Source organism: Clostridium oceanicum, assembly GCF_039521385.1.
GTDB classification, from domain to species: Bacteria; Bacillota; Clostridia; order Clostridiales; family Clostridiaceae; genus Clostridium_F; species Clostridium_F oceanicum.
In genome coordinates, this window is the sequence record NZ_BAAACG010000019.1 from 461,372 (window position 1) to 576,714 (window position 115,343).

Annotated in this window: 108 protein-coding genes, 5 tRNA genes and 4 other annotated features (2 of these 117 running past the window's edge); of the genes, 10 read left to right on the top strand and 103 right to left on the bottom strand. The window is 26.7% G+C overall.

The genetic code is table 11. From position 1 onward, the window contains the following. From secD to hflX, 18 genes are all read right to left on the bottom strand, one after another. Window positions 1–1,000: the 5' portion of a protein translocase subunit SecD gene (gene secD, locus ABDZ71_RS18650; RefSeq protein ID WP_343764219.1), read on the bottom strand. Its footprint begins 269 nt before the window's first position; 1,000 of the gene's 1,269 nt are visible here — the first part of the coding sequence; it begins with the start codon at window positions 998–1,000; its stop codon lies beyond the left edge, outside the window. Between the two features lie 47 nt (window positions 1,001–1,047). Further along, window positions 1,048–2,415, bottom strand: coding sequence for a thioether cross-link-forming SCIFF peptide maturase (gene scfB / locus ABDZ71_RS18655; RefSeq protein ID WP_343764222.1), 1,368 nt, complete (start codon window positions 2,413–2,415; stop codon window positions 1,048–1,050). 121 nt (window positions 2,416–2,536) lie between these two features. Next, a complete protein-coding gene (scfA, locus tag ABDZ71_RS18660) occupies window positions 2,537–2,674 on the bottom strand; it encodes a six-cysteine ranthipeptide SCIFF (protein ID WP_035770427.1) in 138 nt (45 codons plus the stop codon). 74 nt (window positions 2,675–2,748) lie between these two features. Beyond that, the gene (locus tag ABDZ71_RS18665) at window positions 2,749–3,120 is read right to left on the bottom strand and encodes a TIGR04086 family membrane protein (protein WP_343764225.1); all 372 of its coding nucleotides are present in this window, start codon (window positions 3,118–3,120) and stop codon (window positions 2,749–2,751) included. 62 nt (window positions 3,121–3,182) lie between these two features. After that, complete coding sequence (gene yajC, locus ABDZ71_RS18670) at window positions 3,183–3,482, bottom strand: preprotein translocase subunit YajC (RefSeq protein WP_343764228.1); 300 nt, start codon at window positions 3,480–3,482, stop codon at window positions 3,183–3,185. Window positions 3,483–3,559: 77 nt separating this feature from the next. Further along, a complete protein-coding gene (tgt, locus tag ABDZ71_RS18675; RefSeq protein WP_343764230.1) occupies window positions 3,560–4,690 on the bottom strand; it encodes a tRNA guanosine(34) transglycosylase Tgt in 1,131 nt (376 codons plus the stop codon). 15 nt (window positions 4,691–4,705) lie between these two features. After that, window positions 4,706–5,731: a tRNA preQ1(34) S-adenosylmethionine ribosyltransferase-isomerase QueA gene (gene queA / locus ABDZ71_RS18680; protein ID WP_343764233.1), complete on the bottom strand. Its 1,026-nt coding sequence runs from the start codon at window positions 5,729–5,731 to the stop codon at window positions 4,706–4,708. Window positions 5,732–5,766: 35 nt separating this feature from the next. Further along, window positions 5,767–6,813 carry a Holliday junction branch migration DNA helicase RuvB gene (gene ruvB / locus ABDZ71_RS18685; RefSeq protein WP_343764236.1) on the bottom strand — a complete coding sequence of 349 codons (1,047 nt, stop codon included), beginning with the start codon at window positions 6,811–6,813 and terminating at the stop codon, window positions 5,767–5,769. A 15-nt stretch (window positions 6,814–6,828) separates the two neighbouring features. Continuing rightward, complete coding sequence (gene ruvA / locus ABDZ71_RS18690) at window positions 6,829–7,416, bottom strand: Holliday junction branch migration protein RuvA (RefSeq protein WP_343764239.1); 588 nt, start codon at window positions 7,414–7,416, stop codon at window positions 6,829–6,831. A 122-nt stretch (window positions 7,417–7,538) separates the two neighbouring features. Next, window positions 7,539–8,150 (bottom strand): hypothetical protein, encoded by a 612-nt coding sequence (locus ABDZ71_RS18695; RefSeq protein WP_343764242.1) that lies wholly within the window; start codon window positions 8,148–8,150, stop codon window positions 7,539–7,541. Window positions 8,151–8,248: 98 nt separating this feature from the next. Further along, a complete protein-coding gene (locus ABDZ71_RS18700; protein ID WP_343764245.1) occupies window positions 8,249–8,989 on the bottom strand; it encodes a YebC/PmpR family DNA-binding transcriptional regulator in 741 nt (246 codons plus the stop codon). 144 nt (window positions 8,990–9,133) lie between these two features. Then, window positions 9,134–9,787: a YigZ family protein gene (locus ABDZ71_RS18705; RefSeq protein ID WP_343764246.1), complete on the bottom strand. Its 654-nt coding sequence runs from the start codon at window positions 9,785–9,787 to the stop codon at window positions 9,134–9,136. A gap of 53 nt (window positions 9,788–9,840) precedes the next feature. Next, entirely contained in the window at window positions 9,841–10,500 is a 660-nt protein-coding gene (locus ABDZ71_RS18710) for a HEAT repeat domain-containing protein (RefSeq protein WP_343764249.1), read from the bottom strand. Window positions 10,501–10,515: 15 nt separating this feature from the next. Further along, window positions 10,516–11,928, bottom strand: a complete 1,413-nt coding sequence (gene pdxR, locus ABDZ71_RS18715) for a MocR-like pyridoxine biosynthesis transcription factor PdxR (protein WP_343764251.1) — start codon at window positions 11,926–11,928, stop codon at window positions 10,516–10,518. A gap of 230 nt (window positions 11,929–12,158) precedes the next feature. Continuing rightward, a complete protein-coding gene (locus ABDZ71_RS18720; RefSeq protein ID WP_343764253.1) occupies window positions 12,159–13,058 on the bottom strand; it encodes a nucleotidyltransferase domain-containing protein in 900 nt (299 codons plus the stop codon). A 114-nt stretch (window positions 13,059–13,172) separates the two neighbouring features. Further along, complete coding sequence (locus ABDZ71_RS18725; protein WP_343764255.1) at window positions 13,173–13,394, bottom strand: hypothetical protein; 222 nt, start codon at window positions 13,392–13,394, stop codon at window positions 13,173–13,175. 196 nt (window positions 13,395–13,590) lie between these two features. After that, window positions 13,591–14,085 (bottom strand): hypothetical protein, encoded by a 495-nt coding sequence (locus ABDZ71_RS18730; RefSeq protein WP_343764257.1) that lies wholly within the window; start codon window positions 14,083–14,085, stop codon window positions 13,591–13,593. A 71-nt stretch (window positions 14,086–14,156) separates the two neighbouring features. Beyond that, the gene (gene hflX, locus ABDZ71_RS18735; protein WP_343764259.1) at window positions 14,157–15,941 is read right to left on the bottom strand and encodes a GTPase HflX; all 1,785 of its coding nucleotides are present in this window, start codon (window positions 15,939–15,941) and stop codon (window positions 14,157–14,159) included. Window positions 15,942–16,066: 125 nt separating this feature from the next. On the opposite strand from hflX, the gene hpt reads away from it, so the two are divergent. Beyond that, window positions 16,067–16,594: a hypoxanthine phosphoribosyltransferase gene (gene hpt / locus ABDZ71_RS18740; RefSeq protein ID WP_343764260.1), complete on the top strand. Its 528-nt coding sequence runs from the start codon at window positions 16,067–16,069 to the stop codon at window positions 16,592–16,594. Between the two features lie 38 nt (window positions 16,595–16,632). Here hpt and yunB read toward each other — a convergent pair whose 3' ends face one another. Beyond that, window positions 16,633–17,289 carry a sporulation protein YunB gene (yunB, locus tag ABDZ71_RS18745; protein WP_343764582.1) on the bottom strand — a complete coding sequence of 219 codons (657 nt, stop codon included), beginning with the start codon at window positions 17,287–17,289 and terminating at the stop codon, window positions 16,633–16,635. A 201-nt stretch (window positions 17,290–17,490) separates the two neighbouring features. On the opposite strand from yunB, the gene ABDZ71_RS18750 reads away from it, so the two are divergent. Beyond that, complete coding sequence (locus ABDZ71_RS18750) at window positions 17,491–19,989, top strand: transglycosylase domain-containing protein (RefSeq protein WP_343764262.1); 2,499 nt, start codon at window positions 17,491–17,493, stop codon at window positions 19,987–19,989. 100 nt (window positions 19,990–20,089) lie between these two features. Here ABDZ71_RS18750 and spoVAE read toward each other — a convergent pair whose 3' ends face one another. The 10 genes from spoVAE to ABDZ71_RS18800 all read right to left on the bottom strand — a co-directional run bounded on the left by spoVAE (window position 20,090) and on the right by ABDZ71_RS18800 (window position 29,638). Then, complete coding sequence (spoVAE, locus tag ABDZ71_RS18755; RefSeq protein ID WP_343764263.1) at window positions 20,090–20,446, bottom strand: stage V sporulation protein AE; 357 nt, start codon at window positions 20,444–20,446, stop codon at window positions 20,090–20,092. Window positions 20,447–20,469: 23 nt separating this feature from the next. Next, a complete protein-coding gene (gene spoVAD, locus ABDZ71_RS18760) occupies window positions 20,470–21,477 on the bottom strand; it encodes a stage V sporulation protein AD (protein WP_343764265.1) in 1,008 nt (335 codons plus the stop codon). Between the two features lie 20 nt (window positions 21,478–21,497). Then, complete coding sequence (gene spoVAC, locus ABDZ71_RS18765) at window positions 21,498–21,953, bottom strand: stage V sporulation protein AC (protein ID WP_343764266.1); 456 nt, start codon at window positions 21,951–21,953, stop codon at window positions 21,498–21,500. Window positions 21,954–22,306: 353 nt separating this feature from the next. Continuing rightward, window positions 22,307–23,959: a DUF6056 family protein gene (locus tag ABDZ71_RS18770; RefSeq protein WP_343764268.1), complete on the bottom strand. Its 1,653-nt coding sequence runs from the start codon at window positions 23,957–23,959 to the stop codon at window positions 22,307–22,309. Window positions 23,960–24,113: 154 nt separating this feature from the next. Beyond that, a complete protein-coding gene (locus tag ABDZ71_RS18775) occupies window positions 24,114–24,509 on the bottom strand; it encodes a GtrA family protein (RefSeq protein WP_343764269.1) in 396 nt (131 codons plus the stop codon). Then, entirely contained in the window at window positions 24,506–25,435 is a 930-nt protein-coding gene (locus tag ABDZ71_RS18780) for a glycosyltransferase family 2 protein (RefSeq protein ID WP_343764271.1), read from the bottom strand. The genes ABDZ71_RS18775 and ABDZ71_RS18780 overlap by 4 nt, the downstream gene beginning before the upstream one ends. A 565-nt stretch (window positions 25,436–26,000) precedes the next feature. After that, window positions 26,001–26,756 carry an RNA polymerase sporulation sigma factor SigF gene (gene sigF, locus ABDZ71_RS18785; protein WP_343764273.1) on the bottom strand — a complete coding sequence of 252 codons (756 nt, stop codon included), beginning with the start codon at window positions 26,754–26,756 and terminating at the stop codon, window positions 26,001–26,003. A 17-nt stretch (window positions 26,757–26,773) separates the two neighbouring features. Continuing rightward, window positions 26,774–27,193, bottom strand: coding sequence for an anti-sigma F factor (gene spoIIAB, locus ABDZ71_RS18790; protein WP_343764274.1), 420 nt, complete (start codon window positions 27,191–27,193; stop codon window positions 26,774–26,776). 14 nt (window positions 27,194–27,207) lie between these two features. Next, the gene (gene spoIIAA / locus ABDZ71_RS18795; RefSeq protein WP_343764276.1) at window positions 27,208–27,543 is read right to left on the bottom strand and encodes an anti-sigma F factor antagonist; all 336 of its coding nucleotides are present in this window, start codon (window positions 27,541–27,543) and stop codon (window positions 27,208–27,210) included. Between the two features lie 361 nt (window positions 27,544–27,904). Then, the gene (locus tag ABDZ71_RS18800; protein ID WP_343764277.1) at window positions 27,905–29,638 is read right to left on the bottom strand and encodes an Eco57I restriction-modification methylase domain-containing protein; all 1,734 of its coding nucleotides are present in this window, start codon (window positions 29,636–29,638) and stop codon (window positions 27,905–27,907) included. Window positions 29,639–29,712: 74 nt separating this feature from the next. Here ABDZ71_RS18800 and pdaA point away from each other — a divergent pair, with 74 nt between their 5' ends. Beyond that, window positions 29,713–30,594 (top strand): delta-lactam-biosynthetic de-N-acetylase, encoded by an 882-nt coding sequence (gene pdaA / locus ABDZ71_RS18805; RefSeq protein ID WP_343764279.1) that lies wholly within the window; start codon window positions 29,713–29,715, stop codon window positions 30,592–30,594. A gap of 82 nt (window positions 30,595–30,676) precedes the next feature. Here the strand turns inward: pdaA and ABDZ71_RS18810 are convergent, their stop codons facing one another. From ABDZ71_RS18810 to ytxC, 52 genes are all read right to left on the bottom strand, one after another. After that, entirely contained in the window at window positions 30,677–31,240 is a 564-nt protein-coding gene (locus ABDZ71_RS18810) for a nitroreductase family protein (RefSeq protein WP_343764280.1), read from the bottom strand. A gap of 317 nt (window positions 31,241–31,557) precedes the next feature. After that, the gene (locus tag ABDZ71_RS18815) at window positions 31,558–32,265 is read right to left on the bottom strand and encodes a WecB/TagA/CpsF family glycosyltransferase (protein ID WP_343764281.1); all 708 of its coding nucleotides are present in this window, start codon (window positions 32,263–32,265) and stop codon (window positions 31,558–31,560) included. A 117-nt stretch (window positions 32,266–32,382) separates the two neighbouring features. Next, window positions 32,383–33,036, bottom strand: a complete 654-nt coding sequence (locus ABDZ71_RS18820) for a sugar transferase (protein WP_343764283.1) — start codon at window positions 33,034–33,036, stop codon at window positions 32,383–32,385. 66 nt (window positions 33,037–33,102) lie between these two features. Next, a complete protein-coding gene (locus tag ABDZ71_RS18825; RefSeq protein WP_343764284.1) occupies window positions 33,103–34,527 on the bottom strand; it encodes an oligosaccharide flippase family protein in 1,425 nt (474 codons plus the stop codon). 114 nt (window positions 34,528–34,641) lie between these two features. Beyond that, entirely contained in the window at window positions 34,642–36,195 is a 1,554-nt protein-coding gene (murJ, locus tag ABDZ71_RS18830) for a murein biosynthesis integral membrane protein MurJ (protein WP_343764286.1), read from the bottom strand. Next, window positions 36,192–37,310 (bottom strand): glycosyltransferase, encoded by a 1,119-nt coding sequence (locus tag ABDZ71_RS18835; protein ID WP_425544740.1) that lies wholly within the window; start codon window positions 37,308–37,310, stop codon window positions 36,192–36,194. Before ABDZ71_RS18835 ends, murJ begins: the two co-directional genes overlap by 4 nt. Then, window positions 37,282–38,538, bottom strand: coding sequence for an O-antigen ligase family protein (locus tag ABDZ71_RS18840; protein ID WP_343764288.1), 1,257 nt, complete (start codon window positions 38,536–38,538; stop codon window positions 37,282–37,284). The genes ABDZ71_RS18835 and ABDZ71_RS18840 overlap by 29 nt, the downstream gene beginning before the upstream one ends. Before the next feature lie 64 nt (window positions 38,539–38,602). Beyond that, window positions 38,603–39,778: a glycosyltransferase gene (locus ABDZ71_RS18845; RefSeq protein WP_343764290.1), complete on the bottom strand. Its 1,176-nt coding sequence runs from the start codon at window positions 39,776–39,778 to the stop codon at window positions 38,603–38,605. A 131-nt stretch (window positions 39,779–39,909) separates the two neighbouring features. Beyond that, window positions 39,910–40,938, bottom strand: coding sequence for a glycosyltransferase family 2 protein (locus ABDZ71_RS18850; protein WP_343764584.1), 1,029 nt, complete (start codon window positions 40,936–40,938; stop codon window positions 39,910–39,912). Window positions 40,939–40,959: 21 nt separating this feature from the next. Next, on the bottom strand, window positions 40,960–42,387 hold the full coding sequence (locus ABDZ71_RS18855) for an O-antigen ligase family protein (RefSeq protein WP_343764291.1): 1,428 nt from the start codon (window positions 42,385–42,387) through the stop codon (window positions 40,960–40,962). Between the two features lie 22 nt (window positions 42,388–42,409). Then, window positions 42,410–43,753 carry an ABC transporter substrate-binding protein gene (locus ABDZ71_RS18860; RefSeq protein ID WP_343764292.1) on the bottom strand — a complete coding sequence of 448 codons (1,344 nt, stop codon included), beginning with the start codon at window positions 43,751–43,753 and terminating at the stop codon, window positions 42,410–42,412. A 20-nt stretch (window positions 43,754–43,773) separates the two neighbouring features. Then, on the bottom strand, window positions 43,774–44,835 hold the full coding sequence (gene wecB, locus ABDZ71_RS18865; RefSeq protein ID WP_343764294.1) for a non-hydrolyzing UDP-N-acetylglucosamine 2-epimerase: 1,062 nt from the start codon (window positions 44,833–44,835) through the stop codon (window positions 43,774–43,776). Between the two features lie 32 nt (window positions 44,836–44,867). After that, entirely contained in the window at window positions 44,868–45,980 is a 1,113-nt protein-coding gene (locus ABDZ71_RS18870; protein ID WP_343764296.1) for a glycosyltransferase family 4 protein, read from the bottom strand. A 20-nt stretch (window positions 45,981–46,000) separates the two neighbouring features. Then, window positions 46,001–46,741 carry an N-acetyltransferase gene (locus tag ABDZ71_RS18875; protein WP_343764298.1) on the bottom strand — a complete coding sequence of 247 codons (741 nt, stop codon included), beginning with the start codon at window positions 46,739–46,741 and terminating at the stop codon, window positions 46,001–46,003. Window positions 46,742–46,859: 118 nt separating this feature from the next. Then, window positions 46,860–47,969: a Gfo/Idh/MocA family protein gene (locus tag ABDZ71_RS18880; RefSeq protein ID WP_343764300.1), complete on the bottom strand. Its 1,110-nt coding sequence runs from the start codon at window positions 47,967–47,969 to the stop codon at window positions 46,860–46,862. A 56-nt stretch (window positions 47,970–48,025) separates the two neighbouring features. Beyond that, a complete protein-coding gene (locus ABDZ71_RS18885) occupies window positions 48,026–49,342 on the bottom strand; it encodes a nucleotide sugar dehydrogenase (protein WP_343764302.1) in 1,317 nt (438 codons plus the stop codon). A gap of 176 nt (window positions 49,343–49,518) precedes the next feature. Continuing rightward, window positions 49,519–51,360 carry a polysaccharide biosynthesis protein gene (locus ABDZ71_RS18890; RefSeq protein WP_343764304.1) on the bottom strand — a complete coding sequence of 614 codons (1,842 nt, stop codon included), beginning with the start codon at window positions 51,358–51,360 and terminating at the stop codon, window positions 49,519–49,521. 159 nt (window positions 51,361–51,519) lie between these two features. After that, window positions 51,520–52,413 carry a UTP--glucose-1-phosphate uridylyltransferase GalU gene (galU, locus tag ABDZ71_RS18895; RefSeq protein WP_343764306.1) on the bottom strand — a complete coding sequence of 298 codons (894 nt, stop codon included), beginning with the start codon at window positions 52,411–52,413 and terminating at the stop codon, window positions 51,520–51,522. Window positions 52,414–52,479: 66 nt separating this feature from the next. Further along, window positions 52,480–53,550 (bottom strand): tetratricopeptide repeat protein, encoded by a 1,071-nt coding sequence (locus ABDZ71_RS18900; RefSeq protein ID WP_343764308.1) that lies wholly within the window; start codon window positions 53,548–53,550, stop codon window positions 52,480–52,482. Window positions 53,551–53,769: 219 nt separating this feature from the next. Beyond that, window positions 53,770–55,479 (bottom strand): phospho-sugar mutase, encoded by a 1,710-nt coding sequence (locus ABDZ71_RS18905; RefSeq protein WP_343764310.1) that lies wholly within the window; start codon window positions 55,477–55,479, stop codon window positions 53,770–53,772. Between the two features lie 256 nt (window positions 55,480–55,735). Continuing rightward, window positions 55,736–56,275: a 50S ribosomal protein L25 gene (locus ABDZ71_RS18910; RefSeq protein WP_343764311.1), complete on the bottom strand. Its 540-nt coding sequence runs from the start codon at window positions 56,273–56,275 to the stop codon at window positions 55,736–55,738. 151 nt (window positions 56,276–56,426) lie between these two features. Continuing rightward, window positions 56,427–57,002 (bottom strand): indolepyruvate oxidoreductase subunit beta, encoded by a 576-nt coding sequence (locus ABDZ71_RS18915; protein WP_343764313.1) that lies wholly within the window; start codon window positions 57,000–57,002, stop codon window positions 56,427–56,429. Window position 57,003: 1 nt separating this feature from the next. Then, complete coding sequence (iorA, locus tag ABDZ71_RS18920; RefSeq protein WP_343764315.1) at window positions 57,004–58,764, bottom strand: indolepyruvate ferredoxin oxidoreductase subunit alpha; 1,761 nt, start codon at window positions 58,762–58,764, stop codon at window positions 57,004–57,006. 79 nt (window positions 58,765–58,843) lie between these two features. Next, window positions 58,844–59,746, bottom strand: a complete 903-nt coding sequence (locus ABDZ71_RS18925) for a phosphate butyryltransferase (RefSeq protein ID WP_343764317.1) — start codon at window positions 59,744–59,746, stop codon at window positions 58,844–58,846. 185 nt (window positions 59,747–59,931) lie between these two features. Further along, window positions 59,932–61,161: an NAD-dependent dihydropyrimidine dehydrogenase subunit PreA gene (gene preA, locus ABDZ71_RS18930; RefSeq protein WP_343764319.1), complete on the bottom strand. Its 1,230-nt coding sequence runs from the start codon at window positions 61,159–61,161 to the stop codon at window positions 59,932–59,934. Further along, window positions 61,161–62,480, bottom strand: a complete 1,320-nt coding sequence (locus ABDZ71_RS18935; RefSeq protein WP_343764321.1) for an FAD-dependent oxidoreductase — start codon at window positions 62,478–62,480, stop codon at window positions 61,161–61,163. The genes preA and ABDZ71_RS18935 overlap by 1 nt, the downstream gene beginning before the upstream one ends. Window positions 62,481–62,660: 180 nt before the next feature. Then, a complete protein-coding gene (gene hisE / locus ABDZ71_RS18940; protein ID WP_343764323.1) occupies window positions 62,661–62,993 on the bottom strand; it encodes a phosphoribosyl-ATP diphosphatase in 333 nt (110 codons plus the stop codon). A 72-nt stretch (window positions 62,994–63,065) separates the two neighbouring features. After that, window positions 63,066–63,383: a phosphoribosyl-AMP cyclohydrolase gene (gene hisI, locus ABDZ71_RS18945; RefSeq protein WP_343764325.1), complete on the bottom strand. Its 318-nt coding sequence runs from the start codon at window positions 63,381–63,383 to the stop codon at window positions 63,066–63,068. Between the two features lie 112 nt (window positions 63,384–63,495). Beyond that, window positions 63,496–64,257, bottom strand: a complete 762-nt coding sequence (hisF, locus tag ABDZ71_RS18950) for an imidazole glycerol phosphate synthase subunit HisF (protein ID WP_343764327.1) — start codon at window positions 64,255–64,257, stop codon at window positions 63,496–63,498. A gap of 68 nt (window positions 64,258–64,325) precedes the next feature. Beyond that, a complete protein-coding gene (gene hisA / locus ABDZ71_RS18955) occupies window positions 64,326–65,033 on the bottom strand; it encodes a 1-(5-phosphoribosyl)-5-[(5-phosphoribosylamino)methylideneamino]imidazole-4-carboxamide isomerase (RefSeq protein WP_343764329.1) in 708 nt (235 codons plus the stop codon). After that, window positions 65,030–65,635 (bottom strand): imidazole glycerol phosphate synthase subunit HisH, encoded by a 606-nt coding sequence (gene hisH / locus ABDZ71_RS18960; protein WP_343764331.1) that lies wholly within the window; start codon window positions 65,633–65,635, stop codon window positions 65,030–65,032. Before hisH ends, hisA begins: the two co-directional genes overlap by 4 nt. A gap of 17 nt (window positions 65,636–65,652) precedes the next feature. Beyond that, on the bottom strand, window positions 65,653–66,237 hold the full coding sequence (gene hisB / locus ABDZ71_RS18965) for an imidazoleglycerol-phosphate dehydratase HisB (RefSeq protein WP_343764333.1): 585 nt from the start codon (window positions 66,235–66,237) through the stop codon (window positions 65,653–65,655). 31 nt (window positions 66,238–66,268) lie between these two features. Beyond that, window positions 66,269–67,315 (bottom strand): histidinol-phosphate transaminase, encoded by a 1,047-nt coding sequence (hisC, locus tag ABDZ71_RS18970; protein ID WP_343764335.1) that lies wholly within the window; start codon window positions 67,313–67,315, stop codon window positions 66,269–66,271. Then, entirely contained in the window at window positions 67,315–68,601 is a 1,287-nt protein-coding gene (gene hisD, locus ABDZ71_RS18975; protein ID WP_343764337.1) for a histidinol dehydrogenase, read from the bottom strand. The genes hisC and hisD overlap by 1 nt, the downstream gene beginning before the upstream one ends. A gap of 236 nt (window positions 68,602–68,837) precedes the next feature. Then, window positions 68,838–69,473 carry an ATP phosphoribosyltransferase gene (gene hisG / locus ABDZ71_RS18980; RefSeq protein WP_343764339.1) on the bottom strand — a complete coding sequence of 212 codons (636 nt, stop codon included), beginning with the start codon at window positions 69,471–69,473 and terminating at the stop codon, window positions 68,838–68,840. Window positions 69,474–69,497: 24 nt separating this feature from the next. Further along, window positions 69,498–70,784 (bottom strand): ATP phosphoribosyltransferase regulatory subunit, encoded by a 1,287-nt coding sequence (locus ABDZ71_RS18985; protein WP_343764341.1) that lies wholly within the window; start codon window positions 70,782–70,784, stop codon window positions 69,498–69,500. 308 nt (window positions 70,785–71,092) lie between these two features. After that, window positions 71,093–72,112 (bottom strand): alpha-hydroxy-acid oxidizing protein, encoded by a 1,020-nt coding sequence (locus ABDZ71_RS18990; protein ID WP_343764343.1) that lies wholly within the window; start codon window positions 72,110–72,112, stop codon window positions 71,093–71,095. A 94-nt stretch (window positions 72,113–72,206) separates the two neighbouring features. Further along, window positions 72,207–72,671, bottom strand: coding sequence for a 2-thiouracil desulfurase family protein (locus tag ABDZ71_RS18995; protein ID WP_343764345.1), 465 nt, complete (start codon window positions 72,669–72,671; stop codon window positions 72,207–72,209). 49 nt (window positions 72,672–72,720) lie between these two features. Beyond that, complete coding sequence (locus tag ABDZ71_RS19000) at window positions 72,721–75,093, bottom strand: endonuclease MutS2 (protein WP_343764347.1); 2,373 nt, start codon at window positions 75,091–75,093, stop codon at window positions 72,721–72,723. Between the two features lie 82 nt (window positions 75,094–75,175). Further along, window positions 75,176–77,533, bottom strand: coding sequence for a U32 family peptidase (locus tag ABDZ71_RS19005; RefSeq protein ID WP_343764349.1), 2,358 nt, complete (start codon window positions 77,531–77,533; stop codon window positions 75,176–75,178). A 209-nt stretch (window positions 77,534–77,742) separates the two neighbouring features. Then, complete coding sequence (locus ABDZ71_RS19010) at window positions 77,743–78,759, bottom strand: glycosyltransferase (protein ID WP_343764351.1); 1,017 nt, start codon at window positions 78,757–78,759, stop codon at window positions 77,743–77,745. Window positions 78,760–78,976: 217 nt separating this feature from the next. Next, window positions 78,977–79,573: a cell division protein ZapA gene (locus ABDZ71_RS19015; protein WP_343764353.1), complete on the bottom strand. Its 597-nt coding sequence runs from the start codon at window positions 79,571–79,573 to the stop codon at window positions 78,977–78,979. A gap of 101 nt (window positions 79,574–79,674) precedes the next feature. Further along, window positions 79,675–82,053, bottom strand: a complete 2,379-nt coding sequence (gene pheT / locus ABDZ71_RS19020) for a phenylalanine--tRNA ligase subunit beta (RefSeq protein ID WP_343764355.1) — start codon at window positions 82,051–82,053, stop codon at window positions 79,675–79,677. Between the two features lie 20 nt (window positions 82,054–82,073). Then, entirely contained in the window at window positions 82,074–83,093 is a 1,020-nt protein-coding gene (gene pheS, locus ABDZ71_RS19025; protein ID WP_343764357.1) for a phenylalanine--tRNA ligase subunit alpha, read from the bottom strand. A 68-nt stretch (window positions 83,094–83,161) separates the two neighbouring features. Continuing rightward, window positions 83,162–83,388, bottom strand: a binding site (T-box leader). A gap of 69 nt (window positions 83,389–83,457) precedes the next feature. Continuing rightward, window positions 83,458–84,219, bottom strand: a complete 762-nt coding sequence (locus tag ABDZ71_RS19030; protein ID WP_343764586.1) for a TrmH family RNA methyltransferase — start codon at window positions 84,217–84,219, stop codon at window positions 83,458–83,460. Window positions 84,220–84,262: 43 nt separating this feature from the next. Further along, a complete protein-coding gene (locus ABDZ71_RS19035; RefSeq protein ID WP_343764359.1) occupies window positions 84,263–84,928 on the bottom strand; it encodes a potassium channel family protein in 666 nt (221 codons plus the stop codon). Window positions 84,929–84,939: 11 nt separating this feature from the next. Next, on the bottom strand, window positions 84,940–86,292 hold the full coding sequence (locus ABDZ71_RS19040; protein ID WP_343764361.1) for a TrkH family potassium uptake protein: 1,353 nt from the start codon (window positions 86,290–86,292) through the stop codon (window positions 84,940–84,942). Between the two features lie 125 nt (window positions 86,293–86,417). Beyond that, window positions 86,418–86,777, bottom strand: a complete 360-nt coding sequence (gene rplT / locus ABDZ71_RS19045; RefSeq protein ID WP_343764363.1) for a 50S ribosomal protein L20 — start codon at window positions 86,775–86,777, stop codon at window positions 86,418–86,420. A 30-nt stretch (window positions 86,778–86,807) separates the two neighbouring features. Further along, the gene (rpmI, locus tag ABDZ71_RS19050; protein ID WP_343764365.1) at window positions 86,808–87,005 is read right to left on the bottom strand and encodes a 50S ribosomal protein L35; all 198 of its coding nucleotides are present in this window, start codon (window positions 87,003–87,005) and stop codon (window positions 86,808–86,810) included. A gap of 22 nt (window positions 87,006–87,027) precedes the next feature. Beyond that, complete coding sequence (gene infC / locus ABDZ71_RS19055; RefSeq protein WP_343764587.1) at window positions 87,028–87,549, bottom strand: translation initiation factor IF-3; 522 nt, start codon at window positions 87,547–87,549, stop codon at window positions 87,028–87,030. 31 nt (window positions 87,550–87,580) lie between these two features. Further along, window positions 87,581–87,692: a sequence feature (ribosomal protein L20 leader region), on the bottom strand. A gap of 45 nt (window positions 87,693–87,737) precedes the next feature. Then, window positions 87,738–89,645 (bottom strand): threonine--tRNA ligase, encoded by a 1,908-nt coding sequence (gene thrS, locus ABDZ71_RS19060; protein WP_343764367.1) that lies wholly within the window; start codon window positions 89,643–89,645, stop codon window positions 87,738–87,740. 180 nt (window positions 89,646–89,825) lie between these two features. Then, window positions 89,826–90,049, bottom strand: a binding site (T-box leader). A gap of 92 nt (window positions 90,050–90,141) precedes the next feature. After that, window positions 90,142–91,050, bottom strand: a complete 909-nt coding sequence (gene ytxC / locus ABDZ71_RS19065) for a putative sporulation protein YtxC (protein WP_343764369.1) — start codon at window positions 91,048–91,050, stop codon at window positions 90,142–90,144. 153 nt (window positions 91,051–91,203) lie between these two features. On the opposite strand from ytxC, the gene ABDZ71_RS19070 reads away from it, so the two are divergent. After that, a complete protein-coding gene (locus ABDZ71_RS19070; RefSeq protein WP_343764371.1) occupies window positions 91,204–91,914 on the top strand; it encodes a DUF6873 family GME fold protein in 711 nt (236 codons plus the stop codon). A gap of 82 nt (window positions 91,915–91,996) precedes the next feature. Here ABDZ71_RS19070 and ABDZ71_RS19075 read toward each other — a convergent pair. The 13 genes from ABDZ71_RS19075 to ABDZ71_RS19135 all read right to left on the bottom strand — a co-directional run bounded on the left by ABDZ71_RS19075 (window position 91,997) and on the right by ABDZ71_RS19135 (window position 100,225). Continuing rightward, window positions 91,997–92,070: transfer RNA gene (locus tag ABDZ71_RS19075), tRNA-Cys, on the bottom strand. 4 nt (window positions 92,071–92,074) lie between these two features. Further along, window positions 92,075–92,149, bottom strand: a tRNA-Gly gene (locus ABDZ71_RS19080). 4 nt (window positions 92,150–92,153) lie between these two features. Next, window positions 92,154–92,229, bottom strand: a tRNA-Phe gene (locus ABDZ71_RS19085). A 4-nt stretch (window positions 92,230–92,233) separates the two neighbouring features. Further along, window positions 92,234–92,311: transfer RNA gene (locus ABDZ71_RS19090), tRNA-Asp, on the bottom strand. Window positions 92,312–92,318: 7 nt separating this feature from the next. Further along, window positions 92,319–92,394, bottom strand: a tRNA-Val gene (locus ABDZ71_RS19095). A 59-nt stretch (window positions 92,395–92,453) separates the two neighbouring features. After that, window positions 92,454–93,335, bottom strand: a complete 882-nt coding sequence (gene hslO, locus ABDZ71_RS19100) for an Hsp33 family molecular chaperone HslO (RefSeq protein ID WP_343764373.1) — start codon at window positions 93,333–93,335, stop codon at window positions 92,454–92,456. 36 nt (window positions 93,336–93,371) lie between these two features. Then, window positions 93,372–94,115: a class I SAM-dependent DNA methyltransferase gene (locus tag ABDZ71_RS19105; RefSeq protein WP_343764375.1), complete on the bottom strand. Its 744-nt coding sequence runs from the start codon at window positions 94,113–94,115 to the stop codon at window positions 93,372–93,374. A 45-nt stretch (window positions 94,116–94,160) separates the two neighbouring features. Next, window positions 94,161–94,457 (bottom strand): alpha/beta-type small acid-soluble spore protein, encoded by a 297-nt coding sequence (locus ABDZ71_RS19110; protein WP_343764377.1) that lies wholly within the window; start codon window positions 94,455–94,457, stop codon window positions 94,161–94,163. Window positions 94,458–94,606: 149 nt separating this feature from the next. Beyond that, entirely contained in the window at window positions 94,607–95,566 is a 960-nt protein-coding gene (locus tag ABDZ71_RS19115) for an ABC transporter ATP-binding protein (RefSeq protein ID WP_343764379.1), read from the bottom strand. After that, the gene (locus ABDZ71_RS19120; RefSeq protein ID WP_343764381.1) at window positions 95,566–96,585 is read right to left on the bottom strand and encodes an ABC transporter ATP-binding protein; all 1,020 of its coding nucleotides are present in this window, start codon (window positions 96,583–96,585) and stop codon (window positions 95,566–95,568) included. The genes ABDZ71_RS19115 and ABDZ71_RS19120 overlap by 1 nt, the downstream gene beginning before the upstream one ends. 13 nt (window positions 96,586–96,598) lie before the next feature. Continuing rightward, on the bottom strand, window positions 96,599–97,516 hold the full coding sequence (locus ABDZ71_RS19125) for an ABC transporter permease (protein ID WP_343764383.1): 918 nt from the start codon (window positions 97,514–97,516) through the stop codon (window positions 96,599–96,601). A 15-nt stretch (window positions 97,517–97,531) separates the two neighbouring features. Then, entirely contained in the window at window positions 97,532–98,461 is a 930-nt protein-coding gene (locus ABDZ71_RS19130) for an ABC transporter permease (RefSeq protein WP_343764385.1), read from the bottom strand. An 81-nt stretch (window positions 98,462–98,542) separates the two neighbouring features. Beyond that, window positions 98,543–100,225: a peptide ABC transporter substrate-binding protein gene (locus ABDZ71_RS19135; protein ID WP_343764387.1), complete on the bottom strand. Its 1,683-nt coding sequence runs from the start codon at window positions 100,223–100,225 to the stop codon at window positions 98,543–98,545. 642 nt (window positions 100,226–100,867) lie between these two features. On the opposite strand from ABDZ71_RS19135, the gene ABDZ71_RS19140 reads away from it, so the two are divergent. From ABDZ71_RS19140 to dapB, 3 genes are all read left to right on the top strand, one after another. Next, entirely contained in the window at window positions 100,868–101,863 is a 996-nt protein-coding gene (locus tag ABDZ71_RS19140; RefSeq protein WP_343764389.1) for an aspartate-semialdehyde dehydrogenase, read from the top strand. A 16-nt stretch (window positions 101,864–101,879) separates the two neighbouring features. Further along, window positions 101,880–102,758: a 4-hydroxy-tetrahydrodipicolinate synthase gene (dapA, locus tag ABDZ71_RS19145; protein ID WP_343764391.1), complete on the top strand. Its 879-nt coding sequence runs from the start codon at window positions 101,880–101,882 to the stop codon at window positions 102,756–102,758. A 124-nt stretch (window positions 102,759–102,882) separates the two neighbouring features. Continuing rightward, the gene (gene dapB, locus ABDZ71_RS19150) at window positions 102,883–103,644 is read left to right on the top strand and encodes a 4-hydroxy-tetrahydrodipicolinate reductase (RefSeq protein ID WP_343764393.1); all 762 of its coding nucleotides are present in this window, start codon (window positions 102,883–102,885) and stop codon (window positions 103,642–103,644) included. A gap of 230 nt (window positions 103,645–103,874) precedes the next feature. Here the strand turns inward: dapB and ABDZ71_RS19155 are convergent, their stop codons facing one another. Next, the gene (locus ABDZ71_RS19155; protein WP_343764588.1) at window positions 103,875–105,017 is read right to left on the bottom strand and encodes a pyridoxal phosphate-dependent aminotransferase; all 1,143 of its coding nucleotides are present in this window, start codon (window positions 105,015–105,017) and stop codon (window positions 103,875–103,877) included. Between the two features lie 155 nt (window positions 105,018–105,172). On the opposite strand from ABDZ71_RS19155, the gene dapD reads away from it, so the two are divergent. Continuing rightward, window positions 105,173–105,883 (top strand): 2,3,4,5-tetrahydropyridine-2,6-dicarboxylate N-acetyltransferase, encoded by a 711-nt coding sequence (gene dapD, locus ABDZ71_RS19160; protein WP_343764397.1) that lies wholly within the window; start codon window positions 105,173–105,175, stop codon window positions 105,881–105,883. Between the two features lie 50 nt (window positions 105,884–105,933). On the opposite strand, the gene ABDZ71_RS19165 is transcribed toward dapD, so the two are convergent. The 3 genes from ABDZ71_RS19165 to pdaB form a co-directional block, all read right to left on the bottom strand. Beyond that, window positions 105,934–106,665 carry a single-stranded DNA-binding protein gene (locus tag ABDZ71_RS19165; RefSeq protein ID WP_343764399.1) on the bottom strand — a complete coding sequence of 244 codons (732 nt, stop codon included), beginning with the start codon at window positions 106,663–106,665 and terminating at the stop codon, window positions 105,934–105,936. 91 nt (window positions 106,666–106,756) lie between these two features. Next, a complete protein-coding gene (locus ABDZ71_RS19170) occupies window positions 106,757–107,251 on the bottom strand; it encodes a hypothetical protein (protein ID WP_343764401.1) in 495 nt (164 codons plus the stop codon). A 167-nt stretch (window positions 107,252–107,418) separates the two neighbouring features. Then, window positions 107,419–108,111 (bottom strand): polysaccharide deacetylase family sporulation protein PdaB, encoded by a 693-nt coding sequence (pdaB, locus tag ABDZ71_RS19175; RefSeq protein WP_425544741.1) that lies wholly within the window; start codon window positions 108,109–108,111, stop codon window positions 107,419–107,421. A gap of 253 nt (window positions 108,112–108,364) precedes the next feature. On the opposite strand from pdaB, the gene ABDZ71_RS19180 reads away from it, so the two are divergent. Then, a complete protein-coding gene (locus ABDZ71_RS19180; protein WP_343764405.1) occupies window positions 108,365–108,889 on the top strand; it encodes a DUF4364 family protein in 525 nt (174 codons plus the stop codon). Here the strand turns inward: ABDZ71_RS19180 and ABDZ71_RS19185 are convergent. Beyond that, the gene (locus tag ABDZ71_RS19185) at window positions 108,886–109,770 is read right to left on the bottom strand and encodes a YncE family protein (protein WP_343764406.1); all 885 of its coding nucleotides are present in this window, start codon (window positions 109,768–109,770) and stop codon (window positions 108,886–108,888) included. The genes ABDZ71_RS19180 and ABDZ71_RS19185 overlap by 4 nt on opposite strands. Window positions 109,771–110,081: 311 nt before the next feature. On the opposite strand from ABDZ71_RS19185, the gene ABDZ71_RS19190 reads away from it, so the two are divergent. Further along, the gene (locus ABDZ71_RS19190) at window positions 110,082–110,324 is read left to right on the top strand and encodes a TIGR03905 family TSCPD domain-containing protein (RefSeq protein WP_343764409.1); all 243 of its coding nucleotides are present in this window, start codon (window positions 110,082–110,084) and stop codon (window positions 110,322–110,324) included. A gap of 88 nt (window positions 110,325–110,412) precedes the next feature. Here the strand turns inward: ABDZ71_RS19190 and ABDZ71_RS19195 are convergent, their stop codons facing one another. The 4 genes from ABDZ71_RS19195 to ABDZ71_RS19210 all read right to left on the bottom strand — a co-directional run. Then, window positions 110,413–111,708 (bottom strand): bifunctional folylpolyglutamate synthase/dihydrofolate synthase, encoded by a 1,296-nt coding sequence (locus ABDZ71_RS19195; RefSeq protein ID WP_343764410.1) that lies wholly within the window; start codon window positions 111,706–111,708, stop codon window positions 110,413–110,415. Window positions 111,709–112,022: 314 nt separating this feature from the next. Continuing rightward, a complete protein-coding gene (locus ABDZ71_RS19200) occupies window positions 112,023–114,671 on the bottom strand; it encodes a valine--tRNA ligase (RefSeq protein WP_343764412.1) in 2,649 nt (882 codons plus the stop codon). Next, window positions 114,650–114,829, bottom strand: a complete 180-nt coding sequence (locus tag ABDZ71_RS19205; RefSeq protein WP_343764414.1) for a hypothetical protein — start codon at window positions 114,827–114,829, stop codon at window positions 114,650–114,652. The genes ABDZ71_RS19200 and ABDZ71_RS19205 overlap by 22 nt, the downstream gene beginning before the upstream one ends. After that, window positions 114,829–115,057 (bottom strand) — a binding site (T-box leader). Its footprint overlaps the gene before it by 1 nt. 154 nt (window positions 115,058–115,211) lie before the next feature. After that, window positions 115,212–115,343 carry the 3' portion of a hypothetical protein gene (locus ABDZ71_RS19210; RefSeq protein WP_343764416.1) on the bottom strand. 195 nt of this gene lie beyond the right edge of the window, so only the last 132 of its 327 coding nucleotides appear in the window; its start codon lies beyond the right edge, outside the window — the gene reads right to left on this strand; the stop codon is at window positions 115,212–115,214.

Consider the following 115,343-nt stretch of genomic DNA (forward strand, 5'->3'; position numbering starts at 1 on the left):
CAGTTTTAAGTTCTTCTCTAATTCTTTCAAATATAAGTACATTAGCATCTACTGCCATACCTATTGTTAAAAGAAGTCCTGCTATACCTGATAATGTAAGGGTAGCATTTATAGTTGAAAATGTTCCAAGCACTAATATTATATATAATACAAGAGCTATATCTGCAAGAAATCCTGGAACTCTATAATATAAAATCATAAACAAAAATATTAAACCTACACCTATTGCTCCTGCTTTTATGCTTAATGGTAATGCATTTGCTCCAAGTGTTGCTCCTACTGTTTTAGCTTCCACCGCTTTAACTGCTACTGGAAGAGCTCCTGATTTAATTATGCTTGCTTGTCTTTTAGCTTCTTCTAAGCTTTTACTTCCAGTAATAACTGCTTTTCCATCTGTTATTTGCGTATTTACTGTTGGATTTGTAAGCATTTCATCATCCATATATATAGCAATTGGCTGTCCTATAAACTTTTTAGTTGCATCTGCAAACTTTTTAGCTCCTGATGTGTTTAATTCTAATCCTATAGTTGGCTTATTATCTTGTTCCCCTATATAAGAAGTAGCATCTTTAACATCTTTTCCTGTAAGGATAACTTTTTTATCTGGACCTACAAATTTAAGTTCTCCAGTTTTTCCTACACTATCTATTACTTCTTTAGCATCGAATTTTCCTGGAATTTCTATTCTTATTCTTTTTTTACCTTCTCTTGTAACTGTAGTTTCACTAACACCAAGTTTATTAACCCTCATTGATATAAGTTCTATAGTTCTATCAATAGTTTTTTGATCTACATTGTCACTTTTAATTTCTTCTAGTAAAGAAACGCCTCCTTGAAGATCAAGACCCCTATTTATAGTTTCCGTAAATGGCTTAAATCTATATCCTCCTAAGGTTATTCCATAAGATCCAGCATAAGCCATAATACCTATAATCAAAACAATCAATATAAAAGCTACAGTACTTTTTCCTTTACTATTTTTACGCCTTCTATAACTCATCATTTTCTCCTTTCCATATATAAATAAAGGATTTTATTATGTGTAATTTAATTTTCCATCATATTAGCTTTAAGTGCTATGGCACATTCAATTCTTTCTTTTTGCATTTTACATCCTAATTTATAAGGAATATTCATATCATTGTTAAAATTATAATTATTTGCTTGACATCCTCCACTGCAATAAAATCTAGCCCAACATTTTCTACATTCTGGTTTATTATATATATGAGCTTTTTTAAATTCATTAGAAATGCTATCTTTTGTGTCAAATCCTTTAAGTAAATTTCCCATTAAAAATTCTTTATTTCCAACGAATTGATGACATGGATATATATCTCCACTAGGAGCTATAGCAACATATTCATGTCCTGCACCACATCCGGATATTCTCTTATAAACACAAGGTCCTCCTTGAAGATCTATATTGAAATGATAAAACTTAAACTCATTTCCTTCTTTGTGACGTCTAATCATTTCTTCTAATAATTTGTGATATTGATTAAATATAGTATCTAAATCTTCCTCTCTTAAAGATAGGGGATGCTCATCTGGAAGAACTACAGGTTCTATAGAAATTTCATCAAATCCCTCATTAGCCATATGTAATACATCTTCAAAGAAATCTAAGTTTTGTCTAGTAAAAGTACCTCTGGCATAATATTGTTTAGATTTATCTCTAATCTCAACCATTTTTTTTATTTTAGGAAGTATACTATCATAAGATCCACTTCCATCAGCTCTTACTCTAACATTGTCATTAACTTTCTTTCTTCCGTCTATACTTAATACTATATTTCCCATATTTTTGTCTAAATATTCCATAATATCATCATTTAGCAATGTAGCATTAGTAGTCATTGTAAATCTTATGTTTTTGTTATGGATTTTTTCTTGCTCTTTAGCATACTCTACAACTTCTTTTATAGTATCAAATGCAAGAAGTGGCTCTCCACCAAATAAATCTATTTCTATATTCTTTCTAGGACCACATTTTTCTATAACAAAATCAATTGCTTTTTTACCGATAGCAGGAGTCATAAGCTCTCTTTTCCCTTTATATTCACCTTCATCTGCAAAACAATATTTACATCTTAAGTTACAATCATGAGCAATATTTAAACATAATGCTTTTATAAAGTTAGGACTTTTTTCATGATCTCTTGCTATATTTTCATATTTATCTTTTGAATATAGTATGTCCTCTTTTATTAGTTCTTGAATTTCTCCATAAGATTCTTCTATTTGTTCTAAAGAATACTTATCTTTATAGCTGTCTATAAGTTCTTCTTTACCCCTTAATTTTTCATCATCTAACAAATCATAGACGATATCATCAACTATATGTACTGATCCTGAGTTAACATCTATAACGTATTTGTTTCCTAGCTTAGTAAATTTATGAATATTTGCCAATTAAACTTCCTCCTTGTATAATATTGAAAAAACTTATATAAAATAACATAACATATCATATATTATACATTTTTATTTTATAAATATAAAGCAGTAACTTAAAGTTACTGCTCAAACTTTATTAATTTTCACACGCTAAATTAGCTACTGTACATGAAGTTTTACATGCTGATTGACAAGAATTAGCACATTCTTTACAACCTGGTTTTTTTAAACTATCTTTTATGTTTGATTTATTTATAGTTCTTATATGTTTCATTGTTCTACCTCCACTTTACCATACTTTTTTCCGTTTGATTATAACATAATTCTGGAATAAAATAAAGATATCCCTTATTCTTTTAAGTTAACTCCAAGCATTCCAGATAGCATTCCTACAACTATAGCTAGTACTATTCTTAATAATCTGTCTACTCCAAAGGTTAAAGTATTTCCAGATACTAGAGATATTATATATATTATTACTGTGTATAATAAAGCTATTATAATTCCTATAGCCCATCCCTTTTTATTTATTTTTCTAGATGAGTATACAGTTCCATAAACTATACTTAAAAGAGTTGTTAAAAGATATATCATAGAAGAGATTTTTTCTCCTACATTTTTAAAAGTCATTATAACCGCAAACATCAAAAGCATAATTACAGTAAATATAACAGCTCTTAATATTCCATATACTATATAATTACAATACTTTTTTTGCATACAAAACCCCCCTTATATAAACTATTTATGTTATGTAAGGGGGTTTTATTACTAAATTTAATTTATTTACTGCTTTCTTTTTCTTTTATTTCTTTTTTGTTAGTAACATTCAATACAGATGATTTACTTAATTTTATTCTTACTCTGTCTGGTCCTGTTTGAACAACTACAGAATCATCTTGAAGGTTAACTATCTTTCCTATTATGCCACCTCTTGTCATTATTTCATCATTTAAAGATAATGAATCTATCATGGCATTATATTTTTTCTTTCTTTTTTTCTCTGGCACAAATATCATTAAATAAAATAAACCTAACATTACAACTACAAATAAAATCTGAGTCATAAATGGATTGTTCATAGATTAACACCTCCTCCTAAAAATAAATTATACACTAAATTAAAAGAATATAACAACTATTAACTTAATAATTAGTATTAAGCTCTTCCATTCCATTCTCTCAATTTAGTTTCTTTATATTCTTTAAAATAGTCTCCATCAATTGCATCTCTTATTTCTTCCATAAGCTTATTGTAAAAATACAAGTTATGAAGAACACATAAACGCATAGCTAGCATTTCTTTTGCTTTAAATAAATGTCTTATATATGCTCTAGAATAATTTCTACATGCTGGACACTGACATCCTTCATCTATTGGCTTTGAATCTAATTCAAATTTCTTATTTAAGAGATTTATTTTTCCATTTTTAGTAAACACATGAGCATGTCTTCCATTTCTAGCTGGAAGTACACAGTCAAAGAAATCTACTCCTCTTTCTACCGCTTCTAATATATTACTTGGAAGTCCAACCCCCATAAGATATATAGGTTTATCCTGTGGAAGATGAGGAACTACTGAATCTATTATTCTATACATATCTTCATGACTTTCCCCTACTGCAAGTCCTCCTATTGCATAACCATCTAAATCTAATTTTGAAATAGTTTTAGCATGTTCTATTCTTATATCTTCATAAGTTCCACCTTGATTAATACCAAATAACATTTGCTTATTATTAACAGTGTCTTCTAAAGAATTTAATCTATCCATTTCATTTTTACATCTATGAAGCCACCTTGTAGTTCTTTCTACAGATTGCTCTACATAATTTCTTGGGGCTGGATTTTCAACACATTCATCAAATGCCATAGCAATAGTAGATCCTAAGTTACTTTGTATTTGCATACTTTCTTCTGGTCCCATAAATATTTTTCTTCCATCAATATGAGATCTAAAGTATACCCCTTCTTCTTTTATCTTTCTTATCTTTGATAAAGAAAACACTTGAAATCCACCGGAATCTGTAAGAATAGGTCTATCCCAATTCATAAATTTATGTAATCCGCCCATTTTTTTTACCACATCATCACCTGGTCTTAGGTGCAAATGATATGTATTTGAGAGTTCTACTTGACACTCTATATCTTTTAAATCCATACTAGATACAGCACCTTTTATTGCTGCCAAAGTACCTACATTCATAAACACTGGAGTTTGTATAACTCCATGAGGAGTAGTAAACTCACCTCTTCTTATTTTTCCACTTTTTTTAAGTAATTTATACATTAAACACACCTCTTTTTACTTTATAAACATTGCATCTCCAAAAGAGAAAAATCTATATTTTTCTTCTACTGCTGTTTTATAAGCATTCATTATATTTTCTCTAGTTGACAAAGCTGAAACTAGCATTAAAAGAGTAGACTGAGGAAGATGAAAATTAGTAATTAAAGAATCTACTATTTTGTATTTATATCCTGGATATATAAATATATCTGTCCAACCTGATTTTTCACTAATTCTTCCACTTTCATCAGAAACGGTTTCCAAAGTTCTAGTAGATGTGGTTCCAACTGCTATAACTCTACCGCCTTTTTCTTTAGTAGAATTTATAATGTCCGCTGTTTTTTGATCTATATTATAATACTCTGAATGCATAGTATGATCTTCTATATTTTCAGCTTTTACTGGTCTAAAAGTTCCAAGACCTACATGTAATGTTAAAAAAGCTAAGTTTATACCTTTATCTTTTATTTTTTTTAGTAACTCTTCAGTAAAATGCAGTCCTGCAGTAGGCGCTGCAGCAGAACCATTTTCTTTAGAATAAACAGTTTGATACATTTCTTTATTTTCTAATTTAGCTTTTATGTATGGTGGTAATGGCATTTGTCCTAGTTTATCTAACACTTCTTCAAAAATTCCTTTGTAAGTAAATTTAACTAATCTACTTCCACCTTCTAATATATCTAATACTTCAGCTTTTAAAAGTCCCTCTCCAAATATAAATTTACTTCCTATTTTAGCTCTTTTGCCAGGTTTGACTAATGTTTCCCATGTATCTTTTTCTTTTCTTTTAAGAAGTAAAAATTCCATTTTGCCACCGGTAGCTTCTTTTTCACCAATAAGTCTTGCTGGCAAAACTCTGGTATTATTTAAAACTAAACAATCGCCAGGATTTATATATTCTATAATATCTTTAAAAACTTTATGCTTTAGCTCTCCTGTTTTTTTATCTAATATTAGTAATCTAGCTTCATCTCTTTCTTCCATAGGATGTTGCGCTATTAATTCTTCTGGTAAATAAAAATCAAAATCCTTTACTTTCATATTGTTCTCCTCTCAATGTTAATCTAATCCTAAAATTATTCTTCTATGTCCTTAAATGATGACATTTGTGTAAACCCTTTTGATTGTTTGTTATCCTTTTTTATATTAAAATGCTTATAAGACTTTTCAGAAGCAACTCTTCCTCTAGGAGTTCTTATAATAAATCCTTTTTGTATAAGATATGGTTCATATACATCTTGTATAGTATCAAGTTCTTCCCCTATAAAATAGGCTAAAGTCTCAAGACCTACAGGTCCACCATTAAAATTACAAACTATAGCTTTTAATATTTTATTGTCTATCTTATCTAAACCTTCTTTATCTACTTGCAATAAGTTCAAAGCATCCTCTACTAATTTTACAGTTATAATTCCATCATTTTTCACTTCACAATAGTCCCTTACTCTTTTTAAAAGTCTATTTGCAATTCTTGGAGTACCCCTAGATCTTTTACCTATTTCATAAGCTGAATTTACATCAATTGAAAGATCTAAAATGTCTGCAGATCTTGATACTATTTCCGCTAATTCTTCTTCTGTATAAAATTCCATAGCACATAGCATTCCAAATCTATCTCTTAAAGGAGAAGTTAAAAGTCCTATCCTTGTAGTTGCTCCTATAAGTGTAAATCTTGGAAGATCTAATCTTATAGATTTAGCTGCTGCACCTTTTCCTATAACTATGTCTAGAGCATAATCTTCCATAGCTGGATATAGTATTTCTTCAACAGATCTATTTAATCTATGTATCTCATCTATAAATAAAACATCATTATCACTAAGACTAGTTAATATAGCTGCTAAATCTCCTGCTTTATCTATAGCAGGTCCTGAAGTTACTTTTAAATTTCCATCCATTTCATTAGCTATAATATTGGCTAATGTTGTTTTTCCAAGTCCTGGAGGTCCATAGAAAAGAACATGATCTAAGGCTTCTTTTCTTTTTTTTGCAGCTTTTATAAATATATTCATATTTGCTTTTACTTTTGTTTGACCTATATATTCACTTAATTTAGTAGGTCTTAAACTATATTGATCTCTGTCTTCATTAATATCTATTGGAGTAACTACTCTCTCATCCATTTTAGCCCTCCTTCACTATTTCATTAAATATTTTAGAGAATCTTTTATTATCTGTTCTAATTTATTATTAGAATCACACTCTTTAACAGCTTTAGTCGCTTCTTTTTGAGAATACCCTAAAGAAACTAGTCCATCTATAGCTTCAGATATTTTTTCTTCTATATGTATATCTATTTTCTGATCTTTTCCTGAAACTTCTTCTATATCTAATTTATCTTTTAATTCTAAAATTATTCTTTCTGCTGTTTTCTTACCTATTCCTGGAGCTCTAGTTATAGTTTTAACATCACCTATTTTTATAGCATATTTAAGATTTATAACATTGCTTATAGACAATAATGATAAAGCAGCTTTAGCTCCTACACCATTTATAGATAGTAACATATTAAACATTGCAAGTTCTTCTCTTGTCAAAAAACCATATAATCCTATAAAATCTTCTCTTACTATTTGATGGGTATATAAAAGTACATTTTCCTCCATCATTGGCATATTAGCTATAGTACTTCCTGAAGTATAAATTTTATAACCTATACAATTATTTTCTATAACTATATAATCTTTATTCATGTCTACATACTTACCTTTTATATATTCGTACAAACAAAAAACCCCCATAACATGATTAATAGACACATATTACTTTACCATTTTAGTATTTTTTATTCAACTATTTATAGATATCAATATATTTTAACTTATACATTTGCATAAAAAAAAGGAGATTATTCATAATCTCCTAAACGTGATTCTACTTCTTCTCTAGTATCACATTGAAAATATTTATTCCCTTTAGTTAACATTTCAATATCTTGCTCTTTTAATCTATTTATTTTTATATCTGTTATATCCTTTTGCTCATCTTCAATATACATATTGCCATTTTCATCTGTTCTATATATAGCTATTTTATCTCCTTTTATACCTAAAACATATTTATTTGGCATGTACTTATCTATTTTTTTTAGTAAAGTAACTTGTGCAGAAGTAAATTTTTCTACTTCATATCCTTCTTCTTTATACATATTTTCTATTTGTTTTCTATCTTTTCCTTCTAATTCTAAAGAATCTTTAACATTTTCTTCTCTAACCTTAACAAAGTCTCCACCTTTTGTATACTGCAATTTAAATACAAGTTTTCCCTCTTTGGAAAGAACTCCATCTTTGTTACTTCCAACAGTTACGCTACCATTTCCATCTTCTAAAGAATTCACCTGTCTTTTACTACTATCAGCTTTAGAACTTTTAGTTCTAACTAAAGCTATGTAATATATTGATACAAATAATACTACAAATGAAATAAGTATAATGATTACATTTCTTTTTTTTATATCCATAATATCCCTCCTAGCTAATATTATGGACACAGTAAATATTAATTATTCAAAAAACCTACACTAATTTTAAAATTAGTGTAGGTTTTATTTCTTTTATATTATCCTTCAAATTCTTCTGGGAATTCTGCATTATGATAAATATTTTGAACATCATCATCATCTTCTAATGTATCTATAAGCTTTTCCACTTTTTTAGCATCATTTAAGTCTACTTCTACATTATTATCTGGAATCATAGTTATTTCAGCAGATGCAAATTCATATCCTGAAGATTCTAAGTTTTCCCTAACTGTTCCAAAATCCTCAACTGAAGTTATAACTTCAAATACTTCATCTTCTGAATTAAAATCTTCAGCTCCAGCTTCTAAAACTTCCATCATAACTTCTTCTTCATCCATATTTTCTTTTCTTTCAATAATAATTTGGCCCTTTGTTTGGAACATCCATCCAACACAACCACTAGCACCTAAATTACCACCATGTTTATCAAAAGTATGACGTACATTTCCTGCTGTTCTATTTTTGTTATCAGTTAAAGCTTCAACTATTACAGCTACACCATTTGGTCCATATCCTTCATAAACTATTTTTTCGTAATTAACACCATCCATTGCTCCTGATGCTTTTTTTATTGATCTACTTATTGTATCATTAGGCATATTATTAGATTTAGCTTTAGCTATTACATCTCTTAATCTAGAATTAGTTTCAGCATTAGCTCCACCTTGTTTTACTGCTACCATTATTTCTTTTCCTATTTTAGTAAAGATCTTTCCTCTTTTTGCATCTGTTTTACTTTTTTTAGCTTGTATATTATGCCATTTTGAATGTCCGGACATAATTCTTCCTCCCAACTCGTTATATTGTAATAATTTTTATATTAATTATTTCAAATTAAATACTTCATTAATAAATAATAACAAAACACTTCATATTATAGCATATTAAAAGTTATAAATTCAAATTTAGCAATAATTTAAAACTTAATTACCTGTATCTTCATATAATCTATTTTCCTTTTTAAAATAAAAATCTTCATCTCCTACAAAAATTTCATATTTTCCATTTGTTACTTCTTTTACTCCATTTTCAACTTTTTCTATTATATTAAGTTCACAAAGAATCTTAAATTTAACTTTGTCTGTATACTCTATATTCTCTATATGCCACATATTTTGTTCAAAAGAATATTGTATTTTTCCTAAAGTATCATAATCTATAGTAAATTCAACAGGACTACCTTTAACTTTTTCAACTATTCCTGCAGATTTAATGGATATAGATGCACCTTTAGAATATGCTCTAACAAGTCCACCTTTACCAAGTAATACTCCTCCAAAATACCTTGTCACTACAACTGCTATATCTTTAACTTCATTTTTCTTTATAACATCTAATACTGGTACTCCCCCTGTTCCTTGAGGTTCACCATCATCACTATATCGTTGTATCCCCATATTTTCACCTATTATATAAGCATACACATTATGTCTTGCTTCTTTTTCCATAGACTTTACTTCTTCTATAAATTTCTTAGCTTCTTCTTCATTATGTACTCTTTTAGATCTACCTATAAAGACTGATTTTTTTTCTTCAAATTTATCTTCTCCATAGCCATTTATAGTAAAATAACCCATACTGTCACCTCTTTTAATAATAGCAAGCTTTTCTTTATATATTTAGTCTTCTTTTAATTTTTTTCTATAGAATCTAAATACTCTCCTGCTATTCTTTTCAAATAATCTTTTTTAGTAGTATTTTTTATTTTTAATATTTTATTTTGCCCTTTTAAGCTTTTTATTCTCTTTAAAGCTTTTATAGCATAGGAAACTACTTGAGAATTTTCATCTTCTAACGCTCTAATAAGTGCATTTTCTCCTGACAAATCTCCTATTTTCCCTATTGCAGAAACTGCCATTCTCCTTATATTTACAAATTTATGTACTGAAGCCTTTGTAAGAACCTTCAATCCTTCTTTATCACCTATTTCCCCTAAGATCCATACTGCAAACTGCTTATCATTAGGATACATTTCAGCATAATTTTCTTTTATAAATTTTATAAGATCTTTTTTTAAATCATCTTTAATATAATTTAAAGTCTCACTTCTATCTTGCTTACCAGAAGAACTTAAAGCTTTAAACAGTTCACTAACATTAGAACTTTTAGCAAGAATTCCATACTTGATTTTTCCCTCTAGTATCTGTCTTTTAACTGTAATTTTATCTAAATTTCTAATTTTACATAAAGCATCTATACCTTTACCTTCTATATATAAAAAATAAGTTATCTCCTCTTGTGAGTACTCATCTATATTGTTCCATTTTGGATCTATCAAATTTTTTAACATCAAACCATCTCTCTTTTATTTCATATTTAAGATATCGCTTATTGCAGTTATACCTCTAAATATATCTTTTTCATCAGTTTCGGAAAAACCTATTCTAAAATAATTTAAACCTTCCACCTGATTTTTATAAAAAAGAACTCCTGGAGTAATAAGTATTTTATTGTCTTTACATAAATGAAATAATTTCATAGAATCTATGTTATTATTTTTAATTTTTAGATAGAAATGCAATCCTCCTCCAGGATCATTAAATTCTACAGTATCTTTTAAGAAATTTTTAATACACTCTTTAGCATACTTATATCTAGGTAAATATATTGAATTCAAATAATTTATATACTCTACCCATAGTCCTTTACTTAAATACAAATCTAGTGCTCTTTGCATTAAACTAGAAGTAGATATATCCGTATTAATTTTATAGTTTTTTATAGTTTCTTTAAGTTCACCAGGAGATATTACATACCCTATTCTTATTCCTGGCAAAAATACTTTTGAAAAACTCTTTATATATATTACTTTATCATTTCTATCTAAACTTTTAAAGGTTACATATTCTATATCTTTGTCATAAATCAATTCTGATAAATAATCATCCTCTATTATATAAAAATCATATATATTAGCTAAATTTAATAATTCTTTTTTCTTTTTTAGACTATAGCTTATACCTGTAGGATTCTGAAAATAGCTCATAGTATAAAAACATTTTATATTATTTTTTTTAACTATCTTTTCTAAGGCTTTTATATCCACCCCATCTTTTTCCATAGGTATTTCAAATATGTTAGCTCTCCTAGATTTAAATACTGACAAAGCTCCACTATATGTAGGATTTTCTACCATAACATTATCATTTATATTTACAAGAGCTTTAGAAATTATATCTATCCCTTGTTGAGCCCCTGATACAATTAATATATTATCTTTTCCTATTTTACTTTTCCAAAACACGTCATCTATATGCTTTCTTAGCCCTTCATATCCTAGTGCTTCTTGATACACTAAGGCTTCTTGTCCATCTCTATCTAAAACTTCATTTAATATATTTTTAAAAGACTTTACTGGGAACATATCTCCACAAGCAGTTTCTCCTATAAAATCTATATATTTTTTCATATTTTCTTTAGAAATCCTTTTTAAAGCCATAGAATATTCTTTTCTTAGATTTCTAACTGAATCTTTTCTTTTAGCATAAGTTCCACTTCCAACTTTTTGCATAGCATATCCAGATGTCTGCAATTTTTTATATGCATTTATAATTGTTATTGTATTTACATCCAATAATTTAGATAGCTTTCTTATTGATGGTAATTTTTCATTATCTTTTATTTTATTTTCTTCTATTAATCTTCTTATATTATTATAAATCTGAATATATTTAAATTTATCTTCTTTATTTAAATTTATAATATATTTTTCTAACAATTCATTTCACCTATTCCTTATAATCTATATAAATATATTTTTAAGCACATTCAAATAAATAACATGATTGATAATTTTGTAAACTTCTTCTTTAGAATATACTAATAAAAAACTTTCATAAAAATCTAAATCATTTAATTTAACAAAATCTCTTTAACATCTTTAACTTATTATTTATTTTCATATGCCTTAAAGAAAAATCCCTAATAATAGGGATTTCACATTATATACTATACAAAATAAACATTTTCTTTAAATATCCATTTTCCATTATCTGTATTCAATTTTCTACTATCTCTTTTTATTATATTTTTTTCTGATAAACACTTTAATATTTCTTCCATGTTTATGTTATAACTAGAAAAAAAGTCATCTTCTAATATCTCTTCTGAACTTAATAATTTATCTTTTTCTTTTAAATAACTAATTAAAACATTACATATATTACTTATATTCTTATTTATATATCTTCCTATATAATCTAATAAATTATTTATAGCACCATATAAATCTTCTTTTTCTAAAAATAGTTCATCTACTATTTTCTTTAAATCGTCATCTAAATTTGTACTCATAGTTATAACATCTTTACTTATCATGTATCCTGAATAATTTATGCAAAGCTTAGAAAATTCTTCTAATGTACTTATACAAGCACTATATGCTGTATATATGGTCTTACTTTTTAAATATTTTTTACAAACTCCTGCATTTTTAAATACATTCCCTAAATAAACTAAATTCCATCTTTCTTTATCCATATCAGGATAGTATCTACATCCATCATACCAAGCTGTTATTTGCTTATCTTTTGAAAAAACCAATCTAGATGATGAAAAAATTCTATGCATTTTTCCACCTCTTAGTTCTTCTTCACAGATTCTTTTTAATTCTTTTTTACTCATTACTTTTACATGAACCGGCACTTTTTCTTCATCTTCAGTATAAACATTTTTCATAGAATCCATAATTTCATCAATTATAACAAATAAATCTATATCTGATTCTTTCCATAAATCCCCTGTAACCATACTACCAAATACCATAGTTGCTAATACGTCCTCATTACTTTTAAGTCTATTTATAATCTTGCTATAAGCCTTTTGATATTTTACTATACTATTATCCATATCTATACATACCCTCTTCACCCAAATATTAAGAGTTAAACTTATAAACATTATATACTATCTATTGCTTTTAACACAATAAATAATCGTGAAAAATGAATTTTTTCTTTCAATTTATATTATCACTTTATGAATATACTCTTTTTTCTTATTTCCACATTTATTACAAACAAAAATATGTAAACAATAATCCTTATAATCATCTATAGGCATATCTGCACTATAATCATCTATATATTCTTGTATCCTCCCTTTATCTACAAGTTTTCCTCCACAATTATCACATATATACTCTATATCATTTATTTCATTACAAACAGGACATATTTTTTCCATAATTAATTCTCCTATTATTATTTTATATTTATATTATTTACTATATTACATAGATTATTTATTATAAATGTAATCAATGACTATTTAAGCCATTTTTTATATTCCTATACCTAAAATGGTGAATTGCAATACAACTATTAGCAATTCACCATCTTAACTATACTTTATTAAATACAATAAATAAAAAATAAATAAATTATCTCCTACAGTTACTTATCTTTAATAAACAATTTATTTTTACAATTAAACAACGATAAACATCATCGCATTCATCTACTAAATCATATACTAAATCTAATGTATCTTTTATCTTAGATTTTCTGCCTAAATTAGTTTCAGCAACTCTTATTGCAGCATTAGCTAAATTGCTTGTAGAAAAGCTTAAAGATTGTAAGGTATTTAATAGCGGAAAAACCTCTCTATCATAATATATTCTTTCATCTAAATTATATTTTAATGCTATTAAACTTTCCTTAGTAGCTAATAATTCCGGTATGATAGCTAATTTCTCTAAATCAAAAAGGTCTTCATCAATTATATTATCAATATTATCTGATATTTTTTGTATTTTCTTTTTATTTTCTTTATTATTTTTTTTACCTCTACTATTATTGATTATATTTTCTCTATCAACTTTATTTAAATTATTATCTTTATTTTTTTTATTTCCTTTATTATTTTTTTTATCCAAAATCTTATCCTAACAAAAGTATTGCTCTTATTTTATTATATAAATAGGAAAAAATATTTATTCATATTTAACTATAATTCTTCTTTCAGATACATCTTACATTTATTAAATACTTCTTTATCTACCTTAGCTTCTATATATGTTCCCATCTCTTTATACTCTTCTTTAATAACTTTACTATTTCTGTGTAAAAAAGCTACCATCTTCTGACTATCGTAAGGTATAACATAAGAAACTTTTTTTAATTTATAAGGTAGAAGCTCTGATATACTTTCTAATACTTTTTCTAAATTCTTATTTGTTTTTGCAGATACTTCCACAATATTATCTTCATATATAAGTTTTTTTACTTTATCTAATTTTTCATATGAAACTTTATCTATTTTGTTTAAAACCATAATCATTGTTTTTTCTTTGCATCCAAGTTCTTGTAGAACACTATTAACAGCATTTATCTGTTCTTCTACAAAAGGTGATGAAACATCTACTACATGTAAAAGCAAATCAGAATAAATAACCTCCTCTAAAGTAGATTTGAAAGCTTCTATAAGCTCATGCGGTAATTTTCTAATAAATCCTACAGTATCTGTTAATGCTACTTTTTCGTTATCTGGAAGTTCTAAAGCTCTAGTTGTAGTATCTAGTGTTGCAAATAACATATCTGCTTCAAAGATGTCTTCCTTTTTATTAGAATTTAATGAAGCAATATGGCACAACTTATTTCTAAGGGTTGATTTACCTGCATTTGTATATCCTACTAAAGAAATGTTTGGAATGCTTTGTCTATTACTCCTTTGTACTTGCCTAACTTTTTTTATTTTTTTTAATTCTCTTGTAAGTTCATATATTCTCTCTTTTATGTGCCTTTTATCTATTTCTAGTTTCTTTTCTCCCGGTCCTCTTGTTCCTATTCCTCCACCAGTTCTTGATAATACTGTTCCAAGTCCTGTAAGTCTTGGCAGTCTATATTTTAATTGAGCTAATTCTACTTGGATTTTCCCTACTCTACTTTTAGCTCTCTTTGCGAATATATCTAATATTAAAGTATTTCTATCTATAACTTTAGCTCCAATATATTCTTCTAAGTTTCTAACTTGTGAAGCTGCTAGTTCATCATCAAATATTATTACATTAGCATAAATTGCTTGCCTTAAAAGTGTAATTTCTTCTACTTTACCTCTTCCTATATAATATGCTGAATCTATTTTATTTCTTTTTTGAAGTATTTTATAAGCTACAGATACATCACAAGCTTTGGCAAGTTCTTCAAGTTCATCTAAACTTTCTTCACTATCAACACCTACAAGTATGGCTTTTTCACCATAATCTTCTATTACTTCATTAGATTTTAAAATATCTTCTACATCTTTTATTTTTTGTTCTATTTTTAGTTCTTCTGCTTCTTTTAAAGTTAAAATTTTGCTTTCTTCTGACACTAGATTATCTTCATGGATAGAACATATGCCAACAGTTACCCCATTAAATTCTCCTCTATCTACTCCTATTGCACATATATAGTCTAATTTTAATTTAATTAAAGCGGATAAATCTATTGATGATAGTTTAGCATTGCCGTTTGGATGGGTGTGAATTATACTTATTCCACAAAGGCCATTATCTTTCATAGAAATCTCTGGCATTTCTACAGTACTACTATCCCCAACTGAAACCGCAACTACATTACCTTTTCTTGAAACTGCAACACTAATTTCTCTATTCAATATTTCTGTTAATCTACATAATATTTCTGCAATTTCAGCATTCAAAATATATGTTTTTTCTATATTTATTTCATATAAATCATCTAATTTTTTTAAAATTGTATTTTTAATACCATCTATATTACCATATATCATATCTATCTACCTTTCTTGTGATTTTATACTTGTATAAGCTATACTTGACAACTTTCATATAATTTTATACTATAATACCATTATTGTAAATATACATAATAAAACATAAACGGTGGAGGATTATGATGGAAGATAAACAAAGAAACATATTAATCAGCAAAGAAGAAATTGAAGGAAAAATTGCAGAGATAGGTTCTAAAATTTCTAAAGATTACAAAAATAAAAACTTATATGTTTTATCTCTTTTAAGAGGAAGCTTTATTTATACTGCTGACTTAGTAAGACATATAGATGTTCCAACTAAAATAGGCTTTATGACAACTTCTAGTTATGGAAACTCTGAAAAATCATCTGGTAAAGTTAAAATAGTAAACGATATTCCTGATGATATTAAAGGTTTAGATGTTCTTATTGTTGATGACATAGTAGATACAGGAATAACTATGGATTTTGTTATTAATCATGTAAAATCACTAGGAGCTAATAGTGTAAAATGCTGTGTGCTTTTAGATAAACCTGAAAGAAGAAAAGTAGATTTAACTCCTGACTATTTTTGCTTTGAAATCCCAGATGTTTTCGTAGTAGGTTATGGATTAAACTACGGTGATTACTATAGAAATGTTCCTTATGTATTTAATTGGGAAAGTAAATAGTATAATGTAAAGCTAATTAGCTTTACATTATACTATTTTTATTTTCCAGCACTTTTCATTTTAAATCCAGCACTATCTAAATTCATATCTATTGCAGTTTCTGGTGTCTTACCAACTATTATAGTTTCACAAATTGGAACTTGATTTTTAACCTCTATGACATCTGTTTTAAATGGTATAATAACCTTAACATTAGTCTTTACTTGAACATATATTGTATGCCTTGTCTGATTTATTCCTGCACTCTCAAAATTAGATAAATATTTTGTTTCTATATATCCTATAGGTTCCATTCTAACTTTTACATTTGGGCCATAATATGCTATCAAATTATTTTTAAACATATATCCTAAAGGAAATTTGATGCCTATTTGTTGAAGTTTTTTAAGTTCTCTTTGAGCTTCCAATGATACATCACAAGCTATACTATTCATTTTTAAAGTATCTGCTCTAAGCAAAGTTATATTGCCCTGTTTATCTTTATCTATATTCATTATTTTATCATAATTAAATCTTTTAGAATATTCTGTTAAAACTGTTTTACTAATTATCTCTACTATCTTAGTTCTCATTTGTGAATCAGCTACTTCTACCATCGTAGGAGTTACTAACTTATCAAAAGTATATATAAATATGTTAAATATGGTCAAAATAATTATAAATATTATTATTAGTTTTACCTTTATATTTTTTATAATTTCCCTCTCCTTTTTATTTACATAAAGTAAATATTAATTCAATATACATTGTAATCATTTTAAATTAATATAAAAATATAAACTATTTAATGGGGTTATAAATCTTATATTAGTACCTAACTTATTCATAACTAATTCAATATATGTTATAATATTTTAAATTAGTATTTAAATATACCAAATTGAGGAGGACAATTAATGTCAACAAATAAACGCAAAAAGAAAAAGAAAAAAAACAAGCGTAAAAGTTTTAAAATAATATTTTATACCTTCTTGATGCTTTTTTTAATAGGATCTATATCAGCTGGAACAGTGGCTTATACTATGATAAAATCAGCACCTAAATTAGATGTTAACCAAATACTAACTTTAAATGAACCCTCTGTTTTATTTGATGATAAAGATAAAATGATGGATAAAGTAATAACTAGAGAACAACGTATTGTTGTATCAAGTGATAATATACCTCTAAATCTAAAACATGCTTTTGTAAGCATTGAAGATGAACGTTTTTATAAACATAAAGGTGTAGATCCTCTAAGAGTTTTAGGAGCGGCTTTTAGAAATGTTATAAATAAAATTAAAAGGAAACCTCAACTTCAAGGAGCTTCTACTATTACTCAACAGTTAATTAAAAATACGGTTCTTTCTTCTGAAATATCTATTAAAAGAAAAGTTCAAGAAATGTATCTAGCTTCAAAACTAGAAAAAGAATTATCTAAAGATAAAATACTAGAATCATATATGAATACTATATTTTTAGGAGGACGTGCTTTTGGTGTAGAAGCAGCTTCCAAACAATATTTTAACAAAAAAGCAAAAGATTTAACTTTAATAGAATGTGCCTATATAGCTGGTGTCCCTCAAAGTCCCTCTATATATTATGCATTTTCATCATCGTCTCAAAATAATCCTTCTACATATTTAAACAGAACTAAAACTGTTCTATCTAAAATGTTAGATAACGAATATATTAACCAAGCTGAATATTCTAATGCCATAAATGATTTAAATAATAATAAACTTCAATTTAAAAAGCCATCATCTACTACTAATAAATTAAATTATGAATGGTTTACAACACCTGCTGTTCAGCAAGTAAAAGAGGATTTGAAAAAACAATACAAATATGACGATAAACAAATACAAAATATGCTACTTAATGGCGGATTAAAAATATACACTACTATGGATAAGACACTTCAAGATAAAACACAAAAAATATTAAATACTGCTAGCTATCTAAATTCTTATAATGATAATAAAGGAATATTACAACCACAATCTGGCGTTGTAGTTATGGATTATAGAAACGGAGAAGTAAAAACTCTAATAGGAGGTAGAGGAAATCAACCTATTGGATCCTTTAATAGAGCAGCCTCTAAAAGCTATTTAAGAGCTGCTGGATCTAGTATAAAACCTTTGACTGTTTATTCTGCAGCAATTGACTCAAAAAAAGCTAATGCTGCTACTGTTATTGAAGATTCACCTATACCAACTTCTATAGGAAGTAAATATGGATCAAATGGAGCACCATATAATCCTAAAAATAGTCCTAACAAATATTCTGGATATGTAACTATAAGAAAAGGACTAAAACACTCAATAAATACAGTTGCTGTGAAACTAGAAGATAAAATAGGTCTAAGTACAGGAATAAACTATGCTAAAAAATTTAATATTCCTTTAGATAACCATGATACAACTAGTATGGCCGCTATAGCATTAGGTGAACTTCATAAAGGAACTAATCCTTTAATAATGGCTCAAGCTTATGGTACCTTTGGTAACAACGGTAAATATACCAATGCTAAACTCTATAGAAAAGTTGTTGATAGAACCGGTAAAGTTGTACTAGAAAATAAAACTGAAACAGAACAAATACTATCTCCTCAAGCAGCTTACATAACCTATGATATGATGAAGGGAACTGTAAGTGAAGGTGGAACTGGTCCTGCAGCTAATTTTGGAACTATGGAGATAGCTGGTAAAACAGGTACTTCAAGTTATGGAAAAGATTTATGGTTTTGTGGTTTAACACCTTATTACTCTGCTTCTGTTTGGATTGGAAATGATAATTATTCAAAACCAAATGGAGTATTCAGTAGTACTGCTGCTAGATTGTGGGGAGATATTATGAAACAATTTCATTCTGGACTTCCTTATAAAAAACTCTCTAAGCCTTCTGGAATTGTTACAGCTAATGTAGATTCTGTATCTGGAAAACTTCCTACTCCCTTATCTTTTAGAGATCCAAGAGGAAGCACAGTATACTCAGAATTATTTATAGATGGAACTGTTCCAACTACTTACGATGACATTCATGTTGAAGCTAGGATAAATAAACTTACTGGTAATTTAGCATCTAAGTTTACTCCTTCTTTCCTTGTTACTTCAAAAGTTTTTATAAGAAGAGATTATGATCCTGGAGTTAACTTAGAAGATTCACAGTATGTATTACCTGCAATGTATGATCCAGAAAATACTGAATCTCATAAAAATGAACCAAATTCTCAACCTAGGGCTAAACCTAAAGAAAATGGAGATAATAATAAAAACCCTAGTGATCCTCATAAAAAAGATGAAAATAAGACTGATGATAAAAATGATACTTTAGTTCCAACTGTACCAAATGGACCAAATAATTCTAATAATAATGATAATCTTAACACTCCTGGTAAAAATCAAGATGACTAAATAAATAATCTATAGACTGCCTTAGTTGTCTACAAATTAAACAAACCACCAAATATTTGGTGGTTTGTTTTTATAAAAATATTTCTTTTATTTCAAAATATTAATCTTTAGTTTTAGAATTAAATATAAGTGACATAATATATCCAAATATAATTGCTGCTGTCACTCCTCCAGCACTTCCTTTGGCTCCTCCAGTAAATGCACCTAAAAGACCTTTACTATTTACTTCTTTTATAGTTGCTTTAGCTAAACTATATCCAAATCCAGGCAAAGGAACCGTTGCACCAGCACCACCTATATCAACTAAATACCCATATATATTTAAGGCTCCTAATATTACACCTAAAGTTACAAAACTTACAAGTATTCTAGCTGGAGTCAATTTAGTCTTATCCATTAATATTTGTCCTACTACACAAATACTCCCGCCTACTAAAAAAGCTCTTATATAGTCCATCTAATCTTCCCTTCTAATCATATTTAATATTCTATAGAAACAGCATGAGCAATTCCTGGTATACTTTCTCCTTGCTGAGATGAAGTAGTACTCATCAAAGCCCCAGTAGATACCAATAGAACTCTTTTCAAAGTACCATTGAGCATATTTTTATATATGTATCCACAATCTACAACTGCAGAACATCCACATCCACTTCCACCAGATCCAGTTTCTTGTTTTTCATTATCATATATTATCTCTCCACAGTCTACATATATACCCTTCATATTATATCCATACTCTAATAAAAGTTTTTCAACTAATTCTCTTCCTACTTTCCCTAAATCCCCTGTAGCTATAAGGTCATAATCTTCTGGTTTTCTTCCTGTATCTTTAAAATGTTGGTATATAGTAGATACTGCCGCTGGAACCATAGAAGCTCCCATATTATTTGCATCTTTAATTCCATAATCCTTAACTTTACCTATAGTAACATGTGTTACATAGGGGAAATTTCCTTCTTTGCCTAATATCATAGCTCCTGATCCAGTTACTGTCCATTGGGCTGTTGGTGCTCTTTGTGATCCATATTCTAATGGGAATCTAAATTGTCTTTCTGCTGAGGAAAAATGTGATGAGGTTCCTACTATTATATATTTACCAAAATTACCATCCATAAGCATTGAACCTACGCTTAATGACTCTGTCATTGTAGAACATGCTCCATATAACCCTATGTACGGTATATCTATATTTCTAGCTGCAAAACTTGAAGAAATTGTCTGATTTAATAAATCTCCACAGCATAAAAAATCTATATCTTTTTCTGTAAGTTTAGCTTTTTTTATACATTCTGTTATAGTAGTATAAAGCATAGCACTTTCTGCTTTTTCGTAACTATCTTGATTAAACATATCATCTTTCATAATAACATCAAAATAATCTTTTAAAGGTCCTTCTCCTTCTTTAGGTCCTACTGTACTCATAGTAGCTATTATTCTAGGATTACTAGCTATTTTTACAGTCTGCTTTCCTATCCTTTTGTTCAAAACGCATTCCTCCTATTCTTTTATAATTTAGTCATAACAAAATATATTAACCCTAGTATTACTGAAGAACTTATACCATATACTAAAACCGGACCTGCTATAACAAACATTTTAGCTCCTACACCAAAAATATATCCTTCTTTTTTAAATTCCATAGCTGGAGATACTATAGAATTAGCAAAGCCTGTTATTGGCACTACAGTACCTGCTCCTGCAAATTTAGCTATTCTATCATATATACCTAATCCTGTTAAAAGTGCTCCTATAAAAATCATAATAATTGGAACCCAAATTGCTACATCTTCCTTTGAAACTCCTAATGTTAGTAAATAATTATTAATAAATTGCCCTACATCACATATAAGACCTCCAACTATAAAAGCATTTATACAATGTTTTAATAGATTAGGTTTAGGTTCTACTTTAGATGATAATTTTTCAAATCTTTTCTTAAGTTTTTTCTCATTTAAGCTCATACTCTCACATCCTCATAATAATAATAGTAATTTTAGTTTATACAAATTATATTTTTTTAAACATAAAATGAATAATATAATATTATATTTGATAAAAAACTATATAAAACTAATATCTGAAAAATTATGAATAGTTGATTTATTTTATAAATATATTTAAGTATAAATAACCTAAAGTCTTTTTACTAATAACTTCAATAATTTAGTTTTTAATATACAATATATAACGCTTATGAAAGATAAAACCTTTTATAGGCTTTTCATTTAAACTACCCTTTGTAATAAATTTATTGCAAACTATAATATATAAAATAAAAGTTACTATGTTAACTAAGGAACATAGTAACTTTTATTTAATTAATATATTTGATTAATGTATTCTTATCTATTCTATAACATTGTTTCATAAATGAAGGAATATCATTCCAATTTCCAACATTATATCCATAAATGGTTGAAGGTACTCTTTTTAAAAGCAATATGCTTTTATCCTTTTTATGTTGATACTCGTAGATAGCATTCATATTAAACACTTGATTATAGGAAGCTAGTTTATATCCATCATAATTCAAACTAAATACGCTTATTCCTACAACAAAAAACATAATAATTGAACTTACTACAATAAACTTGTTTATAAAAACTGAAAGTAATTGTTTAAATATTCCATATACAATTATAAAACAAAATGATATTAATATTATATAAAAATTGCCGGTAGCTAAAGATAACACTATTAAATTTAATAAAATAAAAATTTTATTTTTATAAAATTTAACAAAAGTATAGGTGACATATATCATTAAAAGTAGTATAGATGGAAATATAATTTTATAACTACTTGCAAATCTAGAATCAACTACAATAAGCATTAACTGAGCTCCAATAGCATTAATAACAGAAAAAATAATAAATGGCTCTTTATCTTTTACTAATATCAATGTTGATACATATATAATATTAATTAAATATATCAATGTAAAAGCAATAAAACTAATACTCAAAATTAATTTAGTAGTACTTTCTATTGAAAAGATACTCACCTCATATTTTTTATATAAAACACAATATAAATATCCTATAACAGCTATTGATGATATACATATATTCCATTTATTAAACTTATTTATACTATTATTTTTATAATAATAATAAATCCAAAATATACTACATATACATATTACCAAAACATATCTAGATATTGGTATATTAAAAATATTCGTTTTTATTATTGAATTAATTGCGTTACTTATATCCATTCCTTTTCCTGCACTTTTTTCAAGAAATATTCTTTTAATAGAACCATAGCTTACAAACATGTACCCTATAAAAACAAAAATATGGTATATTGTAAATTTAATTTTAGTATTAATGTTCTTAATAATTTTAAAATATATGTAAATCATCACAGTGAATCCTATAGCAATCATTCCTGCTTGTTGAGTTGATGATCCTGCTATAAAAGCTATAAATATAAGCCACCATTTTATTTTATAATTATCTGTACAATTTTGATATTCCTTATATAAGAGATATCCATATAACATAGAAACTACAGTTGGATATAAATAATTTAGTGAACATGCTGCATAATATATAGTAGTATTAGCTATCTGTATTGGTAATATAATAAAAAACATAGTTCCTACCATTGTAGCTACAATAAATTTATTACTATCTTTTGAATTAGTACATATTCTAGCTATTACTACTACACTCAACACAATAACAATAGGATTTATTATTCTATAGATATATATATTATTTTTCAAAAGTATCATTAAAAGAACATGCACCCATACTCTTCCATTTACATTTAACTCCTTCATCATAAATTCTGGTAAATATTTTAATCCTAATGCCGAATCTCTACAATAATAAATATCATCAGCATAGATAAATATATACCTATGTATAACTATCATTAATATTAAAAAAAACATTAAAATACTATATTTTTTATATTTATTCCATATATAACTAAAAAAAGATACTATATTTTTCATTTTGTTCTCCCATCCTTATAAATTCATATTATATATTAAAATAATGTATTACTAAATGTTATAATCATTTTAAATAACTATTCAAACATTAACACTAATACTCATTATTAAAGTAAAATCTAATTGATAATTAAATTGATTAAAAATATGAAACTTATTTATTCTTTTCTTTTAATATATATCTCATAAGAAAAAAAGTTACTGGTATTGCCATTAAAGAGGCTAAAAAAGCTGCATACTCTTTTTTTATATAAAAAAACTCTATTAATACAGATACCCCTACACTTTGTATTATAAAATTAGGAAAACAAGAAATTGGGAATACTATAAATTTTTTTAGTGTTGGCTTAGTTCTAAATGTAAAATGACAGTTTAAGAAAAAAGATATACAAGTACTTATAATAAAAGCTATAGTATTAGCTAATATATATGGAATTATATTTACTAAAGGTATATATACAATATTGTGAGTTATTGTATTTATAACTCCTATAATTACAAATCTAGTAAACTCTAAATTCACAATTTTATTTATTAATTTTTTTATCATAGTTTTTTATCCTTTATAAAATATTTTGGTCTATTTTTACATTCTAAATATGTTTTAGATAAATATTCTCCTATTATTCCTATAGCCAATAATTGAATTCCTCCTAATACAAGAATTAAACTAACTATAGTAGGAAATCCTGAAATATCTGCACCATATAATAATGTTTTAATTATTAAGTAAATTAAATATACAAAAGCACCTAAAGATGTTATACTTCCAAAAACTGTAGCAAGTTTTAATGGGGCAGTTGTAAAAGATACCATTCCTTCTATAGCATATTTAAAAAGCCCCATAAAACTCCATGATGTTGTACCTGCTGCTCTTTCTACATTTTCTAACTCTACATAAATTGTATCATACCCTATCCAATTAAAAATTCCTTTCGAAAACCTATTGTATTCACTAAGTTTTAATATAGAATTTACAACTTGTCTAGTCATTATTCTGAAATCTTGGCTACCTGGAACCATTTTCACATCACTTACACTGTTTATCAATTTATAAAATAAGTTAGCAAAAAACGATCTTATTTTAGATTCACCTTTTCTGGAAATCCTTCTAGTAGTTACCATGTCGCATTTTTTATCTATCATAATATTATACATTTCTAAAACTTTAGAAGGAGGATGTTGTAAGTCTGCATCCATTAAAACAACATAATCTCCTCTACAATTATCTAAACCTGCAAGTATTGCTGATTCTTTTCCAAAATTTCTTGAAAAACTAATATGCTTTATTTCACAATCTTTTAATTCTAATTTTTTTATAACTTCTAAGGTTTTATCTCTAGATCCATCATTTACAAATATTATTTCCTTATTTATATCTGTTATTTTATGTAAAATTTTAATGATTTCTTCATAAAACAAATTTAAGACTTCCTCTTCATTGTAACAAGGAACTACAATAGAAAGTAACTTCATTTTATGACCTCCTTTTTTCTTATAGTGCATAAATAACTTTTATCATTGGCTACAATATATTTTGTATAAAATCATAAATATCACTTTTAATATCTATTAACAAAATATATTTTCATGTAATGAGTCTTTAATTTTTTCATATATTTTTAATGATTTTCTAAAAATAAATATAATCAAACAATATAAGTAATTTTATCTATACATGATGTTATTCTTTAATATTATACAAAAAATACTATTTTATTTAAAAAAATATATTAAATTACTTAAAATTACTTTGATTATATTATTTAGTTATAATCAATATATAAAATATTTAATTTCCTATATATATATTTAATACCATTTGTAATTATATCATAAAATATTTTTATTTATAATATATGATTATCATCTTTAAATAAAGAAATTGATATATACTTCTTATATGAACTTCTATAAATTTAAAAGCATATTTAGATTCATTATATTACTAATATTTTTATACATTTTAAAATATATTCTAAGATTTAAATTTTTACTATGCTTACAAAAAAACAAAAGAGCACTAATCAAAATTAGCGCTCTAACCTGTAAGACTTGATTTCATAGCTTTTAATACTTTTTTTTCTATTCTTGAAACTTGGACTTGACTTATACCAAGTTTTTTAGCTACTTCTACTTGAGTTCTGTCTTTAAAATATCTTAGTATTATTATCTGTCTTGATTTAACATCCAAGTCTTTTAATGCTTCTTTTAATGCAATATTATCTATCATTTTACTATCCGCTTCTTTATCTTTGCTTATTTTATCTATAAGTAATACTGGTGCTCCATCATCTTTATGTATAGTATCATATAGATACTGAGGAGATGTTGAAGATTCTGTAGCCATCAATATTTCATCCACACTAAAACCTGAGAATTCTGATAGTTCTTCAATGGTAGGTTCTCTACTTAACTTTTTTGCAAGATTTTCTTTATCATAATGAAGTTTTTTTGCTGTAGTCTTTATACTCCTACTTACTTTTATTATTCCGTCATCTCTTATAAACCTTTTGATTTCTCCCATAATCATTGGAACAGCATAAGTAGAAAATTTTACTTTATATTTAAATTCGAAATTATTGATAGCCTTTACAAGTCCCATACATCCTATTTGGAATATATCATCATATTCATATCCTCTATTTAGAAACTTTTTGCTTATGGCTGAAACTAATGGCATATTATATTCAACCAATTTATCTAAGGCTGATTTATCACCGTTTCTAGCTTGTTTTATAAGATTTAAATTTTCTTCAAAGTTCCTACTATTTTTTGTAGGTCTCTCACTATTCATATTTCTCACCTAACTTACTATTCAAATACTTTCTTCATTATTATTTTAGTGCCCTTTTCTTTTTGTGACTGTACTTCAACCTTGTCCATAAATGTCTCCATAACTGTAAATCCCATTCCTGATCTTTCTAAATCTGGTCTAGATGTATATAAAGGTTGCATTGCTAGTTCTATATTTTCAATTCCTTTACCATCATCATATATTACTATAGTAACTTCTTTATCTTTAATCATAGCCTCTATAGTAACTAGTCCCTCTTTTTCATCATAACCATGTATAATAGAATTAGTAACAGCTTCTGAAACAGCAGTTTTAACATCTGTTATCTGTTCTATTGTAGGATCTAGTTGGGATACAAATGCTGCTACAGAAACTCTTGCAAAACTTTCATTTTGTGATTTACTTAAAAACTGTATTTTCATTTTATTTTCATACATACTATATACCCCCACTATAAATTACTAACTGCTTCGTCTACACTGTCATAAAGTTTAATTATTTTAAACATTCCAGAAAGTTCAAAAACTCTTTTTACTGCTTGTTGAACATTAGTTATACAAACAGCTCCTTCTCTAGTAGATAATTTCTTATATCTTCCTATAACTACACCTATACCTGAACTATCCATAAATGTAACTTTAGAAAAGTCCAATATTAATTTATTTATCTTTTCTCTGTCTAACCTATCGTCAATTAAATTTCTTACTTCCTGAGAAGTATGATGATCTAACTCTCCAGATATTTTTGCTATAAGCTTGTCAGATTGTTTATCAAAATTTAAATACATTTTTTTCTCCCCCCTAAACACGTAAATATTAAACTAAGTTTCATAGATACTACTTCTATTAATTGGTATTATTTCCCTTTATTTTTCTATAAATATTCTTACTATTATTATTTACACTAGAAAACTTAATTATTCATTATTTATAAAAGAAAGAAATTATAATACAAGTGGTAACATCCTTTATTTTTGTATTTATAAATATTAAATTTATATAAGGCACATTAAAATAAATAACTAATAAGTAAAAGGTATTCTTTGCAAACTCTTTTTACTTAGAATGCACTAATAATAAAATCTAAACAATTTTATTTTAAAAATGCAAATCTAATTTTTTAGTTGTTATTTATTTTAATATGCCTATTTAAATACATTGTTCTATTATTTTTATTTCTTCACTGGTAATTCCAAAATAATTATATATATCTTTATCTTTATTGAATTTTTCTCCTAAGGGAATCATTAATCTCATTACAGTATTAGGATAATATTCATATAAATCCATTCCTAATTTTTTACCAAAACATTTAAAATAAAAATTGTATAATTTACTATTTAGTATTTTTGATAAATCAATATAGGAAATTATACTTTCATCTTTTATAGTTATAGAATATATATCTGCACTAAAATATAAATTTTCCTCATCTATATAAAATTTGTTAGTGGAAGCTTTATAGGGAAATACTATTTTATTTTCATCAAATATAATATTGTTTCTTCCCCACTGAAGCTCATACCATTTCCTTAATCCCCTTACACATTCCCTTCTTTTTAATAATTTATTTTTGTATTTACTTAAATGTTTAATAATATTAGGATATATTTTTTCATCTTTTATTAAATTTGAATATATTATAAATATATTATTTTTACGAATGCATTTTCCTTTTATGTAGCTACTTTTTATCCATGGTTTTATAATTTCTGTTTCTAAACTTTTTGTCTTTATAGTTTCATCTGACACAATAAACGCTTTATCACAACCTGTAATTATTCCTTGGTGACTTATACATAAATCTTCTAAAGTATTACTACATTTAGATTTTATTTTTTTTATTATATTTTTGCTACACTCATCTATAAGAATCCAACCTTCGTCCTGAAGCTCTTTTTCATTAATACTAAACCTATTGCAATTATTATATGAATTAAAAAACAATTTATTTTTTGTTTTTACATTATCTTTAGGCTTAATTACCTCCAAAGTACTTTTTTTTAATCCTTTACCTCTTAAAAATATAATCGTAGGATCTATTCCAACTCCTTTAAAAGGCCTTATGCCATAAAAATCTATTATTTTATATACATAGGAATCATTATGAAGCCTATTTCTTAAAACTTTGCCACTAATACTTTCTAAAAAATATCTAGAAGTTATAAATGTTATCTTTCCTTTATCCTTCAAATTATTTATTGCCTTTATAAAAAAACAATAAGAAATATCACTTTTACCCTTATATATATTTCCATATTCTTCTTTTAAAATTTTAAAATATTGTTTATTTACAGATTTATGACCTACATAAGGAGGATTTCCTATGTATATATCAAACTTTTCAAATAAATCTTCTGTCAAAAAATCTTTTCTTAAAAAATTTTTTGTTTTCACTTCTCCACTTATTAAAAACAAATCTATAACAAGAACTTTTATTGCAATTTCATCAATATCATATCCATATAAATTATTATATATAATATGTTTATTTATATCTTTTTTCTTTAATTTGATTTTATTTTTTTTATTTATATCATTCAAATTATCTTCGAATATCTTTTTTAAATAGAAAAAACAAGGTAATATAATATTTCCACAACCACAAGCTGGATCTAAAATTTTTATGAAAGGATTATTAATAATATCTTCTATAGAAATAGTATTTTTCACAATATAGTAAGATATATCTTTAGGTGTATATATTACTCCTTTTTCTTTATTTCCCTTTATATTATTATAATAAAATTTATATATATTATCATTTTTGGGAATAGAAAATTTTACTTTAAACATATTAATATTTTCATATTTGTAAATACTATCAGTAGATGATGTTATAAGTTTATATATTTCATCAATACTTTTTATAAAATCTTTCATATTGTAATTCTCCTAAGCATCATGATTTTAATTATATAAAAAGTATATCATAATAAATTGGTAGGTGATAAAATTTGAAAAAGAAATTATTATGTATTTTAATGTCTATGTCATGTTTATTTTGTTCTTGCAATACAATGACATCTTCATCAAATAAAATTAATGAATCTTCAAAAACAAATAAAACCATTGAAAAGAATACTTCAAAACCATCAAACAGTTCTAATATAAATAAAAGTGATTGTAATTTATCAACTAAAGAAGAAAACTGGTTTTTTAAACCAAGTAAAGATAATAAACCTGCTACAATACCTGAAGATATGTCGACTTTAATTGATAAATATTCAGGATATTTCTTGGGAAATACGTCTAAAAAACACTTATATTTAACTTTTGATGAAGGATATGAAAATGGCTATACAGGGAAAATACTAGACACACTAAAAGCTAATAACATAAAAGCTGCTTTCTTTGTAACTGCTCCTTATATAAAAGATAATAAAGATTTAATAAAAAGAATGGAAAAAGAAGGTCACTTAGTTTGTAATCATTCTGATCATCATCCTTCTATGGCTTCTGCAGCATTAAAAGGTAAGGAACATTTCAAAAAAGAATTTACAGTAGTAGAAAATTTATACAAAGAAACTACAGGAAAAGATATTCCTAAGTTCTTTAGACCACCAATGGGTAAGTATAGTGAAATGTCCTTAGCTTATACTAAAGAATTAGGATATAAAAGTATATTCTGGAGTTTTGCTTACCATGATTGGGATAGAAATAAACAACCATCAATTGAAGAAGGTAAGGAAAAAATATTAGGTAGAATTCATAATGGAAGTATAATATTACTTCATGCTGTTTCTAAAACTAATACTGAAATCTTAGATGATGTAATAAAAGATTTGAAAAATCAAAAATATGAATTCAAAACTTTAAATGAATTACCTGAAAAATAAATATCCACCAGCTAAGCTGGTGTTTTTCTAAAACAAACAAAAAAAACTAAAGCTCTATGGAATTTATCCATAGAGCTTTAATTTAATGAATATTTTTATCTATATTCTCGGTATATGCCTTTTCCCAAGTATTTAAAAATACATAATCTCTAACATCTTTCTTAGGATGGGATTCTTTTGTCTCATTAATTTCTCCAATAGGTGTCATACCAACTACTCTATATTTTTTAGGTATAGATAAAATGTCTCTAATTTCATCTTCGTCAAAAGCACCTATCCAACATGTTCCATACCCTTCTGCTGTTGCAGCTAATATCAAATGTTCCATAGCTATTGCACTATCAACTAAATAATATTCTCTTTCGTCTACATTTCCTGATAAAGATGGATCTGCTACAACTACTGCAGTTATTGGAGCTTCTTTAATTGAATTAGAAGCTTCCTCTGTCTTATTTAAAATAGTATTTGCTAATCTTTCTCTTTCATTTTTATCTTCTACTATTATAAATTTGTATGAACTTTTATTTTTCCATGAAGGTGATTTCATTGCTGCATCTATAATTCTAGCCATTTTATCTTTTGAAATGCTATTATCTTTAAATTTTCTTATACTTTTTCTTTCCTTTATAACATCATAAAATTGCATAATACACACTCCTTTTCTTTATTATTATGTGTGTATTATATTTGTAATATTCAAGTTTGTATTTAAAATTAATTTAAGTATTATATAAAGGAAACTCAGATTCAATTCTTCATCTGAGTAAGTGATTCACACCAAATTACAAATTTGGGTTCTCTACTTAAAGGAAACTCAGATTCAATTCTTCATCTGAGTAAGTGATTCACACTAAATTATAAATTTAGGTTCTCTACTTAAAGGAAACTCAGATTCAATTCTTCATCTGAGTAAGTGATTCACTCCAAATTACAAATTTGGGTTCTCTACTTAAAATTCAAATCTTATTTATGTAATAAAACTTTTAATAAAAACTTAGGAATAGCTATTAATCTTTTTATCCTATATGGCTCTTTTGCTACTCTATAAAGCCATTCTAGATTCATTTTAATCATCCATTTAGGAGCTCTTTTAACCTTATCTGCAAATACATCAAAACTTCCTCCTACACCCATGAATATTTTACAAGGTAATTCTTCCATGTAATTGCTTATAAAAACTTCTTGCCTTGGACATCCCATTGCTACAAACAATGCAAATGGTTCTGATTTTTTTATATCATTTATTATATTTTCACAATTATCCATATCAAAAAAGCCATTATGTTTACCTGAAATATTTAATTTAGGAAATTTTTTAATTAAATTATCTATACATTTATCTAATACATCTTCAGTTGTCCCTAATAAATAAACTTTTTTATTCTCTTTATTACACATTTTTAAAATATCATCCATTACTTCAATACCTGCAATTTTTTCTTTCACAGGATTTTTGACTATCTTTGATGCTAAAACTACACCTACTCCATCAGGTATTATTATAGAATATTTGCTTACAAAATTATCAAAAAGTTTCTTATTGTAAAGACCATTATAAAGAACTTCTGGATTACCTGATACTATATTTATTTTATTGTATTTCTTTATATAATTAAAAAATTCTTTCTTAGTTCCGTTAAATATATTATAATCCAATATCTTTGTATTCATACTTCACCTCTATTATAAAATAAAATGCACAATATATATTAAATCATAGCAATTACTAAAATATTTGTAAACAACTATAATTAATATACTGTGCACATACAATCATCTAATATTATATTAAAAAGCACCTTCACTTTTAAATACTGAAAAAACAGTTTTGAATAATATCTTTATATCTAACCATATAGAGAATTTTTTTATATATTTCAAATCATAAGATACAGTTTTCCCAAGCTCTATTTCTCCACGTCCACTTACTTGAGCAAGTCCTGTTATTCCTGGCAATACCAACAATCTTTGTGCATATTCAGGAGGATAAAATTCAACTACATCTCGTATCTCTGGTCTCGGTCCAACTAAACTCATATCACCTTTTAAAACATTAAATAACTGCGGTATCTCATCTAAACTGGTTTTTCTTAAAAATTTTCCTACTTTAGTTACTCTGTTATCACTTCTACTTTGAAATACAAAATTCGATATATCTTTAGCATCTAATTCTAATTTCTTTTTTTTATCAGCATTTACAACCATAGTTCTAAATTTATAGATAACAAAATCTTTATTATCTTTTCCTACTCTTACTTGTTTAAATAACGCTGGTCCTTTAGAATCTATTTTTATAGATATCAAAAGTATCAAATATAATGGAGATAAAACTATTATTCCTATTAGGGACAATATTATATCAAAAAATCTCTTTAATGCAAATTGAATTTTTTTATGTTGTAAGTCTTTTTCTTCATCTATTAAGGGCATATGTACTTCCATATTTAACCTCCTGTAATGTTATACGTATCTATTAATTATTATTTACTTATTTTAAAAAATTAAATACTAATTACATAAATTATCATTTTTTCTCTTAAAAAACATCTTACCATAATTAAAAATATCAAATATTTGTCTTCTATTTATAAATATAATGACAAAAGATATAATTAAATTAACAAGAACATTATTATACATAACATCTACACTCGCTAATAATACCATAAAAATAGTATTAAGTATATAGAATTTAATTTCAAATTTAAACCATAACTTTCGAGATATTAATGTTCTCATCCAAAAAAACACTACATAACAAATTCCAGTAGCAATTGATGCACCTAGTGCTCCATATTTAGGAACTAATGAATAATTTAAAATATAATTTACTACAGCCGCTACTACTGAAACTAATATATTGTACCCTGTTTTTCTTGAAAAAGATATTCCTAAAGTAGTAGCTTCCGATACTGTATACATTATAGGTAAAAATAATAAAAAAGGTACTATTACTGATGCTGATACATAATCTGGAGACATGATTTTTATAATTAAGTTTCTGAATAAAACTATACCTATAAACATAAAACTCATAAAACACATTACTATTTTACTTACTTTTTCGTACCTACTATTCTCAGCACCTTCTTCATACCATCTAAATGCTGTTGGAGACCAAAATGTACAAAACGCTTGCTGTATTATATTAAGAACTGTAACAATCTTAAAAGCTGCTGAATATAACCCTATTTCGTTAAAAGTAGACCATTGTCTCATTGCAATCTTATCCATAGAATTTAAAAACCAAACTATTACACTTGCTGGGATTAATGGAAAACCATATCTAAATATTTTATTTAACAAAGCATAATCTAACTTAAATTTATTTAACCAATATTCTTTGGTAAAATAAAATTCTATAAGAACTGTCATTATCAATGATATAAAAGTAGCAGTAACTATTCCTTTAAAACTTTTGTCTATATAAAGTAAATAAGGTATTAAAACAATCATATTTAATAATTTATTCATTATATTCATTAAAGAATAAATTCTAGCTTTTTCTTGCATTCTTAACAATAATAAATTAAACCTGTCTATTACTGTAAAAGGTAATGCTATTGCCAACATAACAATAATATATCTTTGCTTACTTTCAAATAAACTAATTGATATTTTTTCATAAAATATTATGTATAAAATCCCTACTACTATTGAAAAAATAAAAGGCACAATTAATGAATTTAAAAATAATTTTTTCTTATCTTCTTCAATATTAAATTCCCTTACAAAAGCCTGATCTAATCCTAAATATATAAATAGCGTACTAATGCTAAGTAACATGGTATACATTGAAGATTTACCTAATTCCTCTGGTACTACAAAATATGTCGTTACTGGCACTATAATAAATCCTAAAACTGCCGAAAATATAGGTCCCATAGAAAATGCTATAAATCTTTTTATAAAATCTTTAGGTGTATCACTCATTAGTTTTTTCCTCCTGCACTAAACTTAAATTGTAAAATCCTTAACTAAAATCATATCTCTATTTATTTAATTAATTATTACAATTGTATAATATTAATGTAAATTATGTAATAATCATTTATTTTTCACTTTTTTTAGTATAAGACTATAAATATAATCAACTTCTTTTATCTTAAATAAGTATGTACTTATAAAGTATACTCCTCCACCAACTAAAATAGATAAAACAACTGAAATAACACTTCCTTTAACATTTGTTCCTAAAGTTTTTAAACACATATTATTTATAATGAATACTATTATTCCCATTATACTTGATGAAATAGTAATCTTTATAAAAGAAACAAACATTTTTTTTATATTAATACCTTCTAACTTTTTATTTAAATCAATAAGCATTAATATAGTAATAACAACAGAAGAAATACTAGTAGCAAATGCAAGTCCACTAACTCCCATATATTTTATAATAAATATATTTATTATTATATTAATTCCTATACCTAGAAAGCTATTAACCATTGGCGTTTTAGTATCTTTTATAGAATAAAAAGCTTTATTTAATATATCTCTTACACTATATGCTATCATAGATGGAGTATATAAAAGTAATGTTTGTGCAGTTAAGTTAGCTGCATTTTGTGTAAATGCTCCTCTTTTAAATAATATATTTATAAGTGGCTCTCTAAGAAGAGCTATTCCAAATGCTGCTGGTATCATAATTATAAGAATTACATTTATAGATGTACCAAGTGCCCCTTTATATTCTTCTTTATTCTTTTTAAGTGCTAATTCAGATAATGTTGGATAAACTATCATAGCTATTCCTATAGCAAACACCTCATAAGCTAAAGTATTTATTTTATTAGCAAAATCTAAAACCGTAACAGCACCAAACTGTATGTTTGTAGCAAATGATCTATTTACAAAAGTATTAAGTTGAATAACTGATGTACTTATTATAACCGGTATCATCAGTTTAAACATTTTTATCATTTTACTATCTTTAAAATCAACATATCCACTATATTTATATCCTAACTTTTTATATTTAGGAACATTTATAATAAACTGAGTAAAAAATGCTACTACAGTAGCTACTGCAAATCCCATTATTCCATACTTATTGGTTAAAAATAATAAATATATAATATAAACTATATTAGATACCATAGCCATTGCTGCTGGTTCATAAAATTGTTTATGAGATTGAAGTACTCCAGTGATAACACTTTGTATACTTACAAAAACTAAAGATAAAAGCATTATTCTAGTAACTTTTATTGATGTAGCAAATACTACAGGATCTTTTTCAAATCCATGCCCAAAAATGTACATTATATATTTAGCAAAAATAATCATAAATATAGTTATAATAATAGTTCCTATTGCAGATATATTTAAAACATTATTAACAAACTTATTAGATTTATTTTTATCATTATTTTGTATATTTTCAGTATGTATAGGTATAAAAGTTGTTGTTAATCCATAACTTACTGTAGTTAAAAGATAAACCATTCCTAAAGCGAAGTTATATATGTCAGTAACATATGTAGCTCCAAATTTTGCAGCTATTAAAGAATCTCTTAATAAAGCAAACACTTTTCCTAAAATTATTAATATCATTATAAAAACAGAACTTTTTATAAATGTTTTTTGTTTCATTTCGTTCCTCCAAAATTAACTATACTATTATAACAATGATAATAAGCTTTACAAAATTTATCTATAGAATATTTATTACATACATCATAGTATAGTTTATTTCCTAATACATCTAATTTCTTTTTAGTTAAATAGCACTTTTTCATTTTATTATATATATCTTCACAAGATTTTGGATCTATTAAAAAACCATTTTCACCATTAACAATTTCTTCTATATCTCCTACTTTTGATGCTATAACTGGTATTTTTTTCAATGCACTTTCTAGTATTACTAAAGGCGGAGAACCACCTTCACTAAAAGAAGTTAAAATACTTACATTAGAAAAACTCAAATAATCTAATATATTAGTTTTAAATCCTGCAAATATAACTTTTTTGTCTATGCCTAAAGTTTTAACTTGATTTTCTATATTTTCTTTTTCTTCTCCATCTCCAAGTAACAATAATTTTATATTATCATATTCTTTAGCCAAATTGTTAAAAGCTTTTATTAACAATTTATGATTTTTTATTGGATGCATTCTTGCTATCATTATATAAACAAAATCATTAGATTTTATTTTCAATTCATCTTTTAAATCATCTATTCTTTTCCTAGAAATTTCATTATTTTTATTAATATCAATTCCATTATTAACAACAAATTTATTTCCACTAAATCTATCTTTTATTAATAAATCTTTTATATAATTAGACACACATATATAATTATTAAAGCTTTTTACTCCAGATACACTCAATGGAGTAAATAAGTAGTATTTTACTTTATTATTTAAAAAATCTCGTCTGTAATCACTATGTATAGTAGCAACAGTAGGGACTGTAAGTTTTCTTTTTAAAAACTTGTGTAACAAAAAAGCTTTTGCGCCATGAAAATTTACTATATCTATTTTATTTTTTATTACATATTTTTCAATAGATTTATTAAGTATATCTTTGCTATTAAACAATTCAGTGTTTATATTTAACTTTTTAGCATTTATATATAAAGGCCCTTCACCAATACATCCAATTATACTTTTGAAATACTTTTTAGAATAATGACATAAATTTAAAACATGATTTGCACCGCCACCATTATCATTACCTGTTATAATATGTAGTACCCTTATTTAAATCACCACTTTCTCTATACATAGATGCTTCAAAAACAGCTATTAGTATCCAAAAGAATGCTATTACTTTTGGTGCTGAAAAAAAATTATCAATTAAATTCATAAATATAAATGATATTAAAGAAGCAAAAAAGCCTTTATAAAATACTTTATAAAAATTATTTGTAGTACTACTTATATATTTTCTTAATCTTAAAATTACAGAAACAATTATTCCAATGAAAGCAATACTACCTATTATTCCAATCTCAGACTGTATTTTTAATAATATATTATGTGGATGAAATTTATCTGAAGGATAATATTCTATTTTTTTTGTCATCTTTAACTTATATTTATCATATAGGACTCTATAATTACCCATACCTACGCCTTTTATTGGGTGATCTTTAATCATAAATAAAGCTATATCCCATAATTTTATTCTTGATAAATTTTGACTTTTATCTAATATTTCTAAAATTCTACTATGTATTTGTGGTATAAAAAAGCCTATACACCCTGCTCCCATTAAATATATCATTATTTTCCTACTATATATAAGTGATAAAACTATACATCCTATTACTAATCCTAACCAGGCATTTCGTGAATAAGAAAATATTATATTACTTAATACTATAATAAACAATCCAATAAACATGATTTTCTTTTTTTTATTTTTTTCATTTAACATTATCATTGTAATAGGAAATATAGCTATAACCATATACATTCCTAAATTATTAGAATTTTCCAAAGTTGAAAATATTCTATCTCTACCAAATTGTACGAATCCTATTCCTAATATATATTCTAATAACCCTATTAAGGCTATAATACTGGTTACAAATAAATATACTGCTATAATATTATTAGTTATTTTCCTTGAATTAAGTTCATATTTTATTATGAAAAATATCACAAAATAACTAGAAAATCGTATTGCCTCGCTTACTGCAATTTTTTTATCTACTGAATAAAATATAGATATACACATAATAATCATGAAAATGATCATAAAGATACTTAGATAATTACTAAAAAAATCTACTACCCCATTTTTAAATCTTTTTCTACATTCTTTGATGAAAATAATAGATATAAAATAGGTTACTAGTATAAATAGAAAAATAATATCACCATTTATAGGAATACCTTTAAATGAATATTTACTTGGTAATAATGGTAATATAAGTATATATAAATATAAAAAAAAGCTAGTAATTAAACTTCTCTTAATCATACTAAATTTCTCCTTTCTTTTACTTAATTATATAAAAATAATTCTTTACAACGGAAATCACAATTTATATAATTTCATTATATATTTGTAAAGTCTTTTCAGCTGTTCGTATCCAAGTAAATTTATTAACCACAGTTAATTTAGCATTATTTCCTACATAGTTTGAATATTTTTTGTCATCTAGTAATTTTTCTATAGAAATAACTAATTCTTCTACATTATTAGGTGATACTAATATACCATTTTCCTTATTATTTATTACATCTTCTATACCTTCACCTTTAACTCCTATTACAGGTTTTCCTTGAAGCATAGCTTCAAGGTATACTACTCCAAAACCTTCTTTCCAGCTAGGCATTGAAAATACTTTACATTTGCTCATATATTCCATAACTTTTTTATGGTCAAGTTGTCCTAAAAATATTATATTTTTAAGTAAATTATATTTTTTTACCATTTCAAGTAAATGTTCTTTTTCTGGACCATCACCAATTATATAATATTTTATGTTAGGATGCTTCTTAACCAAAACATTAATAGCTCTTATATTTAAATCAATACCTTTGGTTTTTATAAGATTTGATACACTTAAAACATCTATTTTTTCTAAAGCTTTATCATTATTAAGAACCATAGTATCTTCTATATCTATTCCATTATTAATTACATCTATCTTGTGATAAAAATTAGTATCACTCACTATATTCTTAAGCTTATTACTAACTGTTATAACTTTATCTGCTTTATCTAATACTTTAAATACACTTTTCTTTAACTTATCATTTTTGCATATTGTATTTTGAAAATCTTGTCCATGTACAGTAATAACATATGGTATATTTAATTCCTTACTTAAAAGCATCCCACAATATCCATCTGGTAAAGCCACATGAGAATGTATAATATCAAATTTAAACTTCTGATTTAATTCATACACTAAATTCTTTATTGCCTTATACATTCTTTGTCCAGATTTATCAAAGAAATATCCTCTAGGAAATTCTATATATCTAGGATAATAAACCTCAACTCCATCTAATACATCTTGATATGGAACTTTAGAATATTTATTCCATTTTTTATTTATAATATTTAAAGGAAAACCAGCCCATGGTATAGGAGAAATTACTTTAACATTGCATCCTAAAGAAATAAGTTCCTTCACTTGTTTATGTACAAAAACACCTGATATTTTATTAAAATTTGAAGGATACATATGTGATAAAACTAATATATTCATTGTAAAACCTCCTTTTATACTGTATTTATTTTACTTTAACATAATAAAATAAAAAAATTATATTTTGCCACATACAACATAATAAAAATATAAAATAACTAATACATTATTAGTTATTTTACTATTTTTACTTATCTAGATATCTTTTTATTATTCTCTATAGATTTTTTAGATTTCACAACAAAGAAAACAAATAATCCTTCTAAAAACCCTATACCATAACTGATATGTAAAATCGAAAAAATTATTGGTATATATTTTAATACACCTTTTTCCCCTTTACTAACCTTGAATGAAAATATTAAATTACTTAATATATAAGTAATAACTTCTACAATCCATAACATCATAATAGGTTTAAATATCATTCCAAGTAGAAATCCTAATATATTAGTTATCACAAACAACATAGGTACTAAATGCCTAAGGGAAGCAGTTTTACCATGTTTTTGCATTACTTTAACTTTCCAAAATCCATATTGAAAATACTGTCTCCATAATTTTTTCAATGAATCTCTACTATAATAATAAGATTTAACTTGTGGTGATAGTAGTATTTTGTATCCACTTTTAATAACTCTATAATTTATTTCATCATCTTGATTTCTAACAAGTTCTTCATCAAAGTATCCTATTTTATCTAAAACACTTCTTCTGTATGCACCAAACGCAACAGTATCTACAAATGTTTCTTTTTTAGCATATCTAAACAAAGCATTTCCTACTCCAAAAGGTGAACTCATAGCTAGGGCTATGGATTTACCTTTAATGGAACTATTTAAGGTCTCTATTGGTCCTCCAACACATCCTATACTAGAATCCTTTTTCAAAAATTCTACGTTATTTTTAATGAAATCTTTATCTGCATAAGCATGTGCTCCAAATATAATAATAATATCTGCCGTACTACTTTTTATTCCTATATTCATTCCCTTTGGGGCTGTTATTCCTTCATTTAATACTAATTTCACATTAGTATATTTTTTCTCATACTCTTTAACTATATCTTGTGTACCATCTGTGGACAAACCATCACAAACCAAAACCTCATATAACTCTTTAGGATAACTTTGATTGACAAAAGAGTCTAAACATTTCTTTATGTACCCGTCTTCATTTTTACAAGGAATTACAATGGAAACTGTTGCAATATTCTCTATAGTCATAAATTCACCACCTCTCTAGTCTTTAGATAGCCTTTTACAATTATTAATTTCTATCATTGCTAATACTAAGAATATTATAATAGTACCTGTTATTACACCCTTATGGTTAAATTCGTTTCCAGTTAGAGTAGAAAATATAAGATATGTAATCAATGATACAAAAATCCCCCTATTATTAGTATAATCTTTAAAAACAACTTTTGCCCTATTCAATATAATCAATATATATACTATCAAAGAAACTATTCCGAACTCAACCCCTATTTGTAATATTAAATTATGTGCATGTTCAAGCATATAGTGGGCAGCATTAACTTTCCATCTTAAACTCTCTGGCATCATCATATATCCTCTAGTTGCAAATTCCTTATAGTATTCTGGGAAACTACTCATCCCTATTCCAAATGGATAATTTTGCATGATTTTTACATCTGTACATATTGACTGAATTCTAGCTACTGAAGACTCATTTTGCAAAAAACCTGTTACATTATTACCTCTAGTTAAAATAAATGACATTGCTGGCTTAATTAGTATTGTGCCTAATATTATCATAACTATAACTAACTTTTTATATTTTTTACTTATTAATATTAAAAATACAACTATACCAGCACTTATCCAAGCACCTCTAGTATATGTTATAACTAACGATAAAGTCTGTATAATAAATGACCCATACAAGAACTTTTTCTCATTCTTACTAGTTTTTTTATATAAAATATATTCCAGTACAAATGGAAATACAGTTACTAAAATTCCAGCAAATATATTGACATTATGATAACCAAACGTTAACAATGCTCTATTTTTACTTATACTATGTAAGGATATACCATCTTTAAATATTTGCACAAATCCATATAGGCAGCTTAAATTAACACTAAAAATTATAGCGTAGACTAATTTTTTTATGTCACTTTGTTCAAATAAACTTATTATAATTAACATAAACATAATTGGTGAAACAACACCTAAATATGTATCGCTCATGCTTTTCCAAAAATATACAGAGTAAATATTTGAATTATATACAAATAATATAAATATAAATATTAATATATAAAAATTTAACGAGCATCTATTACTAATTTTCAACTTATTTTTTATATCTTTATATATTGTTTTAATATTATATACAAAAGCAATGGTAATATATATGGTTTCAAATGATATTTTAAATATAAAAAAATCTATTTGAACAAATTTCCTTGCTGTAACAAAGAATGGTAAAGAAATCAAAAACATTAATATTGATTTCTTTTGACTTTTAAATAGTATATATATTTCATTTAATAGTAAAAAAGTAGCACTAAATAGCATTAAAAGATCTTTTTTACTATTTCCATTCATATTTAAAATAGTTATTACAAAAGATAATAAAAAACTAGTAATAAGTACCTTTTTATTATATTGTAATATTTTTTGTAAGTAATATTTCATCCTTATTACTCCTTGTTAAACTTTATTTTTTAAATGTATTTAGTTCTATTTTTCTATTTTTTCTAGTTAAATCAGAATATTGCTTATATAAAGAATTAAATTCTTTTATAACTGAATTTATGGTTTTATCCCCTTTAATAGCATCTACAGAAAGCTTTACTGTTTTAGCTGAATCTCTAGATATAAAAATTGATGGATCATAAATTTCAGTCTTAAAGTTTTTAACTTGATTATATTGTTCATAAATATCGTTTTTAACTTTTGACTCCTTTAATGCAGGAGATATAGCCATTCTAGTATTCAATATTTCTTTATTAACTTCTTCTGATACTACCCATTTAAAAACTTCTTTTATTTTTTTTTGCTCTTCCTCAGTTTTTTCTGATATAGCATTGCTCATACACAAAAAATTTGAATTAGACAAATAGTATTGTTTATTTCCAAGTGAGCCTTTAAATTTAGGTATGTCACTTACGCCTATATCAAACCCTAAAGGCATTATATTAGAAAAATATCCTTTATCTTCAAAAGTAGACAAGTGCATTGCTGCTCTGCCTTCATAAAAATTTATTCTTAAATCTTTTTGACTTTTTGCATCAAATTTATTATCTAATAAATTTTGTTTATACATTTTATTGTATACACTTAAAATATTTTTAGCTGCATCAAATCTATAACTACCATCTTCATAATTCCAAAATGAAGTATATACGTTATCCAAATTAACACTTGGCATACCAATAGATTGTCTAAAATCTTCATACCCCATTATAGGAAATTGATATGGTGTTATACTAGGAAAGTGTTTTTTTATTTTTTTGCTATATTCAATTAATTCATCCCAATTTGATGGTGGTTTATTAGGATCAAGGCCTGCTTTCTTAAATATATCTTTATTCCAAATTAATTTTACGTTTTCTTCGTTTAATCTAACTCCCACAGGATTTCCATTAAAATACACAAAAGCATCTGATTTTATGTTATCTAGATTCATATGGTTTAATTTTTTAATGTAATTATCTTTAATAAGCTCAAAAAAACCATACATCATTATATCTGGTCCTTTTTCAGCTGCTAAAGCAGTTCGTAACATATTATCATAATCTCTACTATCATATAAGCTAAGCATAATATAAAGATCTTTATGTGAATCATTAAATTTCTTAACCTGATACTCTCTAGTGTTTGAAACTCTATCTTTAGGCAACCATAGCCTAACTATAGTCTTCCCTTTTAAAAAGGCATAATCTTGATTGTTGTTTTTTTCTTTTGATAAATTTAATTTATATAAAATAGATACTACTATTAAAATTACACAAATAAAACTAATAGCTATAAAATATAAATTTTTATGCTTTTTATTCATAACATTCAACTCCTGTATGTCTATTTAACTATACAGTTAATTATATCTAAAATTTTACAAGAAGCTTTTCCATCACCAAAAATGTTTTGTTGATCTTCACTAGTTTTAAAATTCAAAATAGCATCTAAAATTTTATTTTTATCTGTTCCAACTATTACATTCCATCCATTTTCTACAGTTTCTACCCACTCTGTTTCATCTCTCATAGTTATACAAGGTTTTTTCATAAAAAAAGCCTCTTTTTGAACTCCACCACTATCAGTAACTATCTTTTGAGAATTCATCTCTAAAGTAATCATGTCAAGATAGCCTACAGGATCTATCAATTTTATGTTGTTGTTAAACTTTAATCCATAGCTATCCACATATTTTTTTGTCCTAGGGTGTAGGGGTAAAATAACTGTTTTATTACTTTCATTCAAAGCTTCTATAATATTTTTCAGTCTATTTATATCATTTGTATTTTCTGCTCTATGTATAGTAGTCAAAATATACTCTTTATCTTCCATATTTAACAAATTTATAATATTTGATTTTTGTTCAGCTAATTTTTTAAAATTAAGAACAGCATCAAACATAACATCTCCTACATTATAAACTCCTGATTGGACACCTTCATTATGAAGATTTTTTTTAGCAGCTTGTGTAGGAACAAATAATAATTTTGATATATGGTCTGTAAGTACTCTATTTTGTTCTTCTGGCATATTTGAGTTAAAACTTCTAAGTCCTGCTTCTACATGTGCTACAGGTATTAATAATTTACTTGCACATAGCGCACCTGCTAAAGTTGAATTAGTATCTCCATATACTAAAACTAAATCTGGCTTTTCTTTTAAATATATTTTTTCTAATTCTATAAGCATTTTTCCTGTTTGCTCACCATGACTTCCAGACCCTATTTCTAAATTATAATCTGGTTTAGGTATTTTTAATTCTTCAAAAAATACCTTAGACATATTTTCATCATAATGTTGACCTGTATGTACTAATATTTCATTGTGCTCTTTTCTTATAATATTAGATACTGCTGCTGCCTTTATGAACTGAGGTCGTGCACCAACTACAGTTAATATTTTCATTAAATATCTCCTCCAAAATATTGAAATTTCTACTAAATATCACTTTTTTCTAACTCTTTATAAGCATTTAAAAGAACTTCTTGTTCTGATTCCCATGAATATTTGTTTAAAACAAGTATTCTTCCATTTTCTCCCATACTTTTCACTAGTTCTTTATTTTGCAATAATTTATGTATCGTTTTACCTATATCTTCAGGATTTTGTGGATCTACTCCTAAAAAGCAATCTTTAAATACATCTTTCCAATACTTAAAATCTGACATAATCATAGGTAATTTACATGCCATATATTCAAATGGTTTATTAGGCAAAGCTGATACATGGTTATCTACAGGCCAAAAATTAACTATTCCTATATCAGCTTTCTTCATATAGGAATATGCATTTTTTTGAGGTATAAGCCCAAAGTACTCCACATATTTCCATCCTTCTAATTCCATACACTCTTCTTCATACTTTTTATTTTCCCATTTTCCTAAAAGCCACAATTTAACTTCACCTTTTAAACTCTCCATAGCTTCTATTATTTCTTTTATACCCCTTATCTTAGTTAATCCACCAGCATATATTATAACAGGTACCTTTTTTTCTTTATCTATGGATTTAATAGAATCTATGTCAGCTATAACAGGAAAATTTCTAACTATTACAGTTTTATTTGAATTAAAATTTTTAGCAATATCTTCTGATACACATACTATTTTATCAAATTTTTTAGCTAATTTCTTTTCATATCTATCAAAAGCCTTAGATACTATTTTTCTTATAATATCACTTTTCAACCATTCTTTAGTTAATATTTGTTTAGGAACATCTTCATGCACATCATATATAACTTTTTTACCTAATCTTTTTAATTTCATACCTACAGATAATAATTCTGGATCGTGGAAATGGTATATATCTGCATCAATTTTTACAGCTTTATTAAAAGCTATTTTTTTCTTTTTAAAAAATCTATAAAATCTACTATTCTTCATTGGCAAATGAACTATTTTTACATTATCTGAAACTTCATCCTTATCATTTCCTACTAGCAAATAAGTATTATATTTATTTTGAGCAATAGTTCTACATTCTTTATGATATATTCTAGTATCATAGGCAGGATGGGCTGTAGATATATGGCAAACCTTAGTATTCATATTCTAAATTCCTTTCCAATCTATTGGTTTTTTAAAAGCTGCTCTTCCGGTACTTTTCTAAAATATTTTGCTGGATTACCAGCAACTATACTTTCACGATCTACATCTTTAGTTACAACACTTCCAGCAGCAACAAATCCATCTTCATTTATAATTTTCCCTGGAAGAATAACTGCACCAGCCCCTATTCTTCCACCTTTTTTAATTGTAACACCTTTAAAGTTATTAAATCTTTCTTTAGATCTAGCGGCATAATTATCATTTGAAGTCACAACACACGGAGCTATAAATACATTATCTTCAACCTCTGAATAAGCAGTTAGGTAAACATTAGTTTGAATCTTACAATTAGAACCAACTGTACAATAATTTTCTATAGTTGCACCTTTTCCTATTATACTCCTTTTACCAATAGCAACATTTTCTCTTACTACTGCTAAATCAGCAATTAAAGTCTTACTTCCTATCTTACATCCTGCATAAATTATAGTTCCTGCACCAATTAAACATCCTTCTCCTATTTTACAAGGCTCTAGTTTTTCTTCGTCTTTAAATATACTATTAACAGATCTCATAGGAAGCTTTCCTATAACAGTATTATCATCTATTCTAACATTTTTTTCTATTACGGAGCCTTCATGAATAACCACATTATTCCCAATTAAGCAATTATCTCCTATAATAACATCATCTTCTATAACTGTAAATTTACCTATTGTAACGTTTTTACCTATATTGCTTTTTTCTGATATATAATTCATAATTTAAATTCCTTTCTTATAAATAAACTTTAAAATTACCACCTTAATATATTATCATATTATGATGGTAATTTTAAAGCATTTATATTTTTATTAATAAATAATTAATTATAAAGCATTATTTATTTATTTTATCTACATTCATCATTTCCATAGTTGAAAAACTTTTCATCGGAAATTTAACAGGCATTCCAGTAAGTCTAGATTTATATGCTGCAAGTATTATAGACATTCCCTTTTTACCTTCTTCACCACTTATTAAAGGAGTAGTATCATTGTTTATAGCATCTATCATATCTTTAAATAATGGTATATGGCCAAATCCGTAAACTGTATCTGGATCTCCTTCTTGACTTTTTAATATATTTTCTTCTTCCTTTTCTTCTCCATCCTCAAATCTCCAAGTCTCTATCTTGTTGACTGCAAGGCCACCTATACATGCTGTTCCTTTTTCACCAAATACGCTCAATGTTTCTTCTAAGTTCTTAGGATATACACAAGCACTTCCTTCTATTATGCCTATTGCTCCATTTTTAAATCTTATAACAATAGCACCAAAATCTTCAGCCTCTATATCTCTTAAAAATGTATCACATTGTGCATAAACAGTATCTATTTCTCCACCCATCATCCATTGAAGTAAATCAATATTATGTATGCATTGATTCATTAAAGTTCCGCCATCTAATTTCCAAGTTCCTCTCCATGGAGCTTGTTTATAGTATCCCATGTTTCTATTCCAAAGTATTCTAGCAGTTCCATTAACTAATCTACCAAATCTATCTTTATCTATTGCTTTTCTTAATTTTTGAATAGGCTTATTAAATCTATTTTGATGACTTACACATAATTTAACATTATTCTTTTTAGAACATTCTATCATTCTATCTGCATCTTCTATTGATAAAGCCATAGGTTTTTCACATATAACATGTGCACCTTTCTCCATAGAATACACAGCTATATCTGGATGATATCCACTTTCAGTGGCTATTGTAACTACATCTATATTTTCTTTTTCTAACATTTCTTTATAATCTGTATATACATTTACACAAACATCTTCTGAAGCTTTTGAAACATATTCATTCTTTTTTTCTATTGCTTTTTCTTCTAATACATCACAAACAGCTACTAGTTCAGCTTCCTCATTATTATTTAATATAGCTTCAACATGTTTATATGAAATTCTTCCACATCCAATAATTGCAAATTTTAATTTACTCATAATATCTCCTCCAATTCTATTAATAGGATAAGCCTAAAAGACTTATCCTCTTATTATTAAAGCTTATGAATTTTTTCTTTATTATTTTTAACATCTTTTGTTGCATTTCTTGTATCATATAATATTTTAGCTTTTTCTACTATATGTTCATAATCATAGCAACTATGATTAGTTGTTATAATAACAATATCTGCCTCATCTAAACTTTTTTCTAAATCTACTGATTTATATGTTTTTCCATTATGCTTAAATTCAGGTATGTATGGATCATTAACTAATATATTAGCTCCATTTTTCTCTAAATTATCTATTACTTTTAATGTTGGAGATTCTCTCATGTCATCTATATCATTCTTATATGCTGCTCCAAGTAATAATACTTTAGAACCATTCATAGCTTTTTTATCTTCATTTAATAATTTCATAGCATTTTCTGTTACAAATTCAGGCATATAATCATTTATTTCACCTGAAGTTTCTATAAGTTTTGTATGATAATCATATTCTCTTGCTTTCCAAGATAAATAAAATGGATCTAAAGGTATGCAATGTCCTCCTAATCCTGGTCCTGGATAAAATGCCATAAATCCATAAGGTTTTGTTTTAGCAGCTTCTATAACTTCCCAAACATCTATACCCATTCTTTTACATAAAATTGCCATTTCATTAGCCAACCCTATGTTTATATTTCTAAATGTATTTTCTAATATTTTTTCCATCTCTGCTACTGCTGGAGATGTTACTGAATATATTTCTCCTTCTAAAACACTTCTATAAAGCATAGCAGCAACTTCTGTACATTCCTCTGTACAACCACCTACCACCTTAGGAGTATTCTTTGTATTAAATTTTTTATTACCAGGGTCAACTCTTTCTGGTGAAAAAGCTAAGAAAAAGTCTTCTCCACATTTTAATCCAGTTTCTTCAAGAATTGGTTTTAAAACTTCTTCTGTAGTTCCTGGATATGTAGTACTTTCTAATACTATAAGCATTCCCTTATGAAGATATTTTGCTACACTTTTAGTAGATGCAACTACATAAGATATATCTGGTTGCTTATATAAATCAAGAGGAGTAGGTACACATATACATACTGTATCTACATCTTTAACAAAGCTAAAGTCTGTAGTAGCTTTTAGTTTTCCTTCCTTTGTTAAATCTTTTAATTCTTCATCAACTATATCTCCAATATAGTTATGTCCTTCATTTACAGATTTAACTTTTTCATCTTGTACATCAAAGCCTATTACTTCATATCCTGCCTTAGCTTTTTCCACAGCTAAAGGAAGTCCTACATAGCCTAATCCTACAACTCCTAATTTAGCTTTTTTATTTTTCAACTTCTCTATTAAATCAGTTTTTATTTGTGACATTTTTGTTTTCCCTCCTATTAAATAAAGACCCTTATACTTTTTAAATTATAATACATAATAATTAGTTTGTCATGAATATAAAATTATTTGAATTTAACAAATTATACATATAATATACTATCATCTAACTAAATCAAATTAATATATACTGTTATCTTTCTCTTTAAATTAAAAATTTATATATTTTTTCTTATATATGTTGGGACTTTTTCTTCCATTAACTTAAATATACTATCATTTTCTTTATAAACAATATTTTTAAACTGTTCAATTGATTTTTTTACAAAATTAACATCATTTTCTATAGGCTTTTCTACAAATATTTTCTCATGCTCTGTAGATGTTAAAGCTAATTCATCCATTAATAGCTCCTCATATAATTTTTCCCCTGGTCTTAATCCTGTATATTCTATTTTTATATCTACTCCAGGCTTAAATCCAGATAAAGTTATTAAATCTTTAGCTAAATCTGCTATTTTAACTGGTTCTCCCATATCTAAAACAAAAATTTCTCCACCTTTAGCCATTCCACCTGCTTCTATTACTAGTTGAGCTGCTTCTGGTATTGTCATGAAAAATCTATTTATTTCTGGATGAGTAACTGTAACAGGTCCTCCATGAGCTATTTGCTTTTTAAATAGTGGTATAACTGAACCATTACTTCCAAGTACATTCCCAAATCTAACTGCTACAAATTCAGTTTTACTTATTCTATCATAAGCTTGAATCATTATTTCACAAAATCTCTTAGTAGCACCCATTATATTAGTGGGATTAACTGCCTTATCTGTACTTATTTGTACAAATCTTTCTATATTATGCTCATGACAACATTTTATTAAATTATGAGTTCCTATAACATTATTTTTTATAGCTTCTGCAGGGTTTTCTTCCATTAATGGAACATGTTTATGAGCTGCTGCATGAAACACTACATTGGGACTATGCTCATCTAATATATCATTCAATCTTTTTTCATCTCTTATTGAAGCTATAATAACCTCTTTTCTAAGTTCAGGATATTTATAATTAAGTTCCATTTGAACATCATAAGCATTATTTTCGTAAATATCTAATATTAATAATTTATCTGGTCCAAATTTAGCAATTTGTCTGCAAAGTTCTGATCCTATAGATCCTCCCCCACCTGTTACTAATACTGTTTTACCTTTTATGTATTTATCTATGTCATCATTATTTAGTTTTACTTCTTTTCTTCCTAGTAAATCCTCTATTTTAACTTCTCTAAGTTTACTCATATTAACTTTTCCATCTATAATCTCATTCATTTCCGGTAAAGTCTTTAATTTATGACCTGTTTTTTTACAAATAGATACTATTTCTCTTTTAGTACTCATAGAAGCCGATGGCATAGCTAATATAATTTCGTCTATTTTATTATTTTTGGAAATATTAGGTATTTCTTCTCTTCCACCTAAAACTTGTATTCCATTTATCCTTCTACCTTTTTTATCATTATCATCATCTATAAGTCCTATTATATGATAATTTAATCCTTCATTTCGTTTTATTTCTTTTATTATAAGTACCGCTGCATCTCCAGCCCCTACTATTAAAAGATTTTTATTTTTTTTATCTTTACATCGCTTTGTATTTTCACTATTACCTGCTAGCCTAAATGAAAATCTTACTCCACCTAATCCTAGCACACATAAAATCCAAAATATTATATGAACAGGAAATGGAAATCTATAATATCTAAACTGAACTATTCTATTTATCAAATAACTATAAATTATAAATATTATATTAGATACTGTTACAGAACAAACTATAGACATAAGTTCTTCTATAGAAGCATATTTCCATATGCTATTATATAAATTAAATATTTTATTTATATACAAAGTTATAACTATAACTGGTATTATTGATATCTTAAAAAAATATATATATTCTTTAGGTATATTAAAATCAAATCTCAATAATAATGACAAATATAGCCCTAACACTACTAAAATAATATCATATAAGACTAGCTTTTTATTTTTCTGCATTTTTACACACCCTTAAAGTAATTTTATAAATCTCCCTTTATTTATTTTACATCATAAATTAAATTATTCAATATATTTTTATTTTTTGTCATTTTATTCACATAAATTTCATAATAAAAAGGAGTAATTTTTTACTCCTTTTTATTATGAAATTTGCTTTTATTTCTTTAAAAGCCCCTTATACATCTCTGTATCTCTTAGTTTTTCTATATAATTTACAAAATCTTTTTTTAAAGCATCCCTCTTTAAAGCATATTCCATAGTAGCTTGTAAAAACCCTAGTTTATCTCCTACATCATAACGTCTACCTTCAAACTCATATGCATACATAGCTTCTTTACTTATTAAAGTCTTCAATGCATCTGTAAGTTGAACTTCTCCACCTTTACCTGGTTTAGTATTACTTAAAATATCAAATATCGTTGGACTTATTATGTATCTTCCTAATATAGCTATATTAGAAGGAGCTTCTTCTATTTTGGGTTTTTCAATCAAATCTTTTATTTTATAAACTCCGTCTTCTATAAATTTTCCTTTAACAATACCATATTTATAAACATCTTCTTTAGGAACTTGTTGAACTCCAACTATTGTAGTTTGATATTCATTATAACAGTCTATAAGCTGTTTTAAACATGGTTTTTTACTATCTACCACATCATCACCTAGCATTACAGCAAATGGTTCATTACCTACAAAAGTTCTAGCACAGCTTATAGCATGCCCTAAACCTTTAGGTTCTTTTTGTCTTATATAATATATTTCTACCATGTTAGATATATCTTTTACCATTTTAAGCATCTTTTCTTTTCCCTTTTTCTCTAAATCAGTCTCTAATTCTACTGACTTATCAAAATGATCTTCAATGGCTCTTTTATTTTTTCCTGTTATAATTAAAATTTGCTCTATACCAGATTTAACTGCTTCTTCTATAATATATTGTATAGTAGGTTTATCTACTATTGGAAGCATCTCCTTAGGCTGTGCCTTAGTTGCTGGTAAAAATCTTGTTCCAAGACCTGCTGCTGGTATAATAGCTTTTTTTACTCTCATTTATATTCTCCTCTCAATTTTTTATAAAAGTATATTTATTCTTTAAAAATAACATTACAAAAATAATTAATTATTTAACTGAGTTATTATATCATTTAAAACTTCATCATTAGGGTCTATTTTTTTTGCTATTTCTATATGATTTTTAACTTGCTCTATATCCCCTTTATTTGCATAACACATTATAAGATTAGTGCATACTTCTATTGATTTTTCTGCTTCAAAAATTTTTCTTAAATATTTTATAGCTACATCATAGTTACCTATACAAGCATAATTTATAGCCAATTCATTTACAACATCCATTAAACTATTATCTATTTCTAAAGATTTATTAAGATAATATATAGCTTTATCATAATTTTCTAAATTTCTATATGAAACACCTATATAATAATATATAATTGGGTCATCTGCGAATCTATCTATAAGTGGAAGTAATTTTTTCAAAGCATCTGTAGGATTACTGACCATTAACTCTTTTCCATCTTCTATGTCAGTTACATCTTCTAATGAACTTTTAATTGCTATTACCTCTGAAGTCTCTTTTCCACCCATCTCTATATATTTATTTAATGAAACTAATGCTTTTTTAAATTCTCCTTTTTCTCTATTTATAATAGCTTCATATAAATATGGTTTATTATATCCATTAATACTTTTAGCATTTTCTAATACATTAAGCTCTTCATCCATATACATCTTATCTTGTATTCTTAATTTTTCTAAAACTAAAATTAATTTATCATATACTTCTTCTGTTGAGGATATTTTACATAGCCCCTTTAAAAAAGCATAACAATCTTCAAAGTTTTCTTTTTTAACTTCTTGAAATATCCTTCCCTTTATATAATCTTCACTTTTAGGTAAATTATTTATTATTTTTTCATAAACCTTATTAAATCTAAATTTATTATCAGCTCCTAAAACAAAAAACATTCCCTCCACAAAAAAACTCATAGGAATATTATCTAAATTGTCTCCAGCTTTTACCTTACTGATTATGTCTTCAGATTTAATTGGCAAATATATGTTAGAATCCACTTTTAAATTAAATGCTTGTTCTACTTTTTCTCTTTTTATCTCTAAAAATAACATTTTAGATAACTTATTTGAGAAATATGTTTTTACATCCATTTTATCACCTACAATATTTATATATTTTACGCTCACGTCTAATTTTATACCAAGGAAGTAAATTAAACAATAAAAAATAAACTCCATTAATTACTTAAATGTAGTTTATTCTTTATTATTTAAAATATATAAATAAAATTATATTTAATATAATTTATATAAGTAACCATACAATTATTTATTACTATGTCTTTATTTAAAATAAATTTATTATAATGCTCAGTTAATAATATTTATTATTTCATCTTGTAAACTATCTAATTTAGCATTATTTTGTTTTATTTCTTTTCCTTTACAAGACAAATACATCTTTATTTTAGGCTCAGTTCCAGAAGGTCTAATAACAAAGCTTGAATCATCTTCTAAGTAATATTTTAATACATTAGACTTAGGCAATTGGATTTTTTTAATTTTGTCTTTATTTAAACATTTATCCGTTCCATACTTATAATCTATCTTTCTTACAATTTTAGTATCATTTATATAATTGATACTTTTATATCTTAACTTGTTCATTGATTCTTCTATAATTTTTTCTCCTTTTTCCCCAAGTAAATCTATAGAAACAAGTCTATCTGTAAAACATCCATATTCTTTATATAACTCCATCAAAACTTCATATAAAGATTTTCCCTTTGATTTGTAATATAAAGTCATCTCACTTACTAATACAGCTGCTATAACCCCATCCTTATCTCTAACAAAGGTATCAAATAAATATCCATAACTTTCTTCCAACCCAAATATAAATTTCTTATCTTTATTAATTTCTTCTATCTTTTCTCCTATATATTTAAATCCAGTTAATACTTCAATAACTTCTATATTAAATTTTCTAGCTATAAATTTTATCATATCCGTAGTAACAATAGTTTTTATTATTACTGATTCTTTAGGTAATTTATTAATTTCTTTTAAAGCTTCTAATATATAGTTAGTAAGTAAAGCCCCTACTTCATTACCTGTTAAAGGTATATATTTGTTTTTTTTATTTTTAACCATAACTCCCATTCTATCACAATCTGGATCAGTCCCTATGATAATATCTGGATTAATATTTTTAGCCATATCAACTGCTATATCAAAAACTTCCTTATATTCTGGATTTGGATATTTAACAGTTGAGAATTCTCCATCTGGTCTTTCTTGCTGCTTTACTACAAAAACATTTTCGTATCCAAGATCCTTTAATACTCTTCTAACTGGTATATTTCCTGTACCATGCAAAGGAGTATAAATTATTTTTAAACTTTCACTATTTTTTTTTATAAGATTTTTTCTTATACATATATCTTTAACATGACTATAATAACTATTTTCCACAGTATCACTAATTAAATTGTATAAACCTATTTTTTTAGCCTCACCTAAATCTCCATAATTTATATTTTCAAAATCTTTTACACTTTTTATATAACCATATATATCTTTTGCATCTCTATCTGTTATTTGTCCACCATATTTATTGTATACTTTATACCCATTATATTCTTTAGAATTATGGGAAGCTGTTATAACAATTCCTGCTTTACAATTCAAATTTCTTACTGCATAAGATAACATAGGTGTAGGCATTATATTTTTAAATATATAGGTCTTTATATTGTTTCCACAAAAAACCTCAGCAGCTTTTCTAGCAAAATCTAAAGACATATTTCTTGAATCATAAGCAATTGCTACAGAAATTTTATTTTTATATCTATTATTTAAAAAATCACTTAATCCTTGTGTAACTTTGGCTACCATAAATACATTAATTCTATTACTTCCAAGTCCTATCAATCCTCGAAGTCCACCAGTTCCAAACTCTATTTCTTTATAAAATCTATCTTTTATCTCTTCTTCTTTTAGTTTTTTTAATTTTTCTTTGTTTTTATTATTTATATATGGAGAATTAATCCAAGATGAATATCTTTCTTTGTAATTCATACTAAACCTCCCTAGTTATTATAAAACTACTTCTAATAATAATTTTATGAATCATAAAATACTAAATATTCTTATTTCTTAATTATATTTGAATAATTAAATTCAATATGCTCTTCATATAAAATATAAATATAACTTAATTATTTTAATATGTAATTGCCTTTTATTTTTCAACTAAAAACTCATTACTAATAGTTAAAAATCTATTTATAATTTATCAAAAAACAAAAGATGCTAGCCTTTAAGCTAGCATCTTTTATATTTGAGAAGATATTGCTGCTACAACTGTACTTGGATCTTCTTCAACAACTATATCCTGTGAAATTTCTATATCACATATTTTAAAACTTTTACCATGCTTTATATTTGATAAATCTACTTCTATATTTTCAGGAATATTATCTTTTCTACACTTAACTTTTATGTTTTCTTTTTCTTTTTGTATTATACCGCCTTTTCTCATTACTAAATCTTCTCCTATAAAAGTTATAGGTATTTCTGTATTTATAGTATTTTCATCCTTTGGTATCTCCTCTAAATCTATATGTATTATTTTATGCTTTATAGGATCTTTTTGTATTTCTCTAATAACAGTTTTATGAACATCCCCATTATAATCTATTTCTAACATGCCATGTTCACCATTTTTGCAAATGGTATTTCTTAATTCTAATTCTCCTACTTCAAACATCATATTAGAAATATTTTTCCCATATAGTATCCCTGGAATTTTAGAATATTTTCTTTCTTTTTTAGGATTACTAAAAGTTCTATTTTTTATATTTATTTTATTCAACTTTACATCCCTCCAATATTTTTTATTATTGGCATATACTTCATTGCTTATTCATTATTATATTTTTTAATATATAATAAAAAGACTATATAAAATAGTCTTAACCATTTTATATAGTCTATATAGGGTTTTAATTTTATATTCTATCTTTTTATTTTCCCATTCCTTTACATAAAGCTTTTTTATTTAATTCTATAGCTTTTTTAGGAACTAATTTTTCTATTACTTCATTCCAATTTATCTCTTCTAAGTTTATAGCTTTAATAAGTCCACCTAATAAAACTACATTTTGTGCTTTCATATTACCAAGATCTTTAGCTATGTTAGATGCATCTAATACTATAGTATTATCTACTGCTTTTTCTAATTTTTCTATTACTTTATCAGGATATTTTTCTTGTCCTATTAAAACTGGTACTGGATATAGTTCATAATCATTTATAACTAAATATCCATCTTTTTTTAGATAAGGTAACCATCTAGCAGCTTCACTTTTTTCAAAGGCAACAATAACATCTGCACTGCCTTTTCCTATAAGAGGTGAATATACTTTATCACCAAATCTAACTTGAGTACTTACAGTTCCACCTCTTTGAGCCATACCATGGACTTCTGACATTTTAACATCATATCCTGCATTTAAAAGTCCTGCAGTAAATATTTTTGAAGCAAGGATAGTTCCTTGTCCTCCAACTCCTACAAATAATACACTTTTAACATCTTGCATATTATTCACCTACCTTTTCTATAGCATCAAATTTACATACTTGTTTACATAACTCACAGCCGTTACACATATCAGAATTTATACTTACCACACCATCTTTAAATTGTAATGCTGGACATCCTGTTTTTAAACAAGCTTTACACTTCTTACATTTATCTGTATTTATAACACATTTTAATTTAACTCTCTTTTTAGCTACATCTTTCTTTAAAGCACAGGCTCTTTTAACTATAATTACAAATGGATCTGTACTATCATGAGCTATTTTAACAGCAGCTTCTGTTTCTTCTAAATTATAAGGATCAACTACTTTAACATTACTTTCTTTTATTCCCATAGAAACAACTACATTTTTTATATCTATTATAGGTGCTTCTTTTCCTTGTAATGTCTTGCCTGTTCCAGGGTTTTCTTGATGGCCTGTCATGGCAGTAATTCTATTATCTAATATGCATGTAACTATAGGAGTATTATTATAAATTGAACTTGCAAGCCCTGTCATACCAGAATGGAAGAAAGTTGAATCTCCTATAAATGCAAATACTTTCTTATCTCTTTTAGCTATTTGATTAGCTTTTTCTACACCAAGACCGGAACTTATTGAAGCTCCCATACATATTACTGTATCTGTTACATTAAGTGGAGCAACCATTCCTAATGTATAACAACCTATATCACCTGTAGCTATTACATCTTTATATTTTGAAACAGCATAAAATATTCCTCTATGAGGACAGCCTGGACATAATACCGGTGGTCTAGATGGTGCTTTTATATCTGTCTTATAATTTTCTTCTACTTTTTCACCGTTTATTCCATTTCTTATTATATCTGGATTAAGCTCTTCACATATAGGAATTAATTCTTTACCAATACATTCAATTCCCATAGATTTAACTTTATTTTCTATATAAGGATCATTTTCTTCAATAATATATAACTTATCTACCTTAGCAGCAAAATCTCTTATCATTTCATCTGGTAATGGGTAACTAAATCCTATTTTTAAATAAGATGCTCCACTGCCAAATACTTCTTTAGAATACTCATAAGATATACCACTAGTTATTATACCTATTTTTGTATTTCCCATTTCTATTCTATTTAAAGGACAATTGTTAGAATACTTTCTAAGTTCTTCTAGTCTTTCTTCTACCTCATAGTGTTTAACTTTAGAATTAGCTGGAATCATTACATATTTTTTTGTATTTTTTTCATATTTCTTAACTGGTACTTCTTTTCTTTCTTTTAAACTTACTACACTTTTTGAGTGTGATATTCTAGTAGTACTTCTAAACAAAACTAAAGTATCAAACTTTTCACTTATGTCATAAGCATATTTCATAAAATCTATACACTCTTGTGAATCTGAAGGTTCCACCATAGCAACTTTAGCATGTGGTGCATAAAATCTATTATCTTGTTCATTTTGTGATGAATGCATACCTGGATCATCTGCTGTAACTACTACAAATCCTCCATTAACACCTTCATATGCCATTGTAAAAAATGGATCTGCAGCTACATTTAGTCCTACATGCTTCATTGTTGTTAAAGTTCTTGCTCCACCTATTGAAGCTCCTGATGCTGTTTCTAAAGCAACTTTTTCATTAGGTGCCCACTCTGCATAAACCCCATCATATTTACAAAAATTCTCTAGTATTTCAGTACTTGGAGTTCCTGGATAAGCAGATGCTACATTACACCCTGCCTCATAAGCTCCTCTAGCAATAGCTTCATTACCTGACATTATAACTTTCATATTAAATTTATACCCCCTATCTAATGTTTCATCTCTTAATTACTTATTCAACAACATATTACTTAATGTATAATTTATACTATTTATTGCAAGAAAGTGCTCCTAAAGCTATTGAATACAATTTTGACTTATAAGTATCAGCTCTAGAAACTAAAACAATTGGACACTTAGCCCCTAATATTATCCCTGCATTTTCTCCTTTTGCAAGGTAAGTCATTGATTTCCCCAAAAAATTTCCTGACTCTATATTAGGTACTAATAATATGTCTGCTTCTCCTGCAACTTTACTTTTTATTCCTTTATGCTTTGCAGCTTCTTTTGATATAGCATTATCTAATGCTAATGGTCCATCTATTATACATCCTTTTATTTGACCTCTTTTATTCATTTGAGTCAAAGCTGCTGCATCTATGGTTGCTTGCATACTTGGATTAACTACTTCTACTGCACATATTGGTGCTACTTTAGGCTCGTCTATTTCTAAAGAATGAGCAAGCTCTACAGCATTTTCTACTATAGCTATTTTTTCTGTAATTTCTGGATAAGGTACCATTCCTCCATCTGTTAAAAATAATAATTTATGGTATGCTTCTACATCATAAATCATCACATGAGATAAAACCTTTTTGTATCTCAATCCAGCTTCCTTATTTAAAACAGCTCTTAATAGATCTGCAGTTCCAAGCATTCCTTTCATTATGAAATCTGCTTCTCCTTCACTTACTAAACTTACAGCTATTTTAGCAGCTTTAGTCTTATCTTTTTCGTCTATTATTTTTATACTGTCTAAATTAAAGTTTTCTTTTTTAGCAATGTCTCTTATTTCTTTTTCATCTCCAACTAAGATAGCTTTAACCATTCCTAGATTTACGGCTTCAATAACTGATAGTAGTACTTCTTTGTCTTGTGCCACAGCTACTGATAATACTTTTTTTTCTCTTTCTTTTGCTAAACTTAGAAGTTCATTTAAAGATTTAACCATTATACCCCTCCTTTATGAAAACTGTTACACTATTTACATTAATTATTATTCCTTTGACTTAAAATGTCAATGTTAATAGCTAAAGCATTAAATTTTTTGTAGTAAAAAATATTTTCAAATCAGTATTTGTAAATGAAATAGTTATCCTAATATTAGATAAATTTAAGATATTTATTTAATATACCTTAAACAATTATTTTTCTATTACTTTTCTTAAATTCAATATCACCATCAGATATACTTTGAACCGGGCAAACATTAGCACATAAATGACATCCAACACATCTATCTTTTATAAGTTCTGGTTTTCTCTTTTCTTCATTCCAATTTATTGCTTGATGTCCCCCATCATAGCAAGATATATAGCACCTTCCACATCCAACACATTTCTTATCATTAAATTTAGGATACACAATATGATTCCTATCTAGGTTTTCTGTAGGTATAATATTATGAAGAGCTATCCCTACCATATCTTGAAGTCTACTGAATCCTTTCTCCTTCATATAATATGAAAGACCACTTATCATATCTTCAACAATTCTATATCCATATTGCATTATAGCTGTTGTAACTTGTAAATTACTTGATCCAAGCATAATAAATTCTGCTGCATCTTCCCAAGTTTCAATTCCTCCAATTCCACTAATAGGAATGTTTTTAAGCTCCTCATTCTTTGAAAGTTCATATATAAATCTTAATGCAATTGGTTTTACAGCTTTTCCAGAATATCCAGATACAGCTGATTTTCCTTTGATTATAGGTAAAGCTGTAAAATTTTCAAGATCTATTCCTGTTATACTTTTTATTGTATTTATTGTAGCAATACCTGTAGCCCCTCCTTTTAGAGATGCAATAGCAGGTATTGACATGTCTCCTATATTAGGAGTCATTTTTGCAAGTATTGGTAAATCTGTCCCTTTCCTTACTGCCTCACAATATTTTTTTACAAGCTCTGGATTCTGACCTACATCTGATCCCATTTCATGACTAGTCATCTGCGGACAAGAAAAATTACATTCAATTATATCAGCGCCTACTTCTGTTACAAGCTTTGAAAGCTTAGTCCATTCATCTTCATTTTGACCCATAATTGATGCAACTAAAACTTTATTTGGGTAATTCTTTTTTAACATTCTCATTGCTTCTAAATTTTCTTCCAAAGGATGCTCTGCTATTTGTTCCATATTCTTAAATCCAATAAAGGAAGTGGATTCTTTTTTCAAATTAGTAAACCTTGGTGACACTTCATTTGCAATAAAATATCCAATTGTCTTAAAAACAATTCCTCCCCAACCAGTTTCTAAGGCTTTAGCACACATTTCATAACAATTTCCTACTGGAGATGATGATAAGAAAAATGGATTCTCACATTTAACACCACAAAAATCTATAGATAAATCTACTTTTTTCATTAACATTCTCCTCCTTTTACAGATGCTACTTCACCACATGCAATTTCACTTTCCTTTTCTAAAGACAAATACTTATGAATTTCCTCTGCTGCTTCTTTACCTTCTTTAACTGCATAAACTACAGTTTTATCCCCTTCTACTACATCGCCACAGGCAAAAATATCTTCCAAGTTAGTTTTATAATTTTTAGTTTTTATAAGTTTATTTTCATTAATTTCTATATGAATTTCGTCCTTTATATCTTCTACTTCTTGTCCTATAGCAAATATAATTTGATCTGCTGGAAGATCCATTAAAGAATCATCAAACATTCCTATTCCTTTAAATCTAGCTACTTTCCCATCTTTTCCTATAATTTTTTCTGGCTTAATTCCTGTAAATATTGGTATATTTAAAGACTGACAATACTGCTTCTCCTTTTGATCTGCTGGCATTTTTTCTATTGTTCTTCTATAAACTATTTTTACATCCTCACATCCTAAAAGTTTACAAGTTACAGCACAGTCAACGGCTACATCTCCTCCACCGATTACGATTACATGCTTACCTATTTTAACTTTTCCATTCTTATCTTTGCATTGAGATAAAAATTCTGTACCTTTTAAAACCCCTTTAAAATTAATTCCTTCTATATTAATCAACTTACTTTTTTTCATACCTATAGCTAAAAGTATAACTTTAAACCCTTGATTTTTTATATCCTTAATACTAATATCTTCTCCAACTTTACAGTTAGTTTTAAATTCTACTCCTAAATTTTTTATATATTGTATTTCATTATCTACTACTATTTGTGGAAGTCTTTCTGGTGGTATACCATAGGAAAGCCATCCTCCAAGTTTATTTTTTTCTTCAAATACAGTTACTTTATAACCTTTCAATGCTAATTCTGCTGAAGCAACAAGTCCGCTTGGTCCTGAACCTATAATGGCTACTTTGTCTTTATCTAATTTGCTCTTTTTTAGAACTTCCATAGATATAGCTTTTTCATAATCTGTTAAATACCTTTGAAGTTTTCCAATTTTTATAGGCTTGTCTATATCTGTTCTGCTACATCCTTCTTCACAGTATTTACTTGTTGGACAAACCCTAGAACAGACTCCACCTAATTTATTATTACTTCTTATAGTTTCAATTGCCCCTTTTATATTTCTAAAACGAAGAGATCTAATAAATCTTGCAGGATCTGTTCCTGCAGGACAAGCTTTGGTACATGGTGCATCATGACATAGCAAACATCTTGAAGCTTCCTCTATTGCTAGAAGAGGAGTAAAAGTTTTTTCTCTTTCTTTTAAATAAATATTACTATCTTTTATCATCTATGTACCTCCTTATTACTTTTCAACATTTTACAAATGTTGTAATCTATAGTATACCATTTTATTAAATTTATTTCTATATTTTGTAAATTTAAACATAAAAAAAATTGACAATATAAATTGCCAACTAAGACTTTAATAATTTCCATATATTCTTAAAATTCATTAATATAAATCAAACTAATAATTTTGTATCTCTCTTCTTTCTTGCTTCTTATTAGATATTTTTTTGCGTCTTTCCTTTAATACATCTTCTATATCTTCAATACTTATATCTTTCTCAGCTAAAAATACAAGCATATGATATATATAATCACAAACTTCATTTATAATCTCAACTGAATCATCATTTTTTCCTGCTATAATAACTTCTGTGTTTTCTTCTCCTAACTTTTTAAGTATTTTATCTAACCCTTCTTTAAAAAGATAATTTGTATATGAACCCGAAACTTCATTATTTTTTCTATCTTTAATAACTTTATATAATTCTTTAATTACATTGCCTTCTTTCATTATTATACCCCCAGTTATTTTCTTATGGATTAATATATAATTCTAATCAATTCTTAAAAGAATAAAAATTAATTATAAAATTCTTCTATAAAAACAACTTCTATTTTTAGTATGACAGGCCGATCCAATTTGTTCTACTTTGATTAAAATAGTATCTTCATCACAATCTATATAAACTTCTTTTACATATTGAAAGTTTCCTGAAGTGGCTCCTTTATTCCAATATTCTTTTCTAGATCTACTCCAAAACCAAGTAGTTTTTGATTCTAAAGTTTTACTTAAAGCCTTTTTATCCATAAAAGCTAACATTAATACTTCATTATTTTTATAATCCTGTATTATTGCTGGAATCAACCCTTTTGTAAAATCTATTTTATCTAATAAACTCATTTAACTCTTCTCCCTACTTATTTATAAGCTAGTCTATTTATATAAATCCTGTTATTATTTTACCCTAATCATATATTTATCTTTGCCTATAATATTAATTATTTTCAATCATCTATAACCTAATTTCTACATTCTTATTTTTTAAGTATCTTTTAACTTCTGGTATAGTAAGCTCTTTATAATGGAATAATGAAGCCGCTAGTGCTGCATCTGCATCTGTTTTATCAAACACATCATAAAAATGTTCTATATTTCCACATCCTCCAGATGCAATAACTGGGATATTTACAGAATCACAAATAGCATTTAAAAAATTAATATCATATCCGCCTTTAGTTCCATCTGCATCCATACTAGTTAATAATATTTCTCCAGCCCCTAAACTTTCAGCTTTTTTTGCCCATTCTATAGCATCTAATTTAGTATTAACTCTTCCTCCACTTATAAATACATCCCATCCAGTTTTATCTTCTCTTAATTTCCCATCTATAGCTACTACTACACATTGATTACCAAATTTTCTAGAAGCCTCTGTTATAAGATTAGGATTTTTAACTGCTGCTGAATTTATAGAAACCTTATCTGCTCCTGCTCTTAAAATATTTTTAAAATCTTCAACAGTATTTATTCCTCCACCTACAGTAAGTGGTATAAATACTTTTTCTGCTGTTTTTCTTACTACATCTATCATTGTTTTTCTTTCTTCATAAGTTGCAGTTATATCTAAAAACACTATTTCATCTGCACCAGCTTCACTATAAATTTCTGCAATTTGTACTGGGTCACCTACATCTTTTAAGCCTACAAAATTTACACCTTTAACAACTCTGCCAGCTTTTACGTCTAAACAAGGTATTATTCTTTTAGTTAGCATTTCTAACACCTCCATATAACTTTTATATAAATTCAATTTTAATAGGGTTCTACCTTTATTCTATTAGGCTACAATTTAACAGCTTCTTTTAAATCTATATTTCCAGAATATACAGCCTTTCCAGTTATAGCTCCATAAAGATCCATTTCCTTTAAATCCTCTAAATCCTTCATATTTTTAATTCCTCCAGAAGCTATTATGTTACAATTTACACTTTCTTTAAGCTTCATAAGTTGATTTAAATTAGGTCCTTTTAAAGTTCCATCTCTACTTATATCTGTAAATATTATAGTTTCAATTCCTATTTTTTCTATTTCTTTTGCAAAGTCAATATAATGGATTTTACTAACCTTTGTCCATCCATTTACTGCTACATATTCATCTTTAGCATCTATACCAACTGCAATTTTTTCTCCATACTTATCTACAGCCTTCAAAAGAAGTTCTTTATTATTTAAAGCAGCAGTTCCAAGAATAACTCTAGACACTCCTTTTTCAATAAAAAGATCTATGCTATCTATATCTCTTATTCCCCCACCAAGTTCTATTGGTATTTTAACTTCTTCAACTATTTTCTCTATAATATCAATATTTTTATTATTAAAGCCTCGAGCTCCATCTAGATCTACTATATGTATATACTTTGCTCCTTCAGCTTCAAATTTTTTTGCAACTTCTAGAGGATTTTTACCTACAACTTCTAAAGAAGAAAATTCTCCTTTGTATAACCTAACACACTTTTTATTAATTAAATCTATAGCCGGAATTATTATCATTTTATCAACTCTCCAAAATTTTTTAATATTTTCATTCCTACATCACCGCTTTTTTCTGGATGAAATTGAATACCATATATATTATCTGAGCTTACTATAGCCGGTACTTTTACACTATACTCACAATAAGAATTTAATACATCTTTGTTTTTTAATACTGCACAATAAGAATGAACAAAGTACACATAACTATCTTCTTTTACACCTTTAAGCAAAGGACTATTTTTATTTATTTTCAGATTATTCCATCCCATATGTGGTATCTTTAAATCTACTTCAAGTTTTTTAATAGTTCCCTTTATAAAACCTAATCCTTTTGTTTTTTCAACTTCATCACTTTCATCAAACAAAAGCTGCATTCCAAGACATATTCCAAGGATTGGTTTATTAGCCTTAACTACTTTTTTTATAACTTCATCTAGCTTCTTATTCTTTATATATTTCATAGCATCTGGAAAAGCCCCTACCCCTGGAAGTATTACTCCTTTAGCATTTAAAATTTCATCTTCTCTATTAGTTATTGTTGATGGTATTTTTAAAAAGTCTAATACATTTTGAACACTCTTTAAGTTACCCATGCCATAGTCTACTATAGCTATCATTAAATCACCCCACTAATTTATAAAACTCCCTTTGTAGACATTACTCCTTTTATTTTTGAATCTTTACTAACTGCTTCACGAAAAGCTCTACCAAATGCTTTAAATAACGCTTCAACCATATGATGATTATTTTTTCCATACATTATTTTTAAATGCAGCGTAATTCCTGCATTAAACGCAACTGCTCTAAAAAATTCTTCTACCATTTCAACATCGAAATCACCTAATTTATCACAAGTAAATTCTCCATCAAATACTAAAAAAGGTCTTCCACTAATATCAAGGGAAGCTAACGCTAAAGTTTCATCCATAGGCAAAAAACTTGTACCATATCTTTTTATACCTTTTTTATCTCCTATAGCTTTTTCAATACATTCACCTAAAACAATCCCTATATCTTCTATAGTATGGTGTGAATCCACCTCCAAATCCCCTTTAGCTTGTATATCTAAATCTAACAAACCATGTTTACATGTAAGACTTAACATATGATCAAAAAACCCTATTCCTGTATTTATATCGTATTTCCCAGTTCCATCTAAATCTAAAGATATTTTTATAGAAGTTTCACTTGTGTTTCTTTCTATTTCTGATTTTCTCATATCTTTTCTCACATCCCCTTGGATTTATAAATTAAAAATTCCTTATCTTACTTAGTACTATATTATTTTCTTCTCTTGTTCCCACAGTTATTCTTAAAAAATTTTTAAGTCTTCCTTCTTTGAAGCTTCTTAATTTTATTCCTTTCTTAATTAAAAAATCATTTATTTTGTCTGAATTTTTAGTTTCTATAAGTATAAAATTTGCATAAGACTTATATACTTTAAACTCTTTTATTTTTCTTAATTCTTTATACAAGTACTCTCTTTCTTCTATTATTTTATTTACATTTTTAATAATAAAATCTTTATCTTTTAAAAGTACAGAACCTACATTTTGAGTTAATGCATTAACATTAAAAGGCGGTTTAACTTTTAATATCTCCTCCACTAATTCAATATTAGCTATTAAAAAACCAAGTCTTATAGCTGCAGCACCTAAAGCCTTTGAACATGTTCTTAGTACTATTAAATTTTTATAACAATTACATTTATCTATTATGCTATCTCCATAAAACTCCATATAAGCTTCATCTATTACAACAATGCTATTACAATTTTCTATTATTTTAATAATATCTTCCCTTTTTATAATTCTTCCTATAGGGTTATTTGGATTAGATAAAAATAATATTTTACACTTTTCTTTATTAACAGTATCTATGAGATTTTGTATATCTATATTAAATTCGTCATCAAGAGGGATTTTAACCATACTTCCTCTAGCAATTTCAGTGTAAATATCATACATAGAAAAGTCTGGCATTACCATAGCTGCTTTATCACCTTTATCTAAAAAAGTATTAGTTATTATTTGTATAAGTTCATCTGATCCATTTCCAACTATTATATTATCTTCATCAGCACCAATATATTCTCCATATAACTTACGTAAATCTCTTGACATCTCATCTGGATATCTATTAAACATTGTATTTTGTACAGCATTTAAAATCTCTTTTTCTATTTCTTTAGGATATTTTATGAAACTTTCATTAGCATCTAATTTTATTTTATAATTCTCTTTGCCTACCTTATAGGGTTTAAAATATTTTAAATCTTCTCTAAATAATTTTTCCATTACTTTTCAAACCTCACTTTTATAGAATTAGCATGAGCTGTAAGTTTTTCTGTTTCAGCTATTTTAATTATCTTATCTTTTACATCTTCTAAGGCGTCTCTTGAATAATATATATAACTAGATTTTTTAATAAAATCATCTACTGAAAGTGGTGAGAAAAATTTTGCAGTCCCACTTGTTGGTAGTACATGATTTGGCCCTGCCATATAATCTCCTAATGGTTCTGGTGAAAATTTTCCAAGAAATATTGATCCAGCATTTTTTATATTTCCAAGGTATACAAACGGATTATTTACCATAAGCTCTAAATGTTCCGGTGATATAGTATTAGCTATTTCTATAGCTTTTTTAATACTAGATGTAACAATAATTGCTCCATAATTTTTAAGAGATTCTTTTATTATTTCTTTTCTTTCTAAAGTTTCAACTTGTCTTTGAATTTCTTTGTAAACATCATTAGCTAGTTTTTCTGAAGTAGTAACCAATATAGATGACGCTAATTTATCATGTTCTGCTTGAGAAATTAAATCAGCAGCAATATATTTTGCTTCTCCATTTTCATCTGAAATAATTAATATTTCACTAGGACCTGCTATCATGTCTATATCTACATTCCCATAAACAGCTTTTTTAGCTAAAGCAACATATATATTACCTGGTCCTACAATCTTATCTACTTTAAAAATAGACTCTGTTCCATAGGCTAATGCCCCTATAGCTTGAGCCCCTCCAACTTTATATATTTTATCTACTCCAGCTATTTTTGCAGCTACTAGTATATTAGGATTTATACTACCATCCTTAGAGGGAGGTGTTACCATTATAATTTCATTAACTTCTGCTACTTTAGCTGGTATAACATTCATAAGTACTGAAGATGGATAAGAAGCCTTTCCTCCTGGAACATATACCCCAACTCTATCTAATCCTCTAACTGTTTGGCCCATTGTAATGCCTTTATCTTTAGTCATAATCCAAGAATTATTTTTCTGTTTTCTATGAAAACATTCTATATTTTCTTTAGCAAGTAAAATGGCATCTATAAACTCTTTTTCAACACTTTTATATGCATCCTCTATTTCTTTTTCTGTAACAAGTAAACTTTTCACATTGCAACTATCAAATTTATTAGTATAATTTAAAACAGCTTCATCTCCATTTTTTCTTACGTCTTCTAATATTTTTTGTACAGTCATATTTACATCTACTTGTAATTCTTCTGCTCTTTCTTTTAATTTTTCTATATAATTAATATTTTTATTTTCTTCTCTAACTATTTTTATCATCTTTACCTCCTTATTATTTCTTATGAAACTCACTAATTTTATAAAAAATAAAAAATAATCTATAATTATGTATCTCATCTTGTTGTTAATTTAACTGCCCAATAAACTGATAAGTATAGTTTAATTATTAATTTTCTATATTAACTTAAAGTTTAGTTTATAAATTTTGTATAAAATTTAAAATATTTTTCTAAATACATTTTAAATTATATATATTTAGAAAATTCAATGTATTTTTAAAAGTTTTCAACACAACCTTCAACTTTTTCTATAATTTCTGTTATTTCTTTTTTCTTTATTTTTATACTGTTTTTATTAACAATCATCCTGGCACTTATACTACATATATCTTCAAATACGATTAATCCATTTTCTTTTAACGTATTACCAGTTTCCACTATATCAATTATTGCATCTGCAAGCCCTACTAGTGGAGCCAACTCTACTGATCCTTCCATTTTTATAATTTCTATATCTTGTCCCTTTCCCTTAAAATACTCTCTAGCAACATTAGGATACTTTGTAGCTATTTTCTTTCTGTTAAAGCCTTCCTTTATACTAAAATTTGGAATAGATGCCAAGGCAAATTTACATTTACCTACTTTCAAATCTACTACTTCGTATAATTGTCTGTTATATTCCATTAAAGTATCTTTTCCTACTATTCCAATATCTACAACTCCACGCTCTACATAAGTAAGTACATCTACTGCTTTTATTAAAATAAATTCAATATTTGAATTGCTACTTTTTAAAATAAGTTTTCTTCCTTTATTTATAAGTTCATCACAATTAACCCCTATTTTTTCAAATATATTAATTGCATTCTTTTCTAATCGTCCCTTTGTTAAAGCTACTTTTATACAATTCATAAAAAATCACCTTTCTTTCTACGTTTAATATATTTCCTTTATCTCTTTAATTACTTTTTCTTTATCAAAAGATGATAGTTTTTTAAAAGTTTCTTTTTTAATATTCCATAACTTAATATTTGAATAATCTATAACACTTAACATACTCTCAATATTAAAGTTCTTACAATAATCAACAGCTTTTTTTTCATCTTCAGCCAATCCAATTTCTGCTTTTATATTTCTTTCTTCCATATTTTCTACTAAATTATAGGCTTCACTAAATAAATTATTTTCCTCACAATAAACATAACAATTCATATATAATTCATTTAAATTTTTCTTTTCTTTCTTTATAGACTTCATTATGCTATCAATATTTATAGAAAACCCTGTAGCTGGCATTTCAACTCCAAATTCTTTTAATAACTTGTCATATCTTCCCCCTCTTAAAAATTCTCCACCAGTTTCACTTACATATCCTCTAAAGATAACTCCAGTATAATAATTTATATGTTGTACCATTCCTAAATCTATAGATAAATATTTGCTAAATCCTATTTGGTCTATAACTTCATAAATCTCTCTTATATTTTTTAAAGCCTTTAATGCTTTTTTATTATTTGTTAATTTTTCAGCTTGATATAATACTTCAATTCCTCCAAATAATTCTGGCAGTTTCTTTAATACTTCTACTGAATTTTCATTAATACTATCTTTTCTTTTATTAACAAAATTTCTTACTCCAGCAAAATTTTTATTTTCTACTAATCTAGTTAATTTTTTTATTTCAACATCATTTATACCTGATTCTTCTACAATAGATTTATAAAAATCATTTTGCCCTATTTCTATTTTAAAATTTTTAATACCTATAGATACCATAGAATTTATTGCTGTTATCAATAATTCTATATCTGCTTTAATATCTTTTGTTCCTATAATTTCAATTCCTGATTGTGTTATTTCTCCCATTTTTCCATATAAGCTTTCATTTATTCTAAAGACATTAGCTGTATAACATATTTTTATAGGATAACAAGCTTGTTGAATTTTTGAAGAGACTATTCTAGCTATTGGCATTGTCATATCTGGTCTTAATACTAATATTCTTCCTTGTGCATCAAATAATTTGTACATTTTTTCTTGTTTTATAGGCTGATTTTCAACATTAAATACATCATAAAACTCAAGGGTTGGGGACTTTATCTCTTTATATCCTCTTTTCATATAAATATTTCTTATTTTATTTTCAATATTTGATTTATCTGTACACTCATCAAAAATCACATCTCGGGTTCCGTCTGGAATACATTTTTTCCATTCATTCATATATCATATCCACCTTATTTATTTTATCACTTTACCACTTTAAAGTATTATCTTATTAAAGATAATACTCCACTTTAATTATTCCGTCAAGAGTTTTTTTGTTAAATTTCTAGTTTTATTAGTAAAATATACCTTGAATCTTTTAAATTTAAATATAAAAATAACAGCTTATAACAAAAGTTACTTTGTTATAAGCTGTTACTTATATATAGTACAATTAAAATAATCTATTATAATCTTATTATTAAATCATCTCTTAAAAATATTCTAGAAATGTATCTTAACTACTAAAATAAACATAAAACCTTCTAGTAATTATATATTACTTTTCTATCTATATCTTTAATATCTTTACATCCAGTTAAAACCATAGCTGATTTAAGTTCGCTTTTTAGTTTCTCAACATAAAGTTTTACCCCTTCTCTTTCTCCTCCAAAAGAAGCAGTAACAAAAGGTCTTCCTATAAGAACAGCATCTGCACCTAATGCTATTAATTTTAATACATCTACTCCAGATCTTACTCCACCATCTGCAAATATTGTTATTTTCCCTTTAACTTCATCTGCTATTTTAGGTAACACATCTGCAACTCCTGGAGTTTGATCTAGTACTCTTCCACCATGATCAGATACAACAATAGCATCTACCCCTGCTTCTACAGCTAATTTGGCATCTTCTACTGTCATTACACCCTTTAATATAAAGGGTAAATTTGTACTTTTAACTATTTCTTTTATTTCTTCTACGGTTTTAGGTTCAACAGGTTTTCCATGAAGAGCTAAAGTTATAAGACCTGCTGCATCTATATCCATTCCTATAGCAAAGGCTCCTGCTTTTTCTGCCAACTTTATTTTATTTATAACATTCTTATTTTCCCAAGGTTTAATTACTGCAATACCTTCTCCATTAAACTTTTCTAATTGTTTTAAATTTGTTATTAAAAATGAATCTACTGCAGTATCTCCAACCATAGGATATATTCCTGCATCAAGACATCCTCCAATAACCCAAGATATATAATCTTCTTCTGATATTTTACCACCCATATTCAAGGTAGTACCAGAAACTGGTGCAGCAAAAACAGGTATATCCATATCTTTGCCAAATATATTTACAGATGTATCTGGATGTTTTGCATCATGTATTAATCTCATATTTAATTTATAAGAATTTAATGCATCTATATTACTAGTAAATGCTTGTCCAGTTCCCTTGCCTCCCATACCAGGCACTTCTCCAGAGCAGGCTTTACCATTACAGACAGCACAAACTCTACAACTTCCATTTAAATTTTGACGAGCACTTTTTAAGACATCTTTATAATCCATTATTTTCCCTCCTAGATAAACTATATAACATTGATATAATTTTATAATATATGTGTTAGTATGTAAACTTAATATACTTAATTACATATATTAACTAAAACTCTTTTAATAATTCATCTATATTTTCTTCTGTATAAATCTTTATTCCATTTCTTAAAAGTAGCTCTGCTGTAACACCATTACCATCTTTTTTATTTCCTGAAAAAGTACCATCATATATTCTTTTAAATCCACATGATGGACTTCTTGCTTTTAAAACAGCTATTTTAGCATCACATTCTTTACCTATTTTTAAAGTTTCATATGCACCTTTTAAAAATTCTTTAGTTGCATCATCACCATCTGGTCCTAGTATTTTAGCTTTTCCATCTAAAACATCTGCTCCAGTTCCATTATTTATTTCATGAGCTGGTCTTGGAGTAGCTTGCCCCCCTAGCTGTTCTGGACAAATGGGCATTGCTTTTCCTTCTTTTAAAAGTTTTAATACTTTTTCATTTAAATTATTTTTTCCATTATATTTACAATCCACTCCACATAAACATGCACTTACTAAAATCATATAAAGATCCCCTTATTTATCCTTTTATTATTTATATAGAAACAAAACTTTACTTAAGTTCCGCTACAGTAACTCCACTTCCACCTTCTCCATATTCTCCTAATCTATAATTCTTAACATGATAATGTCTTTTTAACATATCAGTTATAGCTTTTCTAAGTACCCCTGTACCTTTACCATGTATTATTGTAACTTCTCCAAGACCTGCCATATAAGCTTCATCTAAATATTTATCTACTGTATATTCAGCTTCTTGTGAGTCCATTCCTCTAAGATCTACAGAAGAGCTTACGGATTTAATATTAAGTTTCATTTTTTTCTTTGATTTCTTTCTATTTCCTTTATTATTACTACTACTTGAAGTAGTATTTGAAGCTCTTAAATCTTTTAATTTAACACTTACTTTCATTATACCTGCTTGAACTAAAACTTCTCCTTTATTATCTGCTTTAGACAATACAATAACCTTTTGGTTTAATGAAGGCACAAATACTTCTTGCCCTTCTTCAACATTTTTTAAAGCCTCACCTTTAGCTTCAGGTTTTATAGCTTTTTCTTCTGCAGCATCTAATTTATCTTTTAATTTTTTTCTTTGTTCTTCTAACTTTTGCCTTGCCTCTGAAGAATAGCCCATTCTTTCAATCTGTCTTATATCTTTTAATATTTTATCTGCTTCTTCTTTAGCTTCTCTTATTATATTTTTAGCTTCTCTTCTAGCACCAAAAATTTCTTTATCACGTACATTTTGTAATTTTTCCATTTTATCTTTTAATTTAGATTTTTCTTTATGAGCTTCTAATTTTAAATTCTCTGCTAATCTTGCATCTGTTTCTGCTTTTATACTTTTTTCTTGCAAACTTTGAATTAATTCTTCAAACTTTAAGTTATCATTAGATATATTGTCTCTTGCATAATCTATTATATAATTAGGAAGCCCTAATCTTTTAGATATTTCAAAAGCATTAGATTTACCTGGTACACCTATTAACAATCTATAAGTAGGTTTTAAAGTTTCAACATCAAACTCAACAGATGCGTTTTCAACTCCTTCAGTTTTTAAGGCATATCCTTTTAATTCACTATAATGAGTAGTTGCAATAATTTTAGTATTTCTTTTTCTTAAATTTTCTAATATAGAAACAGCAAGTGCTGCTCCTTCTGTAGGATCTGTTCCTGCTCCTAATTCATCAAATAAAACCAAAGATTTATCATCTGATCTATCTATAATATCTACTATATTTTTCATATGAGAAGAGAATGTAGATAAACTTTGTTCTATGCTTTGCTCATCTCCTATATCTGCAAATACTTCATCAAAATAAGCTACTACTGAATTTTCTCTTGCTGGTATCATAAGTCCACTCATTGCCATTAAATGTATTAAACCAACAGTTTTTAAAGTAACTGTTTTACCACCAGTGTTCGGTCCTGTTATTATTAAAGAAGTAAAATCCTTACCTAAATTTGCACTTATAGGAACTACTTCTTTTCTATCTATAAGAGGATGTCTTCCTTCTATTATATCAATAATACCTTTATCATTTATAATTGGATATGTGCAGTTATATTCACTTGCAAACTTAGCTTTTGAAAAAATAAAATCTAGTTCCCATATTATATCAGCATTTATCCTTACCACTTCAATATTTTGATAAACTTCTCTAGATAGCTCATCTAATATTCTTTCTATTTCAGCTTTTTCTTTAAGCATTAATTCTTTTATTTCATTATTTAAATTAACAAGACTTATAGGTTCTATAAATAAAGTAGCGCCACTAGAACTTTGATCATGTACAAGACCTTTAACAGCTCCCTTGTGTTCTGCTTTTACTGGAAGTACATATCTATCTCCTCTAACTGTATATATATTCTCTTGAAGATAAGAAGAATAAGATCTAACTAAAGAATTTATTTTTCCTCTAACAGAATAATTTTTATCTTTTAAACTTCTTCTTATATTATATAGTTTAGAACTTGCCTTATCTGATATTTCTTCTTCTCCTACTATGGCATTAAAAATATGATCTTCTATATTCTTAAGTAAAGTTATACCTTCACATATATTTTCTAAAACTCTAAAAGATTCTTCTTCCTCTTTATGATTTATATAGTCTTTAAATCTTCTAGCAGCTCTTAACATTGATGCTATCTTTAAAAGTTGACCTGGAATCAAAACTGATCCCTTTCCTGCTCTTGATATTCCATCTCTTACGTCATATACACCTTCAAATGGTGGAGCACCTTTAGTAACTAAAAGTTTAAAAGCTTCTTTTGTTTCCTCTATATGTTCTTTTACCTCATATATATTTTCATAAGGTACTAATTCATCTATGATATCTTTTCCCGCCGTTGTATTAGTATAATCTTTTAATATATTTTTTATTTTATTAAATTCTAAAACTTTAATAGCTTTATCGTTCACCTTTGAACCACCCTTCTTCCGTATATTTAAATAATTAACTGACTGTTATTTATTTAAATATACCTTAAGTTAAACTAACAAACTATTGAACTCCTCTTTTAAAATGTCCTCTAGTGTAATTTTTAAAATCTTTATCCCATTTTTTCTTTTTAAATGATTTTAATATATCTTCTACTTCACTATAAGTTTCCTCTATAAAATCTAGCCTATAATACCTACATCCCATATTATCTAACTCTTCAAAATTAGATATTAAATTTATAGGTAAACTGTTATATATATGACTCCTACAAAAGTCATCAGTTTTTATAGGAAATTCAATTCCTAATCTATCTTTCATATAAAAGTTAGCATCTAGGCAAGGTTTATTACAGTTATGTTTCTTAGATTTTCCTCCAAAAAAACTTCCTATAGGACAATACTCACTAACCATATTTTCTATCTTACCATAGATGAGCATTTGATTCTTATCATTTTTTCTTAATATATTACTTAACTCTTTTTTATTAAGTTCAACACTTAAACAAGATAAATTTAAATATTTGTTATAAAAACTATTTGAATCTGAATTAAATATGTTTAATTTATAATCTCCTATTACATCTAATTTATTATTAAACTTTGATATAATTCCTAAATTAGCTGTTACTATTCCTTTTATATAATCTATATTATTGTTTATAACTTTTTCTACATAAGAAAATTCTTCTTTTATTATATTAGGTATTTTTAAATATACATTAGTTTTTCCTTTTGAATATTTTTCTATGTCTTCTACCTTTAAATCATTTTTCATAAATATATCTAAAATAATATTTTGGAAGCCATTTTCTATTGTTGCCTTAAGTTGATCTTTACTGTTAACTAAAATCATAGTTTCTGGCATTTCATTTTTATTTATACTATAATCACTTAACATATGATTTTTTATATTTAACTTTTTATCATTTTTATTCTTTAATATATGATTTTCTATTTCATCTACTAAATCTCGTCTTAATTTATTCAATGATGATACTGGCATAAAACCTTCTTCAAAACATTGAAAATCAATTTTTTCTATTTTAAATGGAGTTTCTCCACTTTTTTTCAAGCTCTTATTTATCTTCTCTTTTGTTAAAGGTACTTTTTTAGCCTCTTGAACTATATCTCCTTTAACTAAATATTCTTTGTTGTCATATATACAATATACTTCTATAGGATCTCCTATTTTAAATTTAACTTTTACATCTAAAAATATTTTTCTGCCGAATTTATCTTTATATGTATCTTTTAAAGAATCTAAAAGTTCTTTACTTGAAGCTTTATAAAGTCTATCTCCACTTTTATAATTTAAAGGTTTTATTTTTATTTTATCCCCTTTAAAGGCTTTATCTACTTCTTTATTATTTTTTATTATTTTTGACACAGTAAATCCTTTGTCTTTATTTCTTATACCATCTTTTAAAGTTAAATCTTCATTTAATTTTATATATCTATCCTTTTCTACCTTTCCTAAAAACACACCTGTATTTTTAGGAAACTTAGATGATATCATATCTTTGCCTACATTTTTATATAAATATGCCTTAGAAAATCCTTCTCTATTAAATAATTGGAGTAATTCATTGTTGTATCTATTAAAATTAAAACTATCTTCTTTTTTAAGTACTTTATCTATAGCTTTTCTATAAGCTCTAACTACTCCTGCTACATATTCCGGTCTTTTCATTCTTCCTTCTATTTTAAAAGACTTAGTACCAGTTTTTATTAAATCTTCTACATTATCTAAAGTACAAATATCTTTAGGACTTAGTAAAAATCCTTTTCTTTCTTCTTTAGTTTCTTTATTTATCATGGTATAGGGTAATCTACAAGGTTGAGCACATCTACCTCTATTCCCACTTCTTCCGCCTAGTATACTACTCATAAGACATTGTCCAGAATAACAGACACATAATGCACCATGAACAAAAGTTTCTGTTTCAATATTTAAATCTTTAGATATATATTTTATTTCTTTAAGAGAAAGCTCTCTAGATAAAACTATTCGATGAAAACCTATATTTTTTAAAAATAGTGCTCCCTCTCCATTATGAATAGTCATTTGTGTTGAAGCATGAAGCTCAAAATCCGGAAAATATTTTTTAATTAAAGAGGCTACCCCTAAATCTTGAACTATAAGGGCATCTACCCCTGTTATATATAAAAATTTAATATATTCTAAAGCATCTTTTATTTCATTATCCTTTATTAATATGTTTAAAGTAACATATAATTTAACTTTATATAAATGACAATAATCTACTGCTTTTTTTATATCCTCATCAGTAAAATTACTTGCATATGCCCTTGCTGAAAATTTGCTACCTCCTATGTATACTGCATTTGCTCCAGATTGAACTGCTGCACATAAACTTTCCATTCCTCCAGCTGGAGCCAGTAACTCTATATCAATCATTTTCATCTCTCCTACTATCTTTCCTAAACTACATTATACACTATAACATAAATATTTAAAAAATATAGATTAACCTCACAAAATAAATAATTGTCCCAAATATAAGATCTATTTTTTTCAATACTCCTTTCATATTTATTAATTATTTAGTTTAATTTATTATAAAAAAACATATGGTGATAACAGAAAATCACACCATATGTTTAAATTTAATATATAATATTCTTCTTACATTTCTTATCTAATATTTCAATATAACTTTTATATAATTTTTCTAAACTTGTTTCCCATTTATAATTCTTAAGAACATGATTTCTTAAATTATCATTTTTTCTCTTTTTGTAAGCTGAACTTATAGCTTTATACATACTTTCATAATTATAAGGGTCAAAATATGTTGCCATATCTTTAAAATATTCTTTTGAAACACCACTGTTAGATGTTATTATATTACATCCATGAAGAGCTGCCTGCATACAACTTATATAAGATGTTTGCAAAAAGCTTGGCTGAACATATACTTTAGCAAATTTATAAGCATTATATATATCATAATTGTCAACATCTTTTAACCTTAATACATTATAATATTTCATACACTTATTATAATATTCTGTATCATAAACATTTCCTATAAGAAGAAGATTATAATCTAAATCATTACAAACCTTTGCAAGCATAAGTTGATTATTACTTCTTGATATTCTTCCTATGCTAAGAATAAAATTATTCAAATTATGCCTTTCTTTAAAACTATATAATGGTAATCCTTCATTTTCTAAATCAACACCAGTATATATAACTTTATACTCAATATTTTTTTCAAAATTGTTTTTAATAAGCTCTCCTTCACATTTGCTGTTAACATATATAATAGAACTTCCTCTTAATACTTCTAGTCTATATAAATTACACTTTTTCCATAATTTCAAATCTTCCTCATCATCTATATATTTATAGTATTTACTATAATCCCAATACAAAGGAGAAAGCACTATCTTCTTCTTATATTTCTTTGCTAATTTATAATATTTATAAGTTTCTCCTATCTTACTGAGATTAAATAAATGAACTATATCATAAGAAGAATAATCATATATATTACCATCATTTATATCAACTTGTGCACCTTTACTTTTTAAATATTCAAGCATTTTTAGCATTTGTATAGAATCTTCTGAAAAATTCCTATAGTAATCACTTCTTATACAAAATAGTACTTTCATTTCACCCCTCCTAACTCATCCATTATATTCTTATGCCTAAAATAAATGTAATATCATAAATTTATATTAATACTATATGTATACTTATAAAATTTGTTATATAACCTTTATAATTTATTGCAAGTTATATAGATAGTTAGAGGATTTATACAATTTTTAAACTTAGATAGTATTTTAAATAGTAAAAATAAAAAAACATGCAAAAATTGCATGTTTTTTATAAATTATTCACCTTTAAAGCATTTCTTTGTTTCTTTTCTCTTGCTAAATTTACTTGGCTATCTAAAAGCTTTTTTTCCATATCCATTATTTTATATTTAGCAGATTGTAGTTGGAATTTTAAATCTTTCATTTCAGCTTTACGCAAATTATTATCTTCCATATATTTTCTTGCTGTATCCTGCATCAATTTCATTTCTACAGACATTTTCTTAATCTGCTCTTCTTTTTCTTTAACCGAATCATCTAAATCAACATTATCTATTTTTTCTTCTAAGCTTTTTCTAATTTTTTTCTCATTATTTAAACTGTTTTTTAAACTAGCAATACTATTTTCCTGCTCTTGTTTTTCAAACTCAGCTTTTTCTAATTGTTTTTCTAACTGTAATGTTTTTTCTTGTTCTTTAAGCCTCTCATCTACAGCATTCATAGCAGTTAATATTGCTGCAGAAGAAGTACTTAATTTGGGGTTATTATCTAATATACTTTGTATCTTTCTATCTACATGCCTAGCAACCTTATGTAGATAGTCTTCCTGTTCTTCCCCTTTTAAGTTGTATTCAACACCATTTATTTTAACTGTTATAATATTCATCAATACACCCTCTTAGATATTCCTATTATAGTGTACAATAACTATATCTTAATACTAATTCTATCATAAAACTTGTATATATAAAACACATATTTATAATATTATCTAAGATGAGCACCTAAATTATTTTCTAGAGTTCTTATAATTTTGTTATGAACTTTGTTTACTTCTTCATCTCTTAAAGTTTTTTTGTTATCTCTATAAACTATTGAATAAGCAACACTTTTCTTTCCTTCTGGAATTTGCTTTCCTCTATAAACATCAAAAAGTTTGATTTCTTCTAATATTTTTCCACCTTTATTTTTTATTATGTTTTCTATATCTTGAACTAATATTTCATCATCTAAAATTACAGCTAAATCTCTAGTAACTGCTGGGAACTTAGGAAGTGGTTCATACATTTTTATTAAACTAGAATGCTTATATAAAACATCTAAGTTTAATTCTGCCATATAACATCTTTCTTTTATACCATAGTTTTCTTGAACATCTGGATGTATTTCTCCTAATATTCCAACTAACTCTTTCTTTATATATAAAGCAGCAGCTCTTCCTGGGTGAAATGATGGATTTTCTGTTTCTCTTTTTAGTTTAAAAGTTTCTATACCTAATGTTTCCATTAAATTTTCAACAATGCCTTTTAAATTATAATAGTCTACTCCACCATATATTCCTATATTAACTATGTTTCTTTCTTCTGGTAAATCTTCACCATTATTTTTAGGAATATAAACTTTTCCAATTTCAAATAAAGAAGCTTCACTGTTATTTCTAGAATAGTTTCTTGCTAAAGATTCCATCATAGAAGGTACAGTAGTTGTTCTCATAACACTAAAATCTTCTCCTAGAGGGTTCTTTATCTTAACTGTATTTCTTAAATAACTGTTTTCTTTTAAAAGAATTTTGTCAAATACTTTTGGACTTGTAAAAGAATAACTTATAGATTGATTTAGTCCACTAGATATTAAACCTTCAACAAGTTTATCATCTAATCTTTGTTTTTCACTTTTAGCAGATTTTTCTGTAACACTTTTCATATTAGTAATTGGAACATTATTATATCCATATATTCTAGCTATTTCTTCTGCCACATCTTCTTTTATATTCATATCACATCTAAAAGTAGGAACATTTATATTTAAAGTATCTTCTTCTATGCTTGTAGAAAGATCTAATCTATCTAAATACTCTTTCATATCTTCTTTTGATATATCAGTTCCTAAGAATTTATTTACCCAAGAAGAACTTACTTTTAAAGTATGAGGCTGAAGCTTGTTTTTATATAAATCTATAGTTCCACTCATTACTTCTCCAGCTCCTAGCTCTTCAATTAAAAAGCAGGCTCTGTCCATAGCTTCTTGAACTAAATTAGGATCTAAATCTTTTTCAAATCTAGATGAAGCTTCTGTTCTTAAAGACAGTTTTTGTGATGATACTCTCACATTAGTTCCATCAAAATTAGCACATTCTAATATTACATCTGCAGTATCTTCTTTAACTTCAGAATTTAATCCGCCCATTATACCGGCAATAGCAATAGTTCTATCACCATCTTTTATATTAAGAATATTTTCATCTAATTCTCTTTCTGATTCATCTAAAGTAGTGAATTTTTCTCCTTTTTTAGCTCTTTCCACTACTATGTTTCCAGTAGTTATTTCTCTAACATCGAAAGCATGCATCGGTTGACCCATTTCAAGCATTACAAAATTAGTTATATCAACTATGTTATTTATAGGTCTTACCCCTGCTTCTAACAATCTATCTTCAATCCAAGAAGGAGATTTTTGTATTTTTACATTTTTAACTCCTCTTGCCATATATCTTCTACATAAATCATCTTTTATTTCTACTTTTAAAATATCTTCTATTTTTTCATTAGAAGATGGAGTAAATTTTGTTTTAGGCATAGTATATTTTTTATTTAAAGTAGCAGCTGTTTCTCTAGCTATTCCTACAACACTTAAACAATCTGGTCTATTAGACGTAATTTCAAAATCTATAATAGAACTTTCCATGTTTAATACCTTTTTAATATCTTCTCCTATAACAGTATCTTGAGGTAAAATCATAAGTCCAATTACTTCTTTATCTCCAGCTAATCCAAGTTCTTCTTCAGAACAGAACATACCATTTGAAAGTACACCTCTTAATTTACCTTTTTTAATTTTAAGTCCACCATGTAATGTAGACCCATGAAGTGCTACTGGAACAATATCTTGTTCTTTCATATTTGTTGCAGCTGTTACTATTTGAATTTCTTCTTCTTTACCTATATCAACTTGACATATAACTAATTTATCTGCATCAGGATGTCTTTCTATTTTATTAATTTTTCCTGTAACTACATTTTGTATTTCATCTCCTGTAGTTATAACTTCTTCTACTTTAGATCCTGATAAAGTAAGTCTATCTCCTAATTCTTCTGGTGAAATATCTATATCAACATAATCTTCTAACCATTTTACTGGAACTTTCATATTTATTACCTCCTAATTTATTAAAATTGATTTAAAAATCTCATATCACTTTCATAAAGCAATCTTATATCATCTATTCCATACTTAAGCATAACCATTCTATCTACACCAAAACCAAAAGCAAATCCACTATATACTTCTGGATCTATTCCACAATTTCTTAAAACATCTGGATGAACCATTCCACAACCTAAAAGTTCTATCCAGCCACTTCCCTTACATACTTTACATCCTTTTCCTTCACAAACAAAACATGTAGCATCCATTTCTGCTGAAGGTTCAGTAAATGGGAAATGATGCGGTCTAAATTTAGTTTTAACCTCAGTTCCAAACATCTTCTTTGCAAATAATTCTAAAGTACCTTTTAAATCAGAAAAAGTTATACCCTTATCTACAACTAATCCTTCCATTTGATAAAATATAGGTGAATGAGTAGCATCTACATCATCTGAACGATATACTTTACCTGGAGATATCATTTTTATAGGTGGCTTTTGTTTTTCCATAGTTCTTATTTGTATTGGTGAAGTCTGAGTTCTTAAAACTACATTATCATTTATGTAAAATGTATCTTGTTCTCCTCTTGCTGGATGATTTTTAGGAATATTTAAAGCCTCAAAATTATAATAATCAAGTTCTACTTCAGGACCTTCTTCTATAGTAAATCCCATAGATATGAAAATATCTTTCATACTTTGAAGTGTTAAATCTAAGGGATGTCTTTTACCCATTTTAGGTTTTTTCCCTGGCATAGTTATATCTATATTTTCATTTCCAAGTCTTTCTGATTTTTCTTTGTTATTTATATCACTTAAGGCTTCTTTTATTTTGCCCTCTATAACCCCTCTTATTTCATTTGCAATCTTACCAACAACAGGTCTTTCTTCCTTAGATAAACTACCCATTGATTTTAAAATTTTTGTTACTTCTCCTTTTTTTCCTAGATACTTTATTCTTATATCTTCTAAACTATCTTTTGTAGATGCTTTACTTAATTTTTCTAAAGCACTATCTTTTATATTATTTAATTGTTCTTTCATATCTTTTCTCCTTTCTATTATTAATAAAATTATTTTTAAATTTATACAAATAAAAAAAGCCCATCCCTGAAAGGGACGAACTTTAACTCGCGGTACCACCCTAATTAACATAAATAATTAATTTATATCATCTCAAAAGTATGTAACGGATCTTAACCGCTAAATGCTACTTTTAATTTCACATTTAGAACTCCAAAGTGAACTTCAACACTAAATACTTTAGTTGATTTACAGCCTATGATCAACCTTCTCTTAAAAATATATTAGTATCTACTCTCTTTATCATAGTTTAATAAAATATTAAAGTTTATTCTTTTCATAATTTTACATTCACTATCTTTTGTTGTCAACCTTAAATAACAATTTAATTAAATTTCAAAGTATTTATTTGTCTAACTCTTTCAAAAGTCATTATAGAACAAGCCACTGCTACATTTAAAGATTCAGCATTACCTGGCATAGGTATTTTAACTTTAAAATCTCCTAAACTAAGTATATCATCGCTTATTCCATTTCCTTCATTTCCTACAGATACAATAAGATTTCCTGTTAAGTCTACATCATAAAAATTATTTTTAGTATCTAAAGAACTTACCAAAAGTTTGAATCCGGTCTCTCTTAGTTCTTCTAATACTTTTAAAGAATAATCTTCTATAATAGGAACATAAAATATAGATCCCATAGTTGATCTTAAAGTTTTTTCATTGTAGACATCTACAGTACCTTTTGTAATAATAACTCCAAGGGCTCCTGCTGCATGGGCTGTTCTTATTATAGTTCCCATATTACCAGGGTCTTTAACTTTATCTGCTAATATATAAAATCCTTTGTTTTCACTTAAAGCAATTTTTTTATTTTTTACAATTGCTATAATTCCTTGAGGGTTTTTAGTATCAGAAATAGACTTAAATGCCCCTTCACTAACAACATAACAATTATTATTATTTATATTATATCTAGTACATAAATTTTTAAACTTATCTAAAGATTTTTCTAAAACAAATATACTTTCTATTTCAGATTTTGATTTTAAAGCTTCTTCTACAAATCTGAAACCTTCAATTAAAAATTTTTTCTCTTTAACTCTATATTTTTTTTCCTTTAATTTTCGCAAAAGCTTTATCATAGAATTATCTTTACTTTCAATTGTGTTCACAGTTGCACCTCTTCTAGCTTCCTTCACTCATACTTTCTACTTTATTAAGATCATCTTCGCTTCCTATAGCTACTATTATATCACCAGGTTCAATTATATCCTCTGCTATAGGAGCTACATTTATTTCTTTTCCTCTTTTTAAAGCAACTACATTTATACCATAATTGGCTCTGACACTTATATCTTTTAACGTCTTTCCATGCCATTTTGAAGGAGTTACTATTTCAGCTATACTGTATTCTGGTGATAACTCTATATAATCTAATATATTGGTAGAAACTAAATTATGAGCTACTCTAACTCCCATATCTTGTTCTGGAAGTATTACTTTATTTGCACCTATCTTATTTAAAACTTTAGCATGAATTTCACTGTTAGCTTTAGCTATTATATATTTAACTCCTAATTCTTGAGTCAATAATGTTACCATAGTACTTGCTTGTATATCTGATCCTATAGTAATTACAGCTACATCAAAATTACTTATTCCAAGTGCTCTTAAGCTGTTTTCATCTGTAGCATCTATTTGAACAGAATGAGTAACACTTTCTGATATATTTTGAACTATATCCTCATTAGAATCTACTGCTAAAACGTCATTTCCTAAAGAATATAAAGTTTGAGCAACTGATGTTCCAAATCTTCCTAAACCTATTACTACAAATTGTTTCTTTTTCATAATATCCACCTCTATCCAACTAATATTTTCCCTTCAGGATATCTTACAGAATTAGGATTTAACCTTCTCTTTCTAGCTAAAGCCATAGCTATAGTTAAAGGTCCTACTCTTCCTATATACATAGTAATTAAAATTATTACTTTTCCAACTGCTGTTAATTTTCCAGTTAACCCTAGTGTTAAACCTACCGTTCCAAATGCAGAGGTAGCTTCATATAAATAATATTCAAATGGAACTTTAACTTGAGTTATAGATAAAGTAATAGTAACTATTACAACAACAGAGAAACTTATCATAACTACAGATAGAGCTCTATAAACTGTTTGTTTTGATATTCTTCTTTTATATATCTCTGTATCCTGTTTACCTTTAATAACAGATACAACTGTCATTATAAGTAAACCTATAGTAGTAGTCTTTATACCACCTGCTGTTGATCCTGGAGATCCACCTATAAACATATACATTATAGTTAAAAAATTTCCTGCAGCAGTCATATCTGTAGTAGATATAGAATTAAATCCTGCTGTTCTTGGAGTTACTGATGCAAAGAAAGATGATAATAATTTATTTTTTAATGACATATTACCTATAGTTGCAGGATTGTTTTTTTCAAATAAGAACATCAAAATACTACCTGCTACAAGCAAAATCACACTAGTTGTTAATACTAATTTAGTATGAACAGATAACTTTTTTATTCCCTTATAGTTATATATTTCTTGCCAAACATAAAAACCTAATCCCCCTATAATTACAAGTCCTGATATAACAAGTATTACAACAGAATTATCTGCAAAACCAGTTAAACTACTAAAATTGCCGAACAAATCAAAACCAGCATTACAGAAAGCTGATATTGCATGAAATATACTATAATATATACCTTTAGCAACGCCAAACTTAGGAATAAACTGTGTAGATAGTAAAAGAGCTCCTGCTCCTTCAATAGAAAAAGTAAATATTAATATGTATTTAGCTAATTTTACTAGCCCTTGTATATTAAAAGTATTAAGAGCTTCTTGCATTACTAGTCTTTCTTTTAATGTTATCTTTTTCTTTACTATTAAAGCTATCAATGTTGCAAAAGACATGAAACCTAGTCCACCAATTTCTATAAGAATCATGATAACTGTTTTACCAAAATATGTCCAGTGAGTACCAGTATCTACAACTGCTAACCCTGTTACACACACAGCAGAAGTTGATGTAAATAAACTGTCTAAAAAAGGTGTACTATTTCCATCTTGAGATGCAATAGGCAAACTAAGTAATATAGCTCCAATAACTATTGCTACTACAAATCCTAATGCTAAAATTTGAACAGGAGCTAACCTTTTAGATCTCTTATACTTATGTATCATAATTAATATTCCTCCTATCACATATCATTTTAATATTAACGATAATATTTTTCCATAGTTATATTATTGTTAATATTATATAAAAGAATACGGCTTTAGTTAAAAAGCCGTATTCCTATGTTAGATTATGCACTTAATTGCTTCTTAGCTACATCTACTAATTCAGCAAATGCTTTTGGATCGTTTATAGCTATTTCAGAAAGCATTTTTCTGTTAATAGTTATTCCTGCAGTTTTTATACCGTTCATGAATTTAGAATAAGAAAGTCCGTTCATTCTTGAAGCAGCATTTATTCTTGCTATCCAAAGTTTTCTATAATCTCTTTTCTTTAATTTTCTTCCTACATATGCATTTCTTAATGATCTTAAAACAGCTTCATTAGCAGTTTTAAATAACTTGCTTTTTCCACCATAGTATCCCTTTGCAAGTTTTAATATCTTTTTATGACGCTTACGAGCATTCATCGCTCTTTTTACTCTTGCCATTTTGAAACTACCTCCTTTGTACTCTCACTATTATAGATATGGTAACATTTTCTTCATTACTTTTTCTTGTGAATCTGAAACATAAGTCGCTTTTCTAAGATTTCTCTTTGTTTTTCTGCTTTTCTTTGTCAATATATGGCTTTTGAACGCTTTAGCTCTTTTTAATTTACCTGTTCCTGTTAATTTAAATCTTTTTGCTGCGCCTCTTTTAGTCTTCATTTTTGGCATTTTAAATTCCTCCTCTCATTTGTTAAGCTTTTTTAGGCCCTAATATCATTATCATGTTTCTACCTTCTAATTTCGGCCTTTTTTCTATAATACTAACTTCTTCTACTTTTTCGAAGAATGCATCTAGTATTTTTCTTCCTTTAAATGAGTAATCCGCTTCTCTACCTCTAAATCTTACTGTAACTTTAACTTTGTTACCTGCAAGCAAGAATTTTCTAGCGTTTTTAGCTTTAATTTCAATATCGTGAGCTTCTATGTTAGGGCTGAATCTTACCTCTTTGACGTTTATAACTTTTTGTTTTTTCTTAGCTTCTTTTTCCTTTTTAGTTTGTTCATATAAGAATTTTCCAAAATTCATTATTTTACAAACTGGTGGTTTTGCTCCTGGAGATACCATAACTAAATCTAATTCTTTTTCATCGGCCATCTTTTGAGCATCCCTTGAAGCGACTATGCCTAGTTGTTCCCCATTATCACCTATTAATCTTATTTCTTTTTCTCTAATTTGATTATTTGTGCGGAAATTTTTGTTAATGATTTTCACCTCCAAATGAATTTGCTTATGGCATTTTAATATAATAAAAAAAGGACGACTCAAGCCGTCCTTATAATAATCTTTAAAAAGAATTCATTCAACCCTACTAGCCATGCTGTAAGGTGAGAAACGGCTGGTTTCTACTTAACAAATTTATTATATAACTATCTTTTTAGTAAGTCAAGTTAAATTTAAAATTAATTAATTTTTTCTTCTATTTCTTTTTTTAATTTTTCTATAAATTCTTTTATATCCATAGTTCCTAGATCTCCATCTTTTCTATTTCTAACAGAGATTTTTTCATTTTCTACTTCTTTATCACCTAAAATTATCATATAAGGTACTTTTTGAAGTTGAGCTTCTCTGATTTTATATCCTATTTTTTCATTTCTTGTATCAACTTCTACTCTTAAACCTTGCTCTTTTAATTCTTCTTGAACCTTATTTAAATAATCTAATTGAGAATCAGTTATATTCATAATTTTAACTTGAACTGGTGCAAGCCAAGCTGGGAACGCCCCTGCATATTGTTCTATTAATATTCCTATAAATCTTTCAACACTTCCATATATAGTTCTATGAACCATAACCGGTCTGTGTTTTTCTCCATCTTTTCCTATATAACTTAAATCAAATCTTTCTGGCATTTGGAAATCTAATTGAATAGTTCCACACTGCCAAGTTCTTCCTATACAATCTTTAAGATGGAAGTCTATTTTAGGTCCGTAGAATGCTCCATCACCTTCATTTAATTTATATTCTTTTCCTACAGCTTTTAAAGCTTCTACTAATCCATTTGTAGCAACTTCCCAATCTTCATCTTTTCCCATTGAATCTTCTGGTCTTGTTGAAAGTTCTACAAAATATTCAAATCCAAATAATTTATAGAATTTATCTATTAATTTTATTACTCCTACTATTTCATCTTTTATTTGTTCTTTAGTCATATAAAGATGAGCATCATCTTGAGTAAAACATCTAACTCTCATAAGTCCATGTAATGCTCCTGATAGTTCATGTCTATGAACTATTCCTAATTCTGAAAGTCTAAGTGGAAGATCTCTATATGAATGCATAGAATTTTTATAAACTAATATTCCACCTGGACAGTTCATAGGTTTTATAGCATAATCTTCATTATCTATTTTAGTAAAATACATATTCTCTTTATAATGATCCCAGTGTCCTGATTGATGCCATAAATTCTCATTTAATATTAATGGTGTTCTTATTTCTTGATATCCTGCTTTTGTATGTTCATCTCTCCAGAAATTTTCTAATGTATTTCTAACTACCATTCCCTTAGGATGGAAAAATGGGAATCCTGGACCTTCTTCATGCATACTAAACAAGTCAAGTTCTTTTCCTAATTTTCTATGGTCTCTTTTTTTAGCTTCTTCAAGCATATTTATATATTCATCTAACTGACTCTTTTTAGGGAATGCAGTTCCATAAATTCTTTGAAGCATTTTATTATTTTCATTACCTCTCCAGTAAGCTCCAGCTACAGATAATAATTTTATAGCTTTAACTTTACCTGTATGCATAACATGAGGTCCTGCACATAAATCTACAAAATCACCTTGTTTATAAAATGATATTACTTCATCTTCTGGTAAATCTTCTATAAGTTCTACTTTATATGGTTCATCTTTTTCTTTCATCAAAGCTATAGCTTCATTTCTTGGAAGTTCAAATCTTTCTAATTCTTCCTTTTCTTTAACTATTTTAGCCATTTCTTTTTCTACTTTTTCAACCATATCTGGTGTAAAAGTAAACTCAGCATCAAAATCATAATAGAATCCGTTATCTATAGCAGGTCCTATTGCAAGTTTTACTTCTGGATATAATCTTTTAACTGCTTGTGCTAATATATGAGATCCTGTATGTCTTAATGACCATTTTCCCATATCATCATCAAAAGTTAATATTTCTAACTTACAATCTTTATTAAGTTTTTCCATTAAATCTGCTGTTTTTCCATCAACCTTACCTACTAATGCTTTTTTGTAAAGAGCTGGACTTATTTTCATAGCTATATCAGCTATCTTTATGCCATCTTCAAATTCCATAACCTTTCCATCTTTTAAAGTTACTTTTATCATTTTTTCTCCTCCTTTATTAATAACTAATTTATACCACGACTTTACTACTTAAAATTCATAGGGCTAAATAAAAGATAAAAGTAGTTCGTCTTTGGATAAGATTTCTTATATTTCAAATAGAACAAAGGCTCCTTTTGAATTTAAAATCCTTTTATTACAAAATAAAAAAACTCCTCCCACAAATGGGACGAGTTATATCGCGGTTCCACCCAAATTAATAGTATATAAATATAGTTATACTATTCACTTGTTGCCTATAACGCGGCTTACGATTATACTTACTAAAATTCAGTATATAGCTCCAAGGTGGTATTCAATAGAACTTATCCGAAAAACCTTTCAGCCATTGAGTTTTTCTCTCTTAGAATAGTCTTCTATTTACTTTTCCTTATCATAGCTTTCAATATATTTATAATTCATTTTATGTTATATTATATGATTATTGTATTTCATTGTCAATATTTATATAATATTTTTTATAATTATTTAGTATATACTACAATTTACTTTTATTCAAATCTTTATTAACACTTTCTATTTCAATATTTTCACATATTTCAACTTTGTTTTCAAACACATTTTTTATGGTACCTATAAGTTCTTTATTATTGCAATTATCTATATTATGAATCCTAATTTTTTCAGGAACATTTGTAATAAGCCAACTTAAAAGCATATCATCTATACTTATACTTTCAATATATTTTACATCTTCTGTATCTAAGTAAATACTATAAGTTAAATCATTTCCTTCTTTATCTTTTAAAGTATACTTTCCTTCTTTATCTATCATTATATTTATCTCATCTATTTTGCTTTCTTCCATATCAACAAAATATTTTAATAGTTTTATAAATTCATTATATTCTTTTTCTACCATATATTTTTCTACAACTTTATCTATTATACTTTCTAAATCTCTACTTAGTTCTTTCATTCTAAATGTTATAAATCCATCTATATTTATTTCTTTTGTATCTCCAGCTATAATATTTCTTATTTTATATAACACATCATTTTTTTTATTAAAACAATAAATAGAACATCCTTCTAGTGCTCTTTCATCATCTCTAAGTACAATTAAACTTTTATCTCTAATCTTTGTTTTTTCTTGATTTTTCAAAAAGAAATAACTATCTGTTATAAATCTATCTATATATTTATCAAAAAAATCATCTAAAAGACATTTATATAAAAGCATAGCAATGCTTTTATTAAACTCTTCAAAAAAATGCTTTTCTAAATCATCTTTTTCAGAATAAAATTTAATGAAGTGAGTTTTATTTTCTATACTTTCAGATACTCCAACAACCATATCTTTACTTTTAAATTTTTCTCTTATATTATTTATTTCTTCAACTATAATCTGTTTATCATCATCATATATTAAAGTGAATAGTAACATATCTTCACTCCTTTCTTAAACTAGTATGTGTTTAAATATAATTCATATACTTTTAATTATTAAACAAATCTCGACATAAATTTTTATTATTGAAATTTATATATCTAGAATTTAATATATTAGTATAAGGCACATAAAAAGGAGATCTAACATATGAAATTTGCACTAGTAGATAGTAGAATATCTAATATAGAAAAAGAAAATCTAAAAAAATTTGGATTAGAAATAATTTGTTGTCCTACTTCTAATCTTTTATATGATGCAGTTTGTGGTCATCCGGATATGTTATTAAATATAATAGATAAAAACAGATTACTTTTACATAAAGATACAGATTCAAAATTTATAAATAAATTAAAAAAATTAAATTTTAAAGTTATCCTATCTAAAAATTCATTAAAAAATAAATATCCTAAAGATATAATTTTAAACGCTGTAAATACAAAAAAAATATTTATGCATAATTTAAAGTTTACAGATCCTACTTTACTAGATTTAGTAAAAAACAAAAACTTAATAAATATATCTCAAGGTTATTCAAAATGTTCTACGGCTATAGTTTCACCTAATGCAGTAATGACTAGCGATATAAAAATAGCTAAAATTTTAACTAAAAATAAATTTGATGTACTTCTATTACCTCCTGGTGATATTTTACTTCCAGGACTAGATTATGGGTTTATAGGCGGTTGTTGTGGACTTATAGATGAAAAAACTATTGCTTTTTATGGTAACTTAAAGTTTTATAAATACGGAAATGAAGTATTACAATTTTTAAATAAGCATAATGTTAAGCCTATATTTTTAAGAAATGATAAATTAATAGATAGAGGAAGTATTCTCTGTATTGAAAATAATCTATAATTTTCTAGAAAATAAATTTTAAAATTATAAATTTATAATTTTTCATATAAAAAAAGCATTCTAATTTTTAGAATGCTTTTTTTGGAGGCGCCACCCAGATTTGAACTGGGGATAAAGGCTTTGCAGGCCTCTGCCTTACCACTTGGCTATAGCGCCATATTGGAGCGGAAGACGAGATTCGAACTCGCGACGTTCACCTTGGCAAGGTGACGCTCTACCACTGAGCCACTCCCGCATTTTGGTGGCTTCAACTGGAATCGAACCAGTGACACGAGGATTTTCAGTCCTCTGCTCTACCGACTGAGCTATGAAGCCGTGTTGGCGACCCAGAAGGGGATCGAACCCTCGACCTCCGGCGTGACAGGCCGGCACTCTAACCAAACTGAGCCACTGGGCCATAAATGTGGTGGGCACAACAGGGCTCGAACCTGTGACCCCCTGCTTGTAAGGCAGATGCTCTCCCAGCTGAGCTATGCGCCCACACTTAACCAACGACAATAATATTATATTATATTTTGTAAATAATTTCAACAGTTTTTTTAAATTTGTTTTAATAGTTCTCCTATTTGTTGGTTGGTAAACTTATATTTTTTATCACAAAAATGACATTCTATCTCTTCATCTTTTCCTTCTTTATATATTTCATTTAATTGCTCTTTTCCTAAACTTATAAGGGCTTTCTCTACTCTTTCTTTAGAACAATTACATTCATATTTTGGTGTTAAAGTATCATCTAATATTTTTAAATCCATATCTTCAAATATGTATTCAATAATTTCTTCAATAGACATTCCTTTTAATATCATCTCAGTAATAGATGGTATCTCTTGTAATCTATAAGTTACTATATCTGCTAACATTTCATCTGATCCTGGAAGCATTTGTATTATAAATCCACCAGAACATTTTACAGATAAATCTTTATCTACTAAAACTCCTAACCCAACAGCTGAAGGTGTTTGTTCTGATACAGTATAATAATAAGCTATGTCATCTCCAATTTCTCCTGTATATATAGGAACTTGACCTACATAAGGTTCTTTTAGTCCCATATCTCTTATAACAGATAGATTACCTTGTTTACCTATTATTCCACCTACATCTAATTTACCTTTACTATTTGGCTCAAGATCTGCCTTAGGGTTTCCTATATAACCTTTTACACTAGCATTTGAATAAGATGTAACAACAACGTTTTTAGCTATTCCTCCCCCTGAAATTTGAAGAGTTAAAGTATCTTTTTCAGATTTTAAAGTTGAACCCATTAAAACTCCTGCGGTAACCATTCTTCCAAGAGCTGCTGATGCAGTAGGAGCACATTTATGTATTTTCACAGCTTCATTAACTGTTTCTGTAGTTATAGCTGCTATTATTCTAATTTGTCCTTCTTTTGCTAAAGCTTTTATTAATTTATCTTTCATATAAATACCACCTTAATTTCATATAATTATTTGTAACTACTTTGTCAGTACATATACTATTCTTTCAGTGTTTTCATCGATGTCTTTATCTATTTTATAATTATCAAATTCTTTTACTAATTTAAATCCTATGTTTTTTATTATTTCTTTTATTTCTTCATTTTTATAAGCTCTTTCTCTATGCTCTTCATCAAATCTTCTATATATATTGTTACTTTCCTTAACAAAAAAAGTAAGATACATATTAACTATATCATCTTCTAAATAGTTTTCCCAAACATAGGTTATATCCTCATCATCATAATTAAAAGAATTATTTCCTAGTATATTTGTAAGCTTATTATAAGAATTCATATCAAATATAAAAATCCCATTATAATCTAAATGATTATATACATTTTTGAAAAAATTTATTAATTCACCCTTGTCCACTATATAATTAAGTGAATCTAGACAACAAGTTATTACATTAAACTTATGATTTAAATTTAAATTGCATATGTTTTGGCATACAAATTTAGGTTTATTTTTAAAGTTTTTAAACTTAGTCTCAGCTTTTGTAAGCATATCATAGGATAAATCTACAGCCCAAGTATGTTTAAACTTTTCATATAATTCTACAGTCAAATTACCTGTTCCACAAGCCAAATCAAGATATTCACCTTTTGGAATTTCTAACTTGTTTATTATTTCAATAATAACTTCTGACCATTTTTTATAATCTATATCTCCATTTATAAGTTCATCGTATATATAAGCAAATTGTTCATAACACTCCATTAGTTTTTCTCCTTTTATTTAAAACCAGTACTTACCTAATAAATATTATATATTTTTATTAGGTAAGTCAATAGAGTATATATTTTTATTCTTATCCATTTCTAATATTTCTTTGTTTTTAGGGATTTTTAGTTCTTTCTTTTTTTTAGTCATTATTCCGCCTATTCTTCCTGTTTCCTCTGAGGTAAGTCCTCCCCAGCCAAATTTATCTACTTTGTCTTTTAATCCTAAATCTTCTGCTATTTCATACTTTACCTTTTCTCTTACTTTTTCCATATCTGTAAGCTCTTTATTAGCTTTTATCTTTGCCTTTATAACTTTTTTTAAAGGTGTCTTCCCCATAGCAAATCCCTCCTTGCAAATAACTTGTTATTATTATTTACTTTCCAGGGGGATTTTATACTATTACAAAATAATATTAATTATTTATATATTAAATTATAAATTTATAAAAAATAGGCCTTACTATTTTAGCATATTAAAACTATACCTTAATTACATAAGTGACAAGCAACAAAATGGTCTTCTTTTATCTCTTTAAATTTAGGTTTCTCTTTTCTGCAAATTTCTTTTGCATATTTACATCTTTCAGCGAATTTACACCCTGGCTTAGGATTTATAGGACTTGGAACTTCTCCTTCTAATACAATTCTTTTTCTTTTTTTACTTAACTTTGGATCTGCAATAGGTATTGAAGATAGTAAAGCTTTAGTATAAGGATGAAGAGGATCTTCATATAATTCTTTACTACTTGCAAGCTCCATCATATTACCTAAATACATTACTCCTACTCTATCAGATATATGTCTAACCATAGAAAGATCATGAGCTATAAATAAATAAGTTAATCCTAATTTATTTTGAAGATCTATAAGCAAATTTACAACTTGAGCTTGTATAGACACATCTAATGCAGATATAGGTTCATCACATACAATAAATTCAGGTTCTATAGCTAAAGCTCTAGCTATTCCTATTCTTTGTCTTTGACCACCTGAAAATTCATGTGGGAATCTAGATCCATGCTCTCTATTTAATCCAACTAGGTTTAATAATGTATATATTCTTTTTAATCTTTCTTCTCCCTTATAGATACCGTGAATATCTATACCTTCTCCTATTATATCTGCAACAGTCATTCTTGGATTTAAGGAAGCATAGGGATCTTGAAAAATTATTTGTGCTTTTTTAGTAAACTCTTTTTTTTCATTTTTATTAAAAGAATATATATTTTTTCCTTTAAATTTAGCTTCACCATCTGTAGCTTTATATAAACCTAATATAGTTCTACCACAAGTTGTTTTCCCACAACCTGACTCTCCTACTAATCCTAAAGTCTCTCCTTTTTTTATATTAAAATCTACTCCATCTACAGCTTTCAAAGTAGCATTTTTACCAACTTTAAAATATTTTTTTAAATTTCTAACTTCTATTAAATTTTCTTTAACCATTATTCCTTACCTCCATCCACATAAAAATTATGAACTTTAGGTGCCAAAGAATTTTGTAGCCAACAACTAACTTTATGAGTTTCAGTTAAACTTTTGCTTTCAGGAGTTTTTTCTTTACATATTTTCATACAATACTCACATCTTGAAGCAAAAGCACATCCTTTAGGTGGTTTAATTAAATCTGGAGGTGTTCCTTCTAATGAGTAAAGCTTTCCCTTATGCTTTGTATCTAATTTAGGTATTGATTGAAGCAAAGCCCAAGTATAAGGATGCTTCGCTTTATAAAATATTTCATCAATAGTTCCTCTTTCTATTATTTGTCCTGCATACATAACTTGTATTCTATCTGCTACATCAGCAACAACTCCCAAATCATGGGTTATCATTATAACTGCCGTATTTAACTTACTTTGAAGTTCATCTATAAGATCCATTATTTGAGCTTGAATAGTAACATCTAATGCTGTTGTAGGTTCATCTGCTATAAGTATTTTAGGATTACAACATAAAGCCATAGCTATCATAACTCTTTGCCTCATACCTCCTGAAAATTCGTGAGGATATTGGTTAACCCTCTTTTCAGCATTAGGTATATTTACAGATTTTAATATTTTAATAGCTTCTTTTAAAGCTTCCCTTTTATTCATATCTCTATGAATTCTTAAACTTTCAACTATTTGATTACCAATTTTCATAGTAGGATTTAAAGATGTCATAGGATCTTGAAATATCATACTTATATCTGAACCTCTTAACTCTCTTAGCTTTTGGTTATTCATATTTAATATATTTTCACCATTAAAATTTATTTCAGAACCTTTTTTTATTTCTCCTTGAGGTTCTTGTATTAATCTCATTATAGATTTAGCTGTTACAGTTTTTCCACATCCTGATTCCCCAACTATAGCAAGAGTTTCTCCTTTATTAAGATGAAAAGTTACATCTCTTACAGATTGAACTTCTCCAGCATAAGTATGGTAGGAAACTTTTAAATTTTTTACATCTAATATTTTTTCCATAATAAAGCCTCCCTTATTGACGCAATTTAGGATCAAGAGCATCCCTTAATCCATCACCTAACAAATTAAATGCAAGCATAGTTAAACTTATAAACAAAGCCGGAAAAAACAATTGATAAGGATAAAAAATCAAATTAGGTTGTGCTGCTGAAGCTAGTGATCCCCAACTAGTATTTGGTGACTGTATTCCTAAACCTATATAACTTAAAAAAGCTTCTGCAAATATAAATGAAGGTATATCTAAAGTAATATTAACAATTAATATGCCTATGGTATTAGGTATTAAATGCTTTTTTATTATTCTTAAAGGGCTAGCCCCTAATGCTTTAGCTGCTAAAACATACTCTTGCTCTCTTATTTTAAGAATTTGTCCTCTAATTATCCTAGCCATACCACACCAACCAGTTATAGTCATAGCTATTACCAAAGATAAAATTCCTTTTCCAAGTATTAAAGAAATTATAATAACAACTATTAAATAGGGAACGCTTAATAATATTTCCACAATTCTCATCATTACTTCATCAACTTTTCCACCAAAATAACCGGATATTCCTCCATATATAACTCCGATAGTCATTTCTATAAAAGTTCCTAAAATTCCTATTATTATAGAAACCCTTCCACCTTTCCAAACTCTAGAAAACAAATCTCTACCTAATGTATCTGTTCCAAACCAATGCTTAGAATTAGGGCTCATATTAACAATACTAGAATCTGTAGCCCAATACTTATAGGATGTTAAATGAGGACCTATTATTGTCATTAAACCTATTAATAAAAGTACAATTAAAGAAACTATAGCAACCTTATTTCCTTTTAATCTTCTCCAAGCATCTTTCCAATAAGTTATATTAGGTCTACTTATTTCATTATTTAAAGATTTATCTATTCCTACCATTTCAAACTTACTTCTACTTATCTCAGTCATTTTTCTCCTCCTCTGCTATTTTGAATTTGCAATTCTAATTCTTGGATCAACAATTCCATATAATATATCAACTACTAATAAAGAAAATATATAAATAGATGCCATAAATACGGTAAGTCCCATAATCATTGAATAATCCATATTATTTACAGCTCCTACAAAAGAACTTCCTAATCCAGGTATTCCATATATACTCTCAATTACAAAAGATCCTGTTAGTATAACTGCTATTTGAGGTGGTAATATAGTTATGCTAGGAAGAATTGCATTTCTTATTACATGTTTAGAAACTAGAGAAAATTTTGATACTCCCTTTGCTTTGGCTGTCAATATATAATCCTGACCTAAAACATCTAAGCACTCATTTCTCATATACCTTGCATATATAGCTAGAGGACTTAAACTTAAAGCTATAGTTGGTAATATAGTATGTTTTACTCCGCCCCAACCAGTAGTAGGTAAAATCATAAATTTAGAAGTAAATAAGTATTGAAATATTGCTGCAAATACAAAATTCGCTATAGAAACACCAATTAATGCTAAAAACATGACTAAATGATCTGGCCATCTATTTCTCTTAAAAGCACCTATAATTCCTAAGATTATTCCTATTAAAAAACCTAATGCTACTGCTTGAATACCTATCTGAGCTGATGCTGGCAAACCATCTTTTATAACTTTATTTACACTTCTTCCTGGAAAAGCTAAAGACTCTCCTAAATCACCTTTTAATAAATTTTTCATGTAAACTTTATATTGAGTTATTAGTGGTTTATCTAAGCCATATTTTGCATAGTAATTTGCTCTTATTTGCGGAGGTAATCTTTTAGCATTAGCTGCTAAAGGATCTCCTGGGATAGCATGCATTAACACAAAAGTTATAGTTATTACTATCCATAAAGTAAGAAACATATATATAATTCTTTTAAGTATATATTTAAGCACATATATCCCTCCAAAATAGTTTATAATTTATATGCAGCAGATTCATTTAAAAACTCTGCTGCATATAAATTATATTTAATATTATTTTCTTCCTGATGTGTAAGCATATTTAAATTCATATGAACAACCAAATTGTGTATACATCATTCCTTTTACATAATCTTTCTTGTAGTAATTATCGGTTCTATAAACTACTGGTGCAATTACAGCATCTTCATATAATAATATGTTTTCAGCTTCTTTAAATAATTTCATTCTTTTATCATTTTTTTCTTTTGGTAAATTTCCAGCCTTTTTAATTAGTTCATCATACTTTTTATTAGACCAATTTGTTGGAATTATTTTAGAACCAGTAATCCACATATCAAATTCTGTCATAGGATCATTATAATCTCCTTGCCAAGCCATACCAGAAATTTCGTATTCAGCATTATTTATTCTTTTCATATATACTGGCCATTGAACATATTCTATTTTCATTTTAATTCCTAAAGCTTTTTGATACATTTGTTGAAAATATTCACAAATTTCTTTTTGTTGATCTCCTAAGGAACCAGTTAAATAAGTTACTGTTATTTTTGATGGATCTTCATTCATTCCTAATTCTTTTAATCCTTCAACTAAAAGTTTCTTAGGATCTTTATTTTCCTCTTTTAATTTTTTTACTGGCTCTTTTGAAACTTCTTTTCTAAATTCTTTTTCCCCTATTTGTAGTGAAGGTGGTGCAAAACCATATGCTGGTACAAAATCATTTTTAAATAAAGTCTTTGATGCTCCTTCTCTATTAACAGCTAATGAAAAAGCTTTTCTCACTTTAGCATTACTAAACAATTTAACCTTTTGATTATAAAATTCAATATTAGTAGATGGAGTAACCACCTTTTGAGGATTAAATTTACCAGCTTTTTTAAACTTATCTTTCCATTCTGGTTTTTGAACTGCCGCAACATCTATACCACCATTTAAAAGTTCCTGCATTCTAGATCCTTCATTAGGTTGTATTTTTATGTTAACATCATTTAATTTCACAGATTTAGCATCCCAATATTTCTTATTTTTAGCTAACTCTATTTTATTTCCATGAACCCAATTTTTTACTGTAAAAGGACCACAGGCTACCATATTTGAAGATTCTGTTCCAAATTTTTCTCCATACTTTTCAACTATATCTTTCCTTTGTGGCATCATAACTTTAAAATATGTTGTCTTTAAAAAATAAGCGCAAGGTTTCTCTAAAGTTATTTCTAAGGTTTTATCATCTACTGCTTTTACACCTACATTTTCTACTTTTTCTTCTCCTTTATTATATTTACTAGCATTTTTAATCGGATCTAATAAATAAGCGTATTGAGATGCAATTTTAGGATCTAATGTCCTTTTTATACCATATTCATAATCTTTAGCAGTAACTTTTTTACCATCAGACCAATTATAATCTCTTAATTTAAAAGTCCATTTTAAGCCATCTTTTGAAGCAGTCCATTTTTCTGCCCCTGCAGGTTTTATTACTTCTTTTCCTTTTTTATCTACTTCAACTCTTGTTAATCCTTCATAAGTTTCACTAATTACCTGAGAAGAATACAAATCAGTTGATTTAGATGGATCTAAATTTTTAGGTTCTGCTTTCATAGTTAAATTCAAATATTGCTTTTTATCTGCAACTTTATTTGACATTGCACTTTTATTTCCTCCACACCCTACTAATACTGTAGATGTCAAAACTACACAAGATACTATTACAGATAAAAATTTTTTACCTTTCATAACACATTTCCCTCCCCTATTAAATTTGAATTACTCACAAAATAATTGCAATTATTAAGATAAATATTTAAAAAAATTAATTTTTAATACTTTCAATAAAATTTGAAAACATAATTAAATAAATTATCAAAGCCTCTTTATTTTTTGTATTTTTATACACTATTCAAAACTTTAATTATATATTCCTATAAAAAATTCTTTTATGAAAATTGAATGATAAAAAGATATTTTTTACATTTTTTACAATAATATCACTTACATTTTTTTACGTCAATCTATGAAAACCTTTTATAATAAATATTTTTAAAAAAATCCACTTTTTATATTTTTAAATAATTGATACAAATCAACTTTTTTATTTCATTTTTATGTTAAAATTCAAATATTGTGAATAAAAAGATTATTGTATTTTTATTTATAAACCCTTTTAAATATTCTGCAAGTATATGCCCACTATATTTTTATAAATAATATTTTCAATTCACCATTTCATAGCAAATGAATTAATTCCTGAATTCCTTGTACAATAAGTAAATTAATGATAAAATATCAGGAAAAAACATATATAAGTATATATTTTTTAATACTACAGTTATATAATATTAGTAACTGTAATTTGATTAATATTGGGAGGTATAAATAATGAATTATAATGTAGCGGTAGTTGGTGCTACTGGTATGGTAGGAAGAAAATTTATTGAAGTACTTGAAAGTAGAGAATTCCCTATAAAACAAATATATTTCTTTGCTTCTAAAAGATCAGCAGGAAAAGTTTTAAAATTTAACAATTCAGAAGTTATAGTTGAAGAGTTAAAAGAAGACAATATAAAAAATAAGAAAATAGATTTTGCTTTATTTTCAGCTGGTGGAACTACTAGTTTAAATTTTGCTAAAGTATTTGTAAAATACGGAGCTACTGTAATAGATAATAGTAGTGCTTGGAGAATGGATCCTAAAGTTCCTTTAGTAGTACCTGAAGTAAATCCTGAAGATATAAAATGGAACAATGGTATAATTGCTAATCCTAATTGTTCTACTATTCAAGCTATGGTACCTTTAAAACCTTTACAAAATAAATATGGTATTAAAAGAATAGTATATTCAACTTATCAGGCAGTATCAGGAGCAGGTATTGGTGGATATAATGATCTTAAGGAAGGTTATACTGGAGAAGCTCCAAAAAAATTCCCTCATCCTATAGCTGGAAATATTTTACCACATATAGATGTATTTTTAGACAATGGTTACACTAAAGAAGAAATGAAAATGATTGATGAAACAAGAAAAATACTTCATGATGATAACTTAAAAATAACAGCTACAACTGCAAGAGTTCCCGTATTTTATGGTCATAGTGAAAGTATCAATATAGAACTTGAAAAACCATTTGAATTAAATGATATATTTGAGTTATATAAAAATTCTAAAGGCATAATATTAAAAGATGATGTAGATAACTTAGTTTATCCTATGCCAGTAGATTGTGAAGGAAAAGATGAAGTTTTTGTTGGAAGAATTAGACGTGACTTTAGTATAGAAAATGGATTAAACCTATGGGTTGTTGCAGATAACATCAGAAAAGGAGCTGCAACAAATGCAGTTCAAATAGCTGAATGTATAATTAGCTCTAACAAATAATTAAGGGGGTATTTTTATGAGTATTTTTAAAGGTGCTGGAGTAGCTATCGTAACTCCTTTTAATGAAAATGGTGTGGATTTTGACAAGCTTGGAGAATTACTTGAATGGCAAATAAAATCAAAAACTGACGCCATAATAGTTTGTGGAACTACTGGTGAAGCAACTACAATGACAGAAAAAGAAAAGAAAGACACTATAAAATTCGTAGTTGAAAAAGTAAATAAAAGAATACCTGTTATAGCTGGTACTGGAAGCAATAATACAAAGGCTGCAATAGATATGAGTAAATGGGCCGAAAGCATTGGTGTTGATGGACTTTTAGTCATAACTCCTTATTACAATAAGGCTACACAAAAAGGCTTAGTTAAACACTTTAAAGCTGTGTCAAAGGAAGTTAATACTCCAATAATAATATATAATGTTCCAGGAAGAACAGGTCTTAATATACTTCCAAAGACATTAAAAGAACTGTGTGAAGATAAAAATATAGTTGCTGTAAAAGAAGCTAGCGGTAATATAAGTCAAATACTTCAAATTAAAGCTTTATGTAGAGACAAACTAGATATATATTCTGGTAATGATGATCAAATAATTTCAATATTATCTGTTGGTGGAATTGGAGTTATTTCCGTATTATCAAATATAATTCCTGAAGATGTTCATAATATGTGTGAACTATATTTAAATGGTAAAACAAAAGAAGCTTTAGAACTTCAACTAAACAGTCTAGCTCTTACTAAAGCTTTATTTATAGAAACAAATCCTATTCCTGTGAAAACAGCAATGAATGTTATGAATATGAATGCAGGAAAACTTAGATTGCCTTTATGCGAAATGGAAAAAAATAATTTAGAAGTATTAAAGAAAGAATTAAAAAATTATAACCTTATATAATTCAAATAACAAATAACAAATAATAAATAATAAATAAGGATTATAGTAATAAAATTTTATAAGTGTAGAGCTAAGTGATTTTGCTCTACACTTAATATTTAGCTATTTAAAGGAGGATATTTATATGACAAAAATCATATTAAGTGGTTGCAACGGTAAAATGGGAAAGGTTATTTCTAACTTAGCTTTAAATCATAGTGAATTAGAAATTGTTGCAGGCATAGATAAAAAAAGCGAAGAAAGTCAATATCCAGTATTTGATAACATAAGTAACTGTTCTGTAGATGCAGATGTAATACTCGATTTCTCAAGACCTACTAGTTTAGACTCTCTAATAACTTATGGAATTTCTAAAAATATTCCTATAGTATTATGTACTACTGGATATTCAGAAGAACAAATTAAACTAATAGAAGACACATCTAAAAAAATTCCTATGTTTAGATCTGCTAATATGTCTATAGGTGTAAATATTGTAAATAACATATTAAAAGAAATCAGTGGATTCATGTACAAAAATTTTGATATAGAAGTAATTGAGAAACATCATAACCAAAAGGTAGATGCTCCAAGTGGTACTGCTCTTTTATTAGCTGACACTATAAAAGACAATATAAAAGAAGAAACAAAATATACTTTTGGAAGAGAAGGAAACTGTAAAAGAGAACATAAAGAAATAGGTATTCATGCAATAAGAGGTGGAAGTATAGTTGGAGAACATGATGTAATATTTGCAGGTCAAGGAGAAGTAATAGAACTTAAGCATACTGCTCAATCAAGAGATGTTTTTGCTATTGGAGCTTTAAATGCTTGTTTATTTATGGGTATTAAAGACATAAAACCTGGCCTTTATGATATGAATGACGTAATCAAAGCTTCTTTATAAAGGATTATATCATTTTAATATACAACTAAAAATAAATGATTAGTTAATATTGTATCTCTTATTGGTGCCATCTTTGACTTATTATTTATTTTAATATTACTAACTAATTTTGTATATAAATAATATTAACCTATGTAAATTTGTAAAAAAGATAGATTTTATATTTTCAAAGATAAAATCTATCTTTTTTTTATTTTATTATAAATTAAAATACTCTTTTAGTAGTACTTTTAAAATTCAGATTTTAACCATTCTTCCATTCTATCTAATGCCTTTTTTAACTGATCCATGCTATATGCATAGGATATTCTTATATATCCTTCTCCACCATCTCCAAAGGCTGATCCTGGTACTACTGCAACTTTTGCCTCTTTAAGAAGTCTTTCTGAAAATTCTTCGCTATTTTCACTATATTTTTTTATAGAAGGAAAAATGTAAAAAGCTCCTTTAGGTTTATAAACTTCAAATCCTAATTTTTTAAGCCTTGAATAAACATATTCTCCTCTTTCTTTAAATTTATCTTTCATAAACTCCACATCGTCCATACAACTCTTTAAACCCTCAGCAGCACCCCATTGAGCTATAGATGGTGCACAAGATACATTATACTGGTGAACTTTCATTATAGAGCTCATAAAGGACGGTTTTGCACAAACAAAGCCTACTCTAAGACCTGTCATACAAAACATTTTAGAAAATCCTCCAACTAATATAGTTTTATCTTTTATGTCTTTATATTGACATATAGAATTATATTCTTTTTCAAAACATATTGAACTATACATTTCATCACTTATAATTATTGTTTTTTCATCTTTTAAAATATCATGTAATTTATCATTTTGTTCTTTTGTTAAAACTGCTCCTGTAGGATTAGATGGATAAGAAACTACCATCACTTTAGGTTTTTGATTTTTTATTAACTCTTTTAATTTTTCAAAATCTATAGAAAAATCACTGTTAAGAGGATAATTTATAATTTCTCCTCCTAAAAGTTTTACAATACTTTCATAAGCTGGATATGCTGGTGTTGGAATTAAAACTTTATCCCCTTCATTTATAATAGCTGTAAATACAGACATAAGTCCTTCACTTCCACCAACAGTTATACAAATATCTTCTTTAGAATAATCTATTTTCATTTCTTTTAAATATTTACTTATCTCTAACCTAAGTTCTTCTATACCAGCATTTGATGTATATGTAGTTTTATTTTGATTTATAGAATCTATCATACTTTCCTTTATTTTTTCTGGAACATTAAAATCTGGTTGCCCTATAGTTAAAGATACTACATCTTCATATTTACTAACTTTATTAAAAAACTTTCTTATTCCAGAAATCTCTATATTCTTCACATTATTAGACAACATATTTTCATATAAATTTAAATTACTCAAAGCTACTCCTCCTAAACATATTTTTAAGTATTATTTTACTATTATTTTAACTTTAAATAAATACCCCTTTATTTAAAGTTTATTATTTATTATAATAGTATTATTAATTATGTGAAGGAGGAAAGTAAATGAATTACAATTTTACCGATCCATACGAAATAGCAAGATACATAAAAGAAGTAAAAAAATCTACTCCTATAAAAGCTTACATAGAAGGACAACTTCCTAAGTGTGATTTTAAAGATGTAGAAATATTTAATAGTGGGGATTTATACATACTATTTGGAGAAGCACAAGAAATTCTAGATATAATAGAACAAAACAAAGATAGCATAAAAAAATATAAATTAGAACAAGATAGAAGAAAATCAGCTATTCCTTTAGCAGATATGCTAAAGATAGATGCTAGAATAGAACCTGGTGCTATCCTTCGTGATAGAGTTTCTATTGGTAAAAACGCTGTTATAATGATGGGCGCTGTTATAAATATAGGAGCTGAAATCGGAGAAGGTACTATGGTAGATATGAACGCTGTAGTAGGTGCTAGAGGTAAGTTAGGTAATAACGTACATCTAGGTGCTGGTGCTGTTGTAGCTGGTGTTTTAGAGCCACCAAGTAAATCTCCTTGTACTATAGAAGATAACGTACTTATAGGTGCTAACGCTGTTATATTAGAAGGTATTAAAGTAGGAAAAGGTTCTGTTATTGCTGCTGGATCTGTAGTTACAGAAGATGTTCCAGAAAATGTTGTTGTTGCTGGAGCACCTGCAAAAATAATAAAATCTGTAGATGATAAAACTAAAGATAAAACTAAACTTTTAGATGATTTAAGAAAATAATTCATAGAAAATAAATATGTGTAGGTTAATAACCTACACACTTTTATTTTCTAAGCATTTATTTGTTTCTTTTCTTCTCCATTTTCACTTTCATTTTTATTTTCTAAATCTTCATTTGGAGTATTTTCCAATTCATTATCTAACTCTTCTGAATCTTCTCCTTCATTTGAAGCCCTTTCCATTTTTGATATGGAAACTTCATAAGCTATCTTAGTTACAACATTATCTTCTGATACTCTCTTTTGATATTGTCTGCTTTGAAGTCTTCCCCAAACTCTTATATTTTCTCCTACTTTTAATGTTTTACAAAATCTAGCATTTCTTCCCCATGAAATATTTGGTATATAGTCTGATTTGTTATAAGGTCTATTAACTGCTAAAAGCAAATCTGCAATTTCTCTTCCAAAAGGAGTTGTCCTATAAACTGGCTCTTTACATATATATCCATCAAGATAAATTTCATTAGGATTTTTACTTCTTTCTTCACAAGGCTCTATATTTCTTGCAAAAACAGTTAATATAAGTCTGTTAGCTCCGTCTATAAATTTATTATATGATCTCAATTGACCTTCAACTATTAACTCGTCATCCTCTTTAATATCCATACCAGCTAATAATCTTTCTGATACAGTTATGTTTAAAACATCTGAAACTTCGCTTAGTCTTTCTACTTCTAATTTAAAAGTATAAAATCCCTCTCCATACATTTTATGACTAAACTTTAAACCCTCTACTACTTTTCCTTCTAAATAAATTTTATTATTTAACATTAAATTGTCCATCATAACCCCTCTTTCCCTTAGTTTCTAATTCATTTCACAACATATAATTATTCGAAAGTTAACTAAAATATAACTAAATTAAAGCTATTTTTTATTTGTTTAATCTATTCTTTATATTTTTAATTGATATCTTTTCTATCAAAGCTATAGTAATAGCAACCATGCAAACATATAATTCCTTATCGTTTTCATAATTTATATCTAAAGGTATCTCCTGTGGTTGTATTATGCTTTTATTATCTTCTACATCTAAATACCTTTGGATACAATATACAAATCCTTTATTCTCATCTTCTATACTAGATATAGTAACGGTATTTTTATTTCCTAATCCATAACTTATAACATTTCCGTTTATATCTATTTTTTTATTTTTAAATAAATCCATATTTATAAAGAAATAACCACAATTTATAATATTGCAATCAAAGGAAATATCTTTATCAATAATTATATAATCATAGTAGTCAAAAATATTACTGGTATCATGCACTACAACATTAACCTCCAGTAATAATTTTTTTAATAAATTTGATAAAACAAGTTCAAACTTTTTATTATCACTATAAACAAGTATATTTTTCATATAACCCTCTCCTAATAATTAACTAAGTTATTTATACTTATTTTAATCAGGTTATATAATTTTATACCAAAGAACTTTCAATTATTATTTTTTTTACTAATATATTCCATTAATATATTTGTTCTATATTTTTTTTGTTTTTCCTTCTTTCTGTTAAAAAATATTTACTATTTTTTTTGAACTCCTGCTGAATCTATATAATAGTTATCTTTATAAATCAAATCTCCTACTTTTACAAAAACAAAATCATTTTTTCTTAAAGTTTCAATTATTCTTTTTAAGTTATCAGGAGTATATTTAGCAGTATTATGAAATAACATAATAGAACCTGGTTTAGCCTTTTTTATAATCCTATTGTATTCTAGGTCTGCACCTTGTTCTTTCCAATCTATACTATCTACATCCCATTGTATTGTGTATAGACCCATCTCTTTAGCAGTATTAATTACATCATCATTGTATGAACCTGATGGGCATCTAAATATTTTTGTACCCTTACCTACAAGTTTTCTTATCTTTGCATCATTTATATTTATATCCTTAATCATTTTATCTTTAGATATTCTAGTCATATCTGGATGTTTGTTAGAATGATTTCCTATTTCGTGGCCTCTTTTATATATGTCTTTAACCTTCTCTGGATTTTTATCGATCCAATCTCCAACTAAAAAAAATGTAGATTTAATATTATATTTATCAAGTACATCTAGTATTTTATCTAAATATTCATCACCTAAACTAACATCAAAAGTAAAAGCTATTTTCTTTTCCTTTGTATCTACCCTATAGATAGGAATATTACCTTTAGTATTTAAAAATACACCTGTTTGTTTGTAATTAAACAGGATACATGTAACCATGCATACAAATAACAATGTACCAACCCAAAACATTTTTTTTCTTAGTAATTTTTTCATATATTCCTCCTAACAATACTATCAATTCTATAACTATTCATATGAAAATAAATCACTATATATCTATGAAAATAAAAAATAATAATAAAACATTCTAGGTTTTATTATTATTTTTACCCTTTAGAGTAATCTGTATTTAGTTTTTATGATATAATTAAATATGATTTTTAAATACTTATACTAGGGAGGAACATTAATGTTTAAAGATGCTTTAGAATTAGCAGAAAATAAATTGTTGATTCTTTACATATTTAGTAAATTTGATATTCCTATTTCTAACAATAAAATAACTGAAATAGTTCTAGAAAATAACTTAATAAATTACTTTACCTTGCAACAATATATATCAGAACTGACTTCCTCTAATTTCTTAAGATATAATGCAGATAAAGATAAACATAGAATGTCAATTACTAAAAAAGGATTAAAAGTTTTATCAATGTTTATTGATAGAGTTACTGAAGATAAAATAACTATAATAAATGATTATTTAAAACAGAACCTGAATTTAATAAAAAAAGAAATTAGCGTTACAGCAGACTATACTATAAAAAACAAGGATTTTATAGTTAATTTAAAAGCTGAAAAAGATAATTCTTTACTTATAGATTTAAAAATTCCTGTAGATTCCAATGAACAAGCAAAGAAACTATGTTCAAACTGGAAAAAAAATTCACCTGAATTGTACAAAAACATACTAGATGTTTTAAACTTAGATTAAATTAAAATCATTCCTGTAGGTTCTCCCCCTATAGGTATGATTTTTTTACTTTCTTCTTTTATATTAATATTTAAAAGTAAATTTTTATAGTTGTCTCCTATATATACATCATCTCCTGATTTCATTATACCTATTGGCATTCCTCCAATTATTATATCCTTTATTTTTTCATAATAATTTATATCTATTAAACTAATAGTTCCATCTCCAAAATTAGAAACTATACATACCTTTTCATCACAATACATATCTACAGGAGAATTTCCTACTGATATTCTATATAAAAGCCTATAATTTTTGGTAGAAATTATTCCTATACTTCCTTTATAATCCGATCCCATATTACTTTCACATACTAAAATATATTTTCCATCTACCGTAAATGTAGCTCTTGTCGGATATTCTCCAACTCTTATGTTTTTTACATTATTTTTATCTTTGCAATCTATTAAACTTATACTGTCGTTTCCCATGTTACAGGTCATAATTACTTTATTTTGTTTATCTATAACTATGCTATGTGGTAAATTTCCACAAGGTATTTGTTCAAGCACTCTTTTTTTTATAAGATCAAATACTACAATATTATTAGAATCTCCACATATAACATAGGCTTTATCTTCATATGCAACTACGTCATTACAATGCATTCCGATAAAATAGCTATCTACTTCTCTTCCCTTTTTTGCATCTATTATAGATAAAGTATTTGAATAACTATTAGCAACTAAGATTTGCCCTCTATATTCACATATCCCATGTGGACCTATCCTATTAAAATCTTTATCATTTAATGTTATCTTGCTTTCTTCTTTAAAGTCATCTATATTAACTTTAGAAATGCAATCAGTAGACGTATTACATATATATAGATACCTCATTTCATCACCCCTTGCTATATAATATAATATGTATAATTAAAGGCAATTGGTGATATAAAAGTAAAATTTATTGTATTAAATTTATTAATATTATATAATGATAATTGTTCGATTAAGACATATTAAACTAAATAACACCTCAAAATGTAAAGTCTATTTTGTTAAATACAATAACTTAAGCTTTTCTAATGATTTTCCTAATACTAAGATCTAAAAAAAGTAACTTACAAAGTAAACTAAGACTAACATACTGACTAGTTATTTATTTAAATATGTATAAAACATAAGCAAAATAAAAGGAGCTGATTTAAATGTACACTTACTCACCTAAAGGAGTCTGTTCAAGACAAATAACTTTTGATGTAGTAGATGGTAAAGTTAAAGATGTTAAATTTGTTGGTGGATGCAATGGAAATCTTAAAGGTATTGGTGTTTTAATTGAAGACATGCCTATAGATGAAGCAATAAAAAAGCTTAAAGGTATAACTTGTGGAAATAGACCAACTTCTTGTCCTGATCAACTTTCTAAAGCTTTAGAAGAAGTTAAAAACTAATTATAATAACTAAATAGCAAAGCGAGCATACCCCATCCCTGTAAAGGTACATTGATGTGTATGCTCGTTTTAATATATAATATAGTTTTTATTTTCTCATTATAATTTTTCTCATATCTCCTACCATATATAAAGAACCACATATTAGTATTATATCTTCTTCCTTAGAATAGCTAACTGCCTTTTCATAAGCCTTTTTATAGTCAGTTTCCCACTGACAGTTAGGATTGTATTTTCTTACAATTTTCATTAAATCTTCTGGGCTTTTTGCTCTGTTATTATTAGGTGATAAAGTTATTACTCTATCTGCTAAAGAAGTTATTGTTTTAACCATATCTTCTACTTGTTTATCTTTTAATATTCCTAATATTAAAGTCATATTTTTATATTTAAAATATTTTTCTATATTTAATTTTAATTTATTTATAGCATCAATATTATGAGCACCGTCTATAATAGTTATAGGATTATTTTTTAAAACTTCTAATCTAGCTTTCCACTCTACATTTTTAAGTCCATTTATAATATTTTCTTTTTTTATTTTAAAATCCATATCTATAAGCTTTTCAATAGCAGTTATAGCCGTAATGCAATTATTTATCTGATGCACTCCAAGTAATGGAAGTGTTATATCATACTCATCTTTAACTGTTTTTAATCTAAATTTTTGATACCCTTTATTTTTTTCTATAGGATATTCACAAATGTTTTCCACATTGTTATTAACTTTTAAAAGCAAACTTTTTTTATAAAGACAAACTTTTTCTATAACCTCTTCTACTTCTTTTTTTTGAGGATATAATACAACTGGTGCTCCTTTAATTATACCTGCCTTTTCATTAGCTATTTCTTCTATACTATCCCCTAAAATATTAATATGATCATAACTTATTGAACATATAACATCAAGTAAAGGATCTAGTACGTTAGTAGAATCAAGTCTTCCACCAAGGCCTACTTCAACTACTGCAAAATCAACTTTTTCTTTATAAAAATAATAAAACATTCCTACTGTTATTATTTCAAATTCTGTTGGATTGTCATATCCAAGTTCTAATACTTTATCCACAGCAGAGGATACTTTTGTTATAATATCAGCTAATTTATTTTTCTCTATATTGTTTCTATTAATTTGAATTCTTTCTTCAAATTCTTCTATGTATGGAGAAGTATACATTCCTACTTTGTATCCAGATTCCATTAAAATCTCTGTAATCATAGATGTAGTAGATCCTTTACCGTTAGTACCTGCAATATGTATACATTTAAGTTTCTTATGAGGATTTCCTAAGATTTCTAAAAGTTTTTCTGTTCTTTCAAGTCCTAAATTACTACCAAATTTACAAGCCTCTGTTATATAATTTAATGCCTCTTTATAATTCACTTTATCACTTCCTATAAATATTTAGAGTAGCTAAATAACATATTAAATATATAAAAGTATCAATGTATCCCTACCTACTCCGATAAAAAACAAATTCATTATATTTATATAAAAATATATAAACTTATTATAGAATAAAAATTTATATTTGTATAAACAATTTTTTCATTTTTCATATTAAAAAACTAAAAAATACTTCATTAAAATATTGAATAAAACTTATTTTAAAATTTATTATAATTATTTAAGTAAATATTAAACTGCCTGAATTATTTTAAAAAATAATTCAGGCAGTTATTTTTAATTATTATATATTATTTTAAACCATCTATTCTTTCTAATACAGCTTTTAACATTTCTTCGTATTTTTCACCTTTAGCTTTTTCTCCATCAACTACAGCTTTTGGAGCTTTGCTAACAAATTTTTCATTAGAAAGTTTCTTTTTAACTCTGTCTATTTCTTTTTCAAGTTTTTCTTTTTCTTTATCTAATCTTTCAAGTTCTTTCTTAACATCTATTAGATCAAGTAGTGGCATAAATATTTCAGCCCCTCTTGTAACTGATGAAACTGCATTTTCTGGTGCTTCTTCTTTTTTACTTAAGAAAGTTACATCAGATGCTGATGCTAATTTTTCAAAATAAACTGTTCCTTCTTCAAAGGAGCTTCTAGCTTTTTCTTCTGTTAAGAATATCATTAATTTAGCTTTTCTAGATGGTGGAACATTCATTTCCCCTCTAACATTTCTTATAGATTTTATAGCTTCTATAATATAGTTCATATCTTCTTCTATTTTTTCATTTTTAAGATTTTCATCATATTCTGGCCATTTAGATATTGTTATTGATTCATATTTAGAATCTATATGTGTATATATTTCTTCTGTTATAAATGGCATTATTGGATGCAATAACTGTAATGCTGTAGTAAGTACTTTATGAAGAACATTAAAAGCTACTCCTTTAGCTTCTTCGTCTTCTCCGTATAATACTGGTTTTACAAGCTCAATATACCAGTCACATAATTCTCCCCAAATGAAATCATAAAGTTTTTGAGAAGCTATTCCAAGCTCAAATTTTTCTATATTTTCTGTTACTTCTTTTACTAAAGTATTAATTCTTGATAATATCCATTTATCTGCTGTAGAATATTTATTACTATCTTTATATTTATTCATTAAATCTTTATCTAGATTCATAAGAACAAATCTTGAAGCATTCCATAATTTATTAGCAAAGTTTCTTGCAGCTTCTACTCTTTCTGGATAATATCTTATATCATTACCAGGAGCATTACCTGTTATAAGAGCAAATCTTAAAGCATCAGCGCCGTAATCATTTATTACTTCTATTGGATCAACACCATTTCCTAAAGACTTAGACATTTTTCTTCCTTCAGCGTCTCTAACTATACCATGAACTAAAACTGTATCAAATGGAATTTCATCCATACAATAAAGTCCTGAGAATATCATTCTAGCTACCCAGAAGAATATTATATCGTATCCTGTAACTAATGTATTATTTGGATAGAATTTTTTCAAGTCTGGTGTTTTATCTGGCCAACCTAAAGTTGAAAATGGCCATAGAGCAGAACTAAACCAAGTATCTAATACATCTTTATCTTGCTCTAATTTTTCACTACCACATTTAGTACATTTAGTTGGTTCATCTACAGATACTATGATTTCGCCGCAATCTTTACAGTACCATACTGGAATTCTATGTCCCCACCATAATTGTCTTGATATACACCAATCTTGTATATTTTCCATCCAGTTATAATAAGTTTTATCAAATCTTTCCGGTACAAATTTTATCTTTTTATTTCTAACTACATCTAAAGCAGGTTTAGCTAAGCTTTCCATTTTAACAAACCATTGTTTAGATATCATAGGCTCTATTGATGTTCCACATCTGTCATGACAACTAACATTATGACTATGATCTTCTATTTTTACTAAATATCCTTCTTTTTCAAGATCTTCTACAATAGCTTTTCTAGCTTCATATCTATCCATTTTATGATATCTAGAATTTTCATAATTTATTGTTCCATCTTCAAACATAACATTTATTTCTGGTAAGTTATGTCTTTTACCTACTTGATAATCATTAGGATCATGAGCTGGTGTTATTTTAACTGCTCCTGTACCAAATTCCATGTCAACATATTCGTCAGCAACTATTGGAATTTCTTTATTTACAAGTGGTAAAATAAGAGTTTTTCCTACTAAATGAGCATATCTTTCATCATTTGGATTAACAGCAACAGCAGTATCACCAAGCATAGTTTCTGGTCTTGTAGTAGCAATTTCTAAATATTCATCACTATCTACAACTTTATATTTAACATGCCAGAAATGTCCTGCTTGTTCTTTGTATTCTATTTCTGCATCAGATATAGCTGTTTTACATTTTGGACACCAATTTGTAATTCTATTTCCTTGATAAATTAATCCTTCATTATATAATTTAACAAAGAAGTGCTTAACAGCCTTATTTAATTTTTCATCCATAGTAAAAGATTCTCTTGTAAAATCTAATGAACAACCTAGTTTTTTTACTTGGTTTCTTATTTTATTTCTATATTCATCTGTCCATTCCCATACTTTTTCTAAGAATGCTTCTCTACCAATTTCTTTTTTATAAATATTTTGCTCTAAAAGATGATTTTCAACTTTTACTTCTGTAGCTATACTTGCATGATCTTGACCTGGAAGCCATAAAGTACTGTATCCTTGCATTCTTTTAGTTCTTATTAATATGTCTTGTAGAGTATCATCTAAAGCATGACCTAAATGAAGTTTTCCTGTTATATTTGGAGGAGGCAATACTATTGTATAAGCTTCTTTACCATCCTCTTCTTTTGGAGTAAAATACCCTTTTTCTTCCCATGTTTTATATAGTCTGTCTTCAAATTCTTTCGGATCATATGTTTTTGCTATATTTCTTGATTCTTCCATACTTCTTCCTCCTTATTTTTTATTATACTTTGGTAACCTAAAACAGATATTGCTAGAAAAATTTCTATTATTACTAAAAATTCTAACTTGTTTTTAGATATATTATTTTTAAACTTAAATTTTAAAATTATTTTCCAAATAAAAAAATCTCCATCCATAAAAGGACGCAGACTCGTGGTACCACCTTTTTTTCTGCACATTTAAAATTATAATATACAGACACTTATAAAAATAACGGATAAGATTCCGTCTTTACCTACTAATTAATTCAGCAAAGAAGCTCTAAAGCTACCTTCAAGACAAACTATTATAAAAAACCTTTCAGCCTATGAGTTTTTTTCTCTTAATAAAGCTTTATCCCTACTCCTCTTTATCTTAGCTTATAAAATATTTAATTCAATACTAATCATTTAAATTATTATATATCTCAATCTAAGTATCTGTCAATATATAAATAAAAAAATCTAACATTTAAAAGTAGTATTCCCTCTAAATAACATATTAACATATTATTTTTAATTAGTATAACCATATTTAAATTTATTTATCTACTTTTGATAAATTCATTTTACTATTTTGTAATATATTAATATTCTTTTTCAAAACATCTATTTCTTTTTCTAAGTTATGGACCTTTTTACTATAAAAATAACTACACCATGTCCATGTCAT

What these genes read in the sequence shown, in the direction of transcription:
- ABDZ71_RS19185 (WP_343764406.1), bottom strand. Translation starts at nt 109,770, where the DNA reads ATGAGGTATCTATATATATGTAATACGTCTACTGATTGCATTTCTAAA.
- ABDZ71_RS18995 (WP_343764345.1), bottom strand. Translation starts at nt 72,671, where the DNA reads ATGATTTTAGTAAGTGCATGTTTATGTGGAGTGGATTGTAAATATAAT.
- ruvB (WP_343764236.1), bottom strand. Translation starts at nt 6,813, where the DNA reads ATGGATGAGAGAGTAGTTACTCCAATAGATATTAATGAAGACAGAGAT.
- ABDZ71_RS18815 (WP_343764281.1), bottom strand. Translation starts at nt 32,265, where the DNA reads ATGAATACAAAGATATTGGATTATAATATATTTAACGGAACTAAGAAA.
- ABDZ71_RS18840 (WP_343764288.1), bottom strand. Translation starts at nt 38,538, where the DNA reads ATGATTAAGAGAAGTTTAATTACTAGCTTTTTTTTATATTTATATATA.
- ABDZ71_RS18770 (WP_343764268.1), bottom strand. Translation starts at nt 23,959, where the DNA reads ATGAAAAATATAGTATCTTTTTTTAGTTATATATGGAATAAATATAAA.
- ABDZ71_RS18845 (WP_343764290.1), bottom strand. Translation starts at nt 39,778, where the DNA reads ATGAATATATTAGTTTTATCACATATGTATCCTTCAAATTTTAATAAA.
- ABDZ71_RS18905 (WP_343764310.1), bottom strand. Translation starts at nt 55,479, where the DNA reads ATGAATTACAAAGAAAGATATTCATCTTGGATTAATTCTCCATATATA.
- hslO (WP_343764373.1), bottom strand. Translation starts at nt 93,335, where the DNA reads ATGAAAGATAAATTAATAAAAGCTTTAGCAAAAGAAGGACAAATTAGA.
- hisI (WP_343764325.1), bottom strand. Translation starts at nt 63,383, where the DNA reads ATGAGTTTATTAGATAAAATAGATTTTACAAAAGGGTTGATTCCAGCA.
- ABDZ71_RS18925 (WP_343764317.1), bottom strand. Translation starts at nt 59,746, where the DNA reads ATGGTTAAATCTTTAAATGAACTTCTAAGTTTAGCAAAAGAAAGAGAA.
- ABDZ71_RS18860 (WP_343764292.1), bottom strand. Translation starts at nt 43,753, where the DNA reads ATGAATAAAAAGCATAAAAATTTATATTTTATAGCTATTAGTTTTATT.
- ABDZ71_RS18665 (WP_343764225.1), bottom strand. Translation starts at nt 3,120, where the DNA reads ATGCAAAAAAAGTATTGTAATTATATAGTATATGGAATATTAAGAGCT.
- dapD (WP_343764397.1), top strand. Translation starts at nt 105,173, where the DNA reads ATGAATTACAATTTTACCGATCCATACGAAATAGCAAGATACATAAAA.
- ABDZ71_RS19140 (WP_343764389.1), top strand. Translation starts at nt 100,868, where the DNA reads ATGAATTATAATGTAGCGGTAGTTGGTGCTACTGGTATGGTAGGAAGA.
- ABDZ71_RS18890 (WP_343764304.1), bottom strand. Translation starts at nt 51,360, where the DNA reads ATGCAGAAAAATAAAAAGCTAGTCTTATATGATATTATTTTAGTAGTG.
- hisC (WP_343764335.1), bottom strand. Translation starts at nt 67,315, where the DNA reads ATGGAAAAATTATTTAGAGAAGATTTAAAATATTTTAAACCCTATAAG.
- preA (WP_343764319.1), bottom strand. Translation starts at nt 61,161, where the DNA reads ATGAAAAAAGTAGATTTATCTATAGATTTTTGTGGTGTTAAATGTGAG.
- ABDZ71_RS18885 (WP_343764302.1), bottom strand. Translation starts at nt 49,342, where the DNA reads ATGTCACAAATAAAAACTGATTTAATAGAGAAGTTGAAAAATAAAAAA.
- ABDZ71_RS18880 (WP_343764300.1), bottom strand. Translation starts at nt 47,969, where the DNA reads ATGAGTAAATTAAAATTTGCAATTATTGGATGTGGAAGAATTTCATAT.
- hisH (WP_343764331.1), bottom strand. Translation starts at nt 65,635, where the DNA reads ATGATAGCTATAGTAGACTATGGCATGGGTAACTTAAAGAGTGTTCAA.
- hisF (WP_343764327.1), bottom strand. Translation starts at nt 64,257, where the DNA reads ATGCTAACTAAAAGAATAATACCTTGTTTAGACGTAAAAGCTGGCAGA.
- ABDZ71_RS18855 (WP_343764291.1), bottom strand. Translation starts at nt 42,387, where the DNA reads ATGAAATATTACTTACAAAAAATATTACAATATAATAAAAAGGTACTT.
- ABDZ71_RS19170 (WP_343764401.1), bottom strand. Translation starts at nt 107,251, where the DNA reads ATGAAAAATATACTTGTTTATAGTGATAATAAAAAGTTTGAACTTGTT.
- ABDZ71_RS18825 (WP_343764284.1), bottom strand. Translation starts at nt 34,527, where the DNA reads ATGAGTGATACACCTAAAGATTTTATAAAAAGATTTATAGCATTTTCT.
- ABDZ71_RS18990 (WP_343764343.1), bottom strand. Translation starts at nt 72,112, where the DNA reads ATGGATTATAAAGATGTCTTAAAAAGTGCTCGTCAAAATTTAAATGGA.
- ABDZ71_RS19010 (WP_343764351.1), bottom strand. Translation starts at nt 78,759, where the DNA reads ATGAAAGTACTATTTTGTATAAGAAGTGATTACTATAGGAATTTTTCA.
- hisA (WP_343764329.1), bottom strand. Translation starts at nt 65,033, where the DNA reads ATGATAATAATTCCGGCTATAGATTTAATTAATAAAAAGTGTGTTAGG.
- scfA (WP_035770427.1), bottom strand. Translation starts at nt 2,674, where the DNA reads ATGAAACATATAAGAACTATAAATAAATCAAACATAAAAGATAGTTTA.
- ABDZ71_RS19125 (WP_343764383.1), bottom strand. Translation starts at nt 97,516, where the DNA reads ATGACTGAGATAAGTAGAAGTAAGTTTGAAATGGTAGGAATAGATAAA.
- ABDZ71_RS18985 (WP_343764341.1), bottom strand. Translation starts at nt 70,784, where the DNA reads ATGAATGAATGGAAAAAATGTATTCCAGACGGAACCCGAGATGTGATT.
- spoVAE (WP_343764263.1), bottom strand. Translation starts at nt 20,446, where the DNA reads ATGGACTATATAAGAGCTTTTTTAGTAGGCGGGAGTATTTGTGTAGTA.
- pheT (WP_343764355.1), bottom strand. Translation starts at nt 82,053, where the DNA reads ATGAAAGTTCCAGTAAAATGGTTAGAAGATTATGTTGATATAGATATT.
- rplT (WP_343764363.1), bottom strand. Translation starts at nt 86,777, where the DNA reads ATGGCAAGAGTAAAAAGAGCGATGAATGCTCGTAAGCGTCATAAAAAG.
- iorA (WP_343764315.1), bottom strand. Translation starts at nt 58,764, where the DNA reads ATGAAAGTTATAATGTCAGGTAATGAAGCTATTGCTAGAGGAGCTTAT.
- sigF (WP_343764273.1), bottom strand. Translation starts at nt 26,756, where the DNA reads ATGAATAGTGAGAGACCTACAAAAAATAGTAGGAACTTTGAAGAAAAT.
- ABDZ71_RS18695 (WP_343764242.1), bottom strand. Translation starts at nt 8,150, where the DNA reads ATGGATATAAAAAAAAGAAATGTAATCATTATACTTATTTCATTTGTA.
- ABDZ71_RS19070 (WP_343764371.1), top strand. Translation starts at nt 91,204, where the DNA reads ATGAAATTTGCACTAGTAGATAGTAGAATATCTAATATAGAAAAAGAA.
- ABDZ71_RS18875 (WP_343764298.1), bottom strand. Translation starts at nt 46,741, where the DNA reads ATGAATTATATATCAGAAAAAAGCAATATAGGTAAAAACGTTACAATA.
- ABDZ71_RS18915 (WP_343764313.1), bottom strand. Translation starts at nt 57,002, where the DNA reads ATGCAAGATGTTAAAAGTGTATTATTTGTAGGAGTTGGAGGACAAGGA.
- tgt (WP_343764230.1), bottom strand. Translation starts at nt 4,690, where the DNA reads ATGTATAAATTACTTAAAAAAAGTGGAAAAATAAGAAGAGGTGAGTTT.
- ABDZ71_RS19155 (WP_343764588.1), bottom strand. Translation starts at nt 105,017, where the DNA reads ATGTTGTCTAATAATGTGAAGAATATAGAGATTTCTGGAATAAGAAAG.
- spoVAC (WP_343764266.1), bottom strand. Translation starts at nt 21,953, where the DNA reads ATGAGCTTAAATGAGAAAAAACTTAAGAAAAGATTTGAAAAATTATCA.
- hflX (WP_343764259.1), bottom strand. Translation starts at nt 15,941, where the DNA reads ATGATATATGGTAATATAGATGGTATTAAAAATACAATTTTAAAAAAA.
- murJ (WP_343764286.1), bottom strand. Translation starts at nt 36,195, where the DNA reads ATGAAACAAAAAACATTTATAAAAAGTTCTGTTTTTATAATGATATTA.
- hpt (WP_343764260.1), top strand. Translation starts at nt 16,067, where the DNA reads ATGGAAGATAAACAAAGAAACATATTAATCAGCAAAGAAGAAATTGAA.
- ABDZ71_RS19120 (WP_343764381.1), bottom strand. Translation starts at nt 96,585, where the DNA reads ATGGAAAAAATATTAGATGTAAAAAATTTAAAAGTTTCCTACCATACT.
- rpmI (WP_343764365.1), bottom strand. Translation starts at nt 87,005, where the DNA reads ATGCCAAAAATGAAGACTAAAAGAGGCGCAGCAAAAAGATTTAAATTA.
- yajC (WP_343764228.1), bottom strand. Translation starts at nt 3,482, where the DNA reads ATGAACAATCCATTTATGACTCAGATTTTATTTGTAGTTGTAATGTTA.
- wecB (WP_343764294.1), bottom strand. Translation starts at nt 44,835, where the DNA reads ATGAAAATATTAACTGTAGTTGGTGCACGACCTCAGTTCATAAAGGCA.
- pdaB (WP_425544741.1), bottom strand. Translation starts at nt 108,111, where the DNA reads ATGGTTACATGTATCCTGTTTAATTACAAACAAACAGGTGTATTTTTA.
- ABDZ71_RS18780 (WP_343764271.1), bottom strand. Translation starts at nt 25,435, where the DNA reads ATGAAGTTACTTTCTATTGTAGTTCCTTGTTACAATGAAGAGGAAGTC.
- pheS (WP_343764357.1), bottom strand. Translation starts at nt 83,093, where the DNA reads ATGAAAGAACAATTAAATAATATAAAAGATAGTGCTTTAGAAAAATTA.
- hisE (WP_343764323.1), bottom strand. Translation starts at nt 62,993, where the DNA reads ATGAAAGAAGGCAATGTAATTAAAGAATTATATAAAGTTATTAAAGAT.
- ABDZ71_RS19190 (WP_343764409.1), top strand. Translation starts at nt 110,082, where the DNA reads ATGTACACTTACTCACCTAAAGGAGTCTGTTCAAGACAAATAACTTTT.
- dapA (WP_343764391.1), top strand. Translation starts at nt 101,880, where the DNA reads ATGAGTATTTTTAAAGGTGCTGGAGTAGCTATCGTAACTCCTTTTAAT.
- ABDZ71_RS18775 (WP_343764269.1), bottom strand. Translation starts at nt 24,509, where the DNA reads ATGATAAAAAAATTAATAAATAAAATTGTGAATTTAGAGTTTACTAGA.
- galU (WP_343764306.1), bottom strand. Translation starts at nt 52,413, where the DNA reads ATGAGAGTAAAAAAAGCTATTATACCAGCAGCAGGTCTTGGAACAAGA.
- hisG (WP_343764339.1), bottom strand. Translation starts at nt 69,473, where the DNA reads ATGAATTGTATAAAAGTAGCTTTAACAAAGGGACGATTAGAAAAGAAT.
- ABDZ71_RS19135 (WP_343764387.1), bottom strand. Translation starts at nt 100,225, where the DNA reads ATGAAAGGTAAAAAATTTTTATCTGTAATAGTATCTTGTGTAGTTTTG.
- ABDZ71_RS19165 (WP_343764399.1), bottom strand. Translation starts at nt 106,665, where the DNA reads ATGGACAATTTAATGTTAAATAATAAAATTTATTTAGAAGGAAAAGTA.
- ABDZ71_RS19110 (WP_343764377.1), bottom strand. Translation starts at nt 94,457, where the DNA reads ATGGGGAAGACACCTTTAAAAAAAGTTATAAAGGCAAAGATAAAAGCT.
- ABDZ71_RS19035 (WP_343764359.1), bottom strand. Translation starts at nt 84,928, where the DNA reads ATGAAAAAGAAACAATTTGTAGTAATAGGTTTAGGAAGATTTGGAACA.
- ABDZ71_RS18720 (WP_343764253.1), bottom strand. Translation starts at nt 13,058, where the DNA reads ATGGATAATAGTATAGTAAAATATCAAAAGGCTTATAGCAAGATTATA.
- ABDZ71_RS19105 (WP_343764375.1), bottom strand. Translation starts at nt 94,115, where the DNA reads ATGGAGTGTTATGAACAATTTGCTTATATATACGATGAACTTATAAAT.
- thrS (WP_343764367.1), bottom strand. Translation starts at nt 89,645, where the DNA reads ATGATAAAAGTAACTTTAAAAGATGGAAAGGTTATGGAATTTGAAGAT.
- ABDZ71_RS19200 (WP_343764412.1), bottom strand. Translation starts at nt 114,671, where the DNA reads ATGGAAGAATCAAGAAATATAGCAAAAACATATGATCCGAAAGAATTT.
- ytxC (WP_343764369.1), bottom strand. Translation starts at nt 91,050, where the DNA reads ATGTTACTATTCACTTTAATATATGATGATGATAAACAGATTATAGTT.
- ABDZ71_RS18935 (WP_343764321.1), bottom strand. Translation starts at nt 62,480, where the DNA reads ATGATAAAAGATAGTAATATTTATTTAAAAGAAAGAGAAAAAACTTTT.
- ABDZ71_RS18820 (WP_343764283.1), bottom strand. Translation starts at nt 33,036, where the DNA reads ATGGAAGTACATATGCCCTTAATAGATGAAGAAAAAGACTTACAACAT.
- ABDZ71_RS19180 (WP_343764405.1), top strand. Translation starts at nt 108,365, where the DNA reads ATGTTTAAAGATGCTTTAGAATTAGCAGAAAATAAATTGTTGATTCTT.
- ABDZ71_RS18800 (WP_343764277.1), bottom strand. Translation starts at nt 29,638, where the DNA reads ATGAAAGATTTTATAAAAAGTATTGATGAAATATATAAACTTATAACA.
- ABDZ71_RS18870 (WP_343764296.1), bottom strand. Translation starts at nt 45,980, where the DNA reads ATGAATACTAAGGTTTGCCATATATCTACAGCCCATCCTGCCTATGAT.
- ABDZ71_RS18900 (WP_343764308.1), bottom strand. Translation starts at nt 53,550, where the DNA reads ATGGATGTAAAAACATATTTCTCAAATAAGTTATCTAAAATGTTATTT.
- spoIIAB (WP_343764274.1), bottom strand. Translation starts at nt 27,193, where the DNA reads ATGTATGAAAATAAAATGAAAATACAGTTTTTAAGTAAATCACAAAAT.
- ABDZ71_RS19115 (WP_343764379.1), bottom strand. Translation starts at nt 95,566, where the DNA reads ATGGTTAAAGAAAATTTAATAGAAGTTAGAAATTTAAAAAAATATTTT.
- ABDZ71_RS19030 (WP_343764586.1), bottom strand. Translation starts at nt 84,219, where the DNA reads ATGATAAAGCTTTTGCGAAAATTAAAGGAAAAAAAATATAGAGTTAAA.
- ABDZ71_RS18750 (WP_343764262.1), top strand. Translation starts at nt 17,491, where the DNA reads ATGTCAACAAATAAACGCAAAAAGAAAAAGAAAAAAAACAAGCGTAAA.
- hisB (WP_343764333.1), bottom strand. Translation starts at nt 66,237, where the DNA reads ATGAGAAAATCAGAAATAGAAAGAAACACAAGTGAAACTTCTATAAAA.
- ABDZ71_RS18725 (WP_343764255.1), bottom strand. Translation starts at nt 13,394, where the DNA reads ATGGAAAAAATATGTCCTGTTTGTAATGAAATAAATGATATAGAGTAT.
- hisD (WP_343764337.1), bottom strand. Translation starts at nt 68,601, where the DNA reads ATGATAAAAATAGTTAGAGAAGAAAATAAAAATATTAATTATATAGAA.
- ABDZ71_RS18705 (WP_343764246.1), bottom strand. Translation starts at nt 9,787, where the DNA reads ATGGGTTATTTTACTATAAATGGCTATGGAGAAGATAAATTTGAAGAA.
- ABDZ71_RS19040 (WP_343764361.1), bottom strand. Translation starts at nt 86,292, where the DNA reads ATGATACATAAGTATAAGAGATCTAAAAGGTTAGCTCCTGTTCAAATT.
- ABDZ71_RS19205 (WP_343764414.1), bottom strand. Translation starts at nt 114,829, where the DNA reads ATGGATGGAGATTTTTTTATTTGGAAAATAATTTTAAAATTTAAGTTT.
- dapB (WP_343764393.1), top strand. Translation starts at nt 102,883, where the DNA reads ATGACAAAAATCATATTAAGTGGTTGCAACGGTAAAATGGGAAAGGTT.
- ABDZ71_RS19015 (WP_343764353.1), bottom strand. Translation starts at nt 79,573, where the DNA reads ATGAATATTATAACAGTTAAAATAAATGGTGTTGAATACAACTTAAAA.
- spoIIAA (WP_343764276.1), bottom strand. Translation starts at nt 27,543, where the DNA reads ATGTATTTAAATTTTGATAAACAATCTGACAAGCTTATAGCAAAAATA.
- queA (WP_343764233.1), bottom strand. Translation starts at nt 5,731, where the DNA reads ATGAAAGTAAAGGATTTTGATTTTTATTTACCAGAAGAATTAATAGCG.
- ABDZ71_RS18700 (WP_343764245.1), bottom strand. Translation starts at nt 8,989, where the DNA reads ATGTCCGGACATTCAAAATGGCATAATATACAAGCTAAAAAAAGTAAA.
- ABDZ71_RS19005 (WP_343764349.1), bottom strand. Translation starts at nt 77,533, where the DNA reads ATGATTGATATAGAGTTACTGGCTCCAGCTGGAGGAATGGAAAGTTTA.
- ABDZ71_RS18810 (WP_343764280.1), bottom strand. Translation starts at nt 31,240, where the DNA reads ATGCAATTTTATGATGTTATAAAGGAAAGAAAAAGTATAAGAAAATTT.
- ABDZ71_RS18710 (WP_343764249.1), bottom strand. Translation starts at nt 10,500, where the DNA reads ATGTTAAAAAATTTGATAGATCCAAAATGGAACAATATAGATGAGTAC.